Source organism: Nocardia sp. CA-120079 (assembly GCF_050955745.1).
GTDB lineage: Bacteria > Actinomycetota > Actinomycetes > Mycobacteriales > Mycobacteriaceae > Nocardia.
On the sequence record NZ_CP192088.1, the window covers coordinates 286991 to 400144 of the forward strand.

Genomic DNA, 113154 nt, shown 5'->3' on the forward strand with positions numbered 1-113154 from the left:
GTCGGTGGTGCCGAGGTGACCGTCGAACAGCTCGCGCACCTGCGGCGCATGTGCGACCTGCCGAATGTGCGAATCCAGTTGGTGCCATCGGATTCCGGCTATCACGACGGTATGGATTCGGGCCCGTTCGTCCTGCTCGAATTCGCCGATACCGCGCAGGTGGAGCTGCGGGAGCCGCCGGTGGTCTATGTCGAGGCGTTCACCGGTCCGGTGTACCTGGACAAGGATCACGAAATCGAGCGCTACCGAACGGCTTTCGCGAACATCAAATCGGTGGCCGCGGATGCGCGCACCGGCATAGAGGAAGCGCGCGACAGTATCTGATTTGCCGCGCCTGCGGCGCGAACGGTCGCTCGTAAGACTCGCTCCGTTGTGGTACCTGATGGCGGGTCGTTCGACACCTGATGCGCGCGCGTCGAGACTTGCGCCAGTGGTGCATGCGCTTCGACGACTCGGACGCGAGACGGCCCGCGAACCTTGCTCGTAGGACTCGCTCTGTGGTGGCTGGGAAGGCGTGGATCAGCTAGCGCCTCAGCACTTCTGCCGATTGCCCCAGGTTCGCTCGAGCACGTCGCGATGGGTCGGCAGCGCCGACTCGTAGACCTCGCGCCCCTTCTCGGTCAGGCAGACGAAGATCGCGCGCCGATCCTCGGCGCACATACTGCGCGAAACCAGTCCGTCGCGCTCCAGCCGCGCCACCGCGCGTGAGAGGGCGCTCTGGCTCAGGTAGATGTCGTTGGCCAGATCGCTCATCCGATAGTCGCCGCAGGCCGCGTCGACCAGCCGGTCCAGCGTCTCGAATTCGCTGAGGCCGATATCGTGCTTGCCCTGCAGCTCCTTCTCGAGCGCACAGCTCACGGCGGCGTGCCGGTCGAGCAGCTCACGCCACTCGGCGACCAACCCGGTGGGCGCCACATCGCGCCCCGCTAATTGTGTTGTCGACGGCTTCGACATGGCCCTATCCTAGTGCTCCGCACAGTCCGATGCAAGTGCATTAAATGTGTTGGCATTTAATGTCGACGCATGTAACGTTCCCGCCATGACTTCTGCAGCAACCCTTTCGGCCGCGACGGCGACCGATCCGATCAGATGGTCCACCCGTCTCTGGGGCATGCTGATCACCCTCTGCATTGTGTTGTTCCTCGATGGTCTCGACGTCTCGATGATCGGTGTGGCGCTGCCGTCCATCGGCGCCGAACTGGATCTGTCGACTTCCACCCTGCAGTGGCTGGTCAGCGGCTATGTGCTGGGGTACGGCGGCCTGCTGCTGCTCGGCGGCCGCACCGCCGATCTGCTCGGGCGGCGCAAGGTCTTCCTGATCGCGCTCGCCGTCTTCGCGCTGGCATCGCTGGCGGGCGGTCTGGTCACCTCCGGCCCGCTGCTGATCCTGACCCGCTTCGTCAAGGGCCTGGCCGCGGCATTCACCGCCCCGACCGGTCTGTCCATCATCACCACCAACTTCGCCGAGGGGCCGGCCCGCAATAAGGCGCTGTCCATATACACCGTGTTCGGTGCGGGCGGTTACTCCATGGGTCTGCTGTTCGGCGGTCTGATGACCGGCATCGGCTGGCGCTGGACCTTCCTGCTCCCGGTACCGATCGCGCTCGCCGCACTGGCCGCGGCGTGGGTGCTGGTCCCCAAGGACGAGGCCGCCGAGGAGGGCGGGCACGACATCCTCGGTGCGCTGCTGTCCACCGCGGGCATGCTGTTGCTGGTCTACACCGTCGTCTCCGCGCCGGAGGTGGGCTGGGGTTCGGCGCGCACCATCGGTTCGTTCGTCGGCGCCGCGGTGCTGTTCGCCGGATTCGTCGCGGTGGAGAAGAAGGTGAAGTACCCGCTGGTGCGCCTCGGCATCCTGCGCAAGGTGACGCTGGTCCGGGCCAGCCTCGCGATCATCGCGGTGGCGGGATCGTATTTCAGCTGGCAGTTCATCGTGACCCTGTACATGCAGGATTCACTGGGCTGGTCGCCGCTGAAGCTGGCCATGGCGCTGCTGCCGGTCGGTCTGCTGGTCGTCGCGTCGGCGTTCTTCTCCGATAAGCTCGTCGACCGGTTCGGCACCGGGCCGATCATCGCGATCACCATGGTCGTGATGGCCATCGGCTACCTGCTGTTCCTGCGGCTGGACACCACCCCGTCGTATCTGACGATGATCCTGCCCGCGGTGCTGCTGATCGGCATCGGCTGGGTCGGCTTCCCCGCCATCAACATCCAGGCGACCAACGGCATCGATGATGATGAGCAGGGCCTGGCGGCCGGTGTACTGCAGACCTCCATGCAGGTCGGCGCGGCCATCGTGCTCGCGGTGAATACCGCGATCATCTCTTCGGGTGACCACGGCGCGAGCACTCCCTCCGCCATGCTCGACAACTTCCGTCCCGGACTGCAATTCGCCACGGGCGTCGCCATCGTCGGCGCGCTCATCGCCCTGACGGCTTACCTGCCCAAGCGTGCCAAGACACGGGCGCAGGAGCCGGAATTGGAACTCGTCGGCTGAATCAATCCCCTCCGCCGACGGTAAGTCGAACGTCACCGCTCCCTCCTCATCGGGGGCGGTGACGTTCGGTGTTTCATGAGAAGGGCGGAGCGGCAGCGTCTTTCGGGGAGCGGATATACGTCAGCGGGCGACCGTCCAGACCGACCTTCGGCCATTCGATGCCCAGCCGCGGATCGAAGGCATCCATATCCCTGTCGAATTCCGGCGTGTACTCGATCGAACAGAGATAGGTGACGGTGGAGTGATCCGCCAGCGACAGGATCGCATGGCCGAGACCCTCGGACAGGAACATCGAGCGCCGATCGACATCGTCGAGCACCACGCTGTCCCAGCGTCCGTAGGTGGGTGACCCGGGCCGCAGATCGACGACGACATCGAGGAACGCGCCGCGCACGCAGGTCACATATTTGGCCTGACCCGGCGGATCCTCGGTGTAGTGGATACCGCGTAGCACCCCGGCCGCCGAGACCGAGCAGTTGACCTGGCGCAGATCGAACGGCCGACCGGTCACCTTCTCGAATTCCGAGGCCTTGAACGATTCGCAGAACATGCCGCGCTCGTCGCCGAATTGGCGCGGGGTGATCACCCATGCCCCCGGCACGGCGAGTTCACGGAACTCCATCGTTCACCAATCCCGTCCGCGCTCGAGCAGATCGAGCAGATATGTCCCGTAGCCGGAGCGAACCAGCGGTTCGGCCAGCGCGCACAGCTGTTCGTCGTCGATGAAGCCCTGCCGCCACGCGACCTCTTCCGGCACGGCGATTTTCAGGCCCTGCCGCTGTTCGATGGTGCGCACGTAGTTGGCGGCGTCGAGCAGCGAGTCGAAGGTGCCGGTGTCCAACCAGGCGGTGCCGCGGGCGAGGACATCGACGCGCAGCCGATCCTGTTCCAGATAGGCGCGATTGATATCGGTGATCTCGTATTCGCCGCGCGCCGAGGGCCGCAGCCCGCGCGCGATCTCCACGACATCGTTGTCATAGAAATACAGCCCGGGGATGGCGTAGTTGGACCGCGGCACCTTGGGCTTCTCCTCGATCGAAACCGCTCGGCCCTCGGTGAATTCGACGACGCCGTAGGCGGTCGGATCAGAGACCCAGTACGCGAAGACCGCGCCGCCGTCGATCGCGGCGAAGCGTTCGAGGCTGGTGCCGAGGCCTGGTCCGTGGAAGATATTGTCGCCGAGCACCAATGCGGCGCTCTCGCCGCCGATGTGGTCGGCGCCGAGGACGAATGCCCTGGCGAGTCCGTCCGGTTCCGGTTGCACCACATAGCTGATCGAGATGCCGAACTGCGAGCCGTCGCCGAGTAGGCGGGCGAACGCGTCGGCGTCCTCCGGGGTGGTGATCACCAGGATGTCCCTGATGCCCGCCAGCATGAGCGTGGACAGCGGGTAGTAGACCATCGGCTTGTCGTAGACCGGGACCAGCTGTTTGCTCACCCCGCGCGTGATCGGGTGCAACCGGGATCCGGTGCCACCGGCCAAGATGATTCCGCGCATGGTCATCGAGTCTGCCAGGCGCATCCAGCTCGGCTTCGGCGAGGTTCCGACTCGCCTACGAATTGATCACGAACGTTTGGTTATCCGGCGCGGCGGGCGATATATGTAGCGTAGATCACGCTACGGTGTTGTGAAACATCAGCGTGTGAGATGTCAGCGTCGACTCTCGCCTGAGAACCGTTCGGTCGGGTTCGGCGCGCCAGTGTGAGGTAGGTGCGCGATGGTGGCGATCAGCGGGAGTGAATTCGACGCAGTTGATCCGGGTCTGTTGATGAACCCGGACGGTCCGAGCGCATCGGCCCGACTGCTGCTGGCGACCTGCCTCGGCGCGGTGCGGCCGGTGCTGCGGGTGTTTCCGGTCAGTCGCACGACCATCCCGATCGGTGCTCTCGCGATCGACGGACTGGCGCGACTGCGGCCGCAGCCGCGCGGAGTCGATCGAGAACAGGTGACGCTGAACGGGTTTCGGATGGAAATCCTGCGTCCCTCGGGCGGCTCGCGCGCCCTGCGGCACGGCGCGGTGCTGTACATGCACGGTGGCGGATTCGCCGTCTGCGGTCTCGGCACCCATCGCCCGATCGCGGCCAGCCTGGCCCGGCGCACCGGACTGCCTGTCGTCAATGTCGACTACCGTCAGCTGCCCGGGAACAATGTCGCCGCTGCGATCGAGGACTGCCTGACCGCCTACCGCTGGCTGCTGCGGCACGGCGCGGACCCGGCCAGGATCATGTTCGCGGGCGATTCGGCGGGCGGCTTCCTCGCCTTCGCCACCGCATTGCGCGCGATCGAGTCCGGGCTGCCGTCGCCGGGTGGGCTGATCGGGCTGAGCCCGCTGCTCGATCTGGACTACGCCGCCAAGCGCGACTATATGAATGTCGCGCGCGATCCCTATCTGCCGCTATCCGCGTTGGAGGCGGTGGTGCGGATCGGCGCCGAGGTGGACGGGGTGCTGGATCCGCTGGTGTCGCCGGTCAACGGCGCCCTGGCGAGCCTGCCGCCGGTGCTGCTGATCACTGCCGAAGACGAGATGCTGCGCTACGACTGCGAGCTCATGGCTCGCAGGCTGACCGCGGCCGGTGTCCCGAACGCGCTGGAGATCTGGCGCGGTCAGGTGCACGCCTTCATGGCGATAGCCCCGAACCTGCCCGAGAGCAGGATGGCATTGGCCCGGGTATCCCGGTTCGTGCGTGCCCGCCTCGAGCAGCCCCCACAGGCTCGGACGGCTTGACCTGGATCGGCCGGACGAGTCGCGAACCCCGCATCCGGACCTCGCCCTTCGGCGACGGTCCGGGGCGGGGTTCTTTGGTTGGAAGCCGAGCTTCGAATTCCCCTCGGCTATCCGGAGAATTCCCTGCGGCAGGCACAGCGATGCCTTTAGTTCAGTGTGATTTACCTTTTGTTCACTTGCCGGATGTTTGAAATTATCCCGGCTTCGGGTAGATCACAGCCCTATCAAGCGTGCAAATTCGGCCCGCCCATTTCGGTCGAGCGGCTATCAGCAGCGGAAACCCCGCCCGAGCGATGCGCGGGCGGGGTTTCCGGGGCTCGTTTTCAGTTGTGGAGCCGTTGTGCGACTTACTTCGCCGGTGCCGGCGCGTTGAACGGCGCGCTGGTGGTGGCGAAGTACTGGATCGCCGCACCGATCGCGACCGGAGCCGTGATGAAGATCTGACCGAGCAGGGTGCCCAGCGCACCGACGGCGAGGATGCCGGCGACGCAGCCGACGGCCGCGGCCGGGATGAACGGGCCGAACAGGCCGACGATGGTGGCCGAGGCGACCGTGGCACCGGCGATACCGCCGAGGACGCAGCCGAGGGCGCCGCCGCCGAGGCCGCCGACCAGGGTGCCGATGGTGGCGCCCATGGCGATGGTGTCCTTCATGCGGTTGAAGGCGGCCAGCTCACGGTCGTACTGGGTCTTGAACGGGGCCTGGTCCTCGTAGGGCAGCGCGACCGGCTTGTAGGTGGCCTTCGCCATGTCGAGCTGCGGGGTGAGGGTGGCGGTGTGGTCGGCGATGTCCGCGGCGATCGGGAACTCGAAGTCGTCGACGCGGAAGGTCAGCGGGGTGCCCGCGACGGTGGTGCCGTTGGCGGCCTTGATCTTGAGGGCGTTGTCCTCGACGACCAGCGAGCCGGAATCGATCGAGATGATCGACTGGGTGTCGGTGGCGTTCGCGGTGAAGTTGATCGGGGCGTCGGCGGATTCCGCCGGTGCCGCGTTGACAGTGCCCGCGGTGACGCCCATGGCGGCGATCAGCAGGGCCGAAGTCGCGGCGAATTTCCTCATCAGCATTTTATTTTGGACCTCGATGTGAAGCGTTCGGGGGGACTAGACGATCGAAATCTAGACCAGCTAACGAGTGGTGAACCCGTTGTGACCGTTAATTCAAATTTTGTTCACCATCGCGACTCGAGGCTTGGTGGGTTCGTTGAAATGTGCGCGTTGACCTTGCTTTTTCACAAAGAACTGAACCACGAGTCCTTCTTTCCGCTCGATAAGAGTGACTAACGTCACAGATTGAAACCCTGGTCGCGCAGGGGAATCTGGCCGGACGGATCCGGCCGCAGCGGTCCGCGCGGGCGACGTAAGGTCATGGGGTGCGACTGCTCGTAACCGGCGGGGCCGGGTTCATCGGTGCGAATTTCGTCCAACAGACCGTGGCAGAGCGTCCCGACGCCACCGTAACCGTCCTTGACGCCTTGACCTACGCGGGAAATCGGGCCTCGCTCGAGCCGGTGGCCGACCGCATCGACTTCGTGCACGGCGACATCGCCGATCTGGATCTGGTCGACGAGCTCGTCTCCGGTGTCGACGCCGTGGTCCACTTCGCCGCCGAATCGCACAATGACAACTCCCTCGCCGAACCCTGGCCGTTCGTGCAGACCAATATCGTCGGTACCTACTCGCTGCTGCAGGCGGTACGCCGCTACGACGTGCGCTATCACCATGTCTCCACCGACGAGGTCTACGGCGATCTCACTCCGGACGGTCCCGCATTCGACGAGGACACTCCCTACAACCCGTCCAGCCCCTACTCGGCCACCAAGGCCTCGAGCGATCTGCTGGTGCGCGCCTGGACCCGCTCGTTCGGCGTCCGCGCGACGATCTCCAACTGCAGCAACAACTACGGGCCGTATCAGCACGTGGAGAAGTTCATTCCGCGCCAGATCACCAACCTCATCGACGGCGTGCGGCCGCGGCTCTACGGTGCAGGCCATCAGGTGCGCGACTGGATCCACGTCGACGATCACAATCGCGCGGTGTGGGACATCCTGGAGCGTGGGCGAATCGGGCAGACCTATCTGATCGGCGCGGACGGTGAACTCGACAACAAGTCCGTGGTGCGGATGATCCTGCAGGCCTTCGACCGCGATCCGGACGATTTCGATCACGTCACCGACCGGGCGGGTCACGATCAGCGCTACGCCATCGATGCGACCCTGCTGCGCACCGAACTCGGTTGGACGCCACGCTATTCCGACTTCGCTGCCGGTCTCGCCGCGACCATCCGGTGGTACCGCGACAACGAATCCTGGTGGCGCCCGGCCAAAGCCACGACCGAGCGCGCCTACGCCGAGGCGGGCGAAACGACCATCAACGCCTGAGTCAGCCCCAGACGATCGAGTAGTACTTCCACAGCGCGGCGATCAGTGCTACCAGTGTGGCCGCGATGACGGCGACAGCCGGACCCTTGGTCGGGGTCTGGCCGCGAACGTCGGTGAGCCGCAACGGCATCCAGCGCAGCAGTACCACCGGTGCGACGATCGCCAGCGGCACGAAGTACCGGCCCTGGACGCCATCGATGATGTAGTAGCCGACCGGCGTGAACGACATGTACAGCGTCACGTAGATCATCGCGACGCTCGCGAGCAGCGTCAGCGCGACGATCAGTGTGCGCCGGAAGGTGGCGGTCGCGGTATTCATCCGATCCGCGATACCGATGCTGACCGCGAAGGCGAGCAGGCAGGCCAGCACCGACAGCGCGGGGACATCGATGTAGGCGAAGCCGAGTTCACCGAAGAACTGCATGAACCACCGCTGGTCGCGCAGTGCGATGCTCTCGCCGAAGGTGTTCACGAAATTCACCGGGTCGGTGAGGATTCCGTGCAGCTGATCGCTCGGCCGCACCGAATTCCACTGGTGCTGTGGGCGCATCAGGCCCATACCGTCGGTGGTCGGTCCCGCGATCTTCATCCAGACCGCGAACGCCAGCGCGCCCAGTCCCGCGAAACCCCATGGGATGAAACGCTTCCAACCGGCCGCACCGCCGAGGGCGAACCGGTTCGTCGGCACCAGCACCACGAGCATGGCGAGCAGCACGTAGGTCGGCTTGCTGACCGGCAGCAGCAGGATCGCGCCCAGTAGCGCGGCCGTCTCGGTACGACCGAGACCATCACCCAGGAACAGCGCCTTGACCAGCAACGCCGAAACCAGGATGGCCAGTGCGTTGGTCATGGTGTCGGCGGTGACGGTGCCCGCCTGGAAGACCGCGATCGGCAGCACGGCGACGGTGAACGCCAGCCACTGCACCCGGTGCGCGCGCAGTGCCCACAGCCCGAATCCAACCAGCGCGAGGTAGGTGGCCAGGCCCGCGAGCCGGGTCAGCAGCATCATCGCGCCGACATTCGGTCCGAACAGCTCGGCGACCCGAATGCCGATGGCCGCAGGGATATACGGCACCGGCGAGTAGGCGGCGGTATTGGTGAACCAGACCGGCTCCTCGGCCTCGGAAACCGCGGCGCCCTCCATCCGGGCGTAGCTGCCGGGATCGGCCACCATCTGATCCGGCTCTTCCGGATTGGTGCTGTAGTCGTGCAGCGCGTAGCCCATCAGCTCGGTGATGCTGATCGGCACATCGCCGCCGTAGGAGATGCCACGATCGTCGTGGATCCGCTGCGGCAGGAAGCCGCCGTGCGCGACCTGGTAGGCGCGACCGAACTGGGTGATTTCGTCGTGGCCCCAGAACGGCGGGGTGATCCAGGCGAACAGTGCGCCGAAGACCGTGGCGACGATGGTGAAGGCGACCGTCGCGGCGCCGAAGCGGGCCACGATCCGGCGTCCGAATTCACGTGCCGGATTCGATCTGCTCGAATCAGGTTCGGCGGCAGTGGATTCGGCTGTCGCGACATCGTTGTCCGTGGTCTCCGGTTCCGGATTCGCGGCAGTTGCGGTTCGATCCGCCGAGGTGGTCAACGCTCGGCTCCACCGATGTTTATGTCACCACCATGCGCGTCGTCCGCGCCGACGGCCGAGTAGCGCAGGTAGACCAGCCGGGCCGCCTCGTGCCGGGAGCGCCGGATGCCGTCCAGGATTAGCCCCGCGGTCCAGGCCAGGCTGCCGAGCAGCAGCAAGGTGAATCCGAGGAACAGTGTCGGGAAGCGGGGCACCTCGTGGGTGTTGTAGAACTCGACCACGATCGGAATGGTCAGGATGATCGAGACCAGCCAGCTCAGCGTGCCGAACAGCCCGTAGAACGCGACCGGCCGCTCATGTCTGGCCAGGCCGATGATCAGCGCCAGGATCTTGAATCCGTCGTGGTAGGTGCGCAGCTTGCTCTCACCGCCCGCGGGCCGATCGCGGAACCCGACCGGAACCGCGGTCTTGGGGACCCGCAGATGCAGGGAATGCACGGTCAGCTCGGTTTCGATCTCGAATTCGCGCGAGACGGCAGGGAAGCTTTTCACGAATCGGCGCGAGAACACCCGGAAGCCGCTGAGCATATCGTCGACGTTCTCGCCGAACACCTTTCCGACCACGCCGTTGAGCACCTTGTTGCCGGTCTCGTGGCCGGAGCGGTAGGCCGAGGCGCCCTCGTCCTGTTTGCGGACGCCGAGCACGTGGTCGTACGGACCGTCGAGCAGTGTCTTGATCATCAGCGGCGCGGCCGACGCCTCGTAGGTGTCGTCGCCGTCGATCATCAGATAGATATCGGCCTCGATATCGGCGAAGGCGCGGCGCACCACATTGCCCTTGCCCTTGGTGTGTTCGTGGCGCACGATCGCACCGGCCGCGCGGGCCCGCTCGGCGGTCGCGTCGGTGCTGCGGTTGTCGTAGACGTAGACGACGATTCCCGGCACGGCGGCCTGCAGGTCGGCGACGACCTTGGCGACCGAAGCCTCCTCGTTGTGGCATGGCACCACTGCGGCAATTCGGAGCTCGGTGGAGTCCACCCGGTCAATCCTCGATGTCGGCGGTGAATGGGGAACACCGGGAGGGTACAGGGCGGTACCTATTGGTGCTCACTCGGTTCACCGAGCCTACTGGGGTACCGTCGCCGGGTGTCTTACCCAGAGCAGCCCGTGTCATTCTCCGAACGGTCCGGCTCACCGCAATCGACGCCGGTTGCCGAGCCGCTGACCGCGAAGGTGATCGCCGCACTGCGGCGCGGCGGCGCTTTCCTGGTGGTCGGCGCGATCGGTTTCCTCGTGGACGCGGGCACCTACAACCTGCTGGTGTTCTGGGGCGGCGAGGGCGTGCTGTACCACGCGCCGCTACCCGCCAAGATCATCGCGATCGCGGTGGCCACGGTGGTGACCTACTTCGGCAACAAGTGGTGGACCTTCGGGCACAAGAAATCCGATAATCCCGGGCGCGAGTACCTCTTGTATGCCATATTCAATGTGGTCGCTATCGGCCTGCAACTAGGTTGTCTCGGGTTCTCCCGCTATGTGCTCGACCTGTCTTCACCGCTGTCGGACAACATCTCCGGCACGCTCATCGGCCAGATCGTCGCGGTGGTGTTCCGCTACTGGGCCTACGACAAATTCGTATTCGTCGGTTCTTCGGACAGTATGGCTAATGACAAGCAACCATAAATAGCAGGACCGCCCCGGTTCCTGGACAGGCAGTCGCCGAGCCTGATTGATATCCTCGCACCCGCCGCGAAGGCATCCAGGGGCGTGTCTGTCCCGTCGGCACCAAAACGATTTCGAGGACTTCATGGATCAGTCGGCTACCCAGGCCGTTACCGAGACAAATGACCAACCTTCGACCGCGCCCGCCTCGCTGCGCGTCGACCACCAGGCGCCCGATCGGCTGGTGCTGCAGCGCGGCATCTTCACCGGTCCGTCGGCGAAGGTGAGTGACGAGCTCTACGCCGTCGTCAAGGGTCGGGCCCATCGGGAACGCCTGGAGCTGAGACTGGACAAGGGCTCGTCCGCGCATACCAACACCTACTTCGGGCGCTTCGCGGCCAGCTATTGGCAGCGCTGGACCACGGTCACCGAGGTGTGGGCGAGCATGGTGCTCGATGTGACCAAGAAGGCCCGCGTCCGGGTGGTCGCCTCCGATATCGCCGGGCACCGCCGGATCATCGAGACCGCCGAGATCACCACCAGCGGCCCGCTGACCCTGACCGCACCGCTGGACCAGTACGTCGACGGTGGCGCGCTGTGGCTCGAATTCGATGCCATCGGCGGCGAACTCGGCATTTCCGCGCAGACCTGGTCCGCCACGGCACCCGACCAGATGCGCCCGGTCGCCATCGCGATCTGCACGTTCAACCGGGCCGCGGACTGCGCCGAGACGGTGGCCGCGCTGGCCTCCGACGCTCCGATTCTGGAGGCCATCGACGCGGTCTATGTGGTCGATCAGGGCACCGATCTGGTGGAGAACCAGCCACGTTTCCAGGAGACCCTGCCGATCTTCGGTGACAAGCTGCGCTACATCCGGCAGCCGAATCTCGGTGGTGCGGGCGGCTTTACCCGTGGCCTGTACGAGGTGTCCGCGGTCAACGAGCACGCCGACGTCATCCTGATGGACGACGACATTCTCTGCGAACCGGAAACGGTGTTGCGGCTCAACGCCTTCGCCAATCTGACCGTGGAACCGACGCTGGTCGGCGCGCAGATGTTGTTCCTGCTCAACCCGGATTACCTGAATGTCGGCGCCGAGGAAGTGCATCTGCACGAACTCAAGCACGGTCAGAAGGTGTCGAAGGCATTGCGCAACACCAGCATGCTGAAGAAGAACCAGGAGCGCCGCGTCGACGCCGGCTACAACGCCTGGTGGACCTGCCTGATCCCGGCCGAGGTGGTCGCCGAGATCGGGCTGCCGGTGCCGATCTTCTTCCAGTGGGACGATGTCGAATACGGCATCCGGGCCCGCGAGCACGGGTTCGTCACGGTGACGCTGCCGAACGCCGCGGTGTGGCACGCGGACTTCTACTGGAAGGACTACGACGACTGGGCGCGCTACTTCAGCACGCGCAATTCGTTGATCGTCGGTTCGCTGCACACCGATCTCGACGGCAAAGCCATTACTCGCCAGCTGTTCCGGAGTCTGGCCGAACATCTGGTCGCCATGCAGTACGGCCTGGTGCACACCACTCTGCAGGGCATCGAGGACTTCCTACAGGGGCCGAAGGTCCTGCGCGACGGTGGAATCGCCGCGCTGGCCGCCGCTCGCACCAGTCGCGGCGATTACGCCGAGACCATCAAGCATCCCGCCGCGACCCCGCCGGTGCGCTCGGCCGATATCAATTTGCGTCGGGCCGGTGGCGAACCGAGTCGGGTCACGGCGGTGCTGATCAAGCGGGCCATCGCCCAGTGGACCGGGCGCACCCAGCACGGGCTGATCGGCGTCACCCGCGAGGACGCGCACTGGTGGCACGTCTCGCTGTTCGACCACGTCGTGGTCACCGACGCCTCGCAGTCCGGTGTCCGGGTCCGGCAGCGCGACAAGGCGCGCGCTCGCGCCCTGCTCATCCGCACCATCCGCGTTCTGCGCCGCCTGCGCCGCGAACTGCCCAACCTCACCCGGGAGTACCGCGCCGCGATGCCGGAGCTGACCAGCCGGGAGAACTGGGAGCGCCTCTACGGCATCGAGCCGAACTGAGCCGGTGCCGCGCACGGTTTGCCCGCCGACACGAAATGATCGGGCAATCCATGCGCGGCGCGCCAGATAATGCGGCGGACGACCGCGCTCAGCGCAATGCGGCTTCGAATGCGGCGTACGCGCCCTCGTCGAAGAGCACGAAGCGGGCTTCTTGTGCTGATGTTTTCGTGTGGCGCACCGTTTCGGTAGCGATGCGGGCGCCGTCGTCCATCGGCCAGCCGTAGATGCCGGTCGAGATGGCAGGAAAGGCGACTGTTCGCGCACCCAATTCGTCTGCTACCCGGAGGGATTCGCGGTAGCACGAGGCGAGGAGGGCGGAGCGGTCTTCGGTCGCGCACCATACGGGGCCGACGGTGTGGATCACCCATCGGGCCCACAGGTCGCCCCCGGTAGTGGCGACCGCCGCGCCGGTGGGCAGGCCCGTGCCGTAGCGCGATGCGCGCAGAGCGCGGCAGGCGTCGAGAATCGCCGGTCCACCAGCGCGATGGATTGCGCCATCGACGCCGCCACCACCGAGTAGCGAAGAGTTGGCCGCGTTGACGATCGCGTCGACCCGCTGTTCAGTGATATCGCCCCGGCGAAGGATGATCGTGGCGGTACCGGGAGCGCCCGAGATCAGGTGCCTGGCGCGCCCTTCGAGTAGCGGCATCAACGCTTGCCGCCAGGCATCGAGACTGACCATCCCGCTCGACATGCCGCCGTGCGCGAACTCCGGTCGATGCACGCTGGCCGGTGCGTTTTTCGCACCGAGGCGCAACCCGACGACTTGCTCGAAGCTGTCGTGCAGCAGTGCGATCAACTCGGTGGCAGTCGACGGCGGGTCGAGATCTACGAGCCGACTCCGCATTTCTTGCCAGACGTAGGGATCGCCGCGCAGCCCCCACCCTTCGGGCTCTGGTTCGAAGAGCGCGGCCAAGGTTGGTTTACCGGTCACGACAGCGACGGTAGCGGTCTGACGGTCCGAAGGTGGCCGGGGTGGACCACCTTCGGGGTCGGCCTCAGAGGAACAGGTCGGTGGTCAGTTCGGCGTCGCCGGGGACGACGCGGTACTTGTCCAGATCGGTGATGCCGTGTGCGGCGAGGACTTCGTCATCGAGGAAGAAGTTGCCGCTGGTCTCCTTCGACGGTGAGGTGAGGACCAGGTAGGCGGCATCGGCGTAGATATCGGGGGTTCGGGAGGTGGCGATCATTTCCTCGCCGCCGAGCAGATTCTTGACCGCGGCCGTGGCGATGGTGGTGCGCGGCCACAGCGAGTTGACGGCGATACCGTCGCCCTTGAGCTCCTCGGCCAAACCCAGTGTGGTGAGCGACATTCCGTACTTGGCGATGGTGTAGCCGAGCGCCATGCCCGCCCACTTCGGGTCCAGGTTGAGCGGCGGGGAAAGGGTGAGGATGTGCGGGTTGCGGCCCGCCGCGGCCGATTCCCGCAGCGCGGGAATGCTGAGCTTGGAGAGCAGGAAGCTGCCGCGGCAGTTGATGTCCTGCATCAGGTCGTACTTCTTCATGGAGATGGCGTCGGTGGGGGACAGGTCGATCGCCGAGGCATTGTTGACGACGATGTCGATGCCGCCGAACCGCTCGACGGTCTGGCGCACGGCCTCGGCGACCGACTCATCGATGCGCACATCGCCGACGAACGGCAGTACGGTTGCGCCGGCCGCCTCGAGTTCCGCGGCCGCGGTATGGATGGTGCCGGGCAGCTTCGGATGCGGCTGGTCGGTCTTCGCGATCAGGGTGATATTCGCGCCGTCGGCGGCGGCTCGTTTGGCGATCTCCAGACCTATGCCACGGCTGCCGCCCGACATGATCATCGTCGCGCCCGCGAGCGGCTTCGATCCCGGTTCCGTCATGACCTGCTCCTGTCGTCCAGGCCGCGGGTGGGTGCGCCCGCGGCCGTGCCGACCCGTTCGAGCGACCGGCGAGCAGTCGCCGACGGGTGTTGTGCACGTCAAGGGTAACCCAGGCCCCTATGCAACCAGTTGCATAGGGCGGTCGAAGAAAGGGCGCCGGAGCCCCGACGCCCTTTCGACGGCTGTCAGATGCTGGATGCGCCGGCGATCAACACGATGTTCAACAGGATCATCAATGCCATGATGCCCCAGCTGATGTAGATGAAGATGGCGCCGGGCGTCTTCTGCGGAACCGGGCCGATCGCACCGTTGAGGAAGATGACCGCGGGCGGCTTGTAGTAGAACCGTGCGCCCTGACCTTCCTGAATCGCGGCCGTCGCATTCGCCGGGCCCATATCGAACAGCCAGGGCGTGGTCACCTTCACGTGGTACTGCCCAGGGCCGACCGGAATATGGTTCTGACCCCACCGCGTATTCGGCACCCGCTGACCGTTGATCAGGATCTTCGGCTTGGTGATCGCCAACAGGAAGGCGAACCACTCATAGGAGGCCTCGACGGTGATGCCCGGCGGGGCCGGTGCCTGCTGCGGAACCGGCTGGCCGTAGGGCGCCTGGCCGTACGGCTGCTGCCCATAGGGCTGCGCAGGCTGACCGTACGGCTGCGGCGGTACCGGCTGGCCGTACTGCGGCTGCGGAATATGCGGCTGACTGCCGTACGGCGGTTGCGGCACCTGTGGTTGGCTGATCGGTGGCTGCCCCGCGGGCGGCGCGTATTGCGGTGGCGCACCGTAGGGATTCGGCGCGCCCTGCGGCGCCGGCTGACCATATGCGGGCTGTCCGGGCCATTGCCCGGGCTGGCCCTGTGGCGGATACCCGCCGGGGTAACTCATCGGAACCCTCCCGTTTAGCGATTTGTGCGTGCCGACCCTACCGTGTTGATGCGGCGTCCGCTCTGCCCTACGTGGTTACGCAAGCTGCCGCCTCCGGGCTGTCGCTCCCCGCCGGGATTCCGCGGAATCAGCGTTTCGAGCTTCTCTCCTGGTAGAACTGCCGCTGCTGCTTGCGGATATCACGCCACACCTTTGCCCGTTCGGCTTGCAGCCGCTTATCCGATCGCGCTGCCATCCAGGCGTTTTCCCGTTCGAGTTTGCGGTAGCTGTCGAAGCGCCGCTGGGTGAGCGCGCCACTGTCGATGGCTTCCTGTACGGCACAGCCGGGTTCACCGTTGTGCGCGCAGTCGTCGAATCGGCAGTGCGCCGCGATGGATTCGATATCGCTGAAGGTCTTCTCGATGCCTTCCGCGGCATCCCAGAGTCCGATGCCGCGCAGCCCAGGCGTATCGATCAGCGTGCCGCCGCCGGGCAGCGGCCGCAGCTCCCGATGCACCGTGGTGTGCCTGCCCTTCTTGTCCGCCGCGCGAACGGCGTTGGTGGCGAAGACTTCCTGGCCGAGCAGGGCATTGGCGAGCGTCGATTTCCCGACGCCGGACGGACCGATCAGCGCGACGGTGCCGTCGAGCATCGCGGTGAGCACATCGAGTCCGAATCCGGTATCCGCACTGACCGCGAGGGCCACCGCGCCGGGCGCGACGGCCTGCACTTCGTCGAGCGGAATATCCAGCGCCGCATCCGCTTTGGTGAGCACCACGATCGGCTGCGCGCTGCTCTCCCACGCCAGCGCGAGCATGCGCTCGATCCGACCGAGGTCGATATCGCCGTCGGCCGTACTGCAGATCAGCACGGTATCGACATTCGCGGCGAGCACCTGACCCTGTGCGCGCCGGTCGGCGGCCGAGCGCATGATCGCGCCGCGGCGCGGCAGCAGTTGTCGCACATTCAGTTCGGCATCGATGCTCACCCAGTCGCCGGTGCACAGGCCGCTGATCTCGGAGTCGGCACGTGGGCAACGGGCGCGCGTTGGTCCGGTCGGTGTCGCGACATCGCATTCGCTGCGATCCATGCGGATCACCCGGGCGGGAACACACCCCTCGTGGATGAGCGAGTCGTATTCATTGGCAACGGCTTCGGTCCAGCCGTAAGGGACGAGGAGGTCGTGGTCGACCATGATGGAAGGAATCCTTCGTCGGGCGCCGAGCCCGAACCGGACTCAGCGAGAGGTATCTGAGGCGGAAATTCGTGCGACAGCGTGCGTTTGCACAGCTGATCCGGGCACGACAATCCGAACGGTCCGTGTCACGATCTCCACCTCCTCACTCTCTTCTCGACGTTGCTCGCCAACTTTGGCACGGCGGGCAGACCCGCGCAATCTATTTTTCGTCGGTGGGCTTCTGCTCCGGGGTCGGCTTGCCGAACTGCTCGTTGCGGCCCAGGCTGCGCAGGTGGAACCATTCGCGCAGACCGGCCGGATCGCGGCGGGTGACGAGGAAGAACCAGGAGAACCGGATCCATTCCTGGGGCAGCAGTTTGCGCATACCGGGCTGGGACATCAGGTAGCCGCGGTTGCGGTAGGTGAAGTAGCGCTTGACCGGGTCGTCCGGGTACTGGGTGTGCATGCGGCCGCCGAGGATCGGCTTGAATTCGGCGGCGCCGTTGGGATGCAGGTAGGCCGTCTGCAGACAGGTGCCGAAGGGCAGACCGGAGCGGACCAGCCTGCGATGCACCTCGACCTCGTCGCCGCGCACGAATAGCCGCAGGTCCGGAACGCCGATCAGATCGACCGCCTTGGCGGAGATCAGCGCGCCGTTGAAGAGCGAGGCGATGCCGGGCAGGAAGTCTTCATCACCGAGTTCGGAACGTAGCCGCCGCCAGACCACACCGCGGCGCAGCGGGAAGGCGAGCCGGTCCGGTTCATCGATGTCGCAGACCACCGGAGACACTTCGACCAGACCGTGTCGGCCCGCGCAATCCAGCAGCGTGGCAAGGACTTCCGAGCCGTCGGGGCGGCCGTCGTCGTCGGCCAGCCACACCCAGTCCGCGCCGAGGGTCAGCGCGTGCAGCATGCCGAGCGCGAAACCGCCCGCGCCACCGAGATTGTGCGCCGAACCGAGGTAGGTAGCCTCGACCGGCTGCTGGGCGACCAGTTCCGCGACCTCGGGTTCATTGGCGTTGTCGACCACGATCAGGTGGTCTACCGGGCGGGTCTGGGAGACAAGCACTTTCAGCGATTCGGCGAGCAGTTCGCGGCGCTTGTGGGTGACGACGACGGCGACGATCTTGGCGTCGGGACCGGTGCCGGCTGGGGTGCGGGCGGCTTCGATCTGTGCGGGGGAAGGGTCGTCGGAATCCGGCACGGAGTCGATCGGGCCCTCGCGCCCCGCGTCGATCGGGGCGTTCTGCCCGGTCGGCTCACTCATGCTGTCACCATTCGGCATGATCGGGGGGCCCTCCGTGGTTACGCGGGCTGCCTCCTCCGGGCCCTGACCGTTCATGCCTGATTCCGCTCCAATTCTCGCTCGGTTCCCATTTTCCGTTCCGCTTCCATTTCGCGCAGCACGGTGGCGACGTGATTGCCCGCGTCCGGGCCCTCATAGGCACGCACCACTTCTTCGATACCGCCACGTAAACGGATCTGCCCGTGGTCGACCCACATGGCGGTATCGCAGAGCTGGGCGAGAAATTCGTTGGAATGGCTGGCGAACACCAGGATGCCCGAGCGGGCCACCAGTGATTGCAACCGGATCCGAGCCTTCTTCATGAATTCGGCGTCGACCGCGCCGATACCCTCGTCGAGCAGTAGGATCTCCGGATCGATCGAGGTCACCACGCCCATCGCCAAGCGCACCCGCATACCGGTGGAATAGGTGCGCAGCGGCATCGACAGATATTCGCCGAGTTCGGTGAATTCGGCGATCTCATCGATCTTCGACAGCATCTGCTTGCGCGTCTGTCCGAGGAAAAGCCCGCGGATGATGATGTTCTCGTAGCCGGAGATCTCCGGATCCATGCCGACGCCGAGGTCGAATACCGGCGCCACTCGGCCGCGGATGCGGGCACTGCCGCGCGAGGGTTCGTAGATTCCCGAAAGCAGCCGCAGCAGTGTCGATTTGCCCGCGCCGTTATGTCCGACCAGGCCGACCCGGTCGCCCTCTTTGAGCGAGAGGGTGATGTCGCGCAGCGCTTCGACCACCACAACGTCGGACTGATTGCGGCCGATCGCACCGCCCGCCTTGCCGAGGAATGCCTTTTTCAGCGACCGCGATTTGGCGTCGAAGATCGGGAACTCGACCCACGCCTGGCGGGTTTCGATACTCACATGGTCGGTCATCGGGCCCGATCTCCTATACCCAGTACGGCACGCGCGAACGGTACTGCTTCATGGCGAAGATCGCCACGATCCAGCCGACTACGGTGATGGCGCCGACGATCACCCAGTGATACAGATGCTGATCATCACCGAGCAGCGGCGCGCGGACGATTTCCAGGTAATGGAAGGTCGGCACGATTTCGGCCAGTTTCGCGCGCTCGCTCACCTGACCACCCTGGGATTCCAGACTTTTCGTATTCCACATGACCGGCGTGAGCACGAACAGCATCAGCGTGAGGCTGCCGAGGATCGGCGCGATATCGCGGTAGCGGGTGCTGAAGATGCCGAACACGATCGAGACCCACATCGAGTTGAGGAACAGCAGCCCGAGCGCGGGGATCGCGAGTATGGCGGTCCAGTGCAGTTTTTCCCAGACGCCGAATGCGAACAGCACCACCACATAAATCAGCATGTTGTGCGCGAAGAACAGCAATTGCCGCCAGACCAGGCGATAGACGTGCACACTCAGCGCCGACGGCAGCTGTTTGATCAGCCCCTCATTGGCGATGAAGACATCCGAACCCTCGAGGATGCTGGCCTGGATCACATTCCAGATGATGATGCCGACGGCCACATACGGCAGATACGACTTGATCGACTGGCCGAGCAGCGCGGAGTACAGAATGCCGATCGCGGCGGCCTGCACACCGGTCGCGATGGTGATCCAGAACGGGCCTATCACCGAGCGCCGATAGCGCTGTTTGATGTCCTGCCAGCCGAGCGACAGCCAGAGCTCGCGCTGCGTGAAGCCGCCGCGGAAGTCCTTGAACGCGCGCCCGAAGGTCTGCGAGTCCGAGACGATCGCGGTCGCGACGGCCTCGCCCGACGCGGGCGTTTCCGCGTCGGAGCTCACCGGATGCTCCGGCGCGGTGTTCTCTTCAGGAGGTACGGAGGTCTCATTGGAACTCTCGTCGGTACGCGCTTGGCTGGTATCTGAACGCACTGAACCCTCTTCAGGACGATCCGAGCTCTCATCGGGACGCGCCGTATTCACATCGGAGACCGAGTCGGGGCGGGCGGCAGCGGACGGCACGGTGCTCGACACTACCCTCGCGATTTCCCGGGGCGTGAGCGGCAGGGCTCGGAGGCGGTAGCGGAGCGTAACCGCGTAAGGCCCCGCGATCGCCGCAAATCAGACACCGCCGACCCGGTTGCCCTCGACTCGGATCTGCTCAGAGATATTGTCCGGAGCCGCCGATCGGCGAGTTCGACTGGCCTCCGCGCGGGTCGGTCGCGTGGATGCCGGGCGGCAGCGCACCCTGACGCATCTGTTCCAGCTGTGCGCGTGCCGCCATCTGCTGGGCGAACAGCGCCGTCTGGATGCCGTGGAAAAGGCCTTCCAACCAGCCGACGAGCTGGGCCTGAGCGATGCGGAGTTCGGCATCGGAGGGTACCGCGTCATCGGTGAACGGCAGCGTGAGCCGCTCCAATTCCGCGCGCAATTCCGGTGCCAGACCCTGTTCGAGTTCGCGCACCGAGGATTTGTGGATCTCGCGCAGCCGGGTCCGGCTGGCGTCGTCGAGCGGAGCCGCGCGGACCTCCTCCAGCAATTGTTTGATCATGGTCCCGATGCGCATGACCTTCGCGGGCTGCTCGACCATATCGGCGAGCGATTCCTCGACGTCGTCCTTATTGTCCGCATTGCCGGATTTCTCATCACCGTCGGTCACGACCTGCGCGGTGAAGGGCGTGTCCGAGCCGGACTCGACCGGAATAGCCAGCGGCCGGCCGTCGGGCCCGATCACGACAATGGATTCGGGTGCTCCATCCGATTGCGTCATGGTCCCTATCATGTCGCGTCAGCCGCGAACGCGCTAAGTCGGTCGCCTTCGATCAGGTCACCGGGTCGGTGCCGCGGCGCAGAGGCGGCGTCTATTCTGTTCGGGTCGTGTGGTTCGGATTTGGGTGAAAGTCGGTTGCCATGCTGAGTCCCAGTTCACTGCACCCCCGCCTGCCGGTGAGGGGGAACGCGGTTACCCAGGCTCGCCCGCTGCCCTTAGAGTGGCCAACATGACATACGACGTCGCGAGGGTTCGGGGCCTGATACCGTCCCTCGGCGACGGCTGGATCCATCTCGACCCGCAAGGCGGAATGCTGGTCCCGGATTCGGTATCTCGTGCCGTATCAACAGGTTTCCGAACCTCTTCGTTTTCCCATATCGGCCGCAATGGCGCCGCCGTTCGCAGTGCCGCGATTCTCGATGCGGCGCGCGAGGCCGTGGCGGATCTCGTCGGCGGTGATCCGGCGGGCGTCGTGCTCGGACCGGACCGCGCGGTTTTGCTGGCCTGGTTGGCGGAGTCGCTGAGTTCGCGGCTCGGCCTCGGCACGGGGATAGTGCTGTCGCGATTGGATGATGAGGCGAACGTCGCGCCGTGGTTGCGGATCGCGAATCGCTACGGCGCGCATGTGCGCTGGGCCGAGGTCGAGATCGAGACCTGTGAGATGCCGTCGTGGCAGTTCGAGGAATTGATCGGCCCGACCGCGCGGCTGGTCGCGCTGACCGCCGCATCGCCGATCGTCGGTTCGGCGCCCGCGGTGCGGGTCGCGGCGGATCGGGTGCACGAGGTGGGTGGTCTGCTCGTCGCCGATTGCTTCGGCGCCGCGCCCTATGCCCTCATCGATATCGACGAACTCAATGCCGATGTGGTCGCGTTGAGCGCACCCGCCTGGGGTGGTCCGCAAATCGGCGCACTGGTCTTCCGCGATCCGGCCTTCCTGGACCGTATTCCATCGATGTCGTTGAACCCCTATGCCAAAGGCGCCGAACGCCTCGAGGTCGGCGGCCACCAATACGCCCTGCTCGCCGGCTTGACCACGTCCATCGACTTCCTCGCCGGCCTGGACGAGCGTGCCCGCGGCACCCGCCGCGAGCGCCTGGAAATCTCCATCACCTCGCTGCAGGACTACCACGACCAACTCTTCGAGCACCTGATGGACGTGCTCGACAAAATCTCCAACCTGACCGTCATCGGCCGCGCCTCCACCCGCATCCCCACCGTCAGTTTCACCATGGCGGGCATGCAAGCCGAAAAGGTAGCCGCCAAACTCGCCGACGCCCGCATCGGCACCTTGAGCGGCGTCCACGGTGGCAGCCGGTTGCTGGATGCCCTCGGCGTCAACGACGAAGGTGGTGCCGTAACCGTCGGGTTGGCCCCGTACACAACGAAATTCGAAATCGATCAGCTGGGTCGCGCGCTGGCCGCCCTGGAGTGAGTCCGGGCGCTGCCGGTAGTCAGTATCGCTTCGGCTGCCCCCACTGATTGCTCGGTCGCTCCGGCATCTCGTCGCCGCCCTCGCGTGGCGCGACCGCGTCGGCCGGCGCGATGAAGTCCAGATAGATCCACTGCCCGTTGGTCTCGACCGGCACCTCGATACTGGCCACCCAACGCCCGTCCACGAGCCGATGCCACGCCCGCTGCCTGGCCGCCATCCGACCGGACAAGACCAGGCCGTACTTCTTCACCCGCGCCGATACCTCGCGGGTCGGCGATCCATCCGGCGGAAGCACACGATCGATGTCGACGTAGATCGGCAGCAGCGGTGAGTACGGCCGCCAGACGTCTCGATGTCGATTATCGAACATACATTCGAGTATGACATCGATGATATGTCACGCAACTGTCCGGGGCGCATCGATCCGGATCAGCCGAAACCCGAGTACTGGTTCGCAGCATCCGTGCACCGGACGAAACCGTTGCGCCCGGTTTCCGGCGGCACGGTCGCCGAGGGCAGTGTGGTTCCCAGCACCGGGAGGGCGTTCGAGAGGGTTCACCGGCTCCGCTGATTCTGTGAGTTTGCTTGCAAGACAAGCTATCTCGCGTAGGGGAGACTCGGATCGAAGCTGGGAAGCGGGAGTCGCGCCGAACTCGTCGGCGCTATAGTCCCCGCACATCTGTACGGAGAGGATCCCCAATGGCTCTTTCACTGCCCGTGACGTATCTGGTGGGAAGCGCCAACGCGCCGACACGACAGATCGCGATGGAGAAATTCGGCACGATGTGGGAGTACCTGCCGTCGTTTCCGGAGGGGGACACGGCCTTTCCCGGTTGGATCATGCCGAGGCTGCGCAGTACCTTCGCGCTTCCTGGAATGCGGAAAGTGAAGGACGGAAACATCGAGTTGGCGTATCCGGGGATGCCTGGTTACGAGTACACCGGCGAGCGTGAGCTCGAGATTCCGCCGGTGCTGCTGGGGTATTTCGACCAGGCCGAGGCGGCCAGGCCGATTCTGGAGCGCATGATCGAGGAACGCGGCAGCAGCAAAAGCTATCAGGCGTGCATTGTCGATCCGTACGATCATGCGTACTTCGCCCTCGGGGAGGCCGGACTCGAGCAGCATTACGAGGCGTTTCGGAAACCAGCGCTGGAAGAGATCTTCGCTATTCATCGGCTCTTCGATGGCGATGTGGTTTTCCAGCTCGAGAGTCCCGGGCGCATGTTGACGATCGAGGTGATCGAGTCGGCGCAAGAGCGGGCCGCGAAAGCTGTTGAGCTGGCTTCGGATCTCGCCGCATTCGTGCGCCGGATGCCGGACGGTGCCCGGGTCACGATCCATCTGTGCCGGGGCGACTGGGAGCACAGCACTTGGCTGAAGCAGATCAACGGGTTCGAGCCGGTTGTGGTCTTGGTCAACGCCATCGTGGCGGCCTGGCCCGAGGGCAGGACGCTGCAGGGCATTCATATTCCGCTGGCAGCGGCCGACGTACTGCCGTTCGCCGACGTGGACAATCCCGATATCTATCAGCCGTTGGAGCAGCTGACCACCGACGCCGCCATCTACGCAGGCATCGTGCACGAGAAGGCGAGTGCGGACCATGTCCGCTTGGCCTTGACGCAAGCGCGGAAGTATTACCCTCGCCCATTCGGCGGGCTGAGCACATCGTGCGGCATGGCTCGAATGACCGAAGCGGAGATGGACCACGCATTGCGATTGCTGACCGAATTGATGGTCACGACGACCGGTTGATCGGCACGGACCCGCGATCGCCGTATCGTCGAAAAGTGTTGCGGAGACGGAGGGATTTGAACCCCCGGTCGCTCTCGCGACGCTCGCTTTCAAGGCGAGTGCATTCGGCCGCTCTGCCACGTCTCCAGTCCAACGAGAGTACCCGTTGCCGTACGCCGTCCGCCGACGGGTTAGTCGGAGTTGCCTATCTCGTGGTCGACGCGGGCGAAGACCTCGCCGACTATCTCGAGTTGTTCGGGACCGAGTAGGTCGATGAAGTTGCGGCGGACCGCCTCGACGTGACCGGGTGCGGCGGCCTCCAGCCGACGCATACCTTCCTCGGTGAGTTCGGCGAGTACGCCGCGGCCGTCCTCGAGGCAAGTATTGCGGCGGACCATCCGCTGGGTCTCCAGGCGGCGGATCTGATGGGTGAGCCGACTGCGCGAGGACAGCACGCCGTCGGCCAGTTCGCTCATGCGCAACGAACGATCGGGGGCCTCGGAGAGCAGGACGAGGATCCGATATTCGGCGAGGGTGAGGTCGGAGTCGCGTTGCAGTTGACGGTTCAGTGCCGTCGCCAAGCGCTGGTTACCGTCCATGTAGGCCCGCCAGGCACGCTGCTGCGACGACGAGAGCCATTTCGGCTCGACAGGCGCGTGACTGCTCGGTTCTGGAATCACGGCTTCCATTCTATGCGCGCCTGAACTGCACAAACGCACAACCTAGCGGTCCAGCGAAAGACCTGGACACACGATTAATCAAATCCTGGATTATGGCCCGATGGCCGGACGGTCAGCGGATTGTCGCGATCAAGGAACGGTCGAGCTCGGCTGGATTCGCGCATCCGGACAGGCCCATGACGGAGTCGAAGTCCGCGAGCAGGACGCGCAGCGCGTGCCGCACACCCGCCCGGCCCGCGATGCCGAGACCGTATGCCCATGGGCGGCCGTAGAGCACCGCCTTCGCACCGAGTGCCAGCGCTGTGAGCATGTCCGAACCGGTGCGGATGCCCGAGTCGAACAGGAGGTCCGCACGGTCGCCGATGGTGGCGACCACGGCGGGGAGCGCATCGAGTGCGGCGATGGCACCGTCGACCTGGCGGCCGCCGTGGTTGCTGACGATCACCGCGTCGGCACCCGCGTCGACGACTTGACGGGCGTCGTCCGGATGCAGGATGCCCTTGACCGCGATCGGCAGATCGGTCCACTCGCGGAGGTGGGCGAGGTCGGCGGGGCGCAGGGCATGGTTGCCGAACAGTCCGCTCCAGGTGAGGATCGCGGCTCGCATCGCGTCTTCACTCTGCTCGGGTGGCGCGGAAAGCTTCGCGCGGAAGACCGGATCCGACAGATAGTTGGCAATGCCCTTGCCGTGCAGGAACGGCAGATGCGCGAGCTCGAGATCGCGGGGTCGCCAACCGAGGCTCGGGGTGTCGACGGTGACGACAATCGCCGACGCACCCGCCCGTTCCGCGCGCTCGACGAAGGATCTGGCGAGTTCGTTATCGGCGGGCCAGTACAGCTGATACCACCAGCTGCCAGCCGCCGCGCCGACGTTCTCGATGGTGGACGAGGCCGCCGTCGAGAGCACGGTACCGACGCCGAGTTCCTTCGTGACCTCCGCGACGATCACCTCGCCACCCTCGTGCAGCAGCTCCAGCACCCCGACCGGCGCGGTCAGCACCGGCGCGGCCAGTCGCGTCCCGAGCACCTCCACCGACAGATCGCGCGCACCCGGTCCCGAGGTGCCGCGCAGCATCCGCGGCACGATCCGGTGGCGGTCGAATGCGGACCGATTCGCCGCCGCCGTCCGCTCCCCGGAAGCACTGCCCGCCACATACGCGAAGGCTTCCTTGCTCAGCACCGCACGCGCTCGGTCTGCCAAACCCGCAGCCGTCAGTGGCAATTCGGGCACCGCGCCACCGAGTCCACCCAGGTAGATCTCGTTCTGGAAGTCGACAAAGCTGCTCACGCCGGGAACGCTAGTCCCCCGACCCCATCCCCGCAGGCAGCTCGCCATATTGCCGCCGCCGACGCCGACCGTCCCAGCGGGACCGACGTCCGGCACTCGGGTGAGCCGCACACTCGGGCGCTGCCGGACTTCGGCTGCGCGCCCCGTTCTCGGGCGCGGTTCTGCGGTGTTGTTGCGGCACCGCGCGCTGTGGAGTCATCAGGTCTGAACCTGGGCGCTGCGCGGCGGCGCCCGTGCGTGCGGCACTCGGGTGAGCCGCATACACGGGGTGTGTGCTCGCGAGGATGAGTGGATAGGGGCAGGATGGGGCGGTGCGCGCTATCAAGCTGAACGGGTTCGGGGGACCCGAGGTGATGGAATGGGGCGAAGCGGCGGATCCGGCGCCCGGGCATGGGGAGGTGCTGATCGACGTTGCCGCGGCGGGGGTCAATCGCGCGGATCTGCTGCAGCGACGGGGGTTCTATCCGCCGCCGCCCGGGGCCAGTGAGGTCATGGGGTTGGAATGTTCGGGGGTCATCGCCGAAGTCGGTGATGGGGTGCGGGATTGGCATGTCGGCGATCGGGTTTGTGCGCTGCTGTCCGGCGGCGGGTATGCGGAAAAGGTCGTGGTTGCCGCGACGCAGGTGCTGCCGGTGCCCGACGGGCTCGACCTGGGTGCGGCGGCCGCGCTGCCCGAGGCGGCTGCGACGGTGTGGTCGAACCTCGCGATGACCGCCGGGCTGGACGCCGGGCAGTTGGTGCTGATCCATGGTGGCGGCAGCGGAATCGGTACGCACGCAATCCAAGTCGCGGTGAGCCAGGGCGCGCGCGTAGCGGTGACCGCGGGCTCGGCGGAGAAGCTGAAGCGGTGCCGTGAATTGGGCGCGAGCGTGCTGATCAACTATCGCGAGGACGATTTCGTCGCAGCGGTCCGCGCCGAGAACGGTGCGGGCGGCCCTGGCGCCGACATCATCCTCGACATCATGGGCGCCGCCTACCTGTCACGAAACGTCGAGGCGCTGGCGCCGCACGGCCGTCTCGCGGTGATCGGCATGCAGGGCGGGGTCACCGCCGAGCTGAATCTCGGTGCGCTGCTGTCCAAATGGGGCACCATCCACGCAAACAACGTACGCAACCGCCCCACCACCGGCCCCGACAGCAAGGCCACCATCATCGCGGAACTTCGCCGCCACATTTGGCCCCGGATCGCAGACGGCACCATCGCCCCGGTCATCCACGCCGAACTCCCGATCACCGAAGCCGCCGAGGCCCACCGCCTCCTGGACTCGTCCGAAACCTTCGGCAAGGTGGTCCTGAACGTCCGCGACGCCTGAAACGCTGGCTCGAGAGCAGCCGCAGCTTCGCTGAGCAACAGCTCTGCCATCAAGCCACCAGTGCGACTTCGAGATCTTGCCAAAGGATTTCCTGTCGCACAACTAGTGGTCGGCAATGGCTATGCGACGGCTCAGGGTTCCTTCATGGCTTCTCGCGATCTACGACGTTGATCGTGCGTATGGGGGATGCACGCCAGGCATCCTGCCGACGATCCCGTTCGATCCGCACAGCAGAACGTGATCGTTGAGCGGCTCGGCTCTGCCTGCGGAAGTGCCCACGAATTGGGCTGTGTCAGGCGAGAATTGACCGATGACTGAGCTCGCGTTGACGGGGGATCGGCGGGACGAACTGGCGGCGTTGCTCGGTGATGAGGAGCGGCTTCGCGGCGAGTACCCGAAGGTAGCGGAGTACTTGGATACCGCGCCCATGCTGTCGGGGACGGGGGATGATCGGGCCGACGCCGCGTTCGATTTGCGGTTCGTGCATTACCTGACCGGTGGCCGGTCGGTCAGCGCGAATCCGTACTGGGAGATCGTCGCGCCGTCGGTGTACGAGTACGAAGGCCGACGCATGGTGAACGGCGGTCGAGCGAAGGGCAGTGCGCGTCTGGGGTTCGCCCAGACAATCTTGCAGGCCGCCTACGCGTACGCCATCCCGTCTCCGGAGACGGTTGCGTGGGTGGCGCAGTTCTGCGATGGCCGCAAGGTAGTCGAACCGGGAGCCGGGCGCGGGTATTGGGCGGCCCAGCTGACCCAGGCGGGAGTGGGCGTCGACGCGTACGACTCCGAACCGCCGGACAAGACGGAGAACGTGTCGTTTCTCGGTGCGGCCGGTCAGTCGGACGTATGGCATGACGTCGGGGATCTCGATGATTTCGTAGCGCGTCCGAGCGGCGGCTCGGATGATGTGCTGTTGCTCTGCTGGCCGCCCGGCTGGGGCAACACGATGGCGTCCGATGCGCTTGCCGCATTCGAGGCCGCAGGTGGCGAACGGCTGGTCTACATCGGAGAGCCGAAAGGCGGAAAGACCGCTGATGCCGCGTTCTTCGATGGGCTCGCCGCGCGCTGGGAACTGAAATCCGAAGATGCGCAGTTCGTTTCGTGGTGGAATCTGGCGGACCGTGCACAGGGTTGGATTCGTCGCTGATGCCCGCCTGACATGACCGTCGGCGGCGCATGCATCTGGCGTTCAGGCGATATCCGGATCAGCTCGGGCTGATCGCTGCCCAATATCAACCGCAACCGGCCACAGATTGTGGGTGTAGCGGCCTTTGCGGCCGGACAACGCGTACCGCTCGATGGTCAAGGCCCCGACCTTGTCGAAGCTGATGAGCCAATAGTGCGGAACATCCGCGTCGGCGTAGTCGCTCCAGCTGACGGACCCACGCCCTCCAAGGTTGATGGGCACTCATGTCAACAAATACGAGTGCACCCGAGGGGATTCGTACCCAGCCGGGGGCGAAGCCCTCCGGCCAGACAGGGGGTCCGGGGGCGAAGCCCTCCGGGGTGGGGGTGTGGGGGTTCCACCCCCACAAACATGACGAAACGAGCAACGGCTCACGCTCTCCGTGAGCATGAGCCATCCGCGAGTGAAGTGCGCCCGAAGGGATTCGAACCCCTAACCTTCTGATCCGTAGTCAGATGCTCTATCCGTTGAGCTACGGGCGCATGCCTGTGTTCAGTTGTATAGGCCCCGGCGAACCGGGGTGTGGCGGAGGCGAGAGGATTTGAACCTCCGGTCCCCGTGAAGGGACAACTCATTAGCAGTGAGTCCCATTCGGCCGCTCTGGCACGCCTCCTGGAGCCTTCTCTTCGAGGGCACCGGTCCTTTCGAACCGCCGAACAGGAAGGTTACAGTAGCCGACGTCCAGATCGCAAAACGCCAGGTAATCACCGAAGATTGCTGTCGAACCAGTCGAAAATCCGGGTCTGGGAATCGATGAGATCGAAGTCTTCATCGCCGCCTGGTCGGTCGGCGCGGTGGTGCAGGCCGGGGTAGGTCACCACGAGGCTGGCGACCGCGGCACGGGCGGTGGCGTCCCGGAGTTGGTCCACTTGGGTGGGCGGGGTGTCCGGGTCGTCGGCGCCGAAGAGCCCGAGCCAAGGCGCCTGCAGATCGGGGGCCGCGCGGATGAGGGCATCGGCCTCGTCGGTGAGCGGTTCGACGATGCCGGATGCGGCGACACTGACCGCGGCGCCAACGGGGCGATTGGTCGCCACCAGGAAGGCCGCGGTGCCCGCGTGGTCGAAGCCGAGCACGCCGATGCAGTCCGGGAAGACGCCGCGGCGGGTGAGCCAGTCGAAGCAGGCGTCGAAATCGTCGAAGAGCTCGTCGCCGAAAACCTCCTGCGCCGGCTCGCCGTCGATGCGATGGAACAGATTGGGCGCGACCACCGTCCAGCCCTCGGTCGCCAGGGCTTTCATGAGTTCCAGCAATGTCCCGGTGAACTCCCGGGCCTCGTGCAGCACCACGATGCCGCCGCGTGCATTGCCCTCCGGCTCGGCCACCGTGATGGGCACATGGGCGCCGGCGGTCCGAAGCCGATCGTCGGTCGATGGTTGTGGGTCCGAACCGGAAATGATGTCGTCGCGACTACGTAGCGGCGCAATATCGTCGTAAATGCCCGACATGAAACAAGGGTAGGTGGATCTGCTGATCTTCGCGAGAAATTGCACGTGAGCGGCCCTGGCACCCAGATTTTCCTGGACCCGGCATATGGTTGAACGGTGACAGCGCACATCCGGCCGGACCTCGATTCGATCCCGGCGTACGTCCCCGGCCGCAACCATCCGGGCGCGGTCAAGCTCGCCAGCAACGAGACCACCTTCGGTCCGCTCCCGTCCGCCGCGAAGGCCATCGCCGAGGCCGCGGAATTGGCGAACCGCTACCCGGACAATCAGGTCACCGAGCTGCGCGCGGCTCTCGCGGACTTCCTCGGCGTCTCCTCGGCGAACGTCGCGGTCGGCTGCGGCAGTGTCGCGCTGTGCCAGGAACTGGTGCAGATCACCTGTGACGCCCCGACCGACGAGGTGCTGTTCGCCTGGCGCTCCTTCGAGGCGTATCCGATCGTCACCCAGGTCGGCAATGCGACCGCCGTGCGGGTGCAGCTCACGCGAGATCATGTGCACGATCTGGATGCGATGGCCGCCGCGGTCACCGAGCGCACCAAGCTGATCTTCGTCTGCAATCCGAACAACCCGACGGGCACCGCGGTCGGCGAGGCCGAGTTGGTCCGCTTCCTGGACGCGATCCCGGACCATGTGCTGATCGTGCTCGACGAGGCCTATTTCGAATACCTGCGGCTCACCCCCGAGCAGCGTCCGAACGGTGTCGAGCTGGGCCGTAATCGGCCCAATGTCGTTGTGCTGCGGACCTTCTCCAAGGCGTACGGTCTGGCGGGGCTGCGCGCGGGTTATGCGGTCGGCGATCCGGCGGTGATCACCGCGCTGATGAAGGTGCACATCCCGTTCAGCGTGAACCGGGTCGTGCAGGCGGCCGCGATCGCCTCGTTGGAGGCGCGGCACGAGCTACTCGACCGCACCGACAATCTCGTCGTCGAACGCGATCGGGTGCGCGAGGCCCTGCTCGCCGCGGGCTACGAGGTGCCGCCGAGCGAGTCGAACTTCCTGTGGCTGCCGCTGGGCGAGCGCAGCGCCGAATACGGTGAGGTGAGCGCGCAGGCGGGGGTGCTGCTGCGGCCGTACGGCATCGACGGTGTGCGGGTGACCATCGGTGATCCGCACGAGAACGAGCAGTTCCTGCGGTTCGCGACCGATCCGGATGTGTTGGCGCGCTTCGGAATCGGCTAGACGCCCAACGCCCGCGAGATCGTCGGCCAGGACAGACCCAACTCGTCGGCCCAGTACGGCCACGAATGCGTCCCGGTTGCCCGGAAGTTCGCGGTCACCGGGATCCCGAGTGCGGTGAGCCGATCGGCCAGCCTGCGGGTGCACATATTGGTCGCGGCCTCCAGCGGACCGCCGAATCCGATGGTGCTGACCAGATCCGGGTTGTTCGGGGTGTCGTATTTGCCGGGCAGTCCGCTGCCGACCGACAGGTAGATCGCCTTGCCGCGCAACGCTTCCGCGTGCAGCAGCACGTCATGGTCGAGCCAGGCGGAATCGTGCTGATCGCCGAACATATTGTCCGGTCCGCCACGGTAGGTCGCGACCACCGCGCGGGCCTGTGCCTGTCCGAGATCGGTGCCCATGGAGAAGCATCCACTGTGCGCGGCTATCGCCGTGTACAGCTTCGGCTGCCGGAAGGCCAGCATCATCGCGGCCTCGGCGCCCATGGAGACGCCCATGACGGCATTGCGTCCGTTGCCGTTGAACTTCGCATCGATCAGCGGCGGCAGTTCCTTCGTCAGGAAGGTCTCCCACATATTGGTGCCGAGCACCGGGTCCGGGCGCTGCCAGTCGGTGTAGAAACTGGCCGGTCCGCCGACGGTCAGCACCACGTTCACGTCTTTGTCTTCGAAGAATTTGTCCGCGTGCCCGAGTTCGGTCCAGTTGTTGCTCTCCGCCTCGGCACTGCGCCCGTCGAGCATGTAGACAGTCGGCCGCGGATGGTTCTGCTCACGCGGCAGCAACACCTGCACCTCGACGGCGCGACTCATCGCGGGTGAATTCACCCACACCCGCAGCCACCGGTCGTTGATGGGCACGATCCGATCGATCGAAGCCTGCTTCACGCCGGGGACGGTCGGCTCCGCGGGGGAGGGTCCATCCGCCGAGCCGGTATTCGGGCGGGGCTGATCGCCGGGCGCTGCTAGCACCTGTGGTGGGCCGACCACCGCCGCACCGGCAATCAGTGCGACACCAACTATGGCGCTGGAGACCCAACGCCGCACCTCGCGCCGAGACAGCATGGCGCCCATCCTGCCAGAAATGCGAAAGTGGGCCCGCCAGCCGTAAATATGCCGGTTGGTATGTGCCATGAGGCGCGCGGCCTGGCTACTTCGTGGCAAGGTCACCTTGCCAGCGGCGTTCTACTCCGGCGAAGCGCCAGATCGCTGCTGCCACCACCCAGGTCGCCACGAACAGACCCACCACGATGTAGCCGAGATCGCCCAGATCCAGATTCCCGATCCACGCGACGATTCCGGATTCGACTTCGAGCCGTTCGGCGAAGATCGACACGATCTCCTGCCCACCGATCAGCAGTGCGATCGCCACCGACAGTCCGGTGATCACCAGGTTGTAGTAGATCTTGCGGACCGGTTCGGCGAAGGCCCAGTCGTAGGCGTAGCTCATGAATGAGCCGTCGAGCGAATCGAACAGCGCCATACCCGCCGAAAACAACACAGGCAGAACGAGAATCGAATACCAAGGCAGTCCGGTCGCGGCCGCGCCGCCCGCGATCACCAGCAGACCGACCTCGGTCACGGTGTCGAAGCCGAGTCCGAACAACAGCCCGACCGGAAACATCTGCCACGGCTTCTCGACCAGCCGCACTACCGGAGCGAGCACCCGGTTCAACAGGCCCCGGCTGTCCAACTCGCGCTCGAGCTGCGCCTCGTCGAACTCACCCTGCCGTATCCGTCGGAAGACGCGCCAAATGCCGAGTAGCGAGGCCAGATTCAGCAGACCGATGACGATCAGGAAGGTGCCCGAGATGCTGGTGCCCCACAGGCCGGTCCACCGCTGCAGCCCCGAATCCTGGTTCTCCAGATTCGCCGCCAGCGCCCGCACCCCGAACGCCAGCAGCGCGACCAGGATGAACACCACGCTGGAATGGCCGAGCGCGAACCAGAAACCGACTGTCTGTGCCCGGTGCCTGCCATTCTCCGCCACCAACTTTCGAGTGGCGTTATCGATCGCGGCAATGTGGTCGGCGTCGAAGGCGTGCCGCATGCCGAGGGTGTAGGCGGTGACGCCGAGACCGACTCCGAAGACCGCGCCCTGCACCACGTGATGTCCCGGCACCACGAACAACAGCAGAGTCCCCCAGCCGATGACATGCAGCGCCAGCACGGTCACCGCGATACCGACAACGCTGCGCACGAGCCAATCCTCACTGCTGGACGAACCGTTCGTATAACGGTACTGCGAACGCAACATACGGGTCGGTCGGGTTCGGGCCGATCGGCAAACAGTTGCCGGTATCCGGCAGATTCCGAACAGGCATTACGTCGAATTCGGGCACACGGCCAGCACACCGGTCTTAGGCTGCTGTGCGGGCGTTTTCAGGCGTCGATTGGGACAAACATGATCGTGGACAGCAAACGGCAGCAGCCAGGTCATGATGTTGTGCGCGCGATCGGCAACCCGGCAGCCCGCACAGCTCCGTTTCCGAAACCGGCTGCCATGTCCCGGTTCCCCGCAACGCGGAGGCTACCGCGCGGACCTCCGGCGCAGCCCGGTGTCAGCTGCGCTCCGCGCGCGAAATTCTCTGCTCGATCAATGCCTGTCTGTTCAGACGCAGTACCTGATGCCCGACCGGAGAAAACCGTGAATCAAGCGTTACCCGTCATGTCGCTCGAAAGTTCCGCTGACACAAAACCTTTCGGCCTCGATCTGAAAAGGCGAATGCGGGAGTGTGATGAGTTCTTCCGATTGCCCGAACTCGCGCATCTATCCGCGAACCGCCGCCGCACCGCATTGGAGCAACTCCAACAAACCGGCAGCTACGTGCAGACCGCCGAGGAGATCCTGATCGGCGCCAAGCTCGCGTGGCGCAACCACGCTCGCTGCGTGGGTCGAAAACACTGGCGATCACTGAAATTGCTCGACGCACGGCGGGTGCGATCGGCCCGCGACCTGGCCGAGGTCTGTTGGCAGCACCTGCATATGGCGACCAACGGCGGCGCCATCCAATCGATGATCACCGTCGGACCACCGCGCCAGGCCGACGGCAGCGAATTCCGCATCGTCAGCCCACAACTCATCCGCTACGCCGGTTATCGCAACGGCGACGGCACCGTCACCGGTGATCCGGCCAATATCGCGATCACCGAATTCGCCGTGAAGCTCGGCTGGCGCGGCGCGGGCACGCCCTTCGACATCCTGCCGGTGCTCATCAGCACTCCGGACGAACCGATCCGCTGGTTCGACATCCCGCCCGAACTGGCCCGTGAGGTCGAACTCGAACATCCCGAATTCGACTGGTTCGCCGGACTCGGCCTGAAATGGCATGCGCTGCCCGCGGTTTCGAATATGAACCTGGAGATCGGCGGCATCACCTACCCGTTCGCACCGTTCAACGGCTGGTATATGGGAGCCGAAATCGGCGCACGCAATCTCAGCGACACCACCCGCTACAACATGTTGCCGCTCATCGCCGAAATGATGTGCCTGGACACCAGACACGAACGGTCGCTGTGGCGCGATCAGGCCCTGGTCGAATTGAATCGTGCTGTGCTGTATAGCTTTCGGAAGGCAGGGGTGTACATCGTCGACCATCACACGGTCGCCAAGCAGTTCTGCGACCACGTCAATCGAGAGCAGGCCGCGGGCCGCAAATGCCCGACCGACTGGAGTTGGATCAATCCGCCGATTTCGTCGGGCGTGACCCCGACCTTCCACCGCTACTACGACGAACCCGAGCCGGATCTGCGCCCGAATTTCGTGCGTCGGGACTTCGGCGGGGAAGGTGAAATCTGATCTTCGTTCGGCAGCGGCAGTGCGGTCGATGGGCAAGAATGGGCCCATGGCACGGCGTTCCATGGGCTCGAAATGGGAAGAATTCGGCGCGCATCTCGAAGGTGCGCCGGGACGGCTGCCGGTCGAGGTGCGGCGGTCGATTCGGGCGCGGTCCTCGGGTGAAGAAGGTGCGGCCGGGGTCCCCGATGATCTCGCCGATTTCGTCGAGCTGGTCGCCGAACGTTCGTATCGGCTCACCGAGAAGAACATCACGACACTGGCCGAGGCGGGACGCAGCGACGACGAGATCTTCGAAGCGGCCGCTGTCGCGGCCTACGGCGCCGCCGACCGACGGCTGCGCGCCGCCCGCCGCTCCTGGGAGGGGCACTGAAAATGTGGCTCGACTCAGTCGAATCCGGGCAAGAACTGCCGGCCCGAATCATGTTCGCGACCATGCAGCGGTTGGGGCGCACCGAGGTTCCCGCAGTCATGAAGGTCATCTGCTATCGGCACCGCTATTTCGGCACCCCGCTTTCCGACCTGATCCAGGACGCCATGCGAGGACCGTCCTTCTGGACCGTCGCCGAACGCGAAATCTTCGCAACCAGGACCTCCCAGTCCAATGAATGCCCCTTCTGCGACTCCGCCCACCGGGGCATCGCAGGCGCGTATATCGCCGCGGATCTGGTCGATGAGGCCCTGGCCGACGGCGAAAACTCGCCCCTGCGCGCCGAAGCTCGCGCCATGCTCGAATTCGTCGGCAAAATGGTCCGCGATCCCGATGGCCTCACCCCGGGCGACGCCGACAAAGTCCGTGCGGCCGGCGTCACCGCTGAGGCTTTCGACGAAGCCATCTGGGTGGCAACCCTTTTCAACGTCATAAACCGAGTAATGAATACCGTGGGCGCCGAGGCGCTCGAGGCCGGTGAAGCCCGAATCGGAGCCCGCTTCATCAAAGCCTTCGGTTACCGAACCCCACCTCCCGTCCGCTACCTTTCCCGCGGCGCTTGAAATCTGCTGCTCGCGCGGGTGTTCTCGGGAAGCGGCGGAGTCGGCTTTCACACTGATCGTTGCTGCGTGCTCGATTGAAACGACCCGGCCCATATCGAGTCACGATTTCCGCAACGCGGGCCGCTGCTGCCGCGATCGGGGAATCCGCCTAGCGCCTGCGGCACGATCCGCCGGTCAGCGCATCGACGGTCAGTTGGGCGGCCGCCTGGGATCGTGACGAAAGTCTGACGGCGTGGCCTGGTTGCGGCGAATTTTGGCGGCTTGGCAGCACAATCAGGGGCATGACCTCGGTAAACGATGGAGTGGGTTGCGGGCGGGTTGGGCACAGGGACTCGGGGTGGTGGTGATATGCGGGTATTGCTGACCGGGGCCGCGGGCTTTATCGGAACGCGCGTGCATCGGGAGTTGGTGGGTGCGGGGCATGAGGTGGTGGCGATCGATGTGATGCTGCCCGCGGCGCACGGAGTTGATGCGGTTGTTCCAGATGGCGTCCGGTTGGTCGACGTGCGTAATGCGGATGCGCTGGATTCGGTGTTGCGGGGGATCGATGTGGTTTGTCATCAGGCCGCGGTGGTGGGCGCGGGCGTGAGTGCGCAGGATGCGCCTGCTTACGCGAGTCATAACGACTTGGGGACCGCGGTGTTGTTGGCGGCGATGGATCGGGCCGGGTGTCGCCGGTTGGTGTTGGCTTCATCGATGGTGGTTTATGGGGAGGGGCGGTATCGCGGGGCTCGGACCGTCGAGGTCGGGGTGCGCAGGCGCGGGGATCTCGAGAACGGGATGTTCGAGCATCGGGATCCGGATTCGGATGAGGTTTTGCGTTGGGAGGCGGTGCCGGAGAATGCGCCGTTGCGGCCGCGGAGTCTTTATGCGGCGGCGAAAGTGGCGCAGGAGCATTACGCGTCCGCATGGGCGGCGGTAACCGAATCCGGGGTCACCGCATTGCGCTATCACAATGTCTACGGCCCCGATATGCCTAGGGACACACCATATTCCGGAGTTGCCGCGATCTTCCGATCCGCGCTGGAGGCAGGTGAGTCGCCGCAGGTTTTCGAAGACGGCGCGCAGGCACGGGATTTCGTGCATGTCAGTGATATCGCTGCGGCGAATCTCGCGGCGGTCGAATATGCGCATACCGGTTTCGTGCCGCTCAATATCGCCTCGGGACGGCCGATCACCATCGGCGCGGTAGCCACCACGTTGGCCGCGGCGCGCGGTGGTCCCGAACCGGTGATCACCGGACGCTATCGCCCCGGCGACGTGCGGCATATCGTCGCGAGCCCCGAACAGGCGCAACGCGTTCTGGGATTCACCGCGCAGGTGGCTCCGCACGACGGCCTTGCCGAATTCGCCTTCGCACCGCTGCGGGCGGTTGCCGGGGCGGGTGCGCCGGTCGCGTAGCTCAGTTTCCGTTGAGCGGTAGCCGAACTTCGAAGCGGCAGCCCTGCTCTCGATTCTCGGCGCTGATATCGCCGTGGTGGGCTTCGACCAGACCCGCGGCGATCGCGAGACCCATACCGCTTCCGGAGGACACGCCGTCGGACGCGACCGGGGAGCGCGCGGCGGTGCCGCGATAGGCGACCTCGAATATTCGTGGCAGATCTGCCTCGGAGATGCCCGGACCGGTGTCGTCGACGCGCGCCCAGGCCTGGCCGTTGGAGGTGCCCGCGGATATCGCTACCTGGCCGCCGGGTGGGGTGTGCGCGATCGCGTTGGAGACCAGGTTGGTCAGCACGCGGCCGAGGGCTCGATCGCTCGCCGCGACAACGATTTCGGAGTCTGGCTGTTCCGCGCGCAGCAGGACTTCGGCGCGTTCGGCATTCGGTCGGTTGGCGGCCAGCACCTCATCGATCAGCTCGCGCAGATCGACCGGCTCCAGTTCCAAACGCAATGCGCCCGCATTGATCTTCGACATTTCGAACAGATCGTCGACCATCACCGACAGCCGATCGGTTTCGCGCACAATCTGTTCCGCGTAACGCGCCACGTCGTCGGTGCCGGTGACCACGCCGTCGGAAAGTCCCTCGGCCATCGCGCGGATGCCGGCCAGCGGGGTCCGCAGGTCGTGGCTCACCCAGGCGACGAGTTCGCGGCGCGAGCGCTCCGCCATCCGCTCCTGCTCGCGGATCTGTTTCTCCCAGACGGTCTTTCGGGCCTGTTCTCGCCCGAGCAGCAGAGCCGCGGGCACCGTGACCGCCGCGACGACCGCGAGCACGACCGCCGTGCGCTCGAGTTCATCGGTGAACATCAACCCGCTGACCCCGATAATGCCCGCGAGCGTGGACAGCGTCGGGATCAGCACCAGCACCGCCATACTCGCGGTCATGGAGCGATTGCTGGTGGCGCGCAGGATCGCCGCGCCGATGGCGACGATCGGAAGCGAACAGGCCAGCACGTAGCCGATCAATTGCAGAGTGTTCTCAGGCACTGGATTCTCCATTCCGGCCCCAGATGTAGCCGCGGCCCCATACCGTCTCGATTCGGTGCCGGTCACCGAGTTTCGCCCGCAGCCGCTTGATATGCACGGTGACGGTGGACAGGTCGCCGAAATCCCAGCCCCACACCTTGGCCAGCAGTTCCTCCCGGCTGAACACCTGGTGCGGGTGGCGCAGCAGGAAGACGAGCAGATCGTATTCGCGCGCGGTCAGGTCGACCGGCCTGCCGTCCACCAGCGCCGACTGCGAATCCGGCCGCACCTCGACCGCGCCGTCGCGCAGTACCTCCGTGCTCGGCTGCCGCGTCGCCTGCGAACGCCGCAGCACCGAGGCGACCCGCAATGCGAGTTCGCGGGCGCTGAACGGTTTGGTGACGTAGTCGTCGGCACCGGCCTCCAGGCCGAGCACGCGATCGTCCTCGTCGCCGAGTGCGGTGAGCAGGATGATCGGGGTGTCCGGACGTGGGCCGGAACGCACCGCGCGGCAGATCTCGATGCCGTCGGGGGCGGGCATCATCACGTCGAGGACGGCCAGGTCGACGGGGTCGCCGGTGGGTTCGGTGAGCTGTGCCATGGTCGAGGCACCGTCCGAGGTCTCCACGACGGTCAGTCCGTCGCGTTCGAGATAGCGCCGCACCACATCACGGACCAGTGGGTCGTCGTCGGCGATCAGAATGCTCATGGATTACCAATTCGTCAGGATCGTATGGGCGAGTACGAGCGTGCCGAGCGCTTGCAGGAATAGCCAGACTCGGGCGGTGGACTGCGGCAGAAACGCGGTCGCGGCGAGCAGCCAGACGTCGAACGGCAGCCAGATGCGCTCGGTCTCCGCCTTGCTCAGGCCACTGAGGTCTGCCACCAATATCGCGCACAATCCCGCCGCTACCAAGAGCGCGGTCGCATCGAATGGCCTGCGCAGCGCGCGTGGTAGACCGGCGGCGGTGGCCAGGCCGACCGCGCAGCTGGTGGCTGCGAGATTCGCCCAGACCCAGTACGCGTACGGACGCTCGGAGGCGATGCCCTGGTAATACCGCTCGACCACCAGGTGGTAGCCATCCAGCCACCAGAAACCGGAGAGCGTGCAGACAGCCACGACGATCAGCGCGCCGAATACAGCAGGTAACAGCGGCCGGACGGTTCGGCTCGCGACCAGGACCGCGACCGCGGGTAGCGCCATGATCACGAGGCCGTAGCTCAGATAGATGCCGACCCCGAAGAGCACACCGGAAGCGACCGCGACCCACGGCCGCCGGATCCCGATCGCCAGCAGCGCCACCGCCCATGCCGTGACACCCGCGAACATGGCGTCCGCCGAAACCGCGATCCATATCGCAGCAGGCGCTATCGTCAAGAACGGCAATGCCTTTCGCGCTCGATCCTCGGCACCGAGCGTGCGCAGCGTGACCGCGACCGCGACGATCGCACTGGACCCGATCAGCACACACGCCAGTCCCGCCCAACCGCTGCCGCGCAGGCCGATGCGATCGAGCAGGACGAAGAACAGCAACGCGCCGGGCGGATGCCCGGAGACGTGGGTCGTCCAGGAGTCCGGTTGGAAATCCAGGATGCGGCCGGAGAATCCGCGCAGCATGGCGGGGATATCGCGGACGCCGGGGACCTCGTACAGATATTCGTGGCCGTCGGCGAGTCGTCCGGTGAATCCGCGCTGCCAGCCGTCGATCATGGCCAGGGCGAAGGCCCAGGCCAGAGCGGTCAGCCAAGACACCGCGAGCAGCCGTCGCCAGGGCAACGATTCGGCCATCGCGGAACCGAAACCGATGACCAGTATCGCGATCGCGATGGCCGGTACCGAACCCCAGCCGACATGCGGCAACCAGTTGCCGAAGATGGGCGCCGACCCCGCGTAGAGCTTGCTCCGCCAGCGTTCGCTGGCAATTCGCGGAATCAGGAATGCTGCCAGGGTGAGTGCGGCGGCGATGCCGGCTCCAAGATATTCGCCACCTATCCGGCCGCGTGGCCGTGTCGCGGCCTCCGTCACGTCATGCACGAACCTCACGATAGGGCCGCAGCGCCAAGAAAACCGGTGCTCGAGCGGTTCTGAATGAGGACGTCACTGTTTCGTCACCGGTTTTGCGACCATGATTCGGCCGGGCTGGCCTAGCGTCGAGCAGGTGACCGAGACCCTCCACAACCCGGGCGGCGTGACCGTTGTCATCCCGTGCCGAGACGAAGCTGAGGCGTTGCCAGGTGTGCTCGCGGCCATTCCGGCCGGGTTCCATGCGCTGGTCGTGGACAATGGCTCGACCGATGCGACGGCCGAGGTGGCCCGCCGGTGCGGTGCCGCTGTCGTGTCCGAGGCGAGCCCCGGGTACGGGGCTGCCGTGCAAGCCGGCATTGCCTCGGCCAGAACGGATTTGGTCGCCGTCCTCGACGGCGACGGCTCGATGGATCCGAGGGAGTTGCCGCCGCTGGTCGAACTGGTGCGTGCGGGTGCCGATTTGGCGGTCGGACGGCGTAAGCCGGTGCGCCGCGGTGTGTGGCCGTGGCATGCGCGGCTCGGCAATCGAGTCATCGCCGGGCGCTTGCGTCGCCGATATGGGCTACCCGTGCACGATATCGGTGCCATGCGGGTGGCCCGCCGGGCCGCTTTGCTCTCCCTCGGACCGCTGCACACCCGCTCCGGATATCCGCTGCAACTGCTGATCGGCGCCGCAGGGGCGGGGTGGCGTGTGGTCGAGCGCGATATCGCGTATCGGCCACGGGCGGGTGGAGTTTCGAAGGTATCCGGATCGTGGCTCGGCACCGTGCGCGCCACTCGTGACTTCCTGGCGGTGCTGCGATGAATTACTTTCGACCGTCGCCCGTGGCCGCGACACTGCTCGTGCTGGCCAAGGCCCCGATTGCCGGTCTGGCCAAAACACGTCTGACACCGCCGCTTTCGCCCCCTGATGCGGCTCGAGTCGCTGCGGCATCGCTGCTGGATACCTTGGCGTCGATGTCGCGGAGTCCGGTCGCACACCATGTCGTCGCGTTCACCGGAGAGCTCGCGGATGCGGAGGGTGCGGATGAGGTGGCAAGGGCGCTGACTGATTTCGAGGTCATCCCGCAGCGTGGTGCGTCTTTCGGCGAACGCCTGGCCAACGCGCACGCCGATGCCGCGCGATACGGGCTACCGGTTTTGCAGATCGGCATGGACACGCCGCAGATCGGCCCGGAGGTGCTGAGTTGGGCGGCTCGCGAGCTGGTATTGCGCGGCGACGCACTGCTCGGTCTCGCCGACGACGGCGGCTGGTGGGCACTCGGGCTGCCGACACCCCAGGCGGCGCGCACACTGGTCGACGTTCCCATGTCGACCGATCAAACCGGCGAGCTCACCCTGGAGGCCATGCAGCGCTGTGGTCTTCGCGTGCGCTCGTTGCCGCGCTACAACGATGTCGATACCTTCGCCGACGCACTCCAGGTGGCGCGCGAATCCGACGGGCGGTTCGCGCGCTTGATCCACCAGCTGCACCACACCCTGCTGGCACCCCGATGAGCGATATCTTCGATCTCGCGCTGGCGGGGGAGGACTGTTGGGTGCGCGATACCGACGGACGACGCCATCCACTGCGCACCCGGCGCTGGCTGGGCTTCGACGACGCCGACCGTCCGGCCGATGCCGCGCTGACCTGCTGTTGCGATGGACCGACGCTCGATCTGGGATGCGGTCCCGGACGGCTGGTCACGGCACTGCTGCAGCGCGGAGTCATCGCGTTGGGTGTCGACATCTCGCCGATGGCCGTGGCCACCACCAGATTTCGTGGAGCGCCCGCATTGCGGCGCGACCTGTTCGGACCGCTGCCCGGCTCTGGCCGTTGGTCCTACGCGATCCTGGCAGACGGCAATATCGGGATCGGTGGCGACCCGGTCCGCTTGCTGACCCGCGCGGGTGAACTCCTGGCTCGCAATGGCATCGCGGTGGTCGAATTCGCTCGTCCCGGTGCGGGTGTGGTGTCGAATCCGATTCGGCTGGAGACGAGAGACCGAGTGGGGGAATGGTTTCCGTGGGCGCGGGTGGGGATCGATCGCGCGGAAGGACTCGCCGCGGCCGCCGGGTTCCGCATGGTGACGGCGATGGAGGTGTCCGGTCGGCATATCGCCTGGTTGCGATCGGGCAAGCCCGCTTCGAGTAGTCGGTGGGCGTTGTGATGAAGCGCGGCAGCTGGATGGAATCGCCAGCGCGATTTCGTATGAATTTCCCGGCTACCGCGCGCCCACGGGTGACAACCGCACGCGGCCCCGCGGTCGCGAGTCGTGTGGGGATCGCGCTGGGCAGTGCGATATTGCTGTGCTTCGGCACCGGTTTGCTCAGCCACTGGATTCAGCATCCACCGAACTGGTTCTGGTGGCCCGCGCATCCGGTCTGGCTGTATCGGGTAACCCAGGGCGCACATGTGATCTCGGGTGTCGCCGCGATCCCCCTGCTGCTGGTGAAGCTCTGGGCGGTGTATCCCAGACTGTTCCACCGTCCGATCATCGGTTCGGCTTTACGAATCCTCGAACGCGGCTCCATCGCGATCCTGGTCGGCGCGACGATCTTCCAGCTGTCGACCGGGCTTCTCAATATCGCCCAGTACTACCCGTGGAAGTTCTTCTTCCCCACCGCGCACTACGCCATGGCCTACGTCGCCGTCGGTGCCCTGGCCGTGCATTTGGCCGTCAAACTTCCCGTCATCCGGGACGCGCTGCAACATCGGCTGGTCGAATCCCCGACCGAGCCGCCTGCCGACACCAGCACGCGGCCGCACCTGTCGCGACGTGCGGTACTGACGGGTGCCGGTGTCGCTGTCGTCGCAGCGGGGTTGGCCGTTGCCGGGCAGACGATTCCGTTCCTGCGCTGGGCTGCGGTGCTCGCGCCGCGCAGTGGGCACGGGCCACAGGGCGTTCCGGTCAACCGATCGGCCGCGGCAGCCGGGGTTGGTGACCGGGCCCGTGATCCCGAGTACCGGTTGACGGTCACCATCGGCGATCGGCAGCGCCAATTCACCAGGGACGAACTGCTTTCCCTGCCGCAGACTCGGGCCGGCTTGCCGATTGCCTGCGTCGAAGGCTGGAGCGCGGGCGCCGACTGGTCCGGGGTGCGCCTGCTGGATCTGCTGGCGGCGGTCGGCGACTATTCCGGTGGCGATATCCGCTTCCGCTCGCTGGAGCAAACCGGCATCTACGGGAGTTCGATTCTGCCGCAACGTCATGCGGTCGACGACTGCACCTTGGTCGCCCTGACCATCAATGGCGAAACCCTCGATCTGGACCACGGCTACCCATGCCGTCTCATCGCACCCAACCGACCCGGCGTCCTGCAAACGAAATGGCTGTCCGAAATCGAGGTGCTGCCATGATCGCGGCCCGCATGCTGCTGCTCTTCGTCGGCGGTTGGCTCGGCTGGTTCGGTATCAGCGCGTTGTTCGACCTACCTCCAACAGATCTCGACTCGGTCGCGATCTGGTTCGCGGGCGGAATCCTCTTGCACGATGCGGTCTTCGCCCCGATCTGCGCCGCAGTCGGACTCACCGCTCGCCACCTGCTGCCGCGCACCTGGTGGGCCGTCACTGCCTGCGGTGCCATCTGCTCGGTCGCGCTGGTACTGATCGCCCTCCCGGTCCTCGACCGTGGTGAGGGCATGCCGAGCAATCCCACCATCCTGGACCGCGACTACCCCGTCGGACTGGCAGTCGCGTTGATCCTCGTATGGTCGCTGGTTTTCCTCGCGCACGCTGTGGCCGGCCGGTCCCGCCGGGCCCGCGCACACCACGAGATACCGGGTCTCCGGTCGCCGTGACAGACGAAACTCGGCCGCCGATCCGCAACGTAGCGAGGTGCTCTCGTCGCGCCGCTATTTCCACGAGGGAAGCGTCGGCAACGCACCACTGAGCTCGGCGCCACCGGAACGACCCAGCAGCCACGCGAGCAAGGCGGAAGCGGGCCCGCGGACGGTGTGGTCAGGAGAACCACTCCCAATAGTCGCCGTGAAGTCCGTGTCGGTGCTCCGCACCTCGAACGCAATTGAAGGATCAGCCCCAGCAGCAATCCCATTGGTCAAATCGGCAGCGGCCCGCGGAAGCAGCCGAGCAACGAAATCCTCTGGCCAGTCACCGGGTTGGTATCCGGCCGCCAAATCGACATGATGGATCTCCACCTCTTGCAGCCGCATCCAAATGACCTCGGTCGCCGGAATCGGCCGCCCCTGCCTGGTCCGAACGGTTGCCGTCCAGGCCTCCTCGGGAGCGGACTGCGCAAGCGCCAGCCAGCGATTCGCCGCCGCTTCGTTATCGGCCAACTGCTCGGCAAGTGGCCGCGGCGCACCCGCCTCGATATCGGCGTCCCGAATGAACATGCTGGCGTACTGCGGTGTTTCGATCCCGGTCCGCGCCCAGAGCAGCAGATTGACCAGGCTGTCGGCATTGCGTGCGAGGTGCGCGAGCAGATGTCCCCGCGTCCACCCGGGCAGCAGCGAGGGCACGGTCACGTCATCGTCGAGTCCACGGATGGTGTCGAGCAGACGGTTCGTCGCCGCGGCGACGGTTTCGAGCGGAACGGTGGTCTCCGGTGCGTCGCTGGTCACCGAACCGACCTTAGCGACCCGAACCCGGAACCGTCGCACAAATCGCGTCCGCCTCGATCTCGACCAGCAGCGCGGGCGTGATCAGCGCCTTGATTTCGTACATCGACGCGGCCGGACGGATATCGCCGAATACCTCGGCATGCGCCTTCGCGACCTCGGGCCAGCGAGCGATATCGGTGACGAAGATCCGCGTCCGAACGACATCGGCCAGGCTCGCACCCGCCTCGGTGAGCGCGGTGCCGATGCGGCGCAGTGCTTCTCGAGTCTGTTCGCCGATATCGTCGCCGCCGACCGCATTGCCACCGGGTAGCGATGCCGTGGTGCCGCTGACGGCGACCGTATCGCCGACGCGCACCGCTCGGGAGTAGCCGACGATGTCCTCGAACTCCGACCCCGACGCGATATTCATCCGATCACCCATGGCGTCAGCATGACACCAACTGGTCATTCGGACGTAGGGCTTTTGTCGGCTGTCTGCGATAGGCAGACACGATGAAAGCGCACCCTCGTATCACCGCGGTCGCCGTCCTCTGTGTGGGCGTGCTGGCCGCAGGCTGCTCGTCCTCGGATACCAAGGCCGACTTCACCGTGGCCAAGGACCAGCCGCTGGTGATCTCCCTGGACGACCTGCTGGCCGCCACCGGTGGCACCGCCGCCGTGACGATCGCCGATCCGGAACACGGCACGCTGACCCGCCGCCTCGACGGCGCACTGGTCTACCAGCCGAAGCCGGGCTACACCGGCACCGACGAGCTGAAGGTCACCACCACCGACGCGGTTCGCCTGTACACCACCGACATTGCGCCGCTCGGCGAATTCGGCGGCACCACCGTGCAGGCCAGCGGTTACGGCTCGGCATGGACCCCGGTGCCCGGCGCAGCGGGCGAGTTCTACGGACTCACCGATCGCGGTCCCAACGTGGACGGTCCCGGAAAGAACGAGAAGCTCACCCCGACACCGGGTTTCGTGCCGAAGATCGGTCGATTCAAGCTGGTCGGCAATCGCGCGGTCCTGCAATCCACGATCGATCTGCACACCGCCGACGGCACTCCGTTCAACGGTCAGGTCGACGTCGCCGCGAGCACCGGCGAAACCATCAAGGACCTCGCCGGAAACGTGCTGCCGCCCACCGACCATGGCCTCGACCCGGAGGGCCTGGTCGCGTTGCTGGACGGCACCTTCTGGGTCTCCGACGAATACGGCCCGTTCCTGGTGCATTTCGACGCCAAGGGCGGCGAACTGGAGCGATTCGCCCCGGGATCCGTTCTGCCCAAGGAACTTTCGCTGCGCACCCCGAACCAGGGCATGGAGGGTCTGACCATCACTCCTGACGGCGGCACCCTCGTCGGCGTCGTGCAGAGCGGCCTGAATACCCCCGGTCTCGGCGGTTCGGCCAAAGACGTGCCGATGACCCGCATCGTCACCGTCGACCTGAAAACCAAGGCGGTCAAGGAATTCGTCCTCCCGCTGCAGGATCCGAAGGCCACCAAGGTCGCCGACTCCGAGATCACCGCGCTGAGCGCCACCACTTTCCTGGTCGACGAACGCGACGGCAACCTGCCTCCGAAGGCCGATAAGAAGCTGTGGACCATCGATATCTCCGGTGCCACCGATGTCGGTCCGGACTCGAAGGTTCCCGGCGCACAATATGTTTCGGAACGCGGCGGCCTCCAGATCGAGGGCAAGCCGCTGGAAACCCTGGTCGGCGCCATCTCGACCAATGACGCGACCGCGGCGCTGAAGAAAGTGGGCGTCACCCCCGCCGCGAAGACCGCGAACCTGGATTTCACCGCTCTGGTCACCAGCCTGAACGCCGACGGCAAGTTCTTCGGACACGACAAGATCGAGGGCGTCGCGACGCTCGACGGCGGTAAGACCCTCTACATCGCCAACGACAGCGATTTCGGCCTTGCCGCCGGCAAGGGTGACCAGCCGCCCTTCGGCCTGAAGCCCAAGACACTGCCCAACGGCCTGCAGGACACCGGCGAAATCCTCGAGGTGGACACCAGCGAACTGCCCGCGAAACTCGACACCCACACGGTCGAGATCAAGATCGACTAACTCGAATCGCTCTCGACCCACTCGCGGCCTTCCAGAATCACCGCGGCCGCCAATGTGATCAGCCACAGCGACATCGATCCGACCTGGATCCGCTGGGCGATACCGAGCGCGTAATTGCCGGTCAGGTTGTCGGCGACCAACATCCACACGGTCGCCGCCGACCCGATCACCAGCACCACCACGCCGGCCTCGCGCAGGATCCGCCAGCGGTGATATCGGAAGGCGGCCACGCTGAACGCGAAGGTCGCGATGGCGATGGCGGTGACCGCGATGGTGCTGGTCAGCGCGTGCGGCTGATGCAATTGCGGGAACAGTTCGCTGCCACCGCCGCCGCATTCGGCGTTGTCCTGCGGGGTGCAATCGCGCAGCGGGAGCAGTACGTCGCCGATGGTCGCGGCGCCGAAGCAGAACAGCGCGATCCAGCCGATGGTGGTGAATCTGCGGCGCGGAAACAACAGCAGCCCGGCGATCGCGGCGGGCATCAGCAATGCGCCGACGATCTTGTCGGCGGTCGCGAACAACTCGCGATGCGGTTTGCCGACGGCATCGAGTTCGCTGAGGAACGAGTTGACCGGATCGACATCGATCTTCAGCACGAACTCGAGCAACCACGACGAATAGCAGAGTCCGGCGATCGCGATCGCGGCCGCGATGAGCCCGCAGGCCACCCGGACGTGTCGTTCGGCGAGCCTCCGGCTATCAGTCACTGGACCATTCTCCGCCTCCTCGTTGGTCCGGTGATCAACAGTAGGTGCGTGTCCGCACCGACCGGTCTTCCACACACCTCATTACCAACTCGAACACAGGGTTCTGTCAGGTCCGTCGGCGATGGTTGGTAGAACTGAGGAGGTCCCCATGATCGGAATCACAACGGCCATCGCCGGAATGCTGGTGCTGACGGTAATGGCGGTGTCGGGCTACCTGGCCGCGCACGCGCCGCGCTCGCTGGTCCGGGTGCGTGAACGCCGCTGGTGACTGCTTGCCGGTCGCTTCAAAGATTCAGCTAGCGTCTCGCGGCCAATACGGTCTGGATCCGGTCGGCCGCCACAATGGCGTCCTCGTGTTCCCAGACCCGGATCACCTGCCATCCCTCGGCCGCCAGCGCGGCATCGGTCGCCCGGTCACGGGCCACATTTCCGCTCAATTTGTCCGCCCACCACTGCGCGTTGTTCTTCGGATCGGTCGCGTGCTGCGGGCACCGATGCCAGAAACATCCGTCCACATACACCGCGACGCGCAGCCGGGGAAAGACCAGATCCGCCCGCCGACGCTGCCCGCGCAACGGCGCCCGATCGACGAAATAGCGCAGTCCGCGCCGATGCAATTCCCGGCGCAGCGCGAGTTCGGGCCGGGTTCCGGTCCGCCGCTGACGGGCCATCCGCGCGCTGGTCGCGGCGTCGGTGAGCGGATGGCGAGCCGGGTTCATGACGTACCGAACCTCATGCCGCCCAGCCGCCCATCCGATCGAGATGACTTTCCACATCGGCCAGAAATCCGGGCGGGAACCGTAGATTGCCCATTCCGGTGCGCCGCAGGAAACCGGCGGTGGCACGCGCCGAGAGCAGTCGCGAATCGGTGAGGAAATGCTGCAGATCTTCGTACGGCTCGTGCACCGGCCACGTCGAAAGCGGCACCCGATAGGCGTTACCCGCGCGACCCCACGCGGCGACCGGCCACGGCCGCCCCGGCGGCAACGGCTCATCGCCGGGAATCGGGTCGAGTGGCTCGGCCAGCCGCGCGCCGACCCAGGACGCCATCCGCACGCTCACCGCATTCCCGATCAGCTTCCATCGGTGTCCGTGCCGAATTCCGGGCGCCGTGGTCGCCGGTTCGGTCCAGTCGGCGTCGAAGCCCTGCAGCCGCTCGCCGTCGACGATGCCCGGCGTGACGAGCTCGCCCGAGGGCAACCGCACCGCGGGCGGACTCGCGATCCCCAGTGCCGAACCGCCTTTGAGCGTCGGGATCGCATTCACCGCCCAGCCGAGCCCGCGCACCCCCTCGGTCCAGTAGAAGCCGCACGGATCCTGTTCCGGGTCACCGAGATCGAGCGGTCCGGCATCGTCACCGAACAGCACCCGACGCGGATCTTCGGTGCGCGAAGCCAGCATCAACACCCGCTGACGGCGCTGTGGCAGCCCGAACGCGCGCGCGTCGACCAACCGGTATGCCCAGGTGTAGCCGAGCTCCTCCAGCGCGCTCGTGATGTGCCGCATGGCGGCCCCACGACCCAGCTGCAGCATGAACGGCACATTCTCGATCAACAGCCAGCGCGGTCCACGCTGACGGCGCACCAGCCGGAACACCTCGTCCACCAGACCCGAGCGCTTACCTGTGATGCCCGCGGTGCGTCCGGCCTGCGACAGGTCCTGGCAGGGAAATCCGGCGGCGACCAGCTCGGTCCCGGCGGGCAGGGCCCGCAGCCGAGTGATGTCCCCCTGCAACGGAATCCCGGGAAAGCGCGCGGCCAGCACCGCCTGCGCACCGGGATCGATCTCGCACAGCAGCTCGGTGTGCCAGCCGTGGCGCCCGAGGCCGAGCTCCAGCCCGCCGATACCGGCGAACAGCCCGACCATCCGCCCGCCCGTCACAGTCATCCCTTCTCGCGGTTGCTCGCGGATCGCTCGGAACCACCAGCGCTGCGTATCCGCTCAGCAGGTTACTCGAGCATCGAATGCGACGACCAGCGACCGCCACGGTAATGTGTCGAGCACCCGATCCGACCGGATGCCCCGAGCAATGCTCACGGTCGGATCACGGTTTGCTCGGTCGTTCGATGACCTTCCACGCGCAGTTCCCGGTTTATCCCAAGAGTGACGCCAGGAAAGTGAGCGAAATGCAGATTCCGTCCACCAAGAACGGAAACTATCCCAACGTTGTCGTGACCAGTCTGGCGGCGACCACTTCGATCGCCGGTGATGTCGACTCCACCTGGAAGGGCCTGCTCAACGGCGAGAGCGGCATCGATGTCCTCGAGGACAGCTTTATCGAGCAGTTCGAGCTACCCGTGCGCATCGGCGGACATCTGAAGGTCAAGCCTGCGGATTGCCTCACCAGGCAGGAGTCACTGCACCTGTCGTATGTGGAGCAGATGGCCGTGGTGCTGGCCCGTGAGGTCTGGCGCAATGCGGGCAGTCCGGAGGTGGACAAGAACCGCCTCGGCGTCGCCATCGGTACCGGTCTCGGCGGCGGCGAATTCATCACGGCCGCGCGCGACCGGCTGCAGAACGGCGGCTATCGGAAGGTGTCGCCGCTGACCGTGCAGCGCATCATGCCCAACGGCGCGGCCGCCTGCGTCGGCCTGGAACTCGGTGCGAAAGCGGGTGTGGTGACACCGGTCTCGGCCTGCTCGTCGGGTTCGGAGGCGATCGCCAATGCCTGGCAGATGATCGTGATGGGCGATGCCGACATGGTGGTCACCGGCGGGGTCGAGGGTTCCATCCAGGCCGTGCCGATCGCGGCATTCACCATGATGCGCGCTATGAGCACCCGCAACGAGGACCCGAGGGCCGCATCGCGACCGTTCGACAAGGATCGCGACGGATTCGTCTTCGGTGAGGCGGGCGCGATGATGGTCATCGAAACCGAGGAGCACGCCAAGGCGCGCGGCGCGACCATTCACGCGCGTCTGATGGGTGCCGGGATCACTTCCGACGCCTTTCATTTGGTCGCACCCGATATCGAGGGCAAGGGCGCCGCGCGGGCGATGACCAGGGCCATGCAGAAGGCCGGAATCAGCAAAAGCGATGTCGGCCATGTCAATGCGCACGCGACCGCGACGCCGATCGGCGATACCGCCGAGGCGCAGGCCATCAATGCCGCCGTGGGCGACCATGTTTCGGTCTACGCGCCGAAATCCGCACTGGGCCATTCGATCGGTGCGGTCGGCGCCCTGGAATCGGTGCTGACGGTGCTCTCGGTGCGCGACGGCATCGTTCCACCGACGCTGAATCTGGATAATCAGGATCCGGAAATCGAGCTCGATGTGGTCAAGGGCGAGGCCCGACCCGGACGAATCGACTACGCCGTGAACAACTCGTTCGGTTTCGGCGGGCACAACGTCGCGATCGCTTTCGGGCGGTACTGAGCCGAGTCGGGAAGGCATACCTGCTAGCCTTCCCGACACTTCGTTATCGACCTGTGTTCGGTGTAATCGCACGGCCCGAGTGCCTGCGTTGGCAAAAGGATAAGGCGATGATCGACGAGACCTTCGACGACTATTTGGACGATCAGGGCAATATCAAAATCCGTGGCGACAAGACCCTGATCGACTTCGTCGACAAGCACAGCATGGAGAACGGCGACGAGCTCGCCTACCGCTACATCGACTACTCGCGCGAGCGCGACGGCGAGTACATCGAATTGACCTGGCATCAATTCGGCGTGCGGCTGCGTGCGGTCGCGGCCAGGCTGCAGCAGGTGACTCGGCAGGGTGATCGGGTGGCGGTGCTGGCCCCGCAGGGGCTGGACTACGTCGTCTCGATCTTCGCGGCGGTTTACGCGGGCAATATCGCGGTGCCGCTGTTCGATCCGGATGAGCAGGGCCACACCGATCGCCTGCACGCGGTGCTCAATGACTGCAAACCATCGGCGATCCTGACCGTCGGTTCGGCCGCCGCGGGTGTTCGGAACTTTTTCCGGTACCTCCCGGTGGCCCAGCGTCCGCGGATTATCGCGGTGAACGCGATTCCGGACAGCGTCGGCTCGACCTGGGTGCGACCGGAAATAAATATCGACAGCGTCGCCTATCTGCAGTACACCTCCGGCTCGACGAGGACCCCGGCCGGTGTCGAGATCACCCACCGCGGGGTCGGCACCAATTTGCTGCAAATGATCGATGCTATTGGGGTACAAGAGAATTCGCGTGGCGTCACCTGGCTGCCGCTGTTCCACGATATGGGTCTGCTGTCGGTGATCCTGCCGACCATCGGCGGTGGATTCATCACGATCATGTCGCCGAGCGCCTTCGTGCGGCGGCCGTATCGCTGGATCAAGGAACTGGCCGCCGCCTCCGACGGCGCCGGAACTTTCGCGGCCGCACCGAATTTCGCATACGAACATGCGGCCGCCCGCGGTAAGCCGAAAGCCGATGAGGAACTGGATCTTTCGAATGTGATCGGGCTGATCAACGGCAGCGAGCCGGTTTCGGTGTCGTCGATGCAGAAATTCAACGAGGCATTCGCGCCGTACGGTCTGCCGAAGACCGCGCTGAAGCCCTGCTACGGCATGGCCGAGGCAACGCTGTTCGTTTCGGCGACCAGGGCCACCGACGAGGCGAAGGTCGTCTACGTCGATCGCAATGAGCTCAACGCCGGGCGGATGGTGGAAGTGCCGAAGGGCACGGAGAATTCGATCGCACAGGTGTCCTGCGGTTTTGTGGCGCTATCGCAATGGGCGGTGATCGTCGATCCGGACACCGGCATCGAGCGCGATAACGGCGAAGTCGGCGAAATCTGGCTGCACGGCGACAATATGGGCATCGGGTACTGGGGTCGGCCGGATGAAACCGCCGCGATCTTCCACAACATCTTGGCGCAGCGACTATCGGAGGGCAGCCACGCACAGGGCACCGATCCGGACGCGAAGTGGATGCGCACCGGCGACTTCGGTGTCTACCTGGACGGCGAGCTGTATATCACCGGGCGGGTGAAGGATCTGGTGATCGTCGACGGTCGCAACCACTACCCGCAGGATCTGGAATTCTCGGCGCAGGAATCCGACACCGCCCTGCGGCCCGGATTCGTCGCGGCATTCTCGGTGCCCGCGAATCAATTGCCCGCATCGGTATTCGAACAGGGCAGCCATTCCGGCCTCGCCTTCGATGCCGATGACACCTCGGAACAGTTGGTGATCGTGGCCGAGCGCGGCACCGGTGCGGCGAAGCTGGATCCGCAGCCGATCGCCGATATCGTGCGCGGTGCGATCGCACAGCGCCACGGCGTCACGGTGCGCGATCTGCTGCTGGTTCCGGCGGGCTCGATTCCGCGCACGTCCAGCGGCAAGATCGCCCGGCGCGCCTGCCGCACCGCGTATTTGGAGGGCACATTGCGCGGCGGCTATCAGCAGCAGGACTTCCCGGACGCGCCGGTTGATTCGGCGGATGTGACCGTCTGATCTCGGGTTATACGACGGTAGAATCGAAGTAGCGGCCATCGGCGCCCGGGCATCCGGGCGCCGATGTCGTATGCGGTGCGTTCGGGGGTGTTGCGGGGGTGCTTGACCTCGAGGTTACTCGAGGTTGTTGGCTGTGGACGTGGCGGAAAATCGGTTGGTCTATCTCGGGACTGATGCCACGCTGAAATGTCGGACCCCGATGCGAACATCACCGGGGATCCGTTCGCGACACGGCCAATCCAAGACGATCACGAGGGGGAGCTTTGTCCGTCACGCTCGATATGCCGTTGGCCGACACGGAGGTCGACAGACCGGAGCGGCCCGCCGCCGCGGCGCCGGGCCGCCTGCAATCGCTTCGCCGGTTCTGGCCGTATCTGCGGCCGCATCGGTTCACGCTGCTCGGGGCCACCACGCTCGCGGTGCTCGCCACCCTGACGGCGATCATGATTCCGCTGGTCATCGCGCGGATTATCGACGGCCCGATCCAGCGGCGCGATTTCGGCGGCGTCGTGTTTCCGGTGCTGCTCGTGCTGTCGCTCGGTCTGCTGGAGGCGTGCGGCGTATGGGGTCGGCGGTGGCTGATCGCGAAGCCCGCGGCCCAGTTCGAGATCGATATGCGCGCCAAGATCTTCCGCAAACTGCAGACGCTCTCGATCGGACGCCACGATGCCTGGGAGTCCGGCCAGCTGCTCTCCCGCGCAGTCGACGATATGGGCACCATGAAACGGTTCGTCGCATTCGCGGGGCCGTTCCTGATCATCCACTTCATTGTGATCCCGATCGGTCTGGTGGTGTTGTTCGCGCTGAGCTGGCGGATCGGGCTGACCTTCGCGGTCCTCGCGATCCCGCTGTCCTACGTCTGCCTGCGATTCGAGCGGCGCTACGGTGTGGCCTCGCGGCGCTCGCAAGATCAGGCCGGTGACTTGGCCACCACCGCCGAGGAGTCCGCGCAGGGCATCCGTGTGCTGAAGGCATTCGGTCGCGGTGCGTTCTTCGGCGGCCGGTTCACCGCGCAGTCACGGGAACTGCAGCAGACCGAACTGCTCAAGGTGCGGCTGGATGCCACGCTCTGGTCGGCGATGGTGTGCCTGCCGCAACTGGCCATCGCCTTCGCGCTCGGCTACGGCGGTTACGCCGTCGCACACCAGATGATGACGCTCGGCACCCTGGTCGCGAGCATCACGCTGGCGACCTTCCTGCAGTGGCCGATCATCTGGACCGGCTTCCTGCTCGCCGAGTGGAACGATGCGCGCACGGCGGCGGACCGGTTCTGGGAGATCATCGACACCCCCGTCGAAATCACCGATCCCGCGGATCCGGTGGCACTGCCGGAGCGGATCGTCGGCGAACTGACGATGCATGGTGTGCGTTTCGCTTTTCCGGACGCGAAAGGTGAAGTGCTGCATGATATTTCGCTGAAGGTGCGCCCGGGTGAGACGGTGGCGCTGGTCGGCGCGACCGGTAGCGGCAAGACGGCGCTGCTCAACCTGATTCCGCGGCTCTACGACGTGACCGACGGCGCCATCACCATCGACGGCATCGATATCGCGTCCATGCGGGTGTCCGATCTGCGTTCGCTGGTCTCGGTGGCATTCGAGGAGCCGGTGCTGTTCTCGGCGAGTGTGCGGGAGAACGTAGCGCTCGGCGATCCGGAGGCCACCGACGACGATGTGCGGCGCGCGCTGGATGTCGCCCAGGCCACCGATTTCGTGAACGACCTGCCGTGGGGACTGGATACCCGAATCGGTGAGCAGGGGCTGAGCCTGTCCGGCGGTCAGCGCCAGCGTCTGGCTCTGGCCCGCGCGGTGCTCGCGCGAGCAAGCGCGGGGAAGCGGACTCGGATCATGGTGCTCGACGACCCGCTGTCCGCACTCGATGTGGAGACCGAGGAGCGCGTTCAGGAACGGCTGCGCACAGTACTGGCCGGTGCCACCACATTGCTTGTGGCGCACCGACCTTCGACCGCGGCACTGGCCGACCGGGTGGCGCTGCTCGCCGACGGCCGGATCGTCGCCGAAGGCGCTCACGATCAACTACTCAAAACCAGCAGTCGCTACCGCGAGCTGATGGGAGGTGAATCATGACCATCACCGAAACCACCGTCCCCGCCGATGATTCGGCCGACCGCGACGAGGTCGCCGACTGGCGCGGCATCGCCAACGAGGACAAGACGGTCACCGAGACCGGAAATCTGGTGCTGGCCGGTCGATCTCGGCGCCTGCTGCTGAGCCTGGTCCGGCCGTACCGCAAACTCGCGGTCTTCGCCCTGCTGCTGATCGTGCTCGACAATGCCGCGATGGTGTCGGCGCCGCTGTTCGTCGCGCACGGGCTCGACGTCGGCATCGCCGAGGGAGCCGCGGGGAACTGGGCGCCCTTGGCGCGCACCGTCGCGGGTTACCTCTGTGCGGTCGGCGTCGGTGTCTTTACCACCTTCGTCTTCCTGCGGATCTCCGGAAGGCTCAGCCAGAGTGTGCTTTTCGATCTGCGGGTCCGGCTGTTCGCCCATATGCAGCGGCTCAGCGTGGCCTTCCACGAGCAGTACACCTCTGGCAAGGTCGTCGCACGATTGACCGGTGACATCGAAACGTTGCAGCAGCTGCTGGAGAGCGCGCTGAATCAGGCGCTGAGCGCGATCCTTTCGGTGCTGACCATCGCGGTGCTGCTGATCTACCTCGATCAGACGCTCGCCGCGATCGTGCTGCTCGGGTTCGTGCCGTTGGCGCTGGTCACCCGCTGGGCGCAGCGCAGGCAGCGAGCGGGCTATCGGCGCACCCGCGGCGCCATCGCGAAAGTGGTCGTGCAGTTCGTGGAGTCGATGGGCGGCATGCGCGCGGTACAGGCCTTCCGTCGCGAGACCCGCAACGAATCGGTGCTGGCAACCGAGGATGCCGAATACTTCCAGGCCACCACCGCGGCGATGCGCGGCATGGGCGACTATGCCGGTCTCACCCGCCTGCTCGGCAATCTGACCACGGTGATCGTCATCGTGGTCGGCGCCTGGCAGGTGATCGAGGGCAACCTCGCCGTCGGCGTCCTCGCGGCATACCTGTTGTACCTCAACGAGTTCTACGGCCCCCTCGACGAGCTCGCCCAGGTATTCAATGCCTACCAGTCCGCGGCGGCCGCGCTGGAGAAAATCTCCGGCGTGCTCGAGGAGGAACCCTCGGTTCGGGAACCGGAGCAGCCGATCACATTGGCGAAGGCGACCGGTGCCGTGCGGATGGACCGAGTGTGGTTCGGCTACGGAGCTGCTGCCGCGCGGACCGCGGCGCCGGAATCTTCCGATGCCGATGCCGATGCCGATGCCGATGCCGTGCTCGGGCCGTCGGATGCGGCTCGAGGGACTGTTGCGGGCGTATCGGACAACCCTGATGTGGTGACGTCGAGCGTGGGCAAGGTGACTCCGGGGCATGCGCCGGCCGATTCGGATTCCGCCGGACGCACTGTGGCGCTCGTAGTCTCGGATGCTTCGGGTGCGGTGCGAGCGAGCGTGACCGGGCTGCCGCGGGGCGACGCCGCGGTGGCGCGTCTCGAAGGTGTTGTGCCGCAATCCGAGGAGCCCGGACGAGCGCGTCCGGTACTGCCCGAGTTCTCCCTGGAGATTCCGGCCGGGCAGGTGATCGCGCTGGTCGGTGCGACCGGTGCGGGCAAGTCCACGTTGGCCAAGTTGTTGACGCGGTTCTATGACCCGTCGGGCGGCACGGTGGCCTTGGACGGTATCGACCTGCGGCGGTTGTCCGATGCGGATCTGCGGCGCAACGTCGTGATGGTCACCCAGGAGTCGTATCTGTTCTCCGGATCGGTGGCCGACAATATTCGGCTCGGCCGGCCGGAGGCCAGTGATGCGGAGGTGTTCGCGGCGGCGCGCGCGGTCGGGCTGTACGAGTTCGTCACCGCGCTGCCCGAGGGCTTCGACACCGATGTGCGCAAACGCGGTGGGCGATTGTCGGCGGGGCAACGGCAGTTGGTCGCCTTCGCCAGAGTGTTCCTCGCGGATCCGGCGGTGATCGTGCTGGACGAGGCGACCTCGAGTCTGGACATTCCGAGCGAGCGGCAGATCCAGCGCGCGCTGGAGACGGTGCTGCGCGATCGCACCGCCGTGATCATCGCGCACCGGCTCTCCACGGTCGCCATCGCCGACCGCGTGCTGGTGCTGGAAGCGGGTCGGATCGTCGAGGACGGTACGCCGAGCGAGCTCATCGGGGGCACCGGCCGGTTCGCCAGCCTGCACGCGGCATGGCGAGAGTCGCTGGTGTGATGCGGGCAAGGCGCGTGCGTCGCTTACGGTAGATACGTGACGAACCCAGACCTCGGCCTCGACAGCCAACCGGCGGCATCGCGGTGGCCGGCGATTCTCACGTGGCGCGCGCACAACGCGTCACGGATGGAGTCCGTCCGCGTGACGCTCAATGGCAACCGCATCCGCGCCGCCGGTCGCATGATCGGCGGCGAATGCGCCGACCATCCCGCGTTCAGTGCGTCGTATGACCTGGTCACCGACGAGAACGGTGTCACGAAGCGGCTGTCCCTGCGCAGCACCACCGCTGCCGGGGAACGCCAGGCCTCGATCGCCAGGGACGAGGAGAACTACTGGCTCGTCGACGCAGGCGGCGGCCACGTCCGCTCCACCTTCGCGGGCGCCCTCGACGTCGATGTCGTACTCAGCCCGTTCTTCAACACCCTCCCCATCCGCCGCTTCGGCCTGCAGAACGGCGTCGACAACATCCAGGTCCCGGTCGTCTACGTCCGGCTCCCCGACCTCCTGGTCCAAGAAGCCAGCCTTACCTACAGCAGCGGCGCCACCGGCATCAGCGTGCTTTCTCCCGTCTCCAGCGCCACCGTCACCGTCGACGCCGACGGCTTCCTCCTCGACTACCCGGGTCTCGCCGAGCGCATCTGATCCGGTGCTGTGCGATCAGTCCAGCTTGGTGATCACCCCGCCGCGTTGGCCCGCCTCGCGCAGCGCTTCGAGCCAGTTGTGGTCGCCGGGGCGGATGTCGGTGATCTCCCAGCGCTGGGCGGTTGCATAGCGTTCGCGGCCGTCGTGCCCGGCCTCGACGAGGTCGACCAGGGTGCCTTCGTCGCGGAGGCTGTCGCGCGCGGCGCCGAGCACGGTGAGCGTCTCCTCCAGCACGTCGAGCAGGGCGGTGGCGTTCGGTTCGCAGATGGCGCGGACCAGGTCGGGGGCGGTGGCGGCGACTCGAGTGCCGTCGCGGAACGAACCCGCGGCCAGCCCGAGCGCCAGCTCGCCGCCCGCCGCCCCGGCCACCGCAAGCGCCTCGGCCAGGACATGCGGCAGATGGGATATCCGGGCCACCGCCCTGTCGTGCTCGCCCGCGACCACCGGGATGACCACTGCACCGCACGCGAGCGCAAGGCGCACCACCCGAAGCCACGGTTCCGGATGGGTGCCCTCGTCCACGCCGACCGCCCACACCGCGGCACGGAACAGGCCGGGATCGGTAGCCGCCCAACCGGATTCGGAGGTGCCGGCCATCGGGTGCCCGCCGACATAGCGAGCCGCGAGCCCGTGCCGCCGCACCGCCTCGGCCACCGGCGCCTTGACGCTCACCACATCGGTGAGCGAGCAGCGCGGCGCGAAGGTGGCCACCTCGGCGAGGATGTGGTCCACCGCGGGCATCGGCACCGAGACGACGATCAGCGCATCGGTATCCGCGGCCCGGGTCAGCACCCCGAGCAGATCCCCGGTGACATCGAATCCGTCCGCCCGCGCGGCCTGCGATCCCGCCTCTGACCTGTTGTAGCCCCACGCGTCATAGCCTGCGCCGACCGCGGCGCGCAGCAGCGAACCGCCGATCAAGCCTGTCCCGAGGACACACACCGGTGCTTTCTGGTCAGGAGTCATCGGAACAGATTCGCATACGACTTCAACATTTCGGCTCGAGCCGACTACCGTTGCGGCATGGCAGCACAGCGCTCGGGCACGAACAAGGCTGCGTCGGATGATTACGACGACGTGGAAGGGTTCGCAGTGGCGGTTGTCCGCGAAGAAGGACAATGGCGGTGTAGTCCGCTGAGTCAGGCCGCGCTCACCGATTTGTCCGCGGCGGAAACAGAACTCAAAGCATTGCGCAGTTCCGGTGCGGTGTTCGGATTGCTGGATATCGATGACGAGTTCTTCATCGTGCTCCGGCCCGCGCCGAGCGGTACCCGGATGCTGGTCTCGGATGCGACGGCCGCGATCGACTACGACATCGCCGCCGATGTCCTCGAGGCCCTGAATATCGAAATTCCGGACATCGATCCGGACGAACTCGACGATATCGAGCCGTGGGAGGAGGGCGACCTCGGCGTCCTCGCCGACCTCGGCCTGCCCGAACCCGTGCTCAGCGTGATCCTCGCCGAGACCGATCTCTATCCGGACGAGCAGCTCGGCATGATCGCCCAGCGCCTCGGCTTCGCCAACGAACTCACGGCCGTACTGGACAAGCTGCCGCGCTGACGTGAGCCTGCTCACCGACGACACCGACATGGTCCGCGCGGCGATCGCCGCCGCAGCCGATGCGGGTGAGCGCGACGTACCGGTCGGTGCCGTCGTCTTCGATGCCGACGGCCGTGAGCTCGCGCGCGCGGCCAACGCCAGGGAGGCCCTCGGCGACCCGACCGCGCATGCCGAGATCCTCGCCCTGCGCCGGGCCGCCGCCGTCGTCGGCGACGGTTGGCGGCTGGAGGGGTGCACACTCGCGGTAACCCTGGAACCGTGCACCATGTGCGCGGGCGCCCTGGTGCTCGCCCGCGTCGGCCGCCTGGTCTTCGGCGCATGGGAACCGAAAACCGGTGCCGTCGGCTCCCTTTGGGACGTAGTCCGTGACCGCCGTCTCAATCACCGCCCGCAAGTCCGCGGCGGCATCCTCGAAGCCGAATGCGCAGCCCTCCTCGACGCCTTCTTCCGCGCCCAACGCTGACCCCTCCCACCCCCCGCTACAGCCGATTTAGCGATCCGCCCCCCGTCCGGTATGGTTGTCGGCGGTGGCGTGTCCGAGCGGCCTAAGGAGCACGCCTCGAAAGCGTGTGAGGGGTAACCCCCCTCCGAGGGTTCAAATCCCTCCGCCACCGCTCTCGCCTCCCACCTGAATCGCCAGGTGGGAGGCTTTTTTCTTGCCCACAGAACGCGCGATCGTCCGCCGTGCCCACATTTTGCCCACAATCCTTCGGCGCGTACGCCGCGTCCATCGCGTTCGCGAGCTTGTCCAGGTCGTCATCGAACAAGTCCGCGTAGGTGTTCAACGTTTCCTTGGCGTCCTTGTGGCCCAACAGCCGAGCCAACGCCAGCACATTCCCGCCCGCCGAGATCGTGAGCGACGCACAGGTGTGGCGGAGATCGTGCGGCGTGATCGGCTGCACCTTCGACCTTTTCACCGCACCGGTGAACCAACCATCGGTTGTCTTCGGCCGTGGCAGGTACTTCGCCGGGTCGTCGGGGTGCGGGAACACGAGCGCATCCGGCCGACGCCCCTTCACGTGATCGCCGAGCATGGACAGCAGAAAGCGAGGGACGGGCACGCTGCGAATCTCCTTGCCCTTGGTCTGCCCCTCGGCGTGGTCGACTCCGAGCTGTACGGCGTTGTCCGCCACGGTGAGACGACGACGCGTGAAGTCGATGTCACGGACGCGCAGCGCGATCGTCTCGCCCCATCGTGGACCGCAGTACGCCAGCATGAGCACCAGGAGGCGGTGCCTCCCTGCCTCTTTCGCGAGTCGTTCCACGTCGGCAGCGGTCAAGTAGACGTGGCGCTTTTTGACCTTGTCCGGCAAGTTCTCGACGCCTCGAGCGGGATTCTTTGGCAGCCTCTTGGCTTTCACGGCCGCGTCCAGAATGCCCGCCAGGACGCCATGAGCACGGATGATCACGGTAGCCCCGTTGCTAGTCTTCTTGCCCTGCTCGGCCTTCTCTGCGGCCCGTTCCATGGCGGCTAGGCGCATATCGGTAATCCAGTCTTCGACGTCGGACAACTCGATTTTGCCGATTTGTGTTGCGCCCCAACGTGGTTCGACATGGTTACGCCACGCCGCTTCCAGCGTCCGATAGTTCGACGGTGCGGTACTGGCCTTCTTGGCTTTCAGCCAGTCGGGTGCCAGCTCGGCGACGGTGACGCGGCCCAGCGACGGGGCTACGTACTCGCCGGTCATCTTCTTTACCTCGACCGTGTTCGCGAACGCCTCGGCATCGCGCTTGCGTCGAAAGCCTCTCTTGTCGGTCTGCGCCCCGCTGGGCTTGCGGTAGCGGACTCTGTAGCGAGTCCCGGACTTGGTCTCGTACGGCTCAATCGTTGCCATCTGAAATCGCCTGTCTCAGTTCAGTTTTCAGTATCCGGGAGACCTGCCCCCGCTTCTGTGCGTTGCTGTTCTCGCCTGCGCGACGGTCGCGCTCATCTGCGAAACTGCGGTCCCAGAGCTTCGCGGACTCGATGGCGAGCTGTGCGACTGAGATTCCGAGTTCCTTCGCGGCCCGTTCCTCTGCTGCGCCGGATTGATGAAGAGCTGGTATCGCAACTTGCCCGAGTTCGATCCAGTCATCGCGGTCGCGGATGGAGTTGAACGCGGAGCTGCGCTCGGCCCGCCTCTCGATCTCCTCAGCGACGTCGGAGCCGACAACCTTCACCGGAGTGTCGGCGAAGAACTGCTTGAGTCGCTGACCGCGCATCGAGAGGCGGTCGTTCAGCTTCACGAACCCGTCGTAGTCGAGCAGGTCAGACATCGAAATCGGTTGCCCGAAGGCGCTTTGCAGTGCGAGCGTCAGCGCAACCAGGGTGGCGAGCGTGCACGCGACCTTGCCGTTCTCCATCGCTGAGACTCGGCTATCGGTCCACTTGAGTCCGGCCCATCTGCACTCAATGGCTAGCTGGTCGGTTGTCACGCCGTGGGCTGTTCTGAGCCGTCGTAAGTTACCGCCGACGACCTCGGCTATCGGTTTGGTGGGTTCCACGGGCCGACCATACCGCAAACTTTCGTCGGCTTGACGATTTGCCGTGATCCGTGCTTATCTCTTCTCATGCCGCAATAAATCATCGGCTTGAGGAGGTTATGGGAGTGACCGTCAAACGAGTACCGCTCGCGACGCCCGAGGAGGTCGCCGAGTATCGCCGCACGACAGTTGCCGCACTGGCACAGGAGAGATGTCAGGGCCGGGGACCGCGGTTCCGGAAGTTAAACAGGCGCGTTTTTTATGACTGGGCCGATGTCTACGCCTGGGTGGATGCAAACGGCGCTTCTTCCACTGCCGATCGGCCGGGCGCGGCCTGATGTCATACCCGCCCCAAAACAGAGCGGCCCGGCGAGCGGTTGCCTCCGCTCCCCGGGCCTACCAGAACCCCAACCAGCCAGGAAGAAGTTCAGTGAGCACCACCGTACCAACCCCCAGCGTCTACGGCAGCGGATACCACCGCCTCATCGCCGTACGGATGCGCGCCGAGATCGCCTACTGCGGTCGCACCCTCCTGGAACTGGAGGAGCAGACCGAGATCGGCGTAGGCGAATTCGAGGACTACTTCAAAGCGGTCAACAGCTGGACGCTCGATGACGTCGAACTCGTCTGCAAAGCGCTCGGCCTCGACTTCTTCGACATACTCGCCGTCAGCCCAGCACCGTCCGAGATGACCATCGGCGCCCTGGTCCTATGGATAGGCAAGCACTACGGCCGCGTCGTGAAGGTGTCCCAGATCATCAACGGCGTCATCGACAACCGCGACGAACGGCCCGTCGAGCAATGGGCACACCTCGTGCAGGTTTGCGACTACCTGGCGATGGAACGGGCGCGAGGTGCGAAGTGACACCACTGCGTCGCCGCGCGGACGCGGCACACCGACTGTGGGGCGGTGACCCATGGTTGCCGTCACGTGACGATTCACCACCGACCGCCCGTCAGCTTGAAGCGTGGTGTCAAGCCGCCAAACACATTGCGGCAGACGGGGTTACGCCAATTCTCCCGCTCGAGGTGCTACGCGCCCTGTACCGCCTCGGCGGACCGGAACGCGAGCTTGCCGAGGCGGTCGACAGAGCAGGAGGTACAGCAGCTTGACCGACACCAATGAAGGATCCCAAGGCGCAACCGGTTCGGTTGCGCCTTCGGGCGTGGCCGGACCGGGGTGCGCCACCCACCCGACCTTCGTAGAGGGCTGCACGGACTGCGCGCTGGCCTACGCCCGATCACTCATGAAGAAGCTCAATTCCGAGAACCCCGGCGCGCGCTCGGTCCGATTGTCGACGTTCGCCGATGAACGCGACGACGTACCGATCTGGGCATGGAGCTACGGCGGCAAAGGGCGGGCCGCGGTCGGGACACTCGCCCTGTTCGCCGGTCGCCCCGGTGCGGGCAAGTCGACCGGCGGCCGATGGGTCGCAGCTGAGGCCAGCAACGGCACCCTTGAGGGCCACTGGTACGGGCAACCGGTCAACGTCGCCTATATCGCCGCGGAAGAGTCCGCGCGCTACGTCGTCAAGCCCGGCCTCCGTGCCGCTGGTGCTGACCTCAAGCGCGTCTTCATGCCGAGAGTCGAGTTCGGTGGCGAAGAGGTTCGGTTTCTGTCCTCGCACGACATGGCCGCTCTCACCAGAGAGTTGATCGACCACGATGTTCGGCTGGTCGTGGTCGACCCGCTGATGTCGACCATCGGCGCCCGGACGGACGTCAACCGCAACAACGAGGTCCGCTCACTGATCGAGCCATGGGCCAAACTCGCCGAGCACATCGACGGCCTGGTCCTCGGCATCGCGCACCTGAACAAGAGCGGCAACGGCGACGTGGTCGCAGGCATCAACGGGTCGTCGGCGTTCGGTGAGGTCGCCCGCGCGGTATTCGGGTTCGCGAAAGACCCGGACTCCGACGAAGGCGACCGGATCATGTCGCAGGAGAAGAACAGCATCGGTGAGGAAACCCTTGCCCTGACCTACCGCATCGAATCGACCACCGTCACCACCGACTCCGGCCGGTCTGCGGATGTCGGCCGGTTCGTCATCGTGGGTGAGTCACACAGGACAGTCGGCGACGTGCTCCGGTCGCAGCCAAAAGTTAGCGGAGAGGGTGCCGTAGACCACGAGATCGACGCATGGTTGCTCGCCCTCCTGGAGAACGACCCCGTCCTCGCGAACGAGGTCTACAGCTCCGCGAACGCTGCGGGCTACTCCCCAGACAAGGCCAAGCGCGCCAAGGCCCGCATCAACAAGGCGCACGGCAGCGACCGGATCGAGGCGTACAAGACCAAGAACTCATGGTTCTGGCGGCGCACCGACGTTGATGACGGAGCAAGCGAGCAGCAAGAGAGCCCCGACACCCGTGATGGTGCTCCCTTGCACCCTTGCCCTTCTTCGCAGGTCACACAGGGTTCGCTGCTTGAGATGGAACAGGAAGGGAGCAAGGGAGCAAGCGAGCAAGGGTCTACGCGCGACTCAATCGCTGGCGTGACTCCACTCGATGCCGCACGCCGCACCGAGCACCTACATAAGCCCCGCGTCCGCAAACGTACGCGCCGCGGACAGGAAGGAACACCGGCATGAACTACCAACACCACGACCCAAGTGCCCGGCACGTCGCAGCCATGCGTGCGTTGCTCATCGCTAGCCAGAACTACCAACCCGGCACCGGACTCGTCGACGCACTCCAGATCCACACCGCAGACCTCAGCCGTCACGAAGTGTTAGCTGTCCTCGCGCTACTCCTCGGCGTCATGTCGACCGTAAATCTTTCGGAGCAAGTCATCACCTCACAGCAGTTCGGAAATCCTCCGATCGAGCCGTAAATCTTCCGGCGATCAGACCGGAAAAATTACGGTCCCGGAAGAATTCCGGCCCGCGAAAACAGGTCTCGGCAATCTTCAGCTGTTTTCACGACCCGGGGGGAGGGGCGCTCGCGCGAAACGAGCGCCTCGCGTCGCGACTCTTTTGCCCAGTCCCCGCCTCTCTCCCTCAAAAATCGGAGCATGGACATAGCACATTGGAAGGTGGAAATGCAAGCAAAAACGGCCATATTCAGGCATTTTGCTGGATTCCGTAAATTTTACGGCGGTCAGATGGCCGTAAAATTTACGGTCATGGGTTACGCTCGAGGTAGCTCGGTATCTACCGATCACGCCGGACGCCGTGGGGCCAACCCGGACAGGTCGAAGTCACCATGCGACGAATCCCCGTTCGTTTCTGCAGGTAGGTGACTTGTGACCATTCTCTATCGCAGCGCTTCGCTATCTTCCGGCAACGGTCGCACCGTGCACGGTATCGCTGTCCCGTTCGGGCAGGTCGCCGAGATTTTCGAGGACGGCCGCACGTATCAGGAGCGCTTCCAGCAAGGCGCATTCGCCCGTTCCATCCGTGAGCGTGGCTCGAAAGTCAAGCTGCTGACCAACCACGACGCTCGCCGGTTGCCGGTCGGTCGGGCCGTCGAGCTGGAAGAACGCCCCGACGGCCTCCATGCGTCTTTTGAGGTCGCGCAGACCCGCGACGGTGACGATGCGCTGGAGCTGGTGCGCAGCGGCACTGTGGACGCTTTCAGCGTCGGATTCCGTGGGCTCCGCCACCGCATGGACGGCGACGTCGTGGTTCGTACCGAGGCCTCGCTGTGGGAGGTCTCCTTGGTCGCGTTTCCGGCCTATCCGGGTGCCGCTGTCGCTGGCGTGCGCTCTCAACTCGTCATTTCCCGAGCTATTGCCGAGCGACGGCTACGGCTCCTTGATCTGTGAAAGGCATTCCCCATGAAGAAGGATCTGGAATCACTCCGGAGCGAAGCTAAGGCCATTCTGGACCGGGCCGAAGGCGATTTGACCGGTGAGGACGCGCAGCGGTTCGACGAACTGACCGCCGAGATCGAGTCGGCACGTTCGGGTGAGCAGCGGCGCAGCGATCAGCTTGCCGAGTTAATGCAGCTGGTGCGCAGCGGTGACGCTCTGCTGGAGTCGGGCAGCATCCAGCCCGACCCTGACACTGAGCGTCGTGTCGGGCCGAACGATCAGGCGATGCGCAGCCTTGACGCGGCCGTGTCGGCCAATCGTCTCGAGGCCAGTGGCGCCGAGCTGGTCCAGACGCTCCTTGAGAACGGCACGGCGCATTCGCGGTCGTGGACGGCCCGCTACGCGGTCGCAGCGAGCTCGGAGGACTACGAACGGGCCTTCGCCAAGCTCGTCGGCAATCCCGACCGCGGACACATGATGTGGACGCCCGCCGAAGCTGAGGCGTTCCGAGTCGCGGAAGGTCTGCGGATCGAACAGCGCGCGATGAGTTCCACCGACACCGCTGGTGGGTTCATGGTTCCTTTGACCTTGGACCCTGCCATATTGCTCACGAGCAGCGGTTCAGTGAATCCGCTGCGTCAGATCTCGCGGGTTGTGCAGACCTCGACTGATTCGTGGAACGGTGTCACCTCGGCCGGTGTGACTGCTGAGTGGGTCGCTGAGGCTACGGAAGTGGCGGAAGCGACTCCGACCCTGGCTCAGCCGTCGATTCCGGTCTACAAGGGTGATGTGTGGTGCCCGTTCAGCGTCGAAATCGAAGGCGACGCAGTGGGTTTCATGACTGAGTTGGGCATGATCATGCGTGATGCGGCCGACCAGCTGACCGCTACCGCCTACACCACCGGTTCGGGCACCGGTCAGCCGACAGGCATCATCACGGCCCTGGTCGCTGCCTCCACGCCGATCGTGACCGGCGACGGCACCGAAGCCCTGGCCGCGTCGGATCCGTACAAGCTACAGAACGCGCTGGCACCCCGCTGGCAGCCGAATGCGGCGTGGAATGCGAACCTGACGACCCTGAACACCCTGCGCCAGTTCGAGACCACCAACGGGTCGTTGAAGTTCCCGGAACTGACCGGGAATCCGCCGCGTCTGCTCAACCGCACCGTGTACGAGAACAGCAACATGGACGGCGCGATCAACGCCGCGGCGACCGAGGCGAATTACCTGCTGCTGTACGGCGATTTCAAGCAGTTCGTCATAGTGGATCGTTTGGGCTCGACGCTCGAGCTGGTGCCCCACTTGATGGGTGCCAACCGTCGCCCGACGTTGCAGCGGGGCGCTCTGCTGTGGTTCCGCACGGGCTCCAACGTCGTCGTTCCCGGCGCGTTCAAGCTCCTCAACGTCGCCACAACCGCGTGATGTCCAGCCTTTCCGAACTGCGGAAGCGTCACCCGGACAATTTCGGGTGGCGTCTGTGGAACGTGTGGGGCGACGGTCGTCTGTATTCCGCGTACCAGTGCGATGCGTTCGCCGACGAGCCCACGTTCACCGCCGGCTGCTCGCACGGCAATGATGTGCCGAGCGACGCTTGCGCGTGCGGCGTGCATTACGTGACAAATACGGAGAACTTCTTCACGACGGTCGAGTACCTGAACAACCCTGCGACCGCTTGGGACTGGCCGTTGTGGAGCCAGGTGTACACCTTCGGCGCAGCGATCGGCGGGACCACGCTGGATTTCAATGAGGGTGAGTTCTGGCTCGAGCGTCCCCGCCGCTGTGCCACCTACCGGATCCTTGGCATCGTGCTACCGGGCTTGTCGTCCAACTCGCGCTTCAAGGTGCTAAGTGCCCTGGTGCTGAGTAGTCCGAGGCAACAGGAACTCGCCGCGCGCTACGACCTACCTGAAGTGCATCGGCACAAGGCGCACCTCGCCGAACGCTACGGCGTGCCAATAATGACCGGGCAATACTCGATCGGCGATTACGGCAACCTCGTCCACGCCGGACGGGCGCTCGAACAGAAGCTCGACAAGTGCGACACCTTGGCGGAGGTTGCCTCACTGGGCTGAGGACGCAAAGGGGTACACGAATTCGTGTACCCCTCTCGCGTCCGTCAGTCGACTGTCGGCGGCCGGGAGTATGCGTCGAGCGTCGCCTTGGATGTCGACCGGTCTTGCAAGATCAGCTCCCACGGTCCGGAGTTAATGTCGAACGTCTTGCCGAACCCGATCCACTTCCCGGCCATGCGGGTGCCGGTCAGTTCGATCAGCAGTTGAATAGCTCCGTGGTACTTGGCACCCCGGTAGTAGCCATCGGCGGCGGTGCGCTCGGTCCAAGTCCCCGTTGCGACGTTCCCGTCGATGGTCAGGTCCATCTCCATCGCCGAGATAGCCGACTCGGGCAGGCTACGGATTGTCAGCGCGTCATCGTGCTGCAGCACCACGACGTAGTGCTCTGCGGTGAAGGTGGCGTCACGCCCGGACGAGTAGTACTCGTACCGCGACAGCCACACACCGTTGTAGGTCCCGTTCGCCGGTCGTGGTGTGCCCGTGGCGGATTCATGCGGCACTTGGCCGATCGCGGAGTCGACCACGTGCCCGTTCTCGTCCTCGCTGGATAGGGAGCGGCCCGGCTCGACCGAGCCGAAGCCCAGGGATTCGATGGGCAATTTCATCACTCTCTCAAGAGCTCGTGCGTGTGATGGCCGTGGGTTGAGGGTAGTTCCCGCTTCCCATCGCTGCACGAGTCGCTTCGTTGCGCTCGCGCATCCGACTTCCCGCAGGGCACGCGCCAAATCGTCTTGGCTCATTCGCCGCGCGTTGCGGGCCGCGCGGAGTGCGAGGTTCGGTGTCGTCCCCATGACGACACGCTAGAGCAATGACGCCGGAATGTCGCCCCAAATAGGTGCGGTTTGACGTCTTCCGCGTCGTCGCTTCGCCATGCGTATGCGGCGGACTCTGAGATTGGCCCCGCCGTCGGGTTGACGCCCCGAACGGTCAGCCTGAGCAATGAGCCGCCCGGCTGGCCGCTGTCCTCGGCGGCGGGTGCCTACCAACAACGTAGGGAAAGGCACGCCCGAGATGAGTTGGATTGACGTAGGTCTGGCCGCGGTGATCGTGATTCCGCTGGGGGTGATCGGCCTCATGATCTTCTGGCCGTCCGCTTACGACGTCCCGCCCTGGTCCGACGACGCCGAGATCGAGCAGGGCGAATCATGACCGGCCCCATCGAGTTTGACGACATCGACTTGCCTCAGAGGATCCCGTTCGTTGGACCACCGGTTCCGGTCGATCTGCTGCCCGTCGAGTTGATGGAGCGCTTCGTGGGTGCGGTTCGCGAATGGGCTGAGGACGAGGCCCGGTGACCGATGACAACTCCTCGATCATCGACCAGCTCGAGAAAGTCACTGCCATGGCAGAGGAACGGGCGTACGGGCTGCGCCGTAACCCGCGTCCCCCGTACGGCTGGGAGCTGTACACACCTGACGGTCGAGTCCCGGTGTTCGGGTCGCTCGGCCTGATCGAGCGGTTCCTTCAATCTGAATAGGCGTCTGTGACGCACGTCCGTCACAGCGACGAGCACCCCGGGTCTGTAGCCAGCCCGGGGTGTTTCGTGCCCACATTTTGCCCACAATTGCGCGTGACTCAGGGTGATTGAGCGTGAATTACAGCGATGTGTTTTCGCTGGTAGCGCCCATATCGACCCCCTGATCAGCACCCCCGGAAGGGTTCAAATCCCTCCGCCACCGCCACAGCCCCTCACCTGTCAGCGCAGGTGTGGGGCTTTTTCTTGCCGACTGCCGGTGCAGCGGCGGCTGCCATCCGGGCGAGCCTCGCGCAGCTGCTCGCCCAGCGTGATGACGGCAATATTCGTCGCCCATTCGGACAACCAGGTGAGCCTGGATCCCGGAGGTGCCATCCTGGACGTGCAGGGCAGCGGAGGCTCGTCGGCAAGCGGTCGCCGACACCGCCCCGGGCGCATGCCGATTCCGTGACGCACCCGGTTGCCCACTCTGATATGCGGAGTTCGGATCGAAACTCGCCGAGCCTCTTTCGAGCGACACCACCGCCGTGGTGGCTGTAACCGCTACTACCGCTGCCCGATTCGACAGTACGCGCACGAGTTCTCCCGTGGGCCCAGCGCGCTTGCGGCCGGGTCCGGGGGACCGATCGTCTCTAGTTCGCGTTCGGGAAAGCCTGGCGCACACCGATGGTGATCGCTTCGGCGTCGGTCAGCCTGCGGCGTTGGACACGCTCGAGCGCCTCCACGACGCTCGCGGTCCGATTGTCGCTGTGTGCATCGATGAACGTGACCACTTCTGGACGTCGGACGGCAATTCGGATCCTCATACCACCCATACCTCGATGGTAATGCGCATGGCTGCAGAAGTTGCGCACTGATCACGCAACCGATTTCGGTCCGGTTACTGCCGCGGATCCTGCCGCGGCAGGACAACGGTCTGCCGGTCCAGGTCGACCCCGACCCCAGGCGGCGCACCTTGTGCTTCCTCGTCGCGCAGCATCGACACCGAGTCCCGGTGGTCCAGTTCCATCCGCTTCGTCCCGTAGAACATGGCGGTGAACTCGTCGGTGAAGGTGCCGGACACGGGGTTGCGGCGCTTGCGGCGTTTTCGGGTCAGGGCTTCGTAGAGGGCGACGGCCATCAGCAGTAGGACCCAGCAAGGGATGGACCAGCCCAGGAAATCCGCCATGTGGCAGCAACGAACCCGTCGGCTGCGGAGTTCCTGGGTAAGTCGGCGGCGGGCGGGTATACGGCGATTAGGTAAGCGCGGGGAGGGTGCGCAGCGATGATGCGGTGCAGTACGAGCCGCGCGCGATTGATTCGCGAGAGTTAGATGAGAGAGCCCTATTTTCGATTCGGCGGTCTGCTGGTGCTGATCTGGCTGGTGATCGGCGTCGTTGCCGCGGGCCAGCGACACTATTTCGACAGCGGTCCGGTCAATTGCGCCGGCTTCGGCACGATTGCGGTGACGGTGATCGCCGGCCCGCTCAACTATATGGGTGTGAACCCGAAGATCTCCGACTGCAATGTGCCCCAACCGAGCCAGTAATGCGTGAGGGCTGAGTTCCGAGGGTTCGGCCACCCTCAGGGCTCAGGGCGTGCTCTGCCGGGCGGCGACATGCCGTGCGGTCGGGCGCGCCCGACCGCGCCCGGCAAGATGCGACAATTCGCTGAAACCCGTGCGCGCGGTTTGCGGGAGAGATATGGGCGAGATGAAACTTGGCAGCGTGCTGATCGTGCTCTGGTTGGTCGTCGGCGTTGTCGCCTCGGGGCAGCGGCACTATTTCGACAGCGGTCCGATCAACTGTGCGGGCTTCGGCACGATCGCCCTGACCGTCCTCGCGGGCCCGCTCAACTACATGGGCGTGAACCCGAAGATCGCCGATTGCAATGTCCCGCAACCGAGTCCCTAGATCGGCGTCGGCTCCAGATCCCGCTGCGGCTCAGGAGCTTTCGTCGAACCACTGCCGGAAGCCCCGCCGAGGCGATGATGACGAGGCCGATACCCGCGCACTGAACGAGCGCGAGATCTTCGCCGAGCAAAAGCAGTCCCGCCGCGGCCGCGACCCGGCTACCACCGTCCACACCAGGTCGCGCGGGCGACGCGAGGCGATGACCGCGACGGTGAGCGGTCCAAGGAAATCCAGGGTGACCGCCACACCGAGCGGTATGCGTTCGATGGCGGCATAGAAGCACAGATTCATCCCGGCGACGGCGACACCGAGGCCGATGATGCCGGGTAGTGCCGCGCGGTCGACGGGTAGCGAGGGCCGCCACAGCAGCAGTGCGATGGCGCCGGCGAAGGCCAGACGCACGCTTGCCGCCGTGCCGGCGCCGATGATCTCGAACAGATACTTGGCCAGGCCGGCACCCAGCTGGATACTGACCATAGCGGCGAGGATGAGGATGGGCGCGGGCACCGCGCGAGCCGCGCGTGGCTGAACCTTCACAGCCCGAAAGCTAGGTGTCCTAAGTAAATGACGATGGACTGGTCGGTTTCTCGAAAACGGTGCTTACCTTGCCGATCGATGCCCGATCTGTGGTGATCGGCACAAGTGCTCATCCGGCCGGAGAGTGATCGTCTCGCGTGCGGGTATCCGAGTTGGTACGCGAGTGCGAAAGGAAGCGATGACTATGCGCGAGCGTGTGACCCATCCGAGACCAGCGCCTTCCGCTGGTGCGCGACTGTTTGCGATGCTTCTGATGATCTGGCTGGCCGTCGGCGTTATCGCCGCAGTTCAGCGCCACAACTTCGACAGCGCCCCGATCAACTGTGCCGGTTTCGGCACCATTGCCGTGACGGCACTGGCCGGTCCGCTCAACTACATGGGGGTGAACCCGAGGGTCGAGGAGTGCGACCTTCCGCAGCCCAGTCAGTAATGCCTGTTCTCCCACCGGAATTCGAGTTGTCATCGGTGGATTCCAGTGGGAGCGTTACCAATTCGAAACTCAGCCGCCCCGCACCGGCTGTCGCACCTCGTCGCGCGCCGGCCGCCCGCTCATCTCGATGGTGAACGCACTCGGCCCCGCACCCGAATCCGGGTGCGGGGCCGAGCCGGGAGTTCCGATCAGCTCACGCCGACGGGCACCCGCACTGTCTCCGCGGACCGCTGCTGCAGCTCACGCAGCTTCGCGCCCTCCACGTCGATATCCGGCAGGATCCGATCCAGCCACTTCGGAATCCACCAGGACCACTTGCCCATCAACACCAGCAGCGACGGGATCACGATCATCCGGACGATGAATGCGTCGATCAACACACCCGCCGCCAGCGCGAAGCCGAACGACTTCGCCGTGACATCGGTTTCCAGCAGGAAGGAACCGAACACCGAGATCATGATGACCGCGGCCGAGGTGACGACCCGGGCGCCGTGGTGATACCCGGCGACCATCGCATCCTTCGGCGACTTGCCGTTGACGAACTCCTCGCGCATCCGGGTCACCAGGAACACCTGGTAATCCATGGCCAGACCGAACACCAGACCGATCAGCATGATCGGCAGGAAGCTGACCAGCGGATGCGGATCCTCGATCAGTCCGAGCTTGCCCTGCTGGAAGATCAGCACCGTCGCGCCGAAGGTGGCCGCCATGGAGAGCAGGAACCCGAGCGCCGCGGTCAGCGGCACCAGGATCGAGCGGAATACCAGGATCAGCAGCAGGAATGCGGCACCGGCCACGATCGCCAGATACGGCACGATCTTGCTCAGCAGCACATGGTCGACATCGGCAAAGATCGCCGTGGTGCCGGTGATGCCGTATTCGATGCCGTACTCGGACTGCATCTGCGCTTCGGCATCGCGGGCGTCACTGACCAGATCCTTGGTGGCCTGGTTGTTCGGACCCGACTTCGGCACGCCGTCGAGCAGTGCGCCCGCCTTGTCCTCACCGCTCCACTTGGGCTCGGTCACGTAATCCATGCCCGGGTACGAGGCGAGCTTGGAGCGCAGCGCGGTTACCGCGGCCTCGCGTCGGTCGGCGGGCACCTTGGTGAGGTCGACCGCGACATTCAGCACACCGTTGCTGCCCTCGCCGAAGCCCTCGGTGCGCAGCTCGTAGGCCTTGCGGATGGTCGAGGTCTTGGGCTGGCTGTCATCGCCCGGCAGGCCGAGGTTCAGCCCGGCGGCGGGTGCGGCGAGCAGACCGAGCACGACCACGCTGAGCAGCAGTGTCACCGCGGGCGCCCGGCCGATCAAACGGCCGACGCGCATGCCGTTGGTGACCGACTTGTCGTCCTCGGGATCGTGCTGGGCCACGAGCGGCAGCTTCGGCTTGAACAGGAACCGGCCGAACGCGCCGAGCAGCGCAGGCATCAGCGTGATGGCGGTGAGCACCGCGAACGCCGCGGCGATCGCACCACCCAGACCCATGAACGTCATGAACTGGACGCCGACGATGCTGAGTCCGCCGAGTGCGATGATGACGGTCAGACCGGCGAACACCACCGCCGAACCCGCCGTACCGAGTGCGGTACCGGCCGCCTCCTCCGGCGAATCCTGCACTGCCAGTTCGTGTTTGTAGCGCGACACGATGAACAGCGCGTAGTCGATCGACAGGGCGATGCCGATCATGGACGCGAGGAAGGTGGTGAAGCTGGGCACCTCGATGATCGAGGTACCGAGGAAGATCAGCGAGGTGGCCGCGCCGAGGCCGACGATCGCGGTGATGATCGGCACGAAGGCGGCGACGATGGCGCCGAAGGCGATGATCATGACGACCAGCGCGATGCCCATGCCGATCTGCTCGGACTTACCGCTGGGTCCCTCGTTCTTCTGCGCGATCGAGCCGCTCATCTCCACCTGCAGCCCGGCATTGCGGGCGTCGCTGGCGATGTTGTAGGCCGCTTGGCGCTGCTCGTCGGTGACGTCGGTGAACTTCTTGATGGTGAACGGGACGCTGAAGAACGCGACCGAGTCGGGCGCCGTCTTGCTGAGCACGTTCAGCGGTGCGCCACTGCACTTGGACGGATCCGGGTCGGTGATGCAGCCCGACTTCTCGGCCGCCTCGACCGGATCCATTACCGGCTTGCTGTGGTCGACGATGTCGAGCGTGCCGAGCTTGGCGATGAAGGCCTCGAGCGCCGCCCGGTTCGCGGGATCGGTCAGCTTCTGCCCATCGGGTGCGGCAATGACATAGGTGCCGGTGACGGCGTCGAATTTGAAGGCGTCGGAGGCGCCGGGAAAGTGCTTGTCGAGAATGTCGTTGGCACGGGCGGACGGCAGCGCCGGCATGCTGAAGTCATTGGTCATCGGCTCCTTGAGCTGCGCGCCGAGGCCGCCGAGCAGCAGGAAGAGGACAATCCAGACCGGGAGCACTATCCATTTCCGGCGGAAAGCGAACTTCCCCCATCTATACAGATAAACGGACACGAAAGGGTTCTCCTTTTCGAGCGACCTGCAAGAAGTCACTAGGGATGGCTGGTTACGTGCTGAGTCGTGGCGCGTAGACAGCACTCGCGGGGATTGCCCTGCCTACCCCCGCCTCCATTGACGCTTTCTGCCTACCGTGCGGTAGGTAGACTACCCAGGAGCTAAGCGGAGGTACAACCTCAATTCTGGTGGCAACGTTAGCTCAGCGCATAAGTGGTGAGAGGATCATCCCATGATTGTTCGTGACGCAGGCGACGCTGTTGTCGCAGGTGGCGGCACAAAAATGGCAATTCGCGACGCTGCGGTAAAGCTGTTCGGGGCCAAGGGTTTCGAACAGACGAGCCTGCGCGAGGTCGCGGATGCGGTAGGAATCACAAAGGCTTCGCTCTACTATCACTACGCCTCGAAGTTAGATCTATTACTGGCGATCGTCGATCCGATTGTCGATCACATGCGCTCGGTGGTCGAGGATATCGATGCCGTCCCGCACGACGAGGAGGGCGTGCGCGCCGTGTTGCGCGCCTATCTGCGCGGCATGATCCGCCATCGCGACGCGGGTGCGCTGTGCGTGCGCGACACCGTCGCGATCATCAATGTCATGGCCGACCGGTATCCGGACATGCTGGATTCCACTCGGGTACTGCGCGAATGGCTCGCCGGACCCGGCGCCGACGATGTCGCCAAGCTGCGCGCCAGTGCGGCGCTGGAAGTGCTCGGAGTCGCGCTGCTGTCCACCGAACTCGTGCCCGGGGTGGAGGATTCGGTGGTGGAACGCATACTTCTGGACGCGGCCACCTGTGTGCTGACCGGCTGCCATACCGCGTAGATTCGTTCGAACACCGAAGAGGCCAGGGAGTAGCCGCCGTGCACATCACCGCGAGGGTCGATTACGCGGTGCGGACCCTATTGGAGATCGCCCGCGCACCGCAGATCCACGGTGCGTCGGATCGGGTCGCCGTGCAGGTCGCCCCGGTGGTGAAGGCCGACGCGATTTCGACCGCGCAGCATATTCCGCCCAAGGTGCTCGAGACCGTACTCGCCGAATTGCGCAGAGCTGATCTGGTCACCAGTAGGCGCGGCCCGGACGGCGGCTATTGGCTGGCCCGCCCGGCCGCGCAGATCTCCATCGCCGATGTGATCCGCGCGATCGAGGGCCCGCTGGCCTCGGTGCGCGGCGAGCGTCCGGAGGATGTGCGATATCCGGGTGCGGCCGAACCGTTGCAGCGGGTGTGGATCGCGCTGCGGGTGAATATTCGTGCGGTGCTGGAGAACGTCTCCATCGATGACATCGCGCGGGACCGGCTGCCGGGATTCGTCAGCACACTCACCGAGGATCCAGGTGCCTGGGCGCGGCGATAATTCGAATCGAACTACACCCGGCCGAAAGCCGCACGCGCGAACATCGCTGCTGGTCAGGAATGTTCGCGACGGACCGCGCGGATTGCCGGTAGCCTCCTTTTCATCATGCTGATCAGACTGCTTCGCACTCATCTGGCCCCCTACCGGGCCCAATTGGCGGGCGTCGTCGGCCTACAACTCATCTCGGTCATCGCGATGCTGTACCTGCCGACCCTGAACGCCGACCTGATCGATAACGGTGTCACCAAGGGTGATATCGGCTACATCTGGACCACCGGTCTGTGGATGCTCGCCGTCACCGGCGTGCAGATCATCGCCTCGGCCTGCTCGGTCTACCTCGGCGCGCAGGCCGCGATGGGCGCGGGTCGGGATCTGCGCGGCGCGGTGCTGCACCGGGTCGGCACCTTCTCCGCGCGCGAGGTCGGCATGTTCGGCGCGCCCTCGCTTATCACCCGCAATACCAACGATATTCAGCAGGTTCAGCTGTTGATCGTGATGTCGGCCACCATCCTGGTGATGGCGCCGATCATGTGCATCGGTGGCATCTTCATGGCGCTGCGCGAGGACCTCGGGCTGTCCTGGCTGCTGCTCATCGCGGTGCCCGCACTTGCCATTTCGATGGGTGTCATCGTGGCGAAGATGGTGCCCGGCTTCCGCGATATGCAGCACCGGATCGATGAGGTCAACCGGGTGCTGCGCGAGCAGATCACCGGTATCCGGGTGGTGCGCGCGTTCGTGCGCGAACGGCAGGAGACCTGGCGCTTCGGCGTGGCCAACACCGAACTCACCGAATCCTCGCTGCGGGTCGGGCGGCTGATGGCGCTGATGTTCCCGCTGGTGATGCTGATCAGCAATATCACCGCGGTCGGGGTGATCTGGTTCGGCGGACATCTGATCAACGAAGACAAGATGCAGATCGGCTCGCTCACCGCGATGCTGTCCTACATCATGCAGATCCTGATGGCCGTCATGATGGCCTCGTTCCTGGCCATGATGGCGCCGCGCGCGGCCGTGTCGGCCGACCGGATCGGTGCGGTACTCGAGACCGAAACTTCGGTGCTGCCGCCGCGGCTGCCGCAGCCGTTCAAGGGCGATCCGGCGCAGGTAGATCTGCAATTCGCCGAATTCGCCTTTCCCGGCGCGGAGAAACCGGTGCTGTCCGCGATCCGGTTCCAGGTCGAGCCGGGTACGACCACGGCGATCGTCGGTTCCACCGGCGCGGGCAAGACGACACTGCTCAATCTGATTCCCCGGCTCATCGATGTGACCGATGGCGCGGTCTACGTCGGCGGTACCGATGTGCGTCACATCGATCTCGAAGTGCTGCGCGAACAGATCGGGCTGGTGCCGCAGAAGGCATATCTGTTCTCCGGCACGATCGCGAGCAATCTGCGCTACGGCAATCCGGACGCCAGCGACGAGGAACTGTGGCGATGTCTGGAGATCGCCCAGGCCGCCGACTTCGTGCGCGATATGCCGCAGGGTTTGCAGACGCCGGTCGCGCAGGGCGGCACCACTGTTTCGGGTGGACAGCGTCAGCGGTTGGCCATCGCGCGGGTGCTGGTGAAGAAGCCGCGGGTCTACCTGTTCGACGATTCGTTCTCCGCACTCGATGTCGCCACCGATGCCCGACTACGCGAAGCATTGCGGCCGGAGACCAGGGATGCCTCGGTAATCATTGTGGCGCAACGGGTTACCACCATCCGCGATGCCGATCAGATCGTGGTGCTCGAAGACGGCATGACAGCCGCGATCGGCACTCATGAGCAGCTGATGCGCGATTGCGCGGAGTACCAGGAGATCGTCGCCTCGCAGCTCGGCGCCGATGAGGCCGTCGTGCTCGGCAAGCGCAACGTGGTGCCGCCCGATGCGAGCGGTGACGGGTATCGGACCCGGCGGGAGGAGATCCGATGAGACCCGGAGCGGTGAATCCCGGTGCGCCGGATGCGAAAGCGAAATCGTTCGGTCCGTCGCTGCAGCGGTTGTTGCGCAGGCTGGCGCCCGAGCGAGTGTACGTCGGCGTGATCGTCGGACTCGCGATCATCTCGGTGGTGCTGAATACGCTCGGCCCTTACATCCTCGGCAAGGCCACCAACGTGGTATTCGATGGTGTCGTCGGCCGCCGATTGCCGAGTGGCATCACCAAAGAAGAGGCGATCCAGCGCCTGCGGGCCGCGGGCGACAACACCTTCGCCGACATGCTCGGCGCGATGGATGTCACCCCGGGTGTCGGTGTGGATTTCGGCGCCGTCGGCCGGGTGTTGATGCTGGTACTGCTGCTCTACATCGGCGCCGCGGTCTTCAGCTGGCTGCAGTCCTTCCTGCTCAATATCGTCATCAACCGCACCGTGAAGCGGCTGCGCAGCGATGTCGAGGAGAAGATCCATCGACTTCCATTGCGCTACTTCGATTCCACGCCGCGCGGTGACCTGCTCAGCCGCGTCACCAATGACGTGGACAATGTGTCGCAGACCCTGCAGCAGACCATGAGCCAGCTGATCCTCTCGCTGTTCTCGGTGGTCGGCATCCTGATCATGATGTTCTGGATTTCGCCGCTGCTCGCGTTGATCGCCCTGCTCACCGTGCCCGCCGCGATCGTGGTCACCACGCAGATCGCCAAACGCTCCAAACCGCACTTCGTGAACCAGTGGAAGTACACCGGCATGGTGAACGCCCAGGTCGAGGAGGCCTTCACCGGGCACGAGGTGGTCACCGCATTCGGCCGCAACCGCGAGGTCGGTCAGGAATTCGACAAGCGCAACAACGATCTCTACGAGTCGAGTTTCAAGGCGCAGTTCATCTCCGGGCTGATCATGCCCGCGATCATGTTCCTCGGGAACGTGAACTTCGTGCTGGTGGCGCTGGTCGGCGGCCTGCGCGTGGCGACCGGCAATCTGTCGCTCGGTGAGGTGCAGGCCTTCATCCAGTACTCCCGGCAGTTCAGCCAGCCGCTGACCCAGATCGGCGCGATGGCCAACCTGCTGCAATCCGGTGTCGCATCGGCCGAGCGGATCTTCGAGATCCTCGATGCCGAGGAGCAATCGGCGGATCCGGTCATGGAGAACACCCGTCCGGTCGATCGCGGCCGGGTCGAGTTCGAGGCGGTGTCGTTCCGCTACGAACCGGAGACGCCGGTCATCGAGCGGCTGTCGCTGGTCGCCGAACCGGGACATGTGGTCGCCATCGTCGGTCCGACCGGTGCGGGCAAGACCACCCTGGTGAATCTGCTGCTGCGGTTCTACGAACTCGACGCGGGGACCATCACCATCGACGGCGTCGACATCACCGAGATCACCCGAGATCACCTGCGTTCCAGGATCGGCATGGTGCTGCAGGACACCTGGCTGTTCAAGGGCACCATCCGGGAGAACATCGCCTACGGCAGTCCGAATGCGAGCGAGGCGGATATTCTCGAGGCCGCCCGCGCCGCCTATGTCGACCGCTTCGTACACGCGCTGCCGCACGGATACGACACGGTCATCGATGAGGAGGGCTCGGGCGTGAGCGCTGGTGAGAAGCAGCTGATCACCATTGCCCGCGCCTTCCTGGCCAAGCCGTCCATCCTGGTGCTCGACGAGGCGACGAGTTCGGTCGACACTCGCACCGAGGCGCTGGTCCAGCACGCGACCGCGGCCCTGCGCCGGGACCGCACCAGCTTCGTCATCGCCCACCGCCTGTCCACCATCCGCGACGCCGACCTGATCGTCGTCATGGAGGCCGGCCGCATTGTCGAACACGGCAACCACGAGCGCCTCCTCGAAGAACGCGGCGCCTACTACCGCCTGTACAACGCCCAGTTCGCCGCGGCCGCCGCCGAGGCCTGACCCGCGGTGCCGCATACCGGGCAGCTATCGCGCATAACGGGTGCGCCCATTGCCAGGATGGTGGTGAGACACATCGTGTGCAGTGGGCGCGATGCCTGTCGGCTGTGGACAGCGTGGTGCGGGGCACTACCGACTGCCTGAGAGGATGTACGGCGTGGCTGATCCCGGAGCTTTCTCGTTCACCGTCGGTACCCGCATCCCGGGGCGACACGGTCGAACGGGCATGATCGGCACACCGCACGGTGATATCGCGACGCCCGCATTCATTCCGGTCGGCACCAAGGCGACGGTGAAGGCGGTGCTGCCCGAGACCATGAAGGAACTCGGCGCGCAGGCGCTACTGGCGAATGCCTACCACCTGTACCTGCAGCCGGGCCCGGACATCGTGGACGAGGCGGGTGGGCTGAGCGAATTCATGAACTGGCCCGGCCCGACCTTCACCGACAGCGGCGGCTTCCAGGTGATGTCGCTGGGTGTCGGCTTCAAGAAGGTACTGGCCATGGAGGCGGTCGACGTCCGCAGCGATGACGTGATCGCGAAAGGCAAAGAGCGCTTGGCCACCGTCGACGATGACGGCGTTACCTTCCGCTCGCACCTCGACGGCTCGAAACACCGGTTCACTCCGGAGGTTTCGATGGGCATCCAGCATCAACTCGGGGCGGATATCATGTTCGCCTTCGACGAGCTGACCACCCTGCTGAATACCCGTGCCTACCAGGAGAAGTCGCTGCAGCGCACACACGAATGGGCACAGCGCTGCATCGACGAGCACGAACGGTTGACCGCTGCGCGCACCCATCGCCCGTATCAGGCGCTGTTCGCGGTGATCCAGGGCGCGCAGTACGAAGACCTGCGGCGCAAGGCCTGTCGGGAACTGGAATCGCTGCGCGGCAGTGCCGGATCGGGTTTCGACGGCTACGGCATCGGCGGCGCACTGGAGAAACACAATCTCGGCGCCATCGTCGGCTGGTGCTGCGACGAACTGCCAGAGGACAAGCCGCGCCATATGCTCGGCATCAGCGAACCGGAGGACATCTTCGTCGCGGTGGAGAACGGAGCGGACACCTTCGACTGTGTGAACCCGTCCCGGGTCGCACGCAATGCGGCGATCTACGTCGCCGAGGGCAGATTCAATATCAATACCGCCAGATTCCGCCGCGACTTCACCCCGATCGACGACACCTGCGACTGCTACACCTGCGCGAATTACACCCGGGCCTATATCCATCACCTGTTCAAGGCCAAGGAGATGCTGGCCTCGACGCTGTGCACAATTCACAACGAGCGCTACACGATTCGGCTCGTCGACCGGATTCGCGAGAGCATCGAGGGCGGCTGCTTCGACGAGTTCAAGGCCGAAACGCTAGGCCGCTGGAAAGGTCGTGTCTAATTGCCGCGCCTTCGGCGCGGCGTGTTCGCGGCCCCCTGGTGTCTCGCGGCTGACCCTTTCGAGCGACCTGCAAGCAGTCGCTAGCGGCGCCGTCGAGACTCGCGCCTGCGGCGCATGCGCTTCGACGGCTCGGACGCGAGACGGGCCGCGAACGGTCGCTCGTAAGACTCGCTCCGTGGTGGTTGGGAAGGGCTTGGATCCTTACTGCTTCAGCGCTGTCTGGTGGTTACCCCGGGGCCGGTCGGGCACCTCGCGATGTGTCGGGAGCGTCGAGACGGTCGCGAACGGTCGCGAACGGTCGCGAACGGTCGCGAACGGTCGCTCGTAAGACAGAGAGGATGTGTGGCTGGGAAGGGGCTTGGATTCTTACTGCTTCAGCACTTCTGGTGACTACCCCAGGTTCGCTCGAGCACCTCGCGATGCGTCGGGAGCGCCGACTCGGATGCGAGACGGGCCGGAACGGTCGGTCGTAAGACGCGCTCCGTTGTGGTTACGCTCGAGCGAGCCTGCGGCGTAGTAACTTTCAGCTCAGGAGCGCGGGAGCTTCGCGTGGCGCGTAGCTCGGCTCGTGCTTCTTCAGGAAGGCGATCACCCGGTAGGTGATCGGCAGCACGATGACCTCGGCGAGCGTCTTCCAGACGAAGCCGACGATCACGTAGTTCACGAACTGTCCCCAGCTGTCGATGCCGATGGCGGTGGCCGCGATCGAGCAGAAGATCAGCGTGTCACCGAATTCGCCGACGACCGTGGAGCCGATCAGCCGCGCCCACAGGTGCTTCTCCTTGGTCTTCTCCTTGATGAATACCAGCGAGGCCGAATTCAGCATCTCGCCGACGAAGTACCCGGCCAGGCCCGCGGCGACCAGCTGCGGGGTGGTGCCGATGACGGAGCGGAAGGCTTCCTGATTGTCGTAGAAGGTCGCGGCGGGCAGCTCGATGGCGATCTTGAAGCAGATGACCGCGAGCAGCAGGATGGCGAAGCCGTAGTAGATGGCGCGGCGGGCGGCCTTGAAGCCGTACACCTCGCTCAGGACGTCGCCGATGATGTAGGCCAGGGGGAACAGGAACCACGCACCGTCGGTGGAGATCGGCAGGATCTCGATGGGGCCCAGCTTCACCGAATGATCGGTGAAGAATTGGACGCCTTTGGTTGCGCAGATATTCGAGATGATCAGCGTCGCGGTGAACAGGGCGACGACGGGGGTGTAGTAGCCCCGCGCGGCGACGGCGAATGCCGCGTGGGCCGCTGCGGGGCCCCCAGATTCTGGGTGTTCTTCGACTGTTTTGGACTCACTCACGCGCTTCATCCAACCAGGTTGTGGAATAGGCTGTACCAATGACGAATCCCGGCGATTCCGACGAATGGTGGAAACAGTACGGCGGCGAAGGCGTGTCGCCGGAGGCTGGCTCCCAGGGGTCGGTACCGCAGTACCCCTCGGCACCGCAGTACCCTTCCGCGCCGCAGTACCCGCAGCAGCCGGCTCCGACGCCGCCACCTCAGCCGCAGTCGCAGTACCCGAGCTACCCGCAGCAGCCGGTCGCCGGCCCGCAGCAGCCGTATCCGCAGACCCCGGCCTATCCGGGCGCATATCAGCCGTACGGCTATGCGCAGCAGGCCCAGGGGACTAATGGCCTGGCAATCGGTTCGCTGGTCGCCTCGGTGGTCGGGCTGTGCACCTGCATCGGTTCGATCGTCGGGATCGTGCTCGGTGTCATCGCACTCAACCAGATCAAGGAGCGCGGACAGGAGGGCCGCGGCCTGGCGCTGGCCGGTATCTGGGTGGGCGCGGGCGGCATCGTGCTCGCCATCGTCTACGTGATTCTCAACGTCGCGCTCTCGACGACATAGGACTCGAAAACATCAGGGGCGCTCCCGATTCCGGGAGCGCCCCTGAGTTGTATCCAGGTTCGGCGATCAGGCCTTGACGACCTGGGTGCCGCCGGCGAACTTGTCGTGCCAGCCCTGCTTGTTCGGGTCCTGCGAGGTGGTGATGATCATGTAGATGACCAGGCCGAGCTCGGCCAGGCCACCGATGCACGGGATGATGCCGAGGGCGACATAGAGGTTGCGCTTCAGCGAAACCTCCGGGCTGATCTTCGCCGCACCGCCGGGCGCGACGACCTTGAGGCCCACGATCTTCTTGCCGAGGGTGGTGCCCTGCGAGGTCTCCATGCCGACGAAGTACCCGAGCGCCGCGATAGCGCCGACCAGGCCGGTCACAATCTGCCCACCGAGTCCGGAGCCCACGATCAGCGAGATGATGACGGCGACCGGGATGCCGACGATCAGGTGATCGATGACACGGGCGCCGATGCGGGCGCCGATATCACCGGGCTGTCCGCCGTATCCGTATCCCGGCTGCTCGCCATAGGGCTGCTGGGGGTAGGGCTGCTGCTGGCCGTAGGGATCCTGCGGCTGCTGTCCGTATTGCGGTTGCTGGCCGTACTGGGGCGGCTGCTGTCCGTATTGCGGCTGCTGGCCGTACTGGGGCTGCTGTCCGTACTGCGGCGGCTGCTGGCCGTACTGGGGCTGTCCACCCTGCGGGTACTGCTGGCCGCCTGGGTATTGTTGCCCGCCTTGCGGATATTGGTTGGGGTCGTACCCACCGCTTGTCATATGTGTGTCCTCGTCAGTGATCAGTAGATCGGTCGCTTGCGTACGTTACGGACATCGCGCGGGTTGCAACAACCCATTCTCATCGAGTATCCACGGTTCCTGGGTCAGATCGGCCGGGTCGAACCCGTCGAGTAGTTCGGCGGGCGAAATCGGGGGATAGCCCAGCGAACTGGCCAGTGCGGCCGCGACGCGATCGGGTGTGTTGCCGAGGGCGAGCTGATCGGCGAGTGTCACCGCGCCGTCGCGCTTGGCCAGTCGCTTGCCCGCGGCATTCAGCACCAGTGGCACATGTGCGTAGTGCGGTACCGGAAGGTCGAGCAGCGTCGCGAGATAGGCCTGACGTGGCGTCGACGGCAGCAGATCGTCACCGCGGACCACCTGATCGATGCCCTGCTCCGCATCGTCGACGACGACGGCCAGGTTGTACGCCGGAATTCCGTCGCCGCGGCGCAGTACGACATCGTCGACGGGGCCGCGGTAGCGCCCGTGCAATTCATCGGTGATCTCGAATTCGGTTGCGTGCGCACGCAACCGCAACGCGGCCGGGCGTCCGTCGGTGCGATGCTCGGCCCGCTCGGCTTCGGTCAGATCACGGCAGGTGCCCGGATAGTGGCCGAGCGGTCCGTGCGGTGCGGTCGCGGCCTGCTGGATTTCCCTTCGGGTGCAATAGCACTCGTAGGTGAGCCCGGCCGCGGTGAGTTGATCGATCGCCGCTCGATAGTGCGGCAGCCGGTCGCTCTGCCGGACTACGGGGCCGTCCCAATCCAGTCCGATCGCGGCGAGATCCGCCAGTTGGCGTTGTTCGGCGCCCGGCCGGACGCGATCCAGATCGTCGATCCGGAGCACGAAGCGGCGTCCGGTCGATCGCGCGAACAACCAGGCCAGCACCGCGGTGCGCAGATTTCCGATGTGCAGATCGCCCGACGGGCTCGGGGCATACCTGCCTGCTGGATTTCTGATTACTGGCACGTTTGCCATGCTAGGGGTTCCGGCGCGGGTCACCGGATCAGCAACTGCGGCTTGAGTCGGTCTTCGGTGATGGAGGTTCCGCTGTCGAGGGCAGCAAGCAGGTCCTCGGCGTGCGCGATGAGACCCGCGTGGTCGATTCCGTACGGCACAGCAGTGTTTCGGTCGGCCTCATAGGCGCGCAGCCGGGTCACCGCACGGGTGAGCAGCGTGCGCGCGCCCTTCGGATTCGCGCGCTGGATGTGGGTGAGGCCGACCGCATATTGCGCTAGACCCTGCCACAGCATCCTTTCGGCGAACGGCCCGTTCTTCCATGCGGCCTCCAATACCTCGTGTGCGTTGAATGCCAGGCCGTCATCCAGCAGTTGCTGGGCGTAGGAAAGGGTTTGCTGGGGCGGCAGATTCAGGTCGTCCGGAATTCGCGGCACCCCGACGCTGCCGACGGGCAGCGGCCGCCCGAACCGGTCGCGTGGGCGGGGATTGCGTGCGCGACCTGCCTCGTCGCGCGGGCGTTCGACCATGCTGCCCATCATCCACGGACGGAGTCGAAGGCGTCCACCCGAGTTGGTTCGATCACGATTAATTGACGGATCACGGAGCAATCACATCCCAAAAAGTTTGCTGCCCAGCAAACATATGAATGAATGTCATCTTCCGGCAATGTTCCCGCAACTCCTCATCTTCGCAAGATTGGCAAATGCGAGCATTGAATGGGCAAGAGATCGGCAAATTCTCGAGGAACCTGCTACTGTTTACCGCGCGGGGGCGACCCCGCGAGGTGAATTCACCTCGAAGTGCAGTGCGATCACGACGCACCGTGAAAGTCGCGCGCTTTGGCAAGGCGCACCGCGGGATTCGGCGTTCCGCGCCGGATGCCGGTGCTAGTTAGAACGATGTCAGAAGAATATCTCGTTCTCGACGCAGCAAAGGAGCTAGTGCCGTGGAAGTTGACTTGACGGGCGCTGTGTGGCGTAAGAGCACATACAGCGGCCCCGACGGGAACTGCGTGGAAGTCGCATTTCTCGTCGACGGCAACGTGGCGGTCCGCGACACCAAAGACAACGGCTATGGTCCGTTGTTGGCGTTTACGCCCGGCGAGTGGAACGCGTTCCTAAAAGGAATGTCGAGGGGGGAGTTCGGCCGCGCCTGAAAAACAGGTACGTCCGAGCCAACAGCACGGGCCCCGGGTCGGCACGGACTCGGGGCCTTCGCAGGTGCTCAGTGCCCTTTCTCAGTGGTGCCGGCCGTCGGTCTCCTCCTGAGCTGCGCGTAGCACGGCGAGCTGCTTGCGCTCTTCCTCGTGCTCGGCCGCCATGTGCGCGCGGGATTCCTGCCACGGATCGGGTCGGAAGAATCCGCCGGTGCCCGGCTTGCCCGCCGAACCGAGCTTGTTCATCTTCTTCGGCACCGTCGCACCCTGATAGGTCAACGGAATCGGGTGACCGTGCTCGTCGACCGGACCGAGCGGCTGGTGGATCTCGATGTACTCGCCGTGCGGCAGCCGCCTGATAATGCCGGTCTCGATGCCGTGCTCCAGCACGGCACGGTCGCTGCGCTGCAGGCCCAGGCAGATGCGGTAAGCGGCGAAGTAGGCCACCGCGGGCAGGGTCAGAATGCCGATCCGGCCGACCCAGGTGGTCGCGTTCAGTGAGACATCGAATTTATAAGCGATGATGTCGTTCACGCAGGACAGCGTCAGTACCACGTAGAAGGTGATCGCCATCGCGCCGATCGCGGTGCGGACCGGCACGTCACGCGGGCGTTGCAGCAGGTTGTGGTGTGCGGTGTCCTTGGTCAGGCGCCGTTCGATCCACGGATAGGCGATGAGCACAGTGAACACCAAGCCCATGATCATCGCACCCCAGAACGGTGCGGGCACGGTATAGCGGCCCGGATACAGCTCCCACGGCGGGATCAGGCGCATCATGCCGTCTGTCCACATCATGTAGAAGTCCGGCTGGGTGCCCGCCGATACCTTGGCCGGGCTGTAGGGCCCGAAGGCCCAGATCGGGTTGATCTGCAGCAAGCCGCCCATAAGTGCGACGACACCGAGGGTGAACGCGAAGAACGCGCCCTGATCCAGCGAGAACACCGGCACGATGCGTGTGCCGATCACATTGCGTTCGGTGCGGCCGGGACCGGGGAACTGGGTGTGCTTCTGATACCAGACCAGCGCGATATGCGCGGCGATCAGCGCGAGCATGATGCCGGGGAACAGCAGCACGTGCGCGATGAACAGGCGCGGAAGGATGATCTCGCCCGGATAGTCGCCGCCGAACATCAACCAGTGCATCCAGGTGCCGATGAGCGGGATGCCGAGCGTGATGGAAGAGAACGCCGCCCGCAGGCCGGTGCCCGAGAGCAGGTCGTCGGGTAGCGAGTAGCCGAAGTACCCCTCGAACATGGCCAGGATCAGCAGCAGCGAGCCGAGTACCCAGTTCGCTTCGCGCGGCTTGCGGAACGCGCCGGTGAAGAAGATCCGGAACAGGTGCACGATGATCGAGGCCGCGAAAAGCAGTGCTGCCCAATGGTGCACCTGGCGGACGAACAAACCGCCGCGGACCTCGAAGGAGATGTTCAGCGCCGTCTCGTAGGCGCGGGTCATCGACACCCCGCGCAGCGGCTGGTAAGCGCCGTTGTAGGTGACCTCGGCCATCGATGGGTCGAAGTACAGCGTCAGATAGGTACCGGACAGCACCAGGATGATGAAGCTGTAGAGCGCGATCTCGCCGAGTAAGAACGACCAGTGGGTCGGAAAAACCTTGTTGATCGACCGTTTGATGAATCTCGCGGCCTGATATCGCTCGTCGAAGGAGTTGGCTTGTTCGCCTGCCTTACGACCTATGTCAATAGCCATGGCCGACACCCCGCTCTGGTGAGTGGTGGTATGTGTTCTACTACAGACGGTAGCAGGGGATCGGCCGGGAATCGATAGGTTTCCCTGAACCGCAATGTGGAACAAGATCATTCAGTTTCCCGGTGCCGGCCGATAGTGCCGGTAAGCGGTGTCATATCGTCGAGTCGTGAGTACGGTGACCGCCCAGGACGCAACGATGTACTGGCTATCGGGCCGTACCCGAAATGACCTCTTCATGCTGTATTGCTTCGAAGATTCCGGGCGTTCCGGTGCGCAACTGCGCGAGTTCGTCGCGCACCGCAGTGCGGAGATTGCCGACCTGTCGGTGCGGCTGCGCGAGCTGCCCGCAGATCTGGACTATCCGGCATGGGTTCGGTGTGAATTCCGTGCCGAGCAATTTGTGGAACATATCCTTCCGGAACCGGATTGGCCGAATGTGTGTGAGGTGCTCGGCAAACTGCTCGGTACCGGGGTGGACGCCGCGGTGCGACCATGGCGGTTGCATGTGTTTCGTGAGGTCGTCGGTGCACCGGGAGGTGCTGGACCGGCAATGGTAGCTGTGTTGCAGATGTCGCACGCGTTGGCGGATGGGCGACGGGGTGCGGAGATCGCCCGGGGGTTGTTTTCCGAGATTGATGGGGCCGAGATGGTTGCCCGGGACGTTTCGTCTGCGCAAGCGCCGACGAATCCCATACATATGAACTCGGTGCTGGCGCTGCTTCGGATGCCGATTCAGTTCGCGCGCACGGTGATTCGTGGCTATCAGGCATTCCGCGCGCAGCAGGAGCTGGCCGAATCGACCAGTGCGGGAAGGCTTCCGGGGCCGGGGCCCGCGTTCACGCCGAGTCTGCTGAACCGGAGCGATTCGATAGGTGGATCCGCCCATCAGGCACGGATGATCGTCTGCGATGCCGAACGGGTACGCATCCCGGGCCGCACCGTGACCGTGGTCGCGCTGACCGCAGTGTCGATCGCGCTCGATCGCTATCTGACGGCGCGGGGGGAACGACCGGATCGCCTCGGCGCGCAAGTGCCGATGGCCTTGTCCGACAATCGGATAGCGGCTCGCAATAACTACCGAAGCCTCGGTGTCGACCTGTTCATCGACGAACCGGACCTGCTGGCTCGCGCGAACAAGATCGCCGCGGCCCTCGCCGATCGCCGAACCCGCGCACAGCACCCACTGCTCACCGCACAGGACCGCGTCACCGCCGTCACCCCGGCTCCACTACTGCGCCGCGACATCGAGCGCTACCCACTCGACACCGTCCCCGACTCCATCGCCGGGCACACCGTGGTCTCCAGCGTCCACCGCGGCCCCGCCGACCTGACCTTCGGCGGCGCACCCGTCCGCTTCACCGGCGGCTTCCCCGCAATCGGCTCGGTCATGCACCTGACCCACGGCGTACACGGCCTCGGCGACACCGTCACCGTCTCGATCCACGCCGATACCGCCGCCCTACCGGACATAGACACTTACGTCGACTTGCTACGCGCTGCCCTGAACGAGGTATTCGACTGTGCCACAGCTGAATTAGGCGGACCCGAAACCTCAACCGGGTGATCCACCGCAGCCCGACGCCGTACTTCTACTCATGGCCCAGCGGCATCGACATGTTCGAATGCATTGAACGCCTACACATTCGGGCGGAGACCGTGGCGGCGGCAATCGAGCGGGGGCGCAACCACAACCCACATCACGAATCGACTCGGCTGAATGGCCGAGCCGATTGCGGTGCAGCGACGGGTGCGCCGCCGAGCGGTCGCGGGCCGGCCATCGCAGAGATCCGAGAGCAAGCCCAACAGTGCGTGTTTCCAGTTCGAGGATCGGACGCCGGCGCTACTGCTGATTCGGCGCGAGCACGCCCGGGAAGCCGAACATCGTGACCAGCGCTGGGTCGTGCAGTGCGATCACCCGGGAGACACCGGTAGTAGTTGGGGCCAGCACAACGATGCCGCTTGCCCGGAACACGCAGTCGGCGTCCCGGTAGTAGATGACGGCGGCCGGCTGGCCGTTGGCTGTAGTAGCGATCATCCGCCAGTCGCCGGGTGTGCCGAGCACGTACGCGTCGAGCATGTGGATGCACCGCACCCGGCCTGCATACCATTCGCGGAATGGCGTCGCCTCCAGCGTGGCGTCGGTGCGCAGCACTTGTTCCAGCAGACCGGCATCGGAACGCTCGAAGGCCGCGATGTAGCCGTCGAGTAGTGCGCGTGTCCGCTGGTCGGTCGGTTCGAGCAGCTCCTCGGGCTCCGGATCCAGTTCGTCGAGCCGGGCACGGGCGCGCTGCAGACCGCTCTTGACCGCCGCCGTAGTGGTGCCGAGGATCTCCGCGGTTTCGGCCGCGGAGAACGCCAGCACCTCGCGCAGGATGAGGATCGCGCGCTGGCGGGCGGGCAGGTGCTGCAGGCTGGCGATGAGTGCCAGCCGTAGCGACTCGCGTGCGATAACCGTTGCGGCCGGATCGTCGGCGGCCGGGGTGATCCACCCGTCCGGCAGCGGCTCCAGCCACGAGACCTCGCCCGGCGCAACGTGACTCGGCGGGCGATCGGGCCCGTCGTAGGCCCCGGTCAGGCCCGAGGGCAGCACCCGGATCCGGCGCGGCTGCAAGGCCGTCAGGCAGACATTGGTGGCGATCTTGTAGAGCCAGGAACGAATCGACGCGCGCCCTTCGAAGCCGGCGTAGGAGCGCCATGCCCGAAGATATGTTTCCTGTACCAGGTCCTCCGCGTCCTGGGACGAGCCGACCATGCGATAGCAGTGCGCCAGCAGCTCCCGGCGGAACCGCTCGGTTTCGGCGGCGAACCGGTCCTGGTTCGCCGCTTCCGGCACGTGCGCCGTCATGTCGTGAGTGTAGGGCGTGGCCGGTCGGCCGGATGTGCGGTGGAATCCCACGGGCAGCTCCTTGTCCGGTCGGGACGGTCGCTGATTACGACCGGGATGCTGTTGTGAAGGAATCGAAACGCAGCTCAGCGGGTGGTCACGGCACCAGTGCCAGTTTGCCGGTGGTGCTGCGGGTTTCGAGTTCCGCGAGGGCTTTCGGGCCGTCGGACAAGTCGTAGGCGGTGGGGCGAGCGGGAGTGAGGACCCCAGCGGTGATGAGCGCGGACAGCTCACCCATGAGCTCGCCGAATATCTGCGGTGCGGCCTGGCTCAGCACGCCGATGTTGAGGCCGATGATGTGGACCTGGTGCTTGTACACCAACTCCCAGTTGGTGATCGCGGCTGCACCGCCTGCCACGCCATAGACGACGATTCGGCCGGTGACCCGCCTGGCCGCGGCCAGGCCGGCGGCGAAGGTTGCGCCGCCGGCGGACTCGAGCACCAGATCGGCGCCGATGCCGCCGGTCAGCCGCAGTACCTCGGCGGCGAGGTCGTCGGTGCGGGAGTCCAGGACGTGGTCGGCGCCGAGTGCCCGCACAGTCTCGTGCTTGACCGGCGAGGCAGTGGCGATGACCGTCGCGCCGTAATGCTTGGCCATGGTCACCGCGGCTTGGCCGGTCGCGCCCGCCGCGGCGTGGATGAGCACGGTCTGCCCGGCGGTGATGCGGCCCAGAGGCCTGAGCGCGGCCAGCGCGGTGGGCCAGTTCACGACCAAGCCCAGCGCCTGCTCGGCCGTCCAGCCGTCGGGAATCGGCACCGCCGCAGCCGCGGGCAGGGCCATGTACTCGGCGAAAGCCCCGTAGCCGACGCCGATAACCCTGGCCCCTGGTTGCGGGGCGCTCGTAGCCTCACCCACCGCCACGACCTCGCCGGCGGCCTCGAAACCCGCAACATACGGTGGTTGCGGACCGTCGAGGAACGTGCCGTAGGCCCGCGAGATATCGGCGAAATTGACACCGGCGGCCGCGACTCGGATCAGGACCTCGCCCGGGCCGGGCACCGGTACCGGCGCGTCGATGATCGACCGCATATCCTGCGGCCCCTTCAGCGAAGTCTGCTGCAGGGCGCGCATAGTGGTGGGAATACTCACAGCAATCAGCTCTCTTTCTCGGCTTGCGTCGCGGTCGGCCGCTTCGGCGGTCCGCACCGTCGACCATGTAGACCTCGATCGCCACAAAAAGGAATCGGCAGCCGCGCATCGTCGGAACATCGACGAACCGGTGATCCCGCGCGAACGCCATGCGGCACAGCGACCTTGGCAGCAGTCGACGAGAGCGAGGCGTGCTGCCGCCTACCGCGCTGACCGCGTCAACACCCGGGTGGGGTCGCGCCTGAAATAGCGGTCGACAAGCGGTCCGAAAACAGCAGCAGATCAGACCCCCTTTGACATGTCGCAAATCGACAGGCCAAGGGGGCCTTTGCCGCAGCCGATATCCGCCGGCCCGTTTCCGGCGGTATCGCCAACTGTTCGAGAAAGTGGAACCTCTGTCAATCGGTCGTAGGTTCGCCGGTGGCGGCCTCAGCTGGGCCGAGAGCTCGTGGGGGTGCGGTGAGGGCCTGCGTCGCACCGAGAACCGCGCCGATACCCGCGCCGATGGCGGCGAGCGGTGCCGCCATGAGGGCCGCGCCGTATGCGGCGCCGATGGGCCCCGCGGCGAGACCGATCGGTGCGAAAGGCACGCCGATCAGCAGACCGAGTGCACCGCCGACACCTGCGCCGATCAGTGCGAACGGGCTCGCCATCGCTGCGCCTGCGGCAGCACCGAGCGCCGCGGAGCCGACGGTCTGACCCGCGACGCGATCGGAGCGAGTGCGCTCCATACCCACCGAGTCGAAGAACGTTGCGAGATCGGCCTCGGTCACCGCCGCGGCGTCGTTGAGTTGGATGGCGGGCTCCCGCGGCAGCCAATCGGGTGCCTCGACCTGTACGTTTCCGAAACGCAACATGCCAGGCGGCGGCGCGATGGGCGGCACCGGTGCGACCGGGACCGGGCCGTGCAGCGACTCGACCGGCGATAGATACTCGTTTTTCGGTACCGGTCGCGCCCACTGCAGCGAACTGCGTGTGTCGTCCGGGATTCGTGTTCCCCGGTACGGGCGCACATTCGGCACCTGGGCGGCGGGCCAGTCCGTGGACTGCTTCGTCTGCTCTGCCTGCCCGGTGGGGTTCGCCTCGGCCGAATCGGTGTCGTCGGCCACGAAGGCAACGTGGTCGCCGTGCTCGGTCCGGCTCGCCGGAACGTGGCGGTCGAGCTCGGCGTTCGCGGTTCCGTTGCTCCCCACCATGGTGAGAAGAACGGGAACCGCTCCCGCCACTACCATCGACCCCATCTTCTGCTGACGCGAACTGACTTTTCTGTGCTTGCCTGTGCCCATCTATTACCTTTCACAGTGCAGAGAACTTGTTGATTCGCATTCGGATCACGGGGCGTCTTGGATGGTCGAGAATGCGGTGACAGGTTCGAATCAGGGCTGCCACCAGGACTTTCCGGGCATTTCAACACCCTGGATCGTGGTGTCCATGTCCACCATCCGTGCCGCGACAACGAACATGACTCGGTCGTGCTTTCCGAGCAGTCGGAGCTGGATCTCGAGACAGCGGCTACGAAATTCGCGTTGTACAGGCTTCAGGGTCAACAACGCTGAGCGTTCGCGAGCGTAGCGAGGACAATACGAAAAACGCCCCTGACCAGCCAGTTGGGGCTCGTCAGAGGCGTTCGCCGTGGCGGAGGATAGGGGATTTGAACCCCTGAGGGCGTTAACCCAACCCGCGTTCCAGGCGAGCGCCATAGGCCACTAGGCGAATCCTCCGTGCAGCAGCATACCGGGTGCCCCCGGCCGGTCACCAAATTGGGGCTGCTCGGGGCGGGAACTCCCAGTTCGGCCCCGTTTCGACCCGTTGCGGTCCACCCCGTGGTGATCATTGTCGGATCCGCCCGCTACACTTGCATACGGATCCCGCGCGGCGCGCATCCTGTGAACTCCCCCAGGGCCGGAAGGCAGCAAGGGTCAACGGGCTCTGCCGGGTGCGCGGGGTCCCCTATATTCACTCCAATTCGGAGCAACCGCCGGGTAACGTGAACACGGTCCGCCGGACGTCGAACGCGCACGGCTGGATCAAACGGTCCGACCGCGGTAATCGGCTCGGACGTCAATCGCCCCTTCGCTGCTTCGAAAGGCTGCTCAGGATGCCCCGGCAAACGCAGATCGGTTTGATGAGCCCCCCGGAGCTCGTGTCCGAACACGAGACCCAGACCGCGAATTACGCGACGCTCAAGACCGAGAAGCTCACGCTGGATCTGACCAGGGGTAAACCTTCGCCGGAACAACTCGACCTTTCCGCGGAACTGCTCACGCTGCCCGGCCCCGGCGATTTCAAGGACGGCGCCGGCACCGATTGCCGCAACTACGGTGGGCTGCACGGTCTCCCGGAATTGCGTGCGATCTTCGGTGAGCTGCTCGGCATTCCGGTCGAGAACCTGATCGCGGGCAATAACGCCAGCCTAGAGCTGATGCACGAGGTGATCACCTACGCATTGCTGTACGGCACACCGGATTCCGAGCGGCGCTGGGTGGCCGAGCCCACGCTGAAGTTCCTGTGCCCGAGCCCCGGCTACGACCGGCACTTCGCGATCACCGAGGCGCTCGGCTTCGAGATGATTCCGATTCCGATCGGTCACGACGGACCGGATGTGCACGCCATCGCCGCACTGGTGGCCGATGATCCGCAGATCAAGGGTCTGTGGGCGGTGCCGAACTACTCCAACCCGACCGGCGTCATCTTCTCCGAAGAGGTTGTCCAGGAGTTGGTTTCGATGCCAACTGCGGCGCCGGACTTCCGCCTGTTCTGGGACAACGCCTACGCGGTGCATCCGCTGACCGATACCGCCGCACCCGTCCTGGATGTGCTCGGTTTGGCCGCTGCGGCCGGAAATCCGAACCGCCCCATTGTTTTCGCCTCCACCTCGAAGATCACCTTCGCCGGTGCGGGGGTGAGCTTCCTCGGTGCGTCCACGCCGAACCTGAACTGGTACCTCGACCACGCGGCGAAGAAGAGCATCGGCCCGGACAAGATCAACCAACTGCGTCACCTGCGGTTCTTCAAGGACGCCGACGGCGTGCGGGCGCATATGCAGAAGCATCGCGCCATCCTCGAACCGAAATTCGCGCTGGTACTGAAGATTCTGGAGGATCGGCTCGGCGCGTCCAAGGTGGCGTCCTGGACCGAGCCGAAGGGCGGCTACTTCATCAGTCTCGATGTCCTGGAGGGCACCGCGGCCCGGGTGATCGCGCTGGCCAAGGATGCCGGCATCGCGCTCACCGCCGCCGGTTCGGCCTTCCCGTACCGGAATGACCCGGAGGACAAGAACATCCGCATCGCCCCCAGCTTCCCCCAGCTGCCGGAACTGGCCAAGGCGATGGACGGTCTGGCCACCTGCGTACTGCTCGCGGCCACCGAAAAGCTGCTCCAGAAATAGTCGGCGAATACGGTGGGCGCGTATCGAATCCGATACGCGCCCACCGTATTTCAGGCCTCCAGCAGCGTCCGCAACTGTGCCAGATCGGCCCGATTGGCGCGCCGCATCGCCGCCTTCATGATCGGTGCGGCCAGCTTGCCGAATCCGCTCGGAGTTCCGGTGTTGCGCAGGGTCATTCGAGTGCGGCCCGGTCCGGCGTCGGCCCAGGTGTAGGTTGTCTCCATCGGGAACGGTCCCTCGGCGGTGCGCATTACGAGTCGTTCGCCGGGTGTGTACTCGACTACCTCATAGGTGTACACGAGTTGCCTGCCGAGGAATCGCGCGACGAATTCCATGCGTGATCCGATCCGCAGTGGCGGCTCGGTCTGCCATTCGATGCGGTCGATATTGGCGTACCACCGTGGAGCGTTCGTCGGATCGCCCGCGAAGGCGGCGACCTGAGCGCGTGGACACTCGATCACCGCCTCGGTCGATACATCGACGGCCACAATCAGCGGGGTTTATGTGCCAGCACGGCGAACATGGTCACCGATAGGTGGACGTCACCGGTTTCGGCGCCTCGTTCCAGATCCGCGATGAGCTGGTCGCGCTGTGCCTCGGTGATGGAACCGCGCGCGACCGCCATGGCGGAGATGCGGTTGACCAGCGCGCCCGCGCCGAGTGTCCGGTCCTGTACCAGGGCGTGCGAGCCGACGTCGTCGATAACCAGGCCTGCCTTGGTCAGCAGGCCGGGCAGCCTGCGGCCGGAGAACGGGTTGGTGGTTGCGGCGATCAGGGTGTCGACGACCTCGCGAACTACATGACGGTCGCCGGGATGCACGATTGCCGTGCCCCAGTCGCTGTCCATCACAACGACACGGCCACCGGGCGTGAGCACCCGGGCGATCTCGTTGGCGGCACGACTCGGTGCGGTCAGGTGTTGGAAGACCCGCTCGCAGAGTGCGGCGTCGAAGGTTTCAGCGCCGAACGGCAGCCCGTAGGCGTCGCCGGAATGGAATTTGGCCGTCGAACCGGCCTGTTCGGCGCGGCGTAAGGCGGAGGCGAGCAGTTGTGGATCGGGTTCCACACCGATCGCGGTGCCGGTCGGGCCGACCGCATCCGCGAAGGCGATGACCTCCGAGCCGGTGCCCGATCCGACATCGACCGCACTCTCGCCGGGCTGCAGCGCCAATGCTTCGTGTGCCCACGTGCGCAGTCGGCGGATGCCCGGCAGCGCCGCCTGCAGATCCCGCACGTCGACCAACTGATCCTGGCCCGCGCTATCGAAGCGATCCGGGCGCAACCCGTGCATATTCATGGGCCCGATTCCGTCTCTAGGTATTGCCGTCGTCTGAGGCATGGCGCTGAGCCTACTTCGGCGCCGACCGCATCGCACGGCAGGACTGTGAGGTGGGTCACGATTTGGGCAGGTCACCGATCCGAGTGGGCCGGACCACGCAACGGTTCCGAGTGAGATGATCGAAAGAAGTCCGGTACCAGCGAAAGGAAGTCCTGTGGCCAAAGCGAAGTCCGCGACTGTCAAGCTGTGTCTCGCCCAGGAGCCGGAGGCGGACAAACTCCTTTCCGAGGATTTCTTCGCGCTGCTGACGGGCATGCTGCTCGATCAGCAGTTCCCGCTCGAACATGCCTTCCGCGGGCCGAAGAAGATCGCCGACCGCATGGACGGCTTCGATATCCAGCGGATCGCCGACGCCGATACCGAGGCGTTCGAGGAACTGTGCGCGACCCCGCCCGCCATTCATCGCTACGGCCGGTCCATGGCTCGTCGCACCCAGGAACTCGCGCGCTATGTGGTCGAGCATTACGACGGCAAGACCGAACGCATCTGGACCCAGGGCGAACCGGACGGCAATGAGGTACTGCGCCGGTTGAAGGACCTGCCGGGCTACGGCGATCAGAAGGCCAGGATCTTCCTCGCGCTGCTCGGCAAACAGCTCGGTGTGCAGCCGAAGGGGTGGGAAGCGGCGGCGGGCGCCTACTCCGAAACGGGCTCACGGCGCTCGGCCGCCGATATTGTCGACGGCGAATCCCTTTCGGAAGTAAGGGCTTTCAAGAAGCAGATGAAGGCGGCGGCCAAGAAGTCCTGAGGTCGCTCCGGGTTTGCCTATTCGAATCTGTCTGCATTTTTCCCTCGTGCCCGATTGAGTTCTAGCCGATGCTTTTCCCTCGGTAGCAACACCTAGATGAGGGAACGCAGTACATGAAGATGAGGAAACTCGCCGTCGTCGCGGCGCTGGTGACCATGGCGACCGGTGTGGCCGCGGGCACCTCGGGCGCCGCCCCGGCCGCGACCGAAAGCGACGATAGCGCAATCAATTTTACCGCCGAAGCAATAGGCGATTCATCGATTATCAAGACCGACGCGGGTTCGCTGGTGGTCGAGGGCGATGTCTTCAAGATCAAGGCTGCTGATGGCACCGTGCTCGCGGGCACCCCGCTGCGGTTCCAGATCGATGACTTCGAATTCCCTATCGCCGCGCAGATTTCCGATCGCACCGCGACTTTGACCCCGCAGATCGATCCCGAGCACGCGGTCTACAAGCCGGTCGCGCTGCCCTACGAGGACCAGGCCCCCTGGAAGACCCCATACGACCGTGAGGTCGCGGCCTGGACCCGTCTGACGAGCACCATCTCGGCGGCGGCCACCATCGGCACGCTGGTCGGCGGCCTCGGCGGCGGGGCCCTCGGCTGCGTCCTCGGCGGTATCGCCGGTGCCACGGTCGCCTCGGCCACCATCGTCGGCCTGTTCGGCCCGTTCATCCCGGCCGCGGCCGTCGGCTGCGTCGCCGGCATCCTCGCCGTCGGTGCGCTGGGCACCCTGCTCGGTCAGATCTTCGTCACGGCTCCGGTCGCGATCGGTGCGGCGATTCAGTACTTCACCACCATCAACCAGCCGTTCGCCCCGGCCAAGTAGGTCGCACGGCATCCGTGGCCCCACCGTCGCCACGGAGACAGGCCCCGCCCAGTACCTCTCGACTGGGCGGGGCCTTCTTGCGCCGGGGCAGGCCGGGCCGACCCGGCCGGCATGCACTGGCCACGGACGCAGGCCCCGCTCAATGCTGAGCGGGGCCTTCTGGTGTCGTCCGGCAAGATCATGACCAGGTCTTCTATGTGCCCGCATTACTTGCGTTGACATTTAATGCATGTGCATCTAAATTACCGAACGTGACTATGACAGCTACCGCATCCGATACCCGGACCGCCGCACCTACCGAGCACACCCCGGGCCGTTGGGGCCCGACGCTGTGGGCCGTGCTGTTCGTCGCCGGTCTGGCGATGTTCCTCGACGCACTCGACGTCTCTATGGTCGGCGTCGCCCTCCCGTCCATCGGATCCGAACTGGGGCTCGACACCGAGAGCCTGCAGTGGATCGTCAACGGCTACATCCTCGGTTACGGCGGCCTGCTGCTGCTCGGTGGCCGCGCCGCCGATCTGCTGGGTCGCCGACAGGTATTCCTCACGGCCCTGGTGGTTTTCGGACTCGCCTCACTCGCGGGCGGTCTGGTCGATGACGGTGCGCTGCTGATCGCCAGCCGCATCATCAAGGGCGTCGCCGCCGCATTCACCGCACCCGCCGCACTTTCGATCATCACCACCACCTTCAAGGAAGGTCGCGATCGCAACCGCGCCCTGTCGATCTTCACGGTCTTCGGCGCCACCGGTTACGCCTCCGGCCTGATCGTCTCGGGTCTGCTCACCGGCGTCGACTGGCGACTGACCTTCTACGTCCCGGTGCTGGTGGTCGCGGCCGTGGTGGTCACCGCCTACTTCGTGGTGCCGCGCAGTATCGAGAAGGAACAGGGTCGCATCGACTTCGTCGGTGCCGCACTGCTGACCGGTGGCATGCTGGCCGCCGTCTACACCATCGTCACCGCACCCGAAAAGGGTCTCACCGCAACGGTTGTCGCGACCGCCGTAATCGCCGTCGCCCTGCTGAGCGCGTTCTTCGTGGTGGAGAACAAGGTGGCCCACCCGCTGGTTCGGCTGAGCATCTTCAAGGTGAAGTCGATCGTGCGCGCGAATCTGGCCGCACTGGCCATCTTCGGCTCCTACATCAGCTTCCAGACGATCGTGTCGCTGTACCTGCAGAACACCCTGGGCTGGACGCCGCTGAAGATGGCGCTGGCCCTGGCGCCGACGGGAATTATCGTGGCGATCCTGTCGCCGGTCGCGGGCAAGCTGATCGACCGCTACGGCACCACGCCGATGATCATCGCCTCGATGACCTCCTTCGTGATCGGGTACGTCTGGTTCATCTCCTTCGGCAGTAGCGCCGACCCGACCTACGTCGTGGACTACCTGCCCGCGTTCCTGCTGCTCGGCCTCGGCTTCGCACTCGGCTTCTCCTCGGTCATGGTGCAGGCCACCGAGGGCATCGCCGACCACGAGCAGGGGCTGGCCTCGGGACTGGTGCAGACCTCCGGTCAGATCGGTGGCGCGGTCGTGCTGGCCGTGGTCACCGGGCTGATCAGCGGTGGCGCCGCCACCAGCATCGCGCAGTACCGGCCGGGTCTGTACCTGGTCACGGGGGTCGCGCTGGTCGGGCTGATCGCCTCGGCCACCGCACTGCTGGCCCGTCGTCAGTTGGTCGCGGAAGCGGCGTAACCGAACAGCCCGGGATCGGGCGAGCCAGTCACCCCATGGGGGTCGCCGAAGCGGCGGCCCCCATTCGGCTTTCGGGCAAACGTGCTTTGGGCCACATTTTGCTCGGAACCCGGTGCGCGCCAAGGATTTCGGAACGAACCACGCATTCGAGGAGTTCCCGCCTTGCCGACAGGGCTTGGTGCGCGGCGATTTCGGTGTTAACTTTGATCCCATGTCTTCGAGCCGTCCGACCGCACTGCGGGTCACCTACGTGACCGCCGCACTGGGTCTGCGACTGCCGTTGACTCGCGAACTGTGTTGTTCCTGCTGCAGCTGAGCCGCTCTTTTCGGCTCGTGCGCTGCCCCGCCGCCGCACGTGTAGGCACGTCCCGTGGTACGGGACTACAGCAAGGAATCTTCATATGTCCCTCACCCTTGATCGATCCGCCTCCAGGGTCGTAACCGGTCGTGTCCGTGTCCAGCGCCCCGTCGTCGCGCCGGAACTCCGCATCGCCGACAATCCGGCCGCAGCCGTGCTGCGCGCCGCTACCGGCGGTCCCGTCTCCCGTGACAATGCCGCGCGCACAACGGGTTTGAGCATCGCGACGGTCAACCGGCAGGTGTCGGCGCTATTGGCCGCCGGGCTGCTGCGCGAGCGCCCCGACTTGACCGCATCGGGTGCGGTCGGCCGTCCGCGGGTGCCGTTCGAAATCGACCACGAGGCATATCTGACCCTCGGCATCCACATCGGCGCCGCGGTCACCAAGATCGTCGCGGCCGATCTGCGCGGGCGCATCCTCGGCGGGCTGGCGATCGCGACGCCGCAGACTGGTCAGGACTTCGCGACCACGACCGTCGCGCGCAGCGCCAAGGCCTTCCTGCAGCGCTGGCATCGGCGCAAACCGCTCTGGGCCGGTGTGGCGATCGGTGGACGGGTCGATGTCGCGACCGGTGTCGTCGATCATCCCAAGCTGGCTTGGCAAGGGGCGCAGGTCGGTTCGGTGCTCGGCGAGGTGCTCGAGCTGCCGGTCTCGGTTGCGCCGCACGTCGAAGCGATGGCCGCGTCGGAACTGCTGTTGCCGACCGGCGAGCCGCGTGGGACCACTGGTCCCGGCAGCAGCCTGTACTTCTACGTTCGCGAAACCGCCGGTATCGCAGTGACTTTGGACGGCCGGGTGCACACCCCCAGCAGCGGACCCGGTTCGATCGCGCACTTCCCGACCGGCTCCGATGTCGAATGCACCTGCGGGCGGCGCGGCTGCCTCGAGGTGACCGTCGGTGATCGGTCGCTGCACGCCAGAGCCGTTGGGCGCGGGATCATTCCGGCGCACAAGGGCACCGGCGGCAGCACCATCGCCGACCTGTACCGCGCCGCCGAGGCGGGCGCGGCGGATGCGCAGGAGTTGCTCGCCGAGCGCGCCACCATCCTCGGACACACCGTCGCGATGGTCCGTGACATGCTCAACCCGGACCGGGTGATCCTCGGCGGCCAGGCCTTCACCGGCTACCGCCCCGCGGTCGCCCACGTCGCCCGCGCCTTCACCCAGTCCTCCCAACTCCCCCCGACCGACATCCGCATCAGCGGATTCGGCGGCAAGGTGCAGGAATTCGCGGCAGTGGTCACCTCACTCAGCGCCATCTACGCCGACCCCCTTGCCGCCATCCGCCGCACAGCACTGAACGACTGACAGTTCGCCTGCAGGTCTTCTCGCCTACTTCAGGAAGTAGGCGAGAAGACCGGTCGAGCACGCTGATCGAGACGACCATCGCCAGGATGGTCAGAGCCGTGATCAGGGCGGCGCGCAGCGTCTGATTTCCTCGATCCGGTGTGCGGTCGTCGCCGCGAGCGTGTCCAGTGGCTGAACTGCAGTTCACGCAGCATCGCAACGGTGAAAAGCGTTCCCGCAACCGCCATCCCGACGGTGATCCCGATCATCATGTGCCACAGGGCGTATGCGGGCCCGTCGCTGAACGGCGCATGCCGGCCGCGGTCCAGTCCGCCCGCCGACAATGAGCCAGCCGGCACCGGCGGCGGCCACCGTCACCTAGCAATGCAATCACAACGAGGCCCGTGCGGCTGGTCTTCCGCGATCGGTGGACGGCTGCCGACGAAATTGCTCGGCTCGCTGGATGCTCCGAGGACTTACGTGAAGAGAGCCTCGAGGGCGGTGATGAAGTAGGGGAAGTGGCCTGCGAAGCGTTGCAGGTTGCGGTCGCGTTCGAAGGTGCCGAACCAGTAGAGGCCGGGCTGGGAGTCGGCGGCGGGGTTCAGGTCGCGGAAGGTGCGGATCCAGTGGTCGGCGCGGCCGCCGATCACCATGAACGGCAGCGCACGGGAGAAGACCAATTCCTGGTCGGCGGGCGGGATCTGGTCACGGGTGGTCGCGTCGAGGCCGCGCTGCAGCGCGCGGATCTGGCCGACGAGTTCGCGGCCCTGGGCCGTGCGCACCGGTAGGAATCGCGGCAGCAGTACCGCCGCGACGCCGGCAAGCAGGATCGCGACGCCGACCAGTGCGCTGCCCGAGGTGAGCGCCAGAGCGATGGTCGCGGCGATACCGGCGACGATCAGTGCCCCACCCAACAGGATCGGCAATCCGATGCGGGCCCGATCGATGAATGCGCCGCGTTCGACCGCATCGGCGAGCATTGCGCTGCGCACCGTTTGGGACTGCAGGCGTCCCGGCGCGCGCAACTCGCCGACGGTCACCGAATCGGTGCCGTCCGGCAGCAGTGCGCGGTAAACCGCTTTTTCGTAGGCGCGCAGCTGGTCATCGGGCGCGTTCACCCGGTCGATGCGCCAATCGCTATCGCCGACGGGCGTGATCCAGATGTAACGGCGCACGGCGAGGTCGATCACCGTCGCGGCGATATCGCTCGGATCGGCGTGTTCGTCGAGCAAGACGCCCGCCTCGCCGGGCAGGATGCCCTCCGGAGAGGTGAACTGGACCCGCGTACCGTCGCGCAGCAGCGGATCGATCGTCGCCGAACCGGCTGTGGCAGCGGCGTTTTTCCGCCTGGTCTCGAGCACGTAGCCCGCCATCGCGGCCAGTGCGAGCAGCAGCACACCGAATGCGACGAGCACCGGAGTCGTGAAGGAGAAGGCGCCGGCCTCGCTGTTGTCGCGAATATCGGCGTTGGCGGGCACCGTGCCGGGCGGCAGCTGCAGGGTCAGGTCGATATTGTCGCCCTTGCGTAGGTCGGTCTGGCGCCAGTAGAGCACTCCGTCCGCCTCGATCTGCAGATCGGAGCACTGGCGCAGATTGCCGGGCGGGCCCAATTTGCAATCCACCACGCCCATTTCGTAGCTCGGGCTGATCAGGGATGCATCGATCGATGCGACATCGGCATTGATGGTGCCGAGCCAGCGGAAGACCTGGGTACCGGGTGCGTTGCTGACCGTGTTGTGGATCGCGTAGGTGAACGTCGATTCGCCCGGCTTGGCATCGATGGTGAACAGATCGTTCGCGACCGTCGCGGTGCCGGGGCCTTTGGTATCGACATCGGTGACTTTGAAGACGCGTTCGACATCGTCGCCGACCTTGAGGCGCAGCGGCAGTGTCATTTTGAAGCCTCTGTCGGCGGGGACGGTCACCTTCTCGGTGACCTCGAGCACACCTTCGCGGCTCAGTTTCAGATCCGCGACAATATCGACACCATCGGTTGCGGGCTCCGTGTGGGCAATCGGTGCGGCGGCCAGCATTCCCGCAGCGGCGAGAAGCAGCGCGCTCGCGGCGCCCCCCCGAAAAGTCAGCATGGCTGCCTACTCTAGACAAGTTGCTAAGCTGCGTCAGCAGCCCGGCGCGAGCGACGGGCCCGCAGGCGGTAGCGCTCGGATAGGTACAGTCGGCCGCCGGCCGCCCGTTGAGGGTGGTGGTGGGTGACGGGCGGGCCCACGAAGGGCCCCGGGAGCGCCGCAAATTCAATACCGCAGGCGATCATGAGACGAGGGGGTACGGGGGACGTGACCCAACCACCGTACGGCTATGGGCCGGTTCCGCCTGGTGGACAACCGGTTCCGCCGCGTCCCGGTTCGCCGTATGGGCAGCCCGGATACCGTCCTGCGCCCGGGCAGCCCGTTTATGGTCAGCCCGGATATGGTCAGCAGCCGGGTTATTCGCCCGGTTACGGTCAACCCGGGTATGGTCCGCCGCCGGGTTATGGCCAGCAGCCCGGTTATCCGGCGCCCGGATACGGACAGCGCGCGCCCATGCCGCCACCGACGCCCTACGGCCCACCCGGACGTCCACCGCAGAAGCGCAAGGGCGGCGGCGGGTGGATCGCGCTGCTGTTGATCATCGTCTTCGTGGTCGCGGGTGGCCTGGTGCGTGGCGCGTTCTCGCACGGCAGGCTCAGCAGCACCGCGTCGGGCCCCGGCCCGAGCATGACCTATACGCCGGATTCGAACGGCGGCGTATCGGAGACCGGAACCAACCCGCTGCTGACCGATCCGAACACCACCTTGATCCCGGCGAAGTGCTCGTACGCACCGTGGAGCACGCAGGTGGATACCGCGCGCAAGTTCTTCGAGACCGCCGCGAGCTGTCTGGAGTCGGCGTGGAAACCCGTACTGGCACAGAAGAATCTGCCGTTCCAGTCGCCGACACTGAATGTCAGCGCGAGCACGGACGGCATCACCACGCCGTGTACCGGCTCCACGAGTAATTTCGCCGCGTTCTACTGCCCGGCGAACAAGACGATCTATATGCCGCTCAGCCAGCTGCAGACCGATCTGTTCAAGGACAACTGGATCGTCTACCTGTCGGTCTTCGCCCATGAGTACGGTCACCACGTGCAGGCGATGGCCGGAATCCTGCGCAAGGCCAATAGCGATCGCGTCGACGCGGGTGTGCGCAGTGAGAAGGGTTTGGAGCTCTCGCGTCGAATCGAGTTGCAGGCCAACTGCTTCGACGGCATGTATCTCGGCTCCTCGGCCAATGGTGGTTCGCTGAGCACGGCGCAGATCACCCTCGCCCGCCGCGACGCCCACGGCCGCGGTGACCAGCGCGGGGATATGCGCGATCACGGGACCGCGGACAACGGTGGTACGTGGTTCGAGATCGGCGTGGACAAAGACCGTGCGGCACAGTGCAATACGTTCACCGCGTCGGCCAGTTCGGTGTCGTGACCAGATGACGCAGCCGCCCTACGGCTATGGTTCGCCGCCCGGCTACCAGCCGTTGCCCGGATATCAACCCGCACCCGGATATCGGCAACCGCCGGGATATGGCACGCCACAGGGTTATCCGCCCGGTCCTGCTCCGCCCTACGCGACGCCGTACGGTCCGCCGATGCCGTATCAGCGGCCGGGATATCCGCCGCGCCCGTACCCGCCGCGACGCCGGAGTTCGGGTGCTGGGCTCAGTGCACTGCTCGGTGTGCTGACGGTCATCGTCGTGGTCGTCGGACTGCTTGTCTCATCGGCGATTTCGGCCGATAACGAGAACAAGCGGCACCGCCCGTCGGCCTACACGCCGCCGACGCCGAGCTACACCTACACTCCGCCGACTTCATCGACCTCCTCGCCGAGCCCGACATCGAGCGCAGCGGCGACCACCAGTCGCGCCGCCGCGCCGACGACGACGAAACCCGCTGGGCCGCAACCGGTTGCCAAAACCGGTGACAACCCGCTGTTCAGTGACAGCGACGCGGGTGTGGTCAATGCCGAGTGCAGTTATCCGGCCTGGTCCGCGACTGTCGAGGCCGCCACCCGATTCTTTCAGGCTGCCGCAGCCTGTCTCGACAAGAAATGGCGTCCCGCTCTACAAGGCGCCAACCTGCCGTACTCCAGCCCGGCTGTGAGCGTGCCTGCCCGCGGGGCGGACGCGGCGTCACCATGCGGCTCCGGCAGTGCCAATTGGGCAGCATTTTATTGTTCGGCGAACCACACGATCTACATGCCTCTGGACAAGATCCAGATCGAGCGGTACGGCAACGACACGGTCGTCTACTTGACGGTTTTCGCGCACGAATACGGCCATCACGTGCAGGCGATCTCCGGCATCACCCAGGCAATGAGCAGTCAGCGATCGGACGCGGGAGCGCGCAGCGCGCTCGGGCTGGAACTGTCGCGTCGCATGGAGTTGGAGGCGCAGTGCTTTGCCGGAATGTATGTCGGCACCTCGGTCGTCGATGGTGCCTTCGACAAAGCGGAGCAGAACAGAACGACAGCGGATCAGTACGGGCGTGGAGATAAATCCGGCGATGCCCGCGATCACGGCACCACCCAGCACTACGGGGCGTGGTTCGAGCAAGGCCAGAACTACGACCGGACATTTCAGTGCAACACATGGAATATGTCGTCGGACGAGGTGTCCTAGCTAGCGCTTTCGTCCCCCGGTGGATCAGTGATCGCCACCAGGTGTCTGCCCGAAGTGCCCCTCGCCCAAGCGTCGCGGCGCATGTCCGTGCACGCCTTCGGCATATGCGGTCTCCGCGTGCAGTGCGAAGTCGATGCCTGCGGATTCGTCTTCCTTGCTGACCCGGAATCCGAGGAACCGGTCGATGGTCTTGCCGAGCACGAAGGAGACGGCGAACGCATACGCCGAGACCACCAGCACGCCGACCAGTTGCTTGCCGAACTGCGCGAGTCCGCCGCCGTAGAACAGGCCCTCGACACCACCGGTCATCACCTGATCGGCCAACAGTCCGATCAGCAGCGTGCCGACGATGCCGCCGACGAGGTGCACGCCGACCACATCCAGGGAATCGTCGTAGCCCGCCTTGAATTTCCAGCCGACCGCGAACGAACACACCACACCCGCGGCCAGACCGACGATGAGCGATCCGAGCGTATTCACCGAACCGCACGAAGGTGTGATCGCGACCAGACCGGCAACCACACCCGAGGCCGCACCGAAGGTGGTCGGCCGACCGTCGCGGATCTGCTCGACCGCGAGCCAGCCGAGCATGCCCAGACAGCCCGCGACCAGAGTGTTCAGGAATACCGCTGCCGCAATACCATTCGCCGATAGTGCCGATCCGGCATTGAAACCGAACCAGCCGAACCAGAGCAGACCCGCCCCCAGCAGTACGAACGGCAGGTTGTGCGGACGCATCGCATCGGTCTTGAAGCCGATGCGCGGGCCGAGCACAAGGGCCAGCGCCAGCGCCGAGGCGCCGGAGGCAATCTCGACGACCATGCCGCCCGAGTAGTCGAGCGCGCCGAAGGAGGCCAGCCAGCCGTCCGGTCCCCACACCCAGTGCGCGATCGGCACATAGACCACCAGCGCCCACAGCGGAACGAACACCATCCAGCCCGCGAACCTCGCGCGGTCCGCGATCGCGCCGCTGACCAGTGCCGCGGTCAGGATGGCGAAGGTCAGCTGGAAGGTGGCGAACAGCAGTTCCGGGACGGTGCCGTGAACGGAATTCGGATCGATGCCCGCCATCCCGAAGTGGCCGAGATTACCGATCAGACCGCCGCCCGCGTCCTCGCCGAAGGCCAGGCTGTAACCGGCCAGCAGCCACACCACGGTCACCAGCGGGATCGCGATGAAGTTCATCATCAGCATGTTGAGTACGCCGGTCGAGCGCACCATCCCGCCGTAGAAAATCGCCAGCGCGGGCGTCATCAGCAGCACCATGGCCGTGCTGACGAGCAGCCAGGCAGTGGCCGCGGGATCGATGGTTGAGGACACGGGGTAACTCCTTCCACGCTTGCATGCGTTGCGAAGAAGTTACCGAATGCTCACATCGTTGCTGGGTGTCGGCCCAGACAGTTCAGCGCCGCGCCTTCTTGGCCAAGGCGCGCAGACCGCGTCGCCCGGGCACCGGAAGGTCCTCGCTCTCGGCCATCCATTCGGCGGTGGTGAGCCACCGGCGCTGGATGCGCGCGTCGGCGGTGTCGTGGAAGAGCCGACGGCCGCGATCGTCGCGTAGGTCGTGGGCGAGAGTCGACCAGCGCGGCGCGCGGTCATTTTCGACCAGATAGTCGCGCAGGTAGGTCGCGACGATCGTGCCGATCGTATTGACCGGCCGCAGCGAGACCCGATTGCCGTACTTGGCGGAGTAGAAACGTCTCGCAGCGCAAAGCGATCCGGCATTGGCATTGGAGGCGATCCAGCCTGCGCGCTGTGCGCGCTCGATCAACCACAGGTGTTTCACCGCGGACGGGGCGATATCGCCGATCCGGTCCCGGATCAGTGTCATCACCGGTTCGGACTGCAGTACGTCACGTCGGGTGGGGCCTGCGCCGTGCGCGAGCCAATGGTCCTCGGCCAGCCGGGCGAGTATCCGGCCGAAGTCATCGATGCTGCGCTGGGCCCGGCGGCCGAGGCGTTCGATGCGTTCGGCCTCCCGGCGCATCTCGTTCTGCGCTGTGAGAGTGCGAATCGCCGCCATGGTCGGCACCTGGCCGCGTTCCAGTAGTTCGAGGATGGCAGCCGCGGTCGACGGATCGGCGGCTGCGGCCACCGGTAGCGAATCGCGCTTGATCGCGAAGTCCTGGGGGCTGATCGCCCGGCTGAGCAGGTCGACGGCGGCATGGTCGTCGGCGAAATCGGTGCTCGAAAGCCAGGCGGCGGCGATGTCGTCACACGACGGCACGGTGGAAATTTCCTCCGGTGGAAGTGGTGTGAGTTCGGCGAAAAGCGCCGGAATTGCGGATTTCAGGTTGTGCCCCGGTCGGGATGAGGGACCGGCCGGGGCCACCAACCTGATGAAGGTTTGGCTACCGAAGTTGCCGAGAACCACGGTAGCCAGGCGATTGCGTCCATGTCATGCACGTTGATTGATTCGTTATCTCCGCAAATAGCTCCAGAACCGGGGCGCGAGTTCAACTAATCGCCGCGAAGTGCACTGGACGGGCGCCAAAATTCGGTGTTCGTCCGTTCTCGATCTTCGATTGCTCCGACTTTGCCGCCTTCGGCGCTGATCAGTGGGGGCTAACGAAGATTCGAGCATCCTGTGATCTACATCACATCATTGTCGCGAAACGCCCGGCGTCGCGCCGCGCCCGGCCTGTCGGTCGAGGGGAATGCGCTTTGTCGGTGGGCGCCGGTAACCTCTGGCCGTGGCTCTGTACCGGAAGTACCGACCGGCAACGTTCGCTGAAGTGGTGGGTCAGGAGCACGTCACCGACCCGCTGAGTACCGCACTCGACACCGGTCGCATCAGTCATGCCTATCTGTTCTCCGGTCCCCGGGGTTGTGGCAAGACCTCCTCGGCGCGCATCCTCGCGCGCTCGTTGAACTGTGTGCAGGGCCCGACCTCGACACCGTGCGGCGTCTGCCCGTCCTGTGTGGCGCTGGGACCGGGCGGTCCGGGGAATCTGGATGTGATCGAACTGGACGCCGCGAGTCACGGCGGTGTCGACGACACTCGCGAACTGCGCGATCGAGCCTTCTACGCGCCCGCGGAGTCGCGGTATCGGGTGTTCATCGTCGACGAGGCGCATATGGTCACCACGGCCGGGTTCAATGCGCTGCTCAAGATCGTCGAGGAGCCGCCGGCTCATCTGATCTTCATCTTCGCCACCACCGAGCCGGACAAGGTGCTGCCCACCATCCGGTCCCGCACGCACCACTATCCGTTCCGGCTGCTGCCGCCCGCCACCATGCGCGGACTGCTCGGCAAGATCTGCGAGCAGGAGCAGGTGCCGGTCGAGGAAGCGGTGTATCCGTTGGTGATTCGCGCGGGCGGTGGTTCGCCGCGCGACAGCCTGAGCGTCCTCGATCAGCTGCTTGCGGGCGCCGGTCCCGAGGGCGTCACCTATTCGCGGGCGGTTTCGCTGCTCGGTGTCACCGATGTCGCGCTGATCGACGATGCGATCGACGCGCTCGCCGCCGGCGACGGCGCTGCCCTCTTCGGCACCATCGACCGTGTCATGGAGGCGGGGCACGATCCGCGCCGCTTCGCCGTCGACCTGCTGGAACGTCTGCGCGACCTGATCCTGCTGCAAGCTGTCCCCGATGCCGCCGACCGCGGCCTGGTCTCCGGCCCCGGCGATGTCCTGGACCGCATGCGCGAACAGGCCGAACGCACCGGCCCGGCCACCCTTGCCCGGCACGCCGAACTCCTGCACGACGGGCTCGGCGAAATGCGCGGCGCCACCGCCCCGCGCCTCCTGCTAGAGATCGTCTGCGCCCGCATGCTCCTTCCATCGGTCTCCGACGCCGAATCCGCAACCCTGCAACGCCTGGAGCGGCTCGAACGCGGCATAGCCACCGGAGCAGTGGCGCCCACCGCCGCGGCCCCATCCGCTCCGCCGCAGCCCGAAGCCCCGGCCCAATCGGCACCGCCGCGTTCGTCCAACGAACCTGCGCGCCGCCGAGGCGCGGAACTCCTCGCCGCCGCCCGCCGCGAAAAGGACGCTACCCGCGCAGGCGCGAGCCCAGCGGGCGTTCCGGCGCAGGCGGGCGTTCCGGCGCAGGCGGGCGTTCCGGCGCAGGCGGGCGTTCCGGCGCAGGCGGGCGTTCCGGCGCAGGCGGGCGTTCCGGCGCAGGCGGGCGTTCCGGCGCAGGCGGGCGTTCCGGCGCAGGCGGGTGGCCCGGCGCAGGCGGGTGGCCCGGCGCAGGCTGGTGCTCCGGCGCAGGCGGGCGTTCCGGCGCAGAGCCTGCCTGCGGAGCGGGCAGCGGCTGTTGAACAGCACTCGGCCGCCGGACATGGTGCCGGTCCAGCGGGTTTGGCCGGTGGGCCGGATCCTGCGGTCGGATCGAGCGCTGCGGCAACACAGACCCCATTGATGCCAGCGGCTTCGGCCGCCCACCAGCATTCCGTAGAGCAGGGCGCAGCCGCAGGGCACGCCGAAGCGGGAGCCGGATTCGCTTTCGTACCAGACGATTCGACGGCCGAGCGCGGCGAGACGCAGGCGGGTGCCGATCGCACGGCTCTCGATCGGGGTTCGAGCACTGAACAGGTTGGTACGGCAGAGTCGGCCGGAGTAGATGCCTCGGCCGGGACGAGCGGCGCACCCGTCGATGCGGCGTCTGCGGGACAAGCACGCGATGCCACACGTAGCGAGGCTTTCGCCTCTTCACGCGTCGAATCCGCGGATCGAGCCGCCGCACCCGGTCGAGGTGTGGCCGACCCGGCGGGCGAGGCGGGTTCGCAGGCTGCCGCCGGATTGCTGGAATCCGGGGGGACGCAGGAGGTCTTCGAGACAACTGCGCCGCGAGAGCGCGACTCCGCCGGGGCCGCGGCGGCTGGCGAGGGTCGAGCGCCGTCCAATTCAGAAGTTGCGCAGTCGATTTCGGCTCGGCCGCCCGACCAGGCTGCCGCCGATCGGGCGGCGTCCACGGCCGGTGCGGCGCAAGCGAGCGAACAGACCGGTGGCGCAGGTGCCGCAGGGCACCACGACGCTGCGGTGCAACCATCGGAGCGAGGTGTCGCGGATCGGGCCGCAGGCGGCGCGGCGCCGGAGGAGGGCGCACAAGGTGTTTCTGAGCAGCAGGGGAGCGTGCGAGGCCCCGCGCAGGACAGCGGTGCGCACGGTCTCGCGGAGCAGGCCGGTGGGCAGGGGGATGGGGATTTGTTGCGGGCGGTGGAGGGGGCCTGGGCGGAGATTCGGGCGAAAGTTCGGGAGTTCGGGCCTACCGTGCAGGCGTTGCTGTCGGGGGCCTCGGTGGCGCGGATCGAAGGGGAGGTGATCGTATTCGCGCATCAGCATGCGCCGTTGGCGCAGCGGTTGTCGGATCCGCGGAATGTGGAGGCGGTGCGGTCGGCGGTGCGGGCCGTGCTCGGCAGCGATCATCCGGTGCGCTGGGAAGCGGGTGGGGCCGCGCCTCGGCCCGCGGCTGCCGCGCCGAAGGCGAGTCGGGGGCGTGGTCAGGCAGGGCAGCAGGCCGTTGGTGCGCCAGGACGCGAATCCGGCACTGCGGCCGGACGCGCTTCGGATGCGCCTACGCCGCCGCGGTTCTCGCGGCCGAGTCAGGCCAGGGCCGCGGCCTCCGATCCGGCGGCAGGCCCTGGTCGGCGGCCCGCACCGAGTAGTGACGCGCGGTCGTTCCGCGGCGACGACGATATTCCGCCGCCCGACTTCCCGGATCTACCGGATGACCCGGGTCCGATGGATTACGCGCCGATCGATGGCGTCCCGCCGCCCTCCACGCCGGAGGAGGAACAGGAGATGCTGGCCGAATCGCAGACTCCGGTGGCGCCAGGGGATCGACGCGACCCGGATGAGGTGGCCTTGGAGTTGCTCAAAAGTGAGCTGGGTGCCACACGGCTGGATGGTTGACAACCCTCGTTCACAAGACGTTAAGTTAACCGGAGTTCGCACACCACGGTAGTATGAACGGGTGGCCGCGAGCCGCGGTGTGGCGAAGTTCTATGGTATGCGGAGGCATGCGGGTATCTGGAACTCGTCATCGCCGCTGCTTGTCGACTTTTGTACAGCGTCAGGACGGTCGGTCTCCGGACCGATCGGCGAGGTCACTCGCATGGACGGACGAATGTTCGGCCGCCGCACCCTTAAGGAAGGAACACTCCGATATGACCACAGAGGCCTACATTTACGAGGCCATCCGCACCCCGCGCGGACGCGGCAAGAAGAACGGTTCGCTGCACTCGGTCAAGCCGATCGACCTGACTGTTGGTCTGATCCAGGAGCTGCGCGGCCGTTTCCCGAACCTCGATGAGGACCGGATCTCCGACCTGATCCTGGGCGTCGTTGCGCCGGTTGGTGACCAGGGCGCCGATATCGCCCGCACCGCCGTGACCGTGGCCGGCCTGCCCGACACCGTCGGCGGCTTCCAGCTCAACCGCTTCTGCGCCTCCGGCCTCGAGGCCGTCAACCTGGCCGCGCAGAAGGTCCGCTCGGGCTTCGACGACCTGGTCCTCGCCGGTGGCGTCGAGTCCATGTCCCGCGTGCCGATGGGCTCCGACGGTGGCGCCTGGGCGCTGGACCCGGCCACCAACTACGACACCTACTTCGTGCCGCAGGGTGTCTCCGCCGACCTGATCGCCACCATCGAGGGCTTCTCCCGCGATGACGTGGACGCCTACGCCGTGCGCTCGCAGGAGCTCGCCGCCAAGGCCACCACCGGCGGTTACTTCGCCAAGTCGATCGTTCCGGTCAAGGACCAGAACGGCCTCGTCGTCCTCGACAACGACGAGCACATGCGTCCGGGCACCACCGCCGAGGACCTGGCCAAGCTGAACCCGTCCTTCGCCGTGGTCGGCGAGATGGGCGGCTTCGACGCCGTGGCGCTGCAGAAGTACCACTTCGTCGAGAAGATCAACCACGTCCACCACGGTGGCAACAGCTCGGGCATCGTCGACGGCGCCGCGCTGGTGCTGATCGGTTCGGAAGAGGCGGGCAAGGCCTCCGGCCTGACCCCGCGTGCACGCGTCGTCGCGACCGCCACCAGCGGCGCGGACTCCACCATCATGCTGACCGGTCCGACCCCGGCCGCCAAGAAGGCGCTGGCCAAGGCGGGCCTGACCCTCGACGACATCGACCTGGTCGAGATCAACGAGGCCTTCGCCTCCGTGGTGCTGAAGTTCCAGAAGGATCTGCAGATCCCGGACGAGAAGCTGAACGTCAACGGTGGTGCCATCGCGATGGGCCACCCGCTCGGTGCCACCGGCGCCATGATCACCGGCACCATGGTCGATGAGCTGGAGCGCCGCAACGGCCGCTACGCGCTGGTCACCCTGTGCATCGGTGGCGGCATGGGCGTCGCCACGATCATCGAGCGCGTCTAACCCCAACCGACAGCTGAGAATTCAAGGAGACACAGAGCTGTGAGCGAGACCAA

General features: G+C 65.6%; 106 protein-coding genes, 5 tRNA genes, 1 other RNA gene and 2 pseudogenes (2 of these 114 only partly in view). 60 read left to right on the forward strand and 54 right to left on the reverse strand.

The annotated features are described in order from the left end of the window. On the forward strand, positions 1-324 hold the 3' end of the coding sequence (locus ACQPYR_RS01340; RefSeq protein WP_433626633.1) for a helix-turn-helix domain-containing protein. 552 nt of this gene lie to the left of the window's left edge; 324 of the gene's 876 nt are visible here — the last part of the coding sequence; its start codon lies beyond the left edge, outside the window; its stop codon occupies positions 322-324. 207 nt (positions 325-531) lie between these two features. Here the strand turns inward: ACQPYR_RS01340 and ACQPYR_RS01345 are convergent, their stop codons facing one another. After that, the gene (locus ACQPYR_RS01345) at positions 532-954 is read right to left on the reverse strand and encodes a MarR family winged helix-turn-helix transcriptional regulator (RefSeq protein WP_433626635.1); all 423 of its coding nucleotides are present in this window, start codon (positions 952-954) and stop codon (positions 532-534) included. Between the two features lie 85 nt (positions 955-1039). On the opposite strand from ACQPYR_RS01345, the gene ACQPYR_RS01350 reads away from it, so the two are divergent. Further along, positions 1040-2497, forward strand: a complete 1458-nt coding sequence (locus ACQPYR_RS01350; protein WP_433626638.1) for an MFS transporter — start codon at positions 1040-1042, stop codon at positions 2495-2497. Between the two features lie 73 nt (positions 2498-2570). Here the strand turns inward: ACQPYR_RS01350 and ACQPYR_RS01355 are convergent, their stop codons facing one another. Further along, a complete protein-coding gene (locus ACQPYR_RS01355; protein WP_063039795.1) occupies positions 2571-3119 on the reverse strand; it encodes a dTDP-4-dehydrorhamnose 3,5-epimerase family protein in 549 nt (182 codons plus the stop codon). Positions 3120-3122: 3 nt separating this feature from the next. After that, on the reverse strand, positions 3123-3995 hold the full coding sequence (rfbA, locus tag ACQPYR_RS01360; protein ID WP_433626641.1) for a glucose-1-phosphate thymidylyltransferase RfbA: 873 nt from the start codon (positions 3993-3995) through the stop codon (positions 3123-3125). Positions 3996-4215: 220 nt separating this feature from the next. On the opposite strand from rfbA, the gene ACQPYR_RS01365 reads away from it, so the two are divergent. Next, entirely contained in the window at positions 4216-5223 is a 1008-nt protein-coding gene (locus tag ACQPYR_RS01365; RefSeq protein ID WP_433626643.1) for an alpha/beta hydrolase, read from the forward strand. A gap of 347 nt (positions 5224-5570) precedes the next feature. On the opposite strand, the gene ACQPYR_RS01370 is transcribed toward ACQPYR_RS01365, so the two are convergent. Beyond that, positions 5571-6287 (reverse strand): hypothetical protein, encoded by a 717-nt coding sequence (locus ACQPYR_RS01370; protein ID WP_387295790.1) that lies wholly within the window; start codon positions 6285-6287, stop codon positions 5571-5573. 305 nt (positions 6288-6592) lie between these two features. Between ACQPYR_RS01370 and rfbB the strand changes: the two genes are divergently transcribed. Beyond that, positions 6593-7600, forward strand: a complete 1008-nt coding sequence (gene rfbB, locus ACQPYR_RS01375) for a dTDP-glucose 4,6-dehydratase (RefSeq protein ID WP_433626646.1) — start codon at positions 6593-6595, stop codon at positions 7598-7600. Between the two features lies 1 nt (position 7601). Here the strand turns inward: rfbB and ACQPYR_RS01380 are convergent, their stop codons facing one another. Together ACQPYR_RS01380 and ACQPYR_RS01385 are read right to left on the reverse strand one after the other, a co-directional pair. Then, positions 7602-9188, reverse strand: a complete 1587-nt coding sequence (locus ACQPYR_RS01380) for a DUF2142 domain-containing protein (RefSeq protein WP_433626648.1) — start codon at positions 9186-9188, stop codon at positions 7602-7604. After that, positions 9185-10165, reverse strand: a complete 981-nt coding sequence (locus ACQPYR_RS01385) for a glycosyltransferase (RefSeq protein WP_433626651.1) — start codon at positions 10163-10165, stop codon at positions 9185-9187. Before ACQPYR_RS01385 ends, ACQPYR_RS01380 begins: the two co-directional genes overlap by 4 nt. Before the next feature lie 108 nt (positions 10166-10273). Here ACQPYR_RS01385 and ACQPYR_RS01390 point away from each other — a divergent pair, with 108 nt between their 5' ends. Together ACQPYR_RS01390 and ACQPYR_RS01395 are read left to right on the forward strand one after the other, a co-directional pair. After that, entirely contained in the window at positions 10274-10810 is a 537-nt protein-coding gene (locus tag ACQPYR_RS01390) for a GtrA family protein (RefSeq protein ID WP_433626653.1), read from the forward strand. Between the two features lie 124 nt (positions 10811-10934). Next, complete coding sequence (locus tag ACQPYR_RS01395) at positions 10935-12830, forward strand: glycosyltransferase (RefSeq protein ID WP_433626655.1); 1896 nt, start codon at positions 10935-10937, stop codon at positions 12828-12830. Positions 12831-12918: 88 nt separating this feature from the next. Here ACQPYR_RS01395 and ACQPYR_RS01400 read toward each other — a convergent pair whose 3' ends face one another. From ACQPYR_RS01400 to ACQPYR_RS01435, 8 genes are all read right to left on the reverse strand, one after another. After that, positions 12919-13479, reverse strand: a complete 561-nt coding sequence (locus ACQPYR_RS01400; RefSeq protein ID WP_433635434.1) for an O-acetyl-ADP-ribose deacetylase — start codon at positions 13477-13479, stop codon at positions 12919-12921. A gap of 349 nt (positions 13480-13828) precedes the next feature. Beyond that, positions 13829-14680 (reverse strand): SDR family oxidoreductase, encoded by an 852-nt coding sequence (locus tag ACQPYR_RS01405; protein ID WP_433626657.1) that lies wholly within the window; start codon positions 14678-14680, stop codon positions 13829-13831. 185 nt (positions 14681-14865) lie between these two features. Next, positions 14866-15570 (reverse strand): hypothetical protein, encoded by a 705-nt coding sequence (locus ACQPYR_RS01410; RefSeq protein WP_433626659.1) that lies wholly within the window; start codon positions 15568-15570, stop codon positions 14866-14868. 127 nt (positions 15571-15697) lie between these two features. Then, positions 15698-16744 (reverse strand): ribosome small subunit-dependent GTPase A, encoded by a 1047-nt coding sequence (rsgA, locus tag ACQPYR_RS01415; RefSeq protein ID WP_433626662.1) that lies wholly within the window; start codon positions 16742-16744, stop codon positions 15698-15700. A gap of 202 nt (positions 16745-16946) precedes the next feature. Further along, on the reverse strand, positions 16947-17993 hold the full coding sequence (gene glfT1 / locus ACQPYR_RS01420) for a galactofuranosyltransferase GlfT1 (protein ID WP_433626664.1): 1047 nt from the start codon (positions 17991-17993) through the stop codon (positions 16947-16949). A 71-nt stretch (positions 17994-18064) separates the two neighbouring features. Beyond that, positions 18065-18904 carry a galactan export ABC transporter ATP-binding subunit Wzt/RfbE gene (gene wzt, locus ACQPYR_RS01425; protein ID WP_433626667.1) on the reverse strand — a complete coding sequence of 280 codons (840 nt, stop codon included), beginning with the start codon at positions 18902-18904 and terminating at the stop codon, positions 18065-18067. A 13-nt stretch (positions 18905-18917) separates the two neighbouring features. Then, positions 18918-19796, reverse strand: coding sequence for a galactan export ABC transporter permease subunit Wzm/RfbD (gene wzm / locus ACQPYR_RS01430; protein WP_433635435.1), 879 nt, complete (start codon positions 19794-19796; stop codon positions 18918-18920). 319 nt (positions 19797-20115) lie between these two features. Next, positions 20116-20724 carry a bacterial proteasome activator family protein gene (locus ACQPYR_RS01435; protein WP_433626669.1) on the reverse strand — a complete coding sequence of 203 codons (609 nt, stop codon included), beginning with the start codon at positions 20722-20724 and terminating at the stop codon, positions 20116-20118. 229 nt (positions 20725-20953) lie between these two features. Here ACQPYR_RS01435 and ACQPYR_RS01440 point away from each other — a divergent pair, with 229 nt between their 5' ends. Next, positions 20954-22156: a cysteine desulfurase-like protein gene (locus tag ACQPYR_RS01440; protein WP_364480075.1), complete on the forward strand. Its 1203-nt coding sequence runs from the start codon at positions 20954-20956 to the stop codon at positions 22154-22156. Between the two features lie 19 nt (positions 22157-22175). On the opposite strand, the gene ACQPYR_RS01445 is transcribed toward ACQPYR_RS01440, so the two are convergent. Continuing rightward, the gene (locus ACQPYR_RS01445; protein WP_433626671.1) at positions 22176-22526 is read right to left on the reverse strand and encodes a hypothetical protein; all 351 of its coding nucleotides are present in this window, start codon (positions 22524-22526) and stop codon (positions 22176-22178) included. Positions 22527-22855: 329 nt separating this feature from the next. On the opposite strand from ACQPYR_RS01445, the gene ACQPYR_RS01450 reads away from it, so the two are divergent. Then, positions 22856-23908, forward strand: coding sequence for a hypothetical protein (locus ACQPYR_RS01450; protein WP_433626674.1), 1053 nt, complete (start codon positions 22856-22858; stop codon positions 23906-23908). A 41-nt stretch (positions 23909-23949) separates the two neighbouring features. Here the strand turns inward: ACQPYR_RS01450 and ACQPYR_RS01455 are convergent. From ACQPYR_RS01455 to ACQPYR_RS01465, 3 genes are all read right to left on the reverse strand, one after another. Beyond that, positions 23950-24034, reverse strand: a tRNA-Ser gene (locus ACQPYR_RS01455). Between the two features lie 44 nt (positions 24035-24078). Beyond that, positions 24079-24576 carry a MarR family winged helix-turn-helix transcriptional regulator gene (locus ACQPYR_RS01460; RefSeq protein ID WP_433626676.1) on the reverse strand — a complete coding sequence of 166 codons (498 nt, stop codon included), beginning with the start codon at positions 24574-24576 and terminating at the stop codon, positions 24079-24081. Between the two features lie 103 nt (positions 24577-24679). Beyond that, positions 24680-25855 (reverse strand): alpha-hydroxy-acid oxidizing protein, encoded by a 1176-nt coding sequence (locus ACQPYR_RS01465; protein ID WP_433626679.1) that lies wholly within the window; start codon positions 25853-25855, stop codon positions 24680-24682. 311 nt (positions 25856-26166) lie between these two features. Here ACQPYR_RS01465 and ACQPYR_RS01470 point away from each other — a divergent pair, with 311 nt between their 5' ends. Next, positions 26167-27168: an NAD(P)H-quinone oxidoreductase gene (locus tag ACQPYR_RS01470; RefSeq protein WP_433626680.1), complete on the forward strand. Its 1002-nt coding sequence runs from the start codon at positions 26167-26169 to the stop codon at positions 27166-27168. 310 nt (positions 27169-27478) lie between these two features. Then, on the forward strand, positions 27479-28315 hold the full coding sequence (locus tag ACQPYR_RS01475; RefSeq protein WP_433626683.1) for a hypothetical protein: 837 nt from the start codon (positions 27479-27481) through the stop codon (positions 28313-28315). Positions 28316-28357: 42 nt separating this feature from the next. On the opposite strand, the gene ACQPYR_RS01480 is transcribed toward ACQPYR_RS01475, so the two are convergent. The 4 genes from ACQPYR_RS01480 to ACQPYR_RS01495 all read right to left on the reverse strand — a co-directional run bounded on the left by ACQPYR_RS01480 (position 28358) and on the right by ACQPYR_RS01495 (position 29799). Further along, entirely contained in the window at positions 28358-28576 is a 219-nt protein-coding gene (locus ACQPYR_RS01480) for a hypothetical protein (protein ID WP_433626685.1), read from the reverse strand. Between the two features lie 187 nt (positions 28577-28763). Further along, positions 28764-28836: transfer RNA gene (locus tag ACQPYR_RS01485), tRNA-Arg, on the reverse strand. A 41-nt stretch (positions 28837-28877) separates the two neighbouring features. Further along, a tRNA-Ser gene (locus tag ACQPYR_RS01490) sits at positions 28878-28967 on the reverse strand. A gap of 91 nt (positions 28968-29058) precedes the next feature. Further along, positions 29059-29799 carry a dienelactone hydrolase family protein gene (locus ACQPYR_RS01495; protein WP_433626688.1) on the reverse strand — a complete coding sequence of 247 codons (741 nt, stop codon included), beginning with the start codon at positions 29797-29799 and terminating at the stop codon, positions 29059-29061. Positions 29800-29895: 96 nt separating this feature from the next. Between ACQPYR_RS01495 and hisC the strand changes: the two genes are divergently transcribed. Next, positions 29896-30978, forward strand: a complete 1083-nt coding sequence (gene hisC, locus ACQPYR_RS01500) for a histidinol-phosphate transaminase (protein WP_433626689.1) — start codon at positions 29896-29898, stop codon at positions 30976-30978. Here the strand turns inward: hisC and ACQPYR_RS01505 are convergent. After that, positions 30975-32039 (reverse strand): alpha/beta hydrolase, encoded by a 1065-nt coding sequence (locus ACQPYR_RS01505; RefSeq protein WP_433626691.1) that lies wholly within the window; start codon positions 32037-32039, stop codon positions 30975-30977. The two genes, hisC and ACQPYR_RS01505, sit on opposite strands and share 4 nt — an antisense overlap. Positions 32040-32124: 85 nt before the next feature. After that, positions 32125-33231, reverse strand: a complete 1107-nt coding sequence (locus ACQPYR_RS01510) for a HoxN/HupN/NixA family nickel/cobalt transporter (protein ID WP_433626693.1) — start codon at positions 33229-33231, stop codon at positions 32125-32127. A gap of 411 nt (positions 33232-33642) precedes the next feature. On the opposite strand from ACQPYR_RS01510, the gene ACQPYR_RS01515 reads away from it, so the two are divergent. The 4 genes from ACQPYR_RS01515 (at position 33643) to ACQPYR_RS01530 (ending at position 37164) form a co-directional block, all read left to right on the forward strand. Further along, on the forward strand, positions 33643-34773 hold the full coding sequence (locus tag ACQPYR_RS01515; protein WP_433626696.1) for a nitric oxide synthase oxygenase: 1131 nt from the start codon (positions 33643-33645) through the stop codon (positions 34771-34773). Between the two features lie 46 nt (positions 34774-34819). After that, positions 34820-35143, forward strand: a complete 324-nt coding sequence (locus tag ACQPYR_RS01520) for a hypothetical protein (protein ID WP_433626698.1) — start codon at positions 34820-34822, stop codon at positions 35141-35143. Positions 35144-35145: 2 nt separating this feature from the next. After that, positions 35146-35763 carry a carboxymuconolactone decarboxylase family protein gene (locus ACQPYR_RS01525; RefSeq protein ID WP_433626700.1) on the forward strand — a complete coding sequence of 206 codons (618 nt, stop codon included), beginning with the start codon at positions 35146-35148 and terminating at the stop codon, positions 35761-35763. 348 nt (positions 35764-36111) lie between these two features. Next, positions 36112-37164: an NAD-dependent epimerase/dehydratase family protein gene (locus ACQPYR_RS01530; RefSeq protein WP_433626703.1), complete on the forward strand. Its 1053-nt coding sequence runs from the start codon at positions 36112-36114 to the stop codon at positions 37162-37164. 1 nt (position 37165) lies between these two features. Here the strand turns inward: ACQPYR_RS01530 and ACQPYR_RS01535 are convergent, their stop codons facing one another. The 3 genes from ACQPYR_RS01535 to ACQPYR_RS01545 are packed head-to-tail and all read right to left on the reverse strand — an operon-like array spanning position 37166 to position 40205. After that, positions 37166-38191, reverse strand: coding sequence for a sensor histidine kinase (locus ACQPYR_RS01535; protein ID WP_433626706.1), 1026 nt, complete (start codon positions 38189-38191; stop codon positions 37166-37168). After that, positions 38184-38879 carry a response regulator transcription factor gene (locus tag ACQPYR_RS01540; RefSeq protein ID WP_433626709.1) on the reverse strand — a complete coding sequence of 232 codons (696 nt, stop codon included), beginning with the start codon at positions 38877-38879 and terminating at the stop codon, positions 38184-38186. Before ACQPYR_RS01540 ends, ACQPYR_RS01535 begins: the two co-directional genes overlap by 8 nt. A gap of 3 nt (positions 38880-38882) precedes the next feature. Continuing rightward, positions 38883-40205, reverse strand: a complete 1323-nt coding sequence (locus ACQPYR_RS01545) for a hypothetical protein (protein ID WP_433626712.1) — start codon at positions 40203-40205, stop codon at positions 38883-38885. Positions 40206-40329: 124 nt separating this feature from the next. Between ACQPYR_RS01545 and ACQPYR_RS01550 the strand changes: the two genes are divergently transcribed. Genes ACQPYR_RS01550 through ACQPYR_RS01570 form a run of 5 tightly spaced genes read left to right on the forward strand, consistent with a single transcriptional unit; the run spans position 40330 to position 43976 of the window. Beyond that, a complete protein-coding gene (locus tag ACQPYR_RS01550; protein WP_433626714.1) occupies positions 40330-41001 on the forward strand; it encodes a glycosyltransferase family 2 protein in 672 nt (223 codons plus the stop codon). Next, the gene (locus tag ACQPYR_RS01555) at positions 40998-41693 is read left to right on the forward strand and encodes a TIGR04282 family arsenosugar biosynthesis glycosyltransferase (RefSeq protein ID WP_433626717.1); all 696 of its coding nucleotides are present in this window, start codon (positions 40998-41000) and stop codon (positions 41691-41693) included. The genes ACQPYR_RS01550 and ACQPYR_RS01555 overlap by 4 nt, the downstream gene beginning before the upstream one ends. After that, complete coding sequence (locus ACQPYR_RS01560) at positions 41690-42346, forward strand: methyltransferase domain-containing protein (RefSeq protein WP_433626719.1); 657 nt, start codon at positions 41690-41692, stop codon at positions 42344-42346. The genes ACQPYR_RS01555 and ACQPYR_RS01560 overlap by 4 nt, the downstream gene beginning before the upstream one ends. Before the next feature lie 41 nt (positions 42347-42387). Continuing rightward, on the forward strand, positions 42388-43536 hold the full coding sequence (locus ACQPYR_RS01565) for a molybdopterin-dependent oxidoreductase (RefSeq protein WP_433626721.1): 1149 nt from the start codon (positions 42388-42390) through the stop codon (positions 43534-43536). Further along, positions 43533-43976: a hypothetical protein gene (locus ACQPYR_RS01570; protein WP_433626724.1), complete on the forward strand. Its 444-nt coding sequence runs from the start codon at positions 43533-43535 to the stop codon at positions 43974-43976. Before ACQPYR_RS01565 ends, ACQPYR_RS01570 begins: the two co-directional genes overlap by 4 nt. Before the next feature lie 54 nt (positions 43977-44030). Here the strand turns inward: ACQPYR_RS01570 and ACQPYR_RS01575 are convergent, their stop codons facing one another. Together ACQPYR_RS01575 and ACQPYR_RS01580 are read right to left on the reverse strand one after the other, a co-directional pair. Beyond that, a complete protein-coding gene (locus tag ACQPYR_RS01575) occupies positions 44031-44759 on the reverse strand; it encodes a maleylpyruvate isomerase family mycothiol-dependent enzyme (RefSeq protein WP_433626727.1) in 729 nt (242 codons plus the stop codon). A 10-nt stretch (positions 44760-44769) separates the two neighbouring features. Beyond that, complete coding sequence (locus ACQPYR_RS01580; protein ID WP_433626730.1) at positions 44770-45180, reverse strand: RidA family protein; 411 nt, start codon at positions 45178-45180, stop codon at positions 44770-44772. A gap of 71 nt (positions 45181-45251) precedes the next feature. Between ACQPYR_RS01580 and ACQPYR_RS01585 the strand changes: the two genes are divergently transcribed. After that, on the forward strand, positions 45252-46820 hold the full coding sequence (locus tag ACQPYR_RS01585; RefSeq protein WP_433626733.1) for an esterase-like activity of phytase family protein: 1569 nt from the start codon (positions 45252-45254) through the stop codon (positions 46818-46820). Here the strand turns inward: ACQPYR_RS01585 and ACQPYR_RS01590 are convergent. The 3 genes from ACQPYR_RS01590 to ACQPYR_RS01600 form a co-directional block, all read right to left on the reverse strand. Further along, complete coding sequence (locus ACQPYR_RS01590) at positions 46817-47527, reverse strand: DUF998 domain-containing protein (RefSeq protein ID WP_433626736.1); 711 nt, start codon at positions 47525-47527, stop codon at positions 46817-46819. The two genes, ACQPYR_RS01585 and ACQPYR_RS01590, sit on opposite strands and share 4 nt — an antisense overlap. Before the next feature lie 296 nt (positions 47528-47823). Continuing rightward, the gene (locus ACQPYR_RS01595) at positions 47824-48246 is read right to left on the reverse strand and encodes a very short patch repair endonuclease (RefSeq protein WP_433626738.1); all 423 of its coding nucleotides are present in this window, start codon (positions 48244-48246) and stop codon (positions 47824-47826) included. Positions 48247-48259: 13 nt separating this feature from the next. Beyond that, positions 48260-49414 carry a DNA cytosine methyltransferase gene (locus ACQPYR_RS01600; RefSeq protein WP_433626741.1) on the reverse strand — a complete coding sequence of 385 codons (1155 nt, stop codon included), beginning with the start codon at positions 49412-49414 and terminating at the stop codon, positions 48260-48262. A 239-nt stretch (positions 49415-49653) separates the two neighbouring features. Between ACQPYR_RS01600 and ACQPYR_RS01605 the strand changes: the two genes are divergently transcribed. The 5 genes from ACQPYR_RS01605 to ACQPYR_RS01625 all read left to right on the forward strand — a co-directional run bounded on the left by ACQPYR_RS01605 (position 49654) and on the right by ACQPYR_RS01625 (position 57831). After that, the gene (locus ACQPYR_RS01605; RefSeq protein WP_433626743.1) at positions 49654-50904 is read left to right on the forward strand and encodes a KasA/KasB family beta-ketoacyl-ACP synthase; all 1251 of its coding nucleotides are present in this window, start codon (positions 49654-49656) and stop codon (positions 50902-50904) included. Between the two features lie 107 nt (positions 50905-51011). Then, on the forward strand, positions 51012-52931 hold the full coding sequence (gene fadD32 / locus ACQPYR_RS01610) for a long-chain-fatty-acid--AMP ligase FadD32 (protein WP_433626746.1): 1920 nt from the start codon (positions 51012-51014) through the stop codon (positions 52929-52931). Between the two features lie 263 nt (positions 52932-53194). After that, on the forward strand, positions 53195-55015 hold the full coding sequence (locus tag ACQPYR_RS01615) for an ABC transporter ATP-binding protein (protein ID WP_433626749.1): 1821 nt from the start codon (positions 53195-53197) through the stop codon (positions 55013-55015). Next, positions 55012-57189, forward strand: a complete 2178-nt coding sequence (locus tag ACQPYR_RS01620) for an ABC transporter ATP-binding protein (protein ID WP_433626752.1) — start codon at positions 55012-55014, stop codon at positions 57187-57189. Before ACQPYR_RS01615 ends, ACQPYR_RS01620 begins: the two co-directional genes overlap by 4 nt. Before the next feature lie 36 nt (positions 57190-57225). After that, positions 57226-57831, forward strand: a complete 606-nt coding sequence (locus ACQPYR_RS01625; RefSeq protein ID WP_433626755.1) for a putative glycolipid-binding domain-containing protein — start codon at positions 57226-57228, stop codon at positions 57829-57831. Between the two features lie 15 nt (positions 57832-57846). Here the strand turns inward: ACQPYR_RS01625 and ACQPYR_RS01630 are convergent, their stop codons facing one another. Continuing rightward, the gene (locus ACQPYR_RS01630) at positions 57847-58797 is read right to left on the reverse strand and encodes a prephenate dehydrogenase (protein ID WP_433626757.1); all 951 of its coding nucleotides are present in this window, start codon (positions 58795-58797) and stop codon (positions 57847-57849) included. 57 nt (positions 58798-58854) lie between these two features. On the opposite strand from ACQPYR_RS01630, the gene ACQPYR_RS01635 reads away from it, so the two are divergent. From ACQPYR_RS01635 to ACQPYR_RS01645, 3 genes are all read left to right on the forward strand, one after another. Further along, positions 58855-59394: a tRNA adenosine deaminase-associated protein gene (locus ACQPYR_RS01635; RefSeq protein ID WP_387295677.1), complete on the forward strand. Its 540-nt coding sequence runs from the start codon at positions 58855-58857 to the stop codon at positions 59392-59394. 28 nt (positions 59395-59422) lie between these two features. Further along, positions 59423-59857 (forward strand): nucleoside deaminase, encoded by a 435-nt coding sequence (locus ACQPYR_RS01640; protein WP_433635436.1) that lies wholly within the window; start codon positions 59423-59425, stop codon positions 59855-59857. Between the two features lie 63 nt (positions 59858-59920). Then, positions 59921-60008, forward strand: a tRNA-Ser gene (locus tag ACQPYR_RS01645). A 207-nt stretch (positions 60009-60215) separates the two neighbouring features. On the opposite strand, the pseudogene ACQPYR_RS01650 reads toward ACQPYR_RS01645, so the two are convergent. Together ACQPYR_RS01650 and ACQPYR_RS01655 are read right to left on the reverse strand one after the other, a co-directional pair. Beyond that, positions 60216-61229 (reverse strand): annotated as a pseudogene (locus ACQPYR_RS01650) (tyrosine-type recombinase/integrase); the annotation flags it as partial. Further along, a complete protein-coding gene (locus ACQPYR_RS01655) occupies positions 61216-61878 on the reverse strand; it encodes a helix-turn-helix domain-containing protein (RefSeq protein WP_433626760.1) in 663 nt (220 codons plus the stop codon). The gene ACQPYR_RS01655 and the pseudogene ACQPYR_RS01650, both read right to left, overlap by 14 nt. Positions 61879-62287: 409 nt before the next feature. On the opposite strand from ACQPYR_RS01655, the gene ACQPYR_RS01660 reads away from it, so the two are divergent. The 6 genes from ACQPYR_RS01660 (at position 62288) to ACQPYR_RS01685 (ending at position 67680) form a co-directional block, all read left to right on the forward strand. Then, positions 62288-62722, forward strand: a complete 435-nt coding sequence (locus ACQPYR_RS01660; RefSeq protein WP_433626762.1) for a hypothetical protein — start codon at positions 62288-62290, stop codon at positions 62720-62722. A gap of 427 nt (positions 62723-63149) precedes the next feature. Then, positions 63150-64445, forward strand: coding sequence for an AAA family ATPase (locus ACQPYR_RS01665; protein ID WP_433626765.1), 1296 nt, complete (start codon positions 63150-63152; stop codon positions 64443-64445). Further along, positions 64442-64687, forward strand: a complete 246-nt coding sequence (locus ACQPYR_RS01670; protein WP_433626766.1) for a hypothetical protein — start codon at positions 64442-64444, stop codon at positions 64685-64687. Before ACQPYR_RS01665 ends, ACQPYR_RS01670 begins: the two co-directional genes overlap by 4 nt. 411 nt (positions 64688-65098) lie before the next feature. Continuing rightward, positions 65099-65620: an HK97 family phage prohead protease gene (locus tag ACQPYR_RS01675; RefSeq protein WP_433626768.1), complete on the forward strand. Its 522-nt coding sequence runs from the start codon at positions 65099-65101 to the stop codon at positions 65618-65620. Between the two features lie 12 nt (positions 65621-65632). Further along, positions 65633-67030, forward strand: a complete 1398-nt coding sequence (locus tag ACQPYR_RS01680) for a phage major capsid protein (RefSeq protein ID WP_433626771.1) — start codon at positions 65633-65635, stop codon at positions 67028-67030. Further along, positions 67030-67680 (forward strand): hypothetical protein, encoded by a 651-nt coding sequence (locus ACQPYR_RS01685; RefSeq protein ID WP_433626774.1) that lies wholly within the window; start codon positions 67030-67032, stop codon positions 67678-67680. Before ACQPYR_RS01680 ends, ACQPYR_RS01685 begins: the two co-directional genes overlap by 1 nt. A 44-nt stretch (positions 67681-67724) precedes the next feature. On the opposite strand, the gene ACQPYR_RS01690 is transcribed toward ACQPYR_RS01685, so the two are convergent. Next, positions 67725-68285 carry an XRE family transcriptional regulator gene (locus ACQPYR_RS01690; RefSeq protein ID WP_433626777.1) on the reverse strand — a complete coding sequence of 187 codons (561 nt, stop codon included), beginning with the start codon at positions 68283-68285 and terminating at the stop codon, positions 67725-67727. A 406-nt stretch (positions 68286-68691) separates the two neighbouring features. On the opposite strand from ACQPYR_RS01690, the gene ACQPYR_RS01695 reads away from it, so the two are divergent. Genes ACQPYR_RS01695 through ACQPYR_RS01705 form a run of 3 tightly spaced genes read left to right on the forward strand, consistent with a single transcriptional unit; the run spans position 68692 to position 69157 of the window. Beyond that, a complete protein-coding gene (locus ACQPYR_RS01695) occupies positions 68692-68829 on the forward strand; it encodes a hypothetical protein (protein WP_433626780.1) in 138 nt (45 codons plus the stop codon). Beyond that, complete coding sequence (locus ACQPYR_RS01700) at positions 68826-68975, forward strand: hypothetical protein (protein WP_433626783.1); 150 nt, start codon at positions 68826-68828, stop codon at positions 68973-68975. Before ACQPYR_RS01695 ends, ACQPYR_RS01700 begins: the two co-directional genes overlap by 4 nt. Then, positions 68972-69157 carry a hypothetical protein gene (locus ACQPYR_RS01705; protein WP_433626786.1) on the forward strand — a complete coding sequence of 62 codons (186 nt, stop codon included), beginning with the start codon at positions 68972-68974 and terminating at the stop codon, positions 69155-69157. Before ACQPYR_RS01700 ends, ACQPYR_RS01705 begins: the two co-directional genes overlap by 4 nt. 629 nt (positions 69158-69786) lie before the next feature. Here the strand turns inward: ACQPYR_RS01705 and ACQPYR_RS01710 are convergent. Both ACQPYR_RS01710 and ACQPYR_RS01715 read right to left on the reverse strand, forming a co-directional pair. Continuing rightward, the gene (locus ACQPYR_RS01710; RefSeq protein ID WP_433626787.1) at positions 69787-69969 is read right to left on the reverse strand and encodes a hypothetical protein; all 183 of its coding nucleotides are present in this window, start codon (positions 69967-69969) and stop codon (positions 69787-69789) included. Positions 69970-70034: 65 nt separating this feature from the next. After that, positions 70035-70322, reverse strand: coding sequence for a DUF6191 domain-containing protein (locus ACQPYR_RS01715; RefSeq protein ID WP_433626789.1), 288 nt, complete (start codon positions 70320-70322; stop codon positions 70035-70037). Positions 70323-70466: 144 nt separating this feature from the next. Here ACQPYR_RS01715 and ACQPYR_RS01720 point away from each other — a divergent pair, with 144 nt between their 5' ends. Then, the gene (locus ACQPYR_RS01720; protein ID WP_387294069.1) at positions 70467-70682 is read left to right on the forward strand and encodes a hypothetical protein; all 216 of its coding nucleotides are present in this window, start codon (positions 70467-70469) and stop codon (positions 70680-70682) included. A gap of 163 nt (positions 70683-70845) precedes the next feature. Beyond that, entirely contained in the window at positions 70846-71046 is a 201-nt protein-coding gene (locus ACQPYR_RS01725) for a hypothetical protein (protein WP_063047073.1), read from the forward strand. Between the two features lie 30 nt (positions 71047-71076). Here the strand turns inward: ACQPYR_RS01725 and ACQPYR_RS01730 are convergent, their stop codons facing one another. Then, complete coding sequence (locus ACQPYR_RS01730) at positions 71077-71583, reverse strand: EamA family transporter (RefSeq protein WP_433626791.1); 507 nt, start codon at positions 71581-71583, stop codon at positions 71077-71079. Positions 71584-71827: 244 nt separating this feature from the next. Here ACQPYR_RS01730 and ACQPYR_RS01735 point away from each other — a divergent pair, with 244 nt between their 5' ends. Further along, on the forward strand, positions 71828-72013 hold the full coding sequence (locus ACQPYR_RS01735; RefSeq protein WP_433635448.1) for a hypothetical protein: 186 nt from the start codon (positions 71828-71830) through the stop codon (positions 72011-72013). Between the two features lie 188 nt (positions 72014-72201). Here the strand turns inward: ACQPYR_RS01735 and ACQPYR_RS01740 are convergent, their stop codons facing one another. Then, positions 72202-74499, reverse strand: coding sequence for an MMPL family transporter (locus ACQPYR_RS01740; RefSeq protein WP_433626794.1), 2298 nt, complete (start codon positions 74497-74499; stop codon positions 72202-72204). Positions 74500-74731: 232 nt separating this feature from the next. Between ACQPYR_RS01740 and ACQPYR_RS01745 the strand changes: the two genes are divergently transcribed. From ACQPYR_RS01745 to tgt, 5 genes are all read left to right on the forward strand, one after another. Further along, positions 74732-75325: a TetR/AcrR family transcriptional regulator gene (locus ACQPYR_RS01745; protein WP_433626797.1), complete on the forward strand. Its 594-nt coding sequence runs from the start codon at positions 74732-74734 to the stop codon at positions 75323-75325. A gap of 38 nt (positions 75326-75363) precedes the next feature. Continuing rightward, entirely contained in the window at positions 75364-75858 is a 495-nt protein-coding gene (locus ACQPYR_RS01750) for an RrF2 family transcriptional regulator (protein WP_433626800.1), read from the forward strand. Between the two features lie 105 nt (positions 75859-75963). Continuing rightward, entirely contained in the window at positions 75964-77772 is a 1809-nt protein-coding gene (locus ACQPYR_RS01755) for an ABC transporter ATP-binding protein (protein WP_433626803.1), read from the forward strand. Continuing rightward, a complete protein-coding gene (locus tag ACQPYR_RS01760; protein WP_433626806.1) occupies positions 77769-79682 on the forward strand; it encodes an ABC transporter ATP-binding protein in 1914 nt (637 codons plus the stop codon). Before ACQPYR_RS01755 ends, ACQPYR_RS01760 begins: the two co-directional genes overlap by 4 nt. Positions 79683-79836: 154 nt before the next feature. Next, the gene (gene tgt, locus ACQPYR_RS01765; protein ID WP_433626809.1) at positions 79837-81072 is read left to right on the forward strand and encodes a tRNA guanosine(34) transglycosylase Tgt; all 1236 of its coding nucleotides are present in this window, start codon (positions 79837-79839) and stop codon (positions 81070-81072) included. Between the two features lie 523 nt (positions 81073-81595). Here the strand turns inward: tgt and ACQPYR_RS01770 are convergent. Beyond that, positions 81596-82378, reverse strand: coding sequence for a queuosine precursor transporter (locus tag ACQPYR_RS01770; protein ID WP_433626812.1), 783 nt, complete (start codon positions 82376-82378; stop codon positions 81596-81598). A gap of 29 nt (positions 82379-82407) precedes the next feature. On the opposite strand from ACQPYR_RS01770, the gene ACQPYR_RS01775 reads away from it, so the two are divergent. Further along, positions 82408-82920: a DUF4190 domain-containing protein gene (locus ACQPYR_RS01775; protein ID WP_433626815.1), complete on the forward strand. Its 513-nt coding sequence runs from the start codon at positions 82408-82410 to the stop codon at positions 82918-82920. Positions 82921-82986: 66 nt separating this feature from the next. Here ACQPYR_RS01775 and ACQPYR_RS01780 read toward each other — a convergent pair whose 3' ends face one another. From ACQPYR_RS01780 to ACQPYR_RS01790, 3 genes are read right to left on the reverse strand one after another with little or no spacing between them, the layout of a single operon-like run. Next, positions 82987-83688, reverse strand: a complete 702-nt coding sequence (locus ACQPYR_RS01780) for an RDD family protein (RefSeq protein WP_433626818.1) — start codon at positions 83686-83688, stop codon at positions 82987-82989. Between the two features lie 45 nt (positions 83689-83733). After that, the gene (gene gluQRS / locus ACQPYR_RS01785) at positions 83734-84666 is read right to left on the reverse strand and encodes a tRNA glutamyl-Q(34) synthetase GluQRS (protein ID WP_433626820.1); all 933 of its coding nucleotides are present in this window, start codon (positions 84664-84666) and stop codon (positions 83734-83736) included. 20 nt (positions 84667-84686) lie between these two features. Next, positions 84687-85175 carry a DUF309 domain-containing protein gene (locus tag ACQPYR_RS01790; protein WP_433626822.1) on the reverse strand — a complete coding sequence of 163 codons (489 nt, stop codon included), beginning with the start codon at positions 85173-85175 and terminating at the stop codon, positions 84687-84689. 419 nt (positions 85176-85594) lie between these two features. On the opposite strand from ACQPYR_RS01790, the gene ACQPYR_RS01795 reads away from it, so the two are divergent. Then, positions 85595-85804, forward strand: a complete 210-nt coding sequence (locus tag ACQPYR_RS01795; RefSeq protein WP_433626824.1) for a DUF397 domain-containing protein — start codon at positions 85595-85597, stop codon at positions 85802-85804. Between the two features lie 81 nt (positions 85805-85885). Here the strand turns inward: ACQPYR_RS01795 and qcrB are convergent, their stop codons facing one another. Beyond that, positions 85886-87511, reverse strand: coding sequence for a cytochrome bc1 complex cytochrome b subunit (gene qcrB / locus ACQPYR_RS01800; protein WP_433626826.1), 1626 nt, complete (start codon positions 87509-87511; stop codon positions 85886-85888). Positions 87512-87677: 166 nt separating this feature from the next. On the opposite strand from qcrB, the gene ACQPYR_RS01805 reads away from it, so the two are divergent. Beyond that, a complete protein-coding gene (locus tag ACQPYR_RS01805) occupies positions 87678-89075 on the forward strand; it encodes a WS/DGAT domain-containing protein (protein ID WP_433626829.1) in 1398 nt (465 codons plus the stop codon). Between the two features lie 276 nt (positions 89076-89351). Here the strand turns inward: ACQPYR_RS01805 and ACQPYR_RS01810 are convergent, their stop codons facing one another. The 4 genes from ACQPYR_RS01810 to ACQPYR_RS01825 all read right to left on the reverse strand — a co-directional run bounded on the left by ACQPYR_RS01810 (position 89352) and on the right by ACQPYR_RS01825 (position 93206). Next, entirely contained in the window at positions 89352-90356 is a 1005-nt protein-coding gene (locus ACQPYR_RS01810; protein WP_433626832.1) for a sigma-70 family RNA polymerase sigma factor, read from the reverse strand. Between the two features lie 136 nt (positions 90357-90492). After that, the gene (locus ACQPYR_RS01815) at positions 90493-91485 is read right to left on the reverse strand and encodes a zinc-binding dehydrogenase (protein ID WP_433626834.1); all 993 of its coding nucleotides are present in this window, start codon (positions 91483-91485) and stop codon (positions 90493-90495) included. A 398-nt stretch (positions 91486-91883) separates the two neighbouring features. After that, positions 91884-92717: a hypothetical protein gene (locus tag ACQPYR_RS01820; RefSeq protein WP_433626836.1), complete on the reverse strand. Its 834-nt coding sequence runs from the start codon at positions 92715-92717 to the stop codon at positions 91884-91886. A gap of 401 nt (positions 92718-93118) precedes the next feature. After that, positions 93119-93206 (reverse strand) — tRNA-Ser (locus ACQPYR_RS01825). Between the two features lie 139 nt (positions 93207-93345). Here ACQPYR_RS01825 and ffs point away from each other — a divergent pair. Beyond that, an RNA gene (gene ffs, locus ACQPYR_RS01830) (signal recognition particle sRNA small type) lies at positions 93346-93440 on the forward strand. Positions 93441-93583: 143 nt separating this feature from the next. Beyond that, positions 93584-94873: an aminotransferase class I/II-fold pyridoxal phosphate-dependent enzyme gene (locus ACQPYR_RS01835; protein ID WP_433626839.1), complete on the forward strand. Its 1290-nt coding sequence runs from the start codon at positions 93584-93586 to the stop codon at positions 94871-94873. 50 nt (positions 94874-94923) lie between these two features. Here ACQPYR_RS01835 and ACQPYR_RS01840 read toward each other — a convergent pair whose 3' ends face one another. Together ACQPYR_RS01840 and ACQPYR_RS01845 are read right to left on the reverse strand one after the other, a co-directional pair. After that, on the reverse strand, positions 94924-95361 hold the full coding sequence (locus tag ACQPYR_RS01840; RefSeq protein WP_433626841.1) for an SRPBCC family protein: 438 nt from the start codon (positions 95359-95361) through the stop codon (positions 94924-94926). 2 nt (positions 95362-95363) lie between these two features. Next, positions 95364-96170: a methyltransferase domain-containing protein gene (locus ACQPYR_RS01845; RefSeq protein WP_433626843.1), complete on the reverse strand. Its 807-nt coding sequence runs from the start codon at positions 96168-96170 to the stop codon at positions 95364-95366. Positions 96171-96366: 196 nt separating this feature from the next. Here ACQPYR_RS01845 and ACQPYR_RS01850 point away from each other — a divergent pair, with 196 nt between their 5' ends. From ACQPYR_RS01850 to ACQPYR_RS01865, 4 genes are all read left to right on the forward strand, one after another. Beyond that, complete coding sequence (locus ACQPYR_RS01850) at positions 96367-96960, forward strand: HhH-GPD-type base excision DNA repair protein (RefSeq protein ID WP_433626846.1); 594 nt, start codon at positions 96367-96369, stop codon at positions 96958-96960. Positions 96961-97073: 113 nt separating this feature from the next. Further along, positions 97074-97787, forward strand: coding sequence for a hypothetical protein (locus tag ACQPYR_RS01855; RefSeq protein WP_433626848.1), 714 nt, complete (start codon positions 97074-97076; stop codon positions 97785-97787). A gap of 257 nt (positions 97788-98044) precedes the next feature. After that, complete coding sequence (locus ACQPYR_RS01860; RefSeq protein ID WP_433634975.1) at positions 98045-99478, forward strand: MFS transporter; 1434 nt, start codon at positions 98045-98047, stop codon at positions 99476-99478. A gap of 401 nt (positions 99479-99879) precedes the next feature. Further along, complete coding sequence (locus ACQPYR_RS01865) at positions 99880-101145, forward strand: ROK family protein (protein ID WP_433626850.1); 1266 nt, start codon at positions 99880-99882, stop codon at positions 101143-101145. A gap of 455 nt (positions 101146-101600) precedes the next feature. On the opposite strand, the gene ACQPYR_RS01870 is transcribed toward ACQPYR_RS01865, so the two are convergent. After that, the gene (locus tag ACQPYR_RS01870) at positions 101601-103211 is read right to left on the reverse strand and encodes a DUF2207 family protein (protein ID WP_433626853.1); all 1611 of its coding nucleotides are present in this window, start codon (positions 103209-103211) and stop codon (positions 101601-101603) included. Positions 103212-103664: 453 nt separating this feature from the next. Here ACQPYR_RS01870 and ACQPYR_RS01875 point away from each other — a divergent pair, with 453 nt between their 5' ends. Continuing rightward, on the forward strand, positions 103665-104582 hold the full coding sequence (locus ACQPYR_RS01875; RefSeq protein ID WP_433626855.1) for a neutral zinc metallopeptidase: 918 nt from the start codon (positions 103665-103667) through the stop codon (positions 104580-104582). Positions 104583-104586: 4 nt separating this feature from the next. Beyond that, positions 104587-105774, forward strand: a complete 1188-nt coding sequence (locus ACQPYR_RS01880) for a neutral zinc metallopeptidase (protein ID WP_433626857.1) — start codon at positions 104587-104589, stop codon at positions 105772-105774. A 24-nt stretch (positions 105775-105798) separates the two neighbouring features. Here ACQPYR_RS01880 and ACQPYR_RS01885 read toward each other — a convergent pair whose 3' ends face one another. Beyond that, positions 105799-107094, reverse strand: coding sequence for an ammonium transporter (locus ACQPYR_RS01885; RefSeq protein WP_433626860.1), 1296 nt, complete (start codon positions 107092-107094; stop codon positions 105799-105801). Positions 107095-107176: 82 nt separating this feature from the next. Further along, positions 107177-108148 carry a hypothetical protein gene (locus ACQPYR_RS01890; RefSeq protein ID WP_433626862.1) on the reverse strand — a complete coding sequence of 324 codons (972 nt, stop codon included), beginning with the start codon at positions 108146-108148 and terminating at the stop codon, positions 107177-107179. Between the two features lie 319 nt (positions 108149-108467). On the opposite strand from ACQPYR_RS01890, the pseudogene ACQPYR_RS01895 reads away from it, so the two are divergent. The 3 genes and pseudogenes from ACQPYR_RS01895 to ACQPYR_RS01905 all read left to right on the forward strand — a co-directional run. Then, positions 108468-110018 (forward strand): annotated as a pseudogene (locus ACQPYR_RS01895) (DNA polymerase III subunit gamma and tau); the annotation flags it as partial. A 1868-nt stretch (positions 110019-111886) separates the two neighbouring features. Next, on the forward strand, positions 111887-113101 hold the full coding sequence (locus tag ACQPYR_RS01900) for an acetyl-CoA C-acetyltransferase (protein WP_433626865.1): 1215 nt from the start codon (positions 111887-111889) through the stop codon (positions 113099-113101). Between the two features lie 39 nt (positions 113102-113140). Further along, positions 113141-113154, forward strand: partial view of a 3-hydroxyacyl-CoA dehydrogenase NAD-binding domain-containing protein gene (locus ACQPYR_RS01905; protein WP_433626867.1) — the start only. Its footprint extends 2137 nt past the window's final position; only the first 14 of its 2151 coding nucleotides appear in the window; the start codon lies at positions 113141-113143; its stop codon lies off the right edge, out of view.

What these genes read in the sequence shown, in the direction of transcription:
- ACQPYR_RS01870 (WP_433626853.1), bottom strand. Translation starts at nt 103,211, where the DNA reads ATGCTGACTTTTCGGGGGGGCGCCGCGAGCGCGCTGCTTCTCGCCGCT.
- ACQPYR_RS01555 (WP_433626717.1), top strand. Translation starts at nt 40,998, where the DNA reads ATGAATTACTTTCGACCGTCGCCCGTGGCCGCGACACTGCTCGTGCTG.
- ACQPYR_RS01495 (WP_433626688.1), bottom strand. Translation starts at nt 29,799, where the DNA reads ATGTCGGGCATTTACGACGATATTGCGCCGCTACGTAGTCGCGACGAC.
- ACQPYR_RS01720 (WP_387294069.1), top strand. Translation starts at nt 70,467, where the DNA reads ATGAGAGAGCCCTATTTTCGATTCGGCGGTCTGCTGGTGCTGATCTGG.
- ACQPYR_RS01710 (WP_433626787.1), bottom strand. Translation starts at nt 69,969, where the DNA reads ATGGGTGGTATGAGGATCCGAATTGCCGTCCGACGTCCAGAAGTGGTC.
- ACQPYR_RS01525 (WP_433626700.1), top strand. Translation starts at nt 35,146, where the DNA reads ATGTGGCTCGACTCAGTCGAATCCGGGCAAGAACTGCCGGCCCGAATC.
- ACQPYR_RS01510 (WP_433626693.1), bottom strand. Translation starts at nt 33,231, where the DNA reads ATGTTGCGTTCGCAGTACCGTTATACGAACGGTTCGTCCAGCAGTGAG.
- ACQPYR_RS01365 (WP_433626643.1), top strand. Translation starts at nt 4,216, where the DNA reads ATGGTGGCGATCAGCGGGAGTGAATTCGACGCAGTTGATCCGGGTCTG.
- ACQPYR_RS01725 (WP_063047073.1), top strand. Translation starts at nt 70,846, where the DNA reads ATGAAACTTGGCAGCGTGCTGATCGTGCTCTGGTTGGTCGTCGGCGTT.
- gluQRS (WP_433626820.1), bottom strand. Translation starts at nt 84,666, where the DNA reads ATGGCAAACGTGCCAGTAATCAGAAATCCAGCAGGCAGGTATGCCCCG.
- ACQPYR_RS01505 (WP_433626691.1), bottom strand. Translation starts at nt 32,039, where the DNA reads ATGCTGTCTCGGCGCGAGGTGCGGCGTTGGGTCTCCAGCGCCATAGTT.
- ACQPYR_RS01845 (WP_433626843.1), bottom strand. Translation starts at nt 96,170, where the DNA reads ATGAATATGCACGGGTTGCGCCCGGATCGCTTCGATAGCGCGGGCCAG.
- ACQPYR_RS01680 (WP_433626771.1), top strand. Translation starts at nt 65,633, where the DNA reads ATGAAGAAGGATCTGGAATCACTCCGGAGCGAAGCTAAGGCCATTCTG.
- ACQPYR_RS01790 (WP_433626822.1), bottom strand. Translation starts at nt 85,175, where the DNA reads ATGGTCGAACGCCCGCGCGACGAGGCAGGTCGCGCACGCAATCCCCGC.
- ACQPYR_RS01605 (WP_433626743.1), top strand. Translation starts at nt 49,654, where the DNA reads ATGCAGATTCCGTCCACCAAGAACGGAAACTATCCCAACGTTGTCGTG.
- ACQPYR_RS01565 (WP_433626721.1), top strand. Translation starts at nt 42,388, where the DNA reads ATGAATTTCCCGGCTACCGCGCGCCCACGGGTGACAACCGCACGCGGC.
- ACQPYR_RS01770 (WP_433626812.1), bottom strand. Translation starts at nt 82,378, where the DNA reads ATGAAGCGCGTGAGTGAGTCCAAAACAGTCGAAGAACACCCAGAATCT.
- ACQPYR_RS01600 (WP_433626741.1), bottom strand. Translation starts at nt 49,414, where the DNA reads ATGACTGTGACGGGCGGGCGGATGGTCGGGCTGTTCGCCGGTATCGGC.
- qcrB (WP_433626826.1), bottom strand. Translation starts at nt 87,511, where the DNA reads ATGGCTATTGACATAGGTCGTAAGGCAGGCGAACAAGCCAACTCCTTC.
- ACQPYR_RS01755 (WP_433626803.1), top strand. Translation starts at nt 75,964, where the DNA reads ATGCTGATCAGACTGCTTCGCACTCATCTGGCCCCCTACCGGGCCCAA.
- rsgA (WP_433626662.1), bottom strand. Translation starts at nt 16,744, where the DNA reads ATGGTCGACCACGACCTCCTCGTCCCTTACGGCTGGACCGAAGCCGTT.
- ACQPYR_RS01775 (WP_433626815.1), top strand. Translation starts at nt 82,408, where the DNA reads ATGACGAATCCCGGCGATTCCGACGAATGGTGGAAACAGTACGGCGGC.
- ACQPYR_RS01900 (WP_433626865.1), top strand. Translation starts at nt 111,887, where the DNA reads ATGACCACAGAGGCCTACATTTACGAGGCCATCCGCACCCCGCGCGGA.
- ACQPYR_RS01640 (WP_433635436.1), top strand. Translation starts at nt 59,423, where the DNA reads ATGGTCCGCGCGGCGATCGCCGCCGCAGCCGATGCGGGTGAGCGCGAC.
- ACQPYR_RS01570 (WP_433626724.1), top strand. Translation starts at nt 43,533, where the DNA reads ATGATCGCGGCCCGCATGCTGCTGCTCTTCGTCGGCGGTTGGCTCGGC.
- ACQPYR_RS01405 (WP_433626657.1), bottom strand. Translation starts at nt 14,680, where the DNA reads ATGACGGAACCGGGATCGAAGCCGCTCGCGGGCGCGACGATGATCATG.
- ACQPYR_RS01520 (WP_433626698.1), top strand. Translation starts at nt 34,820, where the DNA reads ATGGCACGGCGTTCCATGGGCTCGAAATGGGAAGAATTCGGCGCGCAT.
- fadD32 (WP_433626746.1), top strand. Translation starts at nt 51,012, where the DNA reads ATGATCGACGAGACCTTCGACGACTATTTGGACGATCAGGGCAATATC.
- ACQPYR_RS01630 (WP_433626757.1), bottom strand. Translation starts at nt 58,797, where the DNA reads ATGACTCCTGACCAGAAAGCACCGGTGTGTGTCCTCGGGACAGGCTTG.
- ACQPYR_RS01860 (WP_433634975.1), top strand. Translation starts at nt 98,045, where the DNA reads ATGACAGCTACCGCATCCGATACCCGGACCGCCGCACCTACCGAGCAC.
- ACQPYR_RS01690 (WP_433626777.1), bottom strand. Translation starts at nt 68,285, where the DNA reads ATGAAATTGCCCATCGAATCCCTGGGCTTCGGCTCGGTCGAGCCGGGC.
- ACQPYR_RS01820 (WP_433626836.1), bottom strand. Translation starts at nt 92,717, where the DNA reads ATGGTAGTGGCGGGAGCGGTTCCCGTTCTTCTCACCATGGTGGGGAGC.
- ACQPYR_RS01450 (WP_433626674.1), top strand. Translation starts at nt 22,856, where the DNA reads ATGGCTCTTTCACTGCCCGTGACGTATCTGGTGGGAAGCGCCAACGCG.
- ACQPYR_RS01700 (WP_433626783.1), top strand. Translation starts at nt 68,826, where the DNA reads ATGACCGGCCCCATCGAGTTTGACGACATCGACTTGCCTCAGAGGATC.
- ACQPYR_RS01475 (WP_433626683.1), top strand. Translation starts at nt 27,479, where the DNA reads ATGACTGAGCTCGCGTTGACGGGGGATCGGCGGGACGAACTGGCGGCG.
- ACQPYR_RS01460 (WP_433626676.1), bottom strand. Translation starts at nt 24,576, where the DNA reads ATGGAAGCCGTGATTCCAGAACCGAGCAGTCACGCGCCTGTCGAGCCG.
- ACQPYR_RS01435 (WP_433626669.1), bottom strand. Translation starts at nt 20,724, where the DNA reads ATGACGCAATCGGATGGAGCACCCGAATCCATTGTCGTGATCGGGCCC.
- ACQPYR_RS01735 (WP_433635448.1), top strand. Translation starts at nt 71,828, where the DNA reads ATGCTTCTGATGATCTGGCTGGCCGTCGGCGTTATCGCCGCAGTTCAG.
- ACQPYR_RS01760 (WP_433626806.1), top strand. Translation starts at nt 77,769, where the DNA reads ATGAGACCCGGAGCGGTGAATCCCGGTGCGCCGGATGCGAAAGCGAAA.
- ACQPYR_RS01780 (WP_433626818.1), bottom strand. Translation starts at nt 83,688, where the DNA reads ATGACAAGCGGTGGGTACGACCCCAACCAATATCCGCAAGGCGGGCAA.
- ACQPYR_RS01515 (WP_433626696.1), top strand. Translation starts at nt 33,643, where the DNA reads ATGTCGCTCGAAAGTTCCGCTGACACAAAACCTTTCGGCCTCGATCTG.
- ACQPYR_RS01810 (WP_433626832.1), bottom strand. Translation starts at nt 90,356, where the DNA reads ATGACGGCGCACGTGCCGGAAGCGGCGAACCAGGACCGGTTCGCCGCC.
- ACQPYR_RS01620 (WP_433626752.1), top strand. Translation starts at nt 55,012, where the DNA reads ATGACCATCACCGAAACCACCGTCCCCGCCGATGATTCGGCCGACCGC.
- ACQPYR_RS01560 (WP_433626719.1), top strand. Translation starts at nt 41,690, where the DNA reads ATGAGCGATATCTTCGATCTCGCGCTGGCGGGGGAGGACTGTTGGGTG.
- ACQPYR_RS01580 (WP_433626730.1), bottom strand. Translation starts at nt 45,180, where the DNA reads ATGGGTGATCGGATGAATATCGCGTCGGGGTCGGAGTTCGAGGACATC.
- ACQPYR_RS01410 (WP_433626659.1), bottom strand. Translation starts at nt 15,570, where the DNA reads ATGAGTTACCCCGGCGGGTATCCGCCACAGGGCCAGCCCGGGCAATGG.
- ACQPYR_RS01745 (WP_433626797.1), top strand. Translation starts at nt 74,732, where the DNA reads ATGATTGTTCGTGACGCAGGCGACGCTGTTGTCGCAGGTGGCGGCACA.
- ACQPYR_RS01440 (WP_364480075.1), top strand. Translation starts at nt 20,954, where the DNA reads ATGACATACGACGTCGCGAGGGTTCGGGGCCTGATACCGTCCCTCGGC.
- ACQPYR_RS01370 (WP_387295790.1), bottom strand. Translation starts at nt 6,287, where the DNA reads ATGCTGATGAGGAAATTCGCCGCGACTTCGGCCCTGCTGATCGCCGCC.
- ACQPYR_RS01835 (WP_433626839.1), top strand. Translation starts at nt 93,584, where the DNA reads ATGCCCCGGCAAACGCAGATCGGTTTGATGAGCCCCCCGGAGCTCGTG.
- ACQPYR_RS01530 (WP_433626703.1), top strand. Translation starts at nt 36,112, where the DNA reads ATGCGGGTATTGCTGACCGGGGCCGCGGGCTTTATCGGAACGCGCGTG.
- ACQPYR_RS01345 (WP_433626635.1), bottom strand. Translation starts at nt 954, where the DNA reads ATGTCGAAGCCGTCGACAACACAATTAGCGGGGCGCGATGTGGCGCCC.
- rfbA (WP_433626641.1), bottom strand. Translation starts at nt 3,995, where the DNA reads ATGCGCGGAATCATCTTGGCCGGTGGCACCGGATCCCGGTTGCACCCG.
- ACQPYR_RS01635 (WP_387295677.1), top strand. Translation starts at nt 58,855, where the DNA reads ATGGCAGCACAGCGCTCGGGCACGAACAAGGCTGCGTCGGATGATTAC.
- ACQPYR_RS01395 (WP_433626655.1), top strand. Translation starts at nt 10,935, where the DNA reads ATGGATCAGTCGGCTACCCAGGCCGTTACCGAGACAAATGACCAACCT.
- glfT1 (WP_433626664.1), bottom strand. Translation starts at nt 17,993, where the DNA reads ATGAGTGAGCCGACCGGGCAGAACGCCCCGATCGACGCGGGGCGCGAG.
- ACQPYR_RS01875 (WP_433626855.1), top strand. Translation starts at nt 103,665, where the DNA reads ATGCCGCCACCGACGCCCTACGGCCCACCCGGACGTCCACCGCAGAAG.
- ACQPYR_RS01400 (WP_433635434.1), bottom strand. Translation starts at nt 13,479, where the DNA reads ATGCCGCTACTCGAAGGGCGCGCCAGGCACCTGATCTCGGGCGCTCCC.
- ACQPYR_RS01865 (WP_433626850.1), top strand. Translation starts at nt 99,880, where the DNA reads ATGTCCCTCACCCTTGATCGATCCGCCTCCAGGGTCGTAACCGGTCGT.
- ACQPYR_RS01350 (WP_433626638.1), top strand. Translation starts at nt 1,040, where the DNA reads ATGACTTCTGCAGCAACCCTTTCGGCCGCGACGGCGACCGATCCGATC.
- ACQPYR_RS01695 (WP_433626780.1), top strand. Translation starts at nt 68,692, where the DNA reads ATGAGTTGGATTGACGTAGGTCTGGCCGCGGTGATCGTGATTCCGCTG.
- ACQPYR_RS01585 (WP_433626733.1), top strand. Translation starts at nt 45,252, where the DNA reads ATGAAAGCGCACCCTCGTATCACCGCGGTCGCCGTCCTCTGTGTGGGC.
- ACQPYR_RS01715 (WP_433626789.1), bottom strand. Translation starts at nt 70,322, where the DNA reads ATGGCGGATTTCCTGGGCTGGTCCATCCCTTGCTGGGTCCTACTGCTG.
- ACQPYR_RS01445 (WP_433626671.1), bottom strand. Translation starts at nt 22,526, where the DNA reads ATGTTCGATAATCGACATCGAGACGTCTGGCGGCCGTACTCACCGCTG.
- ACQPYR_RS01540 (WP_433626709.1), bottom strand. Translation starts at nt 38,879, where the DNA reads ATGAGCATTCTGATCGCCGACGACGACCCACTGGTCCGTGATGTGGTG.
- wzt (WP_433626667.1), bottom strand. Translation starts at nt 18,904, where the DNA reads ATGACCGACCATGTGAGTATCGAAACCCGCCAGGCGTGGGTCGAGTTC.
- ACQPYR_RS01855 (WP_433626848.1), top strand. Translation starts at nt 97,074, where the DNA reads ATGAAGATGAGGAAACTCGCCGTCGTCGCGGCGCTGGTGACCATGGCG.
- ACQPYR_RS01355 (WP_063039795.1), bottom strand. Translation starts at nt 3,119, where the DNA reads ATGGAGTTCCGTGAACTCGCCGTGCCGGGGGCATGGGTGATCACCCCG.
- ACQPYR_RS01685 (WP_433626774.1), top strand. Translation starts at nt 67,030, where the DNA reads ATGTCCAGCCTTTCCGAACTGCGGAAGCGTCACCCGGACAATTTCGGG.
- ACQPYR_RS01670 (WP_433626766.1), top strand. Translation starts at nt 64,442, where the DNA reads ATGAACTACCAACACCACGACCCAAGTGCCCGGCACGTCGCAGCCATG.
- ACQPYR_RS01595 (WP_433626738.1), bottom strand. Translation starts at nt 48,246, where the DNA reads ATGAACCCGGCTCGCCATCCGCTCACCGACGCCGCGACCAGCGCGCGG.
- ACQPYR_RS01880 (WP_433626857.1), top strand. Translation starts at nt 104,587, where the DNA reads ATGACGCAGCCGCCCTACGGCTATGGTTCGCCGCCCGGCTACCAGCCG.